Here is a 115,343-nt window from a genome sequence, read left to right on the forward strand (position 1 = left end):
ACAGATCCATTGTTAACTGCGCCAAACCCAGTAGTGAATATTGTATTCCAGAGTGGTGATACGGACAGTGATGGAGAGCTTGATGTAACAGAGACATGGATTTATACAGCTACCTCATATCTAATAACACAAGCTGATATAGATACCGGCAGTGTAACCAATCAAGCTACGGCTGTTGGAACACCACCATCAGGAAATGATGTAGAAGATCAGTCAGGTACAGCAATAGATAATGACGATGCTACGGTAATCGAACTATGTCAGGAGCCAGTAATTGCACTTATTAAAACAGGTGAAGTTGTTGATGTAAATGGAAATGGGTGTGCGGATGTAGGTGAAACAATTAATTATAGTTTTACAGTATTTAACCTTGGTAATGTTACCTTATCAAACATAATGATAACAGATCCAATGGTAGGTGTACAAGGCGGGCCAATTAGATTAGCTCCAGGTACAACAGATGCAAATACATTTACTGCTGTATACACCATTACACAAGCTGATATTGATGCTGGATTTGTGAAAAATCAAGCTACTGTAACTGGTATTGATCCATCGGGAGCTTCCGTAAGTGATCTATCTGATGATGATAGTGAATTAGAGAATGACCCAACTATTACTGAATTATGTCAGAATCCTCAAATCGCATTGATTAAAGTAGGTGTGCCAACTGATGAAGATGGGAATGGATGTGCTGATCTTGGCGAGACAATTTTGTATACTTTTAAAGTTAAGAATACAGGTAATGTAGAGTTGACTAATATAATAGTAACTGATCCATTAGTAACTGTTGTAGGAGGACCAATTGATCTTACTGCAGGAGCTGAAGATACTACAAGCTTTACCGCTGTATATACTATCACGCAGGCTGATGTAGATTTAGGATTTGTTGAAAACCAAGCTACTGTAGATGCAATTGCACCAAATGGAGATCAAGTAACAGATCAGTCTGATGATAATAGTTATTTAGAAAATGATCCTACAATAACTGGGCTTTGTCAAGATAAATCAATGTCTCTAGAAAAAGTAGGAGTGTTTAATGATGAGAATAGCAATGGATCTTCAGAAGAAGGTGAAACAATAACTTACACTTTCACTGTAACTAATACTGGTTCTGTAACTTTATACAACATAACAATTGCAGACCCATTGCCAGGTATTATTATTAGTGGTGGACCAATTTCACAACTAAATCCAGGGGAAGTAGATAGCACAACATTTACAGCTACCTATAGTATAACTCAGGAAGATATAGACAATGGCGAAGTTGTTAACCAAGCTGTAGTTTCTGGAGAAGACTTAGAAGGTAATGTAATTGAAGATGAATCGGACGACCCTAATGACCCAACCAATACTGATAATAACGGTGATGGTGAACCAGACGATCCAACTGTTGTAATACTTCCTTTAGTATTAGACACTACCTTTGAAATATTTAACGGTATTACTCCTAATGGAGATGGATTAAATGATTACTTCCAAGTTGTAGGTATAGAGAACTGGCCAAAGAACAATATGAAGATATTTAATAGATGGGGCATATTAGTTTTTGAGACCAATGGTTATGGAGGCTCAGATGGAAAACAGAATGTTTTTAGAGGTATATCAGAAGGACGTGTAACTGTTCAAGAAGATAAACAATTGCCAACAGGAACATATTTTTATATCCTTACTTTTCCCGAAGATAATCCTGGTAAGGATAGTTATAACGGATATTTATATATTAACAGATAGAAAAATCAAAAAATCCCTGGGAGGAAATTCCCTCCCAGGATTAAAATACATAACTATGAAACACAGTTATCTAACACTACTAATTTTGATTTTACTTGGCACGTTTACAAGTAAAGCGCAGCAGGACCCACAATACACACAATATATGTATAATACGCAGGTTGTTAACCCTGCATATGCTGGAAATCGTGAGGCATTAAGTTTTGGTTTATTATACCGAACACAATGGGTTAACTTTGGTGATGGGGCTCCTAATACGGGAACCTTCACAGTAAATTCACCCGTAGGGAACAATATGGGGCTAGGCTTATCTGTAGTAAATGACAGAATTGGACCCTCAGTTGAAACTAATTTTAATATAGATTATTCTTATAGTATAAATGTTTCAGAGTCTGCAAAGGTATCTTTTGGTCTTAAAGCAGGGCTAGATATTTTGGATGTAGATTTCAGTAAATTGAATATACTTGATGGTAACGACCCTTATTTTTCAGAAAATAATATTGATAATAAACTTCAACCACAGATTGGTGCTGGTATCTATTATAATAATGAAAAATTTTATGCAGGACTTTCCGTTCCAAATTTTTTGACCACAAAACATTTTGATAAAAGCAGTATAGAAAACACACAGGTTGAAACTACAGCCGCTGAACGTATGCATTATTTCTTAATAGCTGGATATGTTTTTGATATTGGAGAGAATTTGAAATTTAAGCCAGCAACATTGTTTAAAATGGTTAGTGGTTCTCCTTTACAAGCAGATGTTTCTGCGAACTTCTTACTATATGATAAGCTTACTTTAGGGGCAGCCTATAGATGGAGCGCAGCAATGAGTGGCTTAGTAGGCTTTCAAGCCACAGACAATATTTTCATAGGCTTTGCGTATGATTATCAAACCACAGATATTGAAGCATATAGTGATGGCTCGTATGAAATTATGCTTCGCTTTGAATTGTTCAATAGACCAGAACGAGTGCTAACACCGAGATTCTTCTAAAAAATTAAGATATGAATACAATAGTACACAAAATATTACTTCTTGCCATGGTGGTTTTTACTGCCGCTAGTTCCTTTTCTCAGCAGAAGGATATTCAAAAAGCAAACAAAGATTTTGATAAATTTGCTTATATAGATGCCCGGGAAATTTACTTAAAAGTAGTGGCCGATGGGTATGAATCTGCAGAGATATATAAAAAGTTGGGTGACACATATTATTTCAATGGCGATTATACAAACGCTGCAAAATGGTATGATAAACTAGTAAAGCAATTTCCTGACCAAACAGAAGCTGTTTATTACTATAGAGCTGGACAGTCTCTCAAAAGTTTAGGAAAGTATAGCGAATCTGATGCGCTACTAAAAGATTATGTGGTAAAAGGAGGAAAAGGCTTGGTCATCAAATCATACGAAGACGATCCTAACTATTTAAAAAGCATTGTTTTTAAAGCAAGAGATTTCGCTTTAGAAAAAGTAGGTGTAAATTCTTCAAATTCAGATTTTGGAACATCATTTTATGGAAAAGATAAAATTGTGTATGCGTCTGCTTCCAATAAAAATGGAGTGAAGGTTTCTGAATGGACAAATCAACCATTTCTTGATTTGTATATAGCGGATAGAGATGCCTCAGGTCAACTTAGTAACTCAACTAAATTGGGAGGAGATGTAAACACGCAATACCACGAATCTTCAACAACTTTTACCAAAGATGGAAACACTGTTTATTTTACAAGAAACAACTTTATAGATGGTAAAAAAGGAAAAGATAAAAATAAAACCATTCGTTTAAAATTATATAAAGCTACCAAAACAGGTGATTACAATTGGACAAATGTTGTTGAATTGCCTTTCAATAGCAAAGAATATTCTGTAGCACATCCTACCTTAAGCCCAGATGAAAAAAAACTGTACTTTTCTTCCGATATGCCTGGTACTTTTGGAATGTCTGATTTATGGTACGTAGATATTCTTGGTAATAATAGCTACGGAATCCCTGTAAATTTGGGGCCAGAAATAAACACGGAGGCTAGAGAATCATTTCCTTTTATAAGTGAAAATAATAATTTGTACTTTTCAAGTGACGGGCGCTCAGGCCTCGGCGGCTATGATATTTTTATAACTCCTTTAGATGCTACAGGAAAGCCTGGGGAAATTACAAACTTAGGAGCTCCGTCAAATAGTGATCAGGATGATTTTGGGTTCATTATTAATGAAAGTGATCGTATTGGTTATCTCTCTTCAAACAGAGGAGGCGATAGAGGTAGTATCGATGATGACATATATTTGGTAAAAGAAATATGCTCTATAACCATACAAGGAAAAGTTTTTGATGAAGAAACACAAGATCCTTTACCTGGTGCAACGATAAGTTTATTGGATGAAAACAATCAATTGGTTAGTCAAGCAACAGCCAAAAATGATGGGACATATAGTTTTGTAGGTGATTGCGGAACACAATATACCGTAAGAGGAGTAAAAGAAGGATACAATCCTTATGAGAAAATGATTGAAACTCCAATCTTATCCGGAACTATAGATGTGCCACTTCCATTAAAGCGCATCGGCCCATGCCCACCAAACGACTTGGGTTGCAAATTAAACCTTCAGCCAATTTATTTTGACTTTGACAAATCAAACATCCGTCCGGATGCTGAAATTGAACTAGCTAAAATTTTGGCAGCAATGAGAGAATACCCAGAGTTGATTATCCATATTGAATCTCATACAGATTCACGTGGTAATGACGAATACAATATGTCTCTTTCTGAGCGTCGTGCCCAATCTACCCTTCAATGGTTAATAGGAAAAGGAATTGATGCAGGCAGACTTACAGCAAAAGGATATGGCGAGTCGCAACTCATCAATCAATGTTCAAATGGGGTGCCTTGCACTGTTGAAGAGCACCAACTTAACAGAAGATCGATGTTTATAATAAAAAACTAATTATATAAAATTATATCAAAGCGCGCTCAATAGTTACTATTGAGCGCTTTTTGCTTTCTAAAAAGTTGCCCTTTTCGTACTTTTGGATCAAAATTGTTTCTAGATGAAAGAAGAACTGGTAGTGCTCGTAAATGAAAATGATGAAAAAATAGGATTAATGCCTAAGCAAGAAGCACATGAAAAAGGGGTGCTTCACAGAGCATTTTCAGTTTTTGTTTTTAATACAAATAATGAATTGATGCTTCAACAACGCGCATTACATAAATATCATTCGCCAGGATTGTGGACAAATACCTGCTGCAGTCACCAACGCGATGGCGAAACTTCTCTAGATGCCGGAAAAAGAAGACTGTTTGAGGAAATGGGGTTTATTACTGACTTGCAAGAAACCACGTCATTTATTTATAAAGCTCCTTTTGATAATGGACTGACTGAGCACGAACTAGATCATATCCTTATTGGTAACTTTGAAGGGGTTCCGAATATTAATATAGAAGAAGTCGCCGCATGGAAATGGGTTGGTTTGGAGGAGGTTAAAAAAGATATACAAGAAAATCCAAATCTTTATACTGCGTGGTTTAAAATTATTTTCGATAAATTTTATCAATATTTATTCGTATGAGCCTAACTATATATAGAAAAGCACATTTTAATGCTGCCCATAGACTTTTTAAAAAAGAATGGGATGATGCTAAAAACTTTAGTGTTTTTGGTAAATGTAGTAATCCACACTACCACGGGCATAACTACGATTTGGAAGTAGGTATTACTGGTGAAATTGATCCCGAAACGGGATTTTTAATAAACCTTAAAACATTAAGCGATATTATTAAAGAAGAAATTGAAGATGCTTTTGATCATAAAAATTTAAATATTGAAGTTCCTGAGTTTAAAGACTTAAACCCTACTGTTGAAAATATAGCAATCGTAATATGGAAAAAAATGAGAAATCGAATTGATTCGAAGTTTGATATTTCTATTAAATTGTACGAAACTTCTCGTAATTTTGTTACTTACAACGGTCAATAATGAGAAAGGACTCCCCGCTATATCCAATAAAATTTCAACCTATACTTAAACAAAAAGTATGGGGTGGTACTAAGCTAAATAGCTTATTTAAAAAAAATGCTATTGGAAATATTGGTGAGAGTTGGGAAATATCTGGTGTTGATGAAAGTGTTTCTGTAATAAGTAATGGTTCCTTAAAAGGAAAATCACTTAATTGGTTGCTAGCAAACTATAAAGATAAATTGGTTGGAGAAAATGTGTATCATAATTTTGAAAATACATTTCCCTTACTTTTTAAATTTATTGATGCTCAAGAAGACCTTTCTGTACAAGTTCATCCGGATGATTTTTTAGCTAACGAAAGGCATAATGCATTTGGTAAAACAGAAATGTGGTATATTCTAAACACCGAAGAAGACGCAAGGCTTATTTTAGGGTTTAAAGAAAACATGAATAAAAGCACGTATTTACATGCGCTTTCTGAGAAGAAAATTACAGAAATTTTAAATGCAATACCCGTAAAAAAAGGAGATGCATTTCTTTTAAAACCAGGAACTGTGCACGCTATAGGAGCAGGAATTGTCTTGGCGGAAATTCAGCAAGCTTCAGATTTTACGTACCGAATTTATGATTGGGATAGACCAGATACAAACGGGCAATTACGCCAATTACATACAGATTTGGCTTTGGAAGCGATTGATTTTAATACAACTAACGCAAAACTAGAATATTCTGAAGATATTAATGTGCCTGTTCAAGTTGGAAAAACAACTTTTTTTGAAGTAAATAGTCTTATTCTTTCAGGGAATTACAGTCGTGATTTAACAGAAATAGCTTCATTTACAGTTTATATGTGCCTTGAAGGTGCCGCTATAATTGAATGTGGCGGTTTTTCAGAAGAAATAAAAAAAGGAGAAACCATTTTAATTCCAGCACAATTTCAAAATTTAAAATTTACTGCAAATTCAGCAAGCTTTTTGGAAGTGTACATTCCTTAAATGTTCGTATCTTTGCCAGATTAAAAAATAGAGCGAATAAATAATAGCAATAAAAATAAAGAATAAAATGGCAAACGTAAGAGATTTAAAAAAAGATATAAACTATGTTTTAGGTGATATCATTGAGGCAGTTTATATTTGGGAACTGACAAATGCTGATAAAGATAATAAAAAAGCTGAAGGTCTTATTGACGAAGCAATTGTAACATTCGATGAGCTTATCACCAAAGTGAATCAAAAAGATGTTGAAAATAAAAAGAAACACTTTACTTCTATAAAAGCTGAGCTTGAAGAACGTGGTAGAAAGCTAATCGATAAAATAAACGCACTATAAAATAGTATCTATTTTTTTGCGATTTACTATAAAAGACTCCAATTCTTTACCGTATTTGGAGTCTTTTATTTTTGGTGCCAATGCCCTATAAACTGTGTCTAAATACTTTATATTGGCATTGTATACTTCACTTAACATTAAATAAGGAGCTACTTCTTGCTCTTTATGGTTTAAAGCAAAATTAATTGTCGCCAAGTATTTACTTGAAACCAATGTTTGTTGTTTTTGAGCTAAATCTTTAGTTAATGAATCATTATTGCTTTTCCCAGTTTTGAAATGTTGCTCAATTAATTCTAGATTCCGAGATACGTATCGTTGTTTTACTTTATTATACGCGCTGAGTAAGCTGTCGTTTTTTGAGCCTTTAACAATTGCAGCGCTTCCGAAATTTTCAAGATTTGTTTGAATATTCATTGCTTTGTTTTCTGCAAAAAAAGTAATGCGATCGTCGCGTAAAGTTCCGTCTTTTAACCTTACATATAAATAATAAATTTCAGGGCTTTCCACTTCTTCAGAAAAAGAAAAATTGGAGTTTCCATCTACAACTACTGAATCTACAGTGGTTAAAATCGTATCTTCAAATTTTTGGAGCAAGAGCACTCCTTTTTTAAGCCCTTTTACTGTTCCTGTAAGATTCATTTTTTTAGAATCGGTTGAACATGCAGTTAGCATTAAAAATATAAGTGTGGTTAAAAGAATCGTACGCATTTTGTCTTTTTTAAGGAGTGCAAAGATGAATATTTTTTTTCAAAAATTTTACGCTACAGACGCCAATTGCATAAGTACTGTACATAAAATTGCACCTACCGTCCCAATTGCATATCCAAACACAGCCAAGAGTACGCCAACAGTTGCTAATGAAGGGTGAAAAGCAGAAGCTACAATAGGAGCGGAAGCGGCACCACCAACATTTGCTTGGCTTCCAACGGCAAGAAAGAAATAGGGGGCACGTATCAATTTTGCAACAACAATCATTAATCCCGCATGAATTATCATCCAAACGAGACCAATTGCAATAAGCCAGCCGTTTTCAAAAATTAATGTTAAGTCCATTTTCATTCCTATACTTGCAACTAGAATATAGATAAAAACACTCCCAAATTTACTTGCACCAGCACCTTCGTATGATTTCACTTTAGTAAAGGAAAGTAAAACACCTATTATTGTTGTAATTGTTATCATCCAGAAGAAACTAGAATCTAGGAATGTAAAAATATTTCGTGTAATTCCTTTGGGTAGATCGTTCACGACAGTAGTGAAAAAAGAACTTAAAAAGTTTGCGCCAAAATGAGCAATACTGACTGTTCCGAAGGCAATTCCAGCAAGTATCATTAGGTCTGTTAAGCTTGGGTTTCTATCTACTTTTTTGGTGTAGCTAGATACTTTTTCCTTTAAACTTTCTATTGCAGAAGTATCTGCTTTAAGCCATTTGTCTATTTTTGCAGATTTTCCGATTCCGAATAAAATTACTGCCATCCAAATATTAGCCACCACAATATCTACAAATACCATCCCGCCATATAGTTTTTGGTTATATCCATAAATTTCAAGCATAGCGGTTTGATTGGCGCCACCACCAATCCAACTACCAGCAATTGTTGAAAGTCCTCGCCATACAGCATCTGCCTCTACGCCACCAACAGCTTCTGGATGCAATGTTCCTATTATTAATACTGCCACAGGACCCCCAATTACAATTCCGATAGTCCCCGTTATAAACATAATCAAAGCTTTTGGGCCTAAATTAAAAACAGCTTTTAAATCAATGCTTAGGGTCATTAAGACCAATGCGGCGGGTAAAAGATATCGGCTCGACATATAATATAAACTGGACGAGCCAGTTGTTGTTTCACCATTTTCAGAAACAGTAACCCACTCAGGAGCGATAAGTCCGGATGTAGTAAAAAGTGCAGGAATTAAATACGCTATAAATAGCGCTGGCACAATTCCATAAAATTTACTCCAAAACCCTGATTTTTTGGAAGCTGTGTAAAAAATAAAGCCTAAGGCTATCATTAAAACACCAAAAACAATAGTGTCGTTGGTGAAAAATGGAGTCGTGTCTTTGATGATTTCGATGGTAGAATCTTGCATTTTGATGGTTTTGATGCAAAATACAATTATTTTTTAATTTGATTTATTTTTTAATGAAATCACTGATAGTATTAATTAACTCAGGCATTACGGGAAGATTGTAGCTGTTGTATGACTTGCTGTTTTCCAGGTCATTCCCTTCAATTTTCTTAAATATGTGGTTCATGCCTGTAATGATTTTATATGCTGCCTCAGGTTTTGAGGCTTTTAATAATTCTGCTTCCGAAATTTCGACTTGTATATCTTTATCGCCTTGTATAATTAAAACTGGAATTGTCAATTTAGCGATTTCTACTTTTGGATTATATTGCATCCAAGTGTAAACAAAAGGTTGTATTTCTTTTCTAAAAATAGAAGCAACACCATCACTATAATTAAGTGCTATACCATTTGCGCGAAGATCATCAAATGCTGTTCGGGCATTGTCAACCAATCCAGGAGCTTGTTGTGATAGTTGGTTAATAATAACATCATCGATTTCTTGCCCTACACCCGCGATAGAAATAAATCCATCGGCTCCATTTTGAGCTGCAACCATCCCTACAAGCGAACCTTGACTATGGCCTATAAAATATATTTTTGAGAATCTTTTGTCTTCTTTAAAATGTTCATATACTGCAATTGCATCCTCGATAAAATCACTAAAGCGAATGTTTTTTTCGTTGATAGAACGCTGCTTCATCTGCTTAACGATTCTTTTATCGTATCTAAAACTGGCAATTCCTTTTTTATAAAGTCCTTCAGCAAGAAACCGTAAAGAGTTATTTACAACCATTTGTTGGTTGCCATTTCTGTCTGTTGGTCCACTTCCACCAATTAGGATGGTTAATGGTAATATATCTGAATTGTTAGGAACGATAAGGGTTCCGTCAATTAGGGGAGTGATGCTTATATCTTCTGAATTAAAGTCTGAATTTTGAGAATTTACTATTCCAAAAAAAAGAAAAAATACAATGAAGATAGTTTTCATATTTATACGTTTTTAAAAATGATTTTCTTTAGTATGCTTTAACAACGAAAGTAGAAATATATTGCTTTTAATGCTTTCTTTTATGGTCGTTCAGGATTTTTTATAGCTATTACAAGGTTGTGAGAATTAACTGAAATTTCAAGTTTTTACTTCTTGAAAAATTATTTAATACTTTTTTAGGTTGCGCATACTATCTTTGTAAAAGTTAATTCAATGAAAAATTTTAATTATAATGAAAAAAATCACAGTAGTAGTATTAGTTGCAATGTTTGTGAATACGCTTTGCGCAAACGAAGATTGGGGGAAGACGGGGCATAGAGTAGTAGGTGAAGTAGCAGAAAAACATTTAAGCAAAAAAGCTAAAAAAGGAATTTCTGAGTTATTAGGAGGTCAATCTTTAGCTTTGGTTTCAAACCATGGTGATGATATTAAAAGCGATCGTCATTATGACTCTTTTGGTCCTTGGCATTATGTAAATTTTCCTTTCGGTGAAAAATATGAAACAGCTCCAAAAAATAAAAAGGGAGATATAATTCAAGGAATTAACACCTGTATTTCTATTCTAAAAGATGAAAAAAGTTCAAAAGAGGACAAGGCTTTTTATTTAAAAATGCTTGTTCATTTTATTGGGGATCTTCATCAGCCACTGCATATTGGGTTGGGAGAAGATAAAGGTGGAAATGATTTTCAGGTGCGTTGGTTTAATGAGGGTACGAATTTACACACTGTTTGGGACTCTACATTATTGAATTTCTATGATATGTCTTATACCGAATTAGCTGCAAATACAGATGTACTTTCAAAAGAAGAAGTTGCGGAAATACGTAAAGGCACTGTCTTAGATTGGATGTATGAGAGTCGATTGTTGTGTGAGGATATCTACCAAAATACCGAAGTTGGGGAGAAATTAAGATATGACTACGCTTATAAATATATGGATGTGTTACGGTCGCAACTTCAAAATGGAGGTATTAGATTGGCAGGGCTGCTAAATGAGATTTTCGGTTAAATAATGCTTTGATGCTTTTTAGGTGTATAAGAATGCCCAATAGATTAATGCAAACTGTAGTGGTAGTCTAATAATTAAAGCCCATTTTGGGAGCTTCATTGCGGCTTTTTCATTTTGGAGCATATAAATATGAACAGGTATAAATAATAGTAGTAGGACTATTATAAGCCAAGCGGCAGTTTCGACTGTGTTTTTGTTCATGATCATAAACCCTAGTACCATTTCTGCAACACCACTAAGCATTATTACAGAACTATGCGCAGGAATATAAGGAGGTATGATGCATTCATACATTTTTGGTTTTCGAAAATGATTCATACCAGCAAGTACAAAAAATACTCCTAAAAGATATTGGTGCCAAGGTAACATATGGGTAGTTTTAGTTTTTAAAAGTAATCTTTTTTAAAGCTTTGTCAAACTTCATTTTATTAAAAAGTAAAAGCCTTCTTATGGAACCATAAGAAGGCTTTTTTATAAAAGCAAATAATAAATAGAGTGTTACTCTTTAATCAAGCGTTTTACAGTACTTGCATTATCACCACTTATCTGAATAATATAAATTCCAGCAGCAAGTGAAGATACATCCACTGCTTTTTGGCCTTGCATTGTGCGAAGGTCAACTTGGTTTACAAGTTTACCGTTTATATCATAAATCATCATTTTTTCTAATGCTGTATTGGTTTTGTTTACAAGGTTTACCATGTTATTAGCTGGATTAGGGGAAAGTGTTATACCTGAATCCAGATTGTTTGATTCTGCCCCCAGTGTTGTGTCTACGGTAAGGACGAAGCTACAAGTAGACTCATTGCCATATTCATCTTCGGCAGTAAAAGTAATGGTGTGTGGGCCATCAGGTAATGCTGTTCCAGCTATAGGATTTTGACTAGTAATAGTTACAGGGGCTGTGCAATTATCGATTGCGGTAGCTTCACCAGTAGCAAAGTAGTCGGGGATAATATAGAATAAATTCCCAGATCCTGGATCTACAATTTGATTTGCAGGACACGTAATCACTGGCGCTAAAAGATCTACCACGGTAATATCAGTCATGCAAGACGCAAGATTACTGTAAACATCGCTTACAAAAACGGTGACTGAAATAGTTGTGCCTATGTCTGCGCAATTTACTTCAGGAACATCTACTGCAGAAGTGCCAATACCACAGAACTCATCGATTGTATCAATAAGGCTTAGTGGGTCAATGGTAGCTGTTCCGTCTGCGCCTAATTCAATTTGAACTCCAGCCAAACAGGTAATTACAGGTGCAATATTGTCAATAACATTTACAGTTACAAAACACGAGGAAGCATTTCCATTTGCGTCAGTAGCTGTTATTTCAACTTGGTTTTCACCCACATCAGCACAGCTAAAGTTTATTCCTGAAGGAATAGTTATGTTATAGTTAATGCTTCCATTCCAAATACGAGGCGTAAAGATATTGCCGGTAAATATACCAGCAACAGCCGAGCCTAAGGATAATGAAACTTCTCCATTATCATAACACTGGTTGCCAGGGCAGCCAGTGCCATTTGTGTAGAATACCGTGACATCGAGTATAATTGCGATTCCATAAGTAGTATTTGCAGAAAGGGTTAAAGGGGAATCAAGGAGTGCATTACTCGCTATATTTGTTCCCATCCCTGTGCCACTACCTGATGCAGCAGGTGCTCCCCATGCTGTGGCATTGGTTTCATTGCCAACATATGAACCTACTATAGTGTATAAGTCTAAATTAAAGGGGGTTGTTGCGTTGGTGTTAATATCAATGTCTGTAATTTCAATATCATTTGCTCCAACTGTAAGGTCGTATAAAACAGTCCAAGACGCAGCTCCGTTGTTATTGGAAGTAAGTGTAGTTGTGATTGAATTTGAAGAGGTGCCGCCACTACCAGGGGTAATGGTATAGCTACAAGCCTCTTCAACACTTACTATAAGATCCATTGGATCTACAGTTGCCGTTCCATTTGCGTCAAGAATAACATCATAAACTCCGCTTATACAGTTTATAACAGGTGCGGTGATATCTTGAACAGTAATGTTTGATGTGCAGCTAGAAATATTTCCTGCGTCATCTGTAATTTGGAGGGTAACCTCATTAACTCCAATATTACTACAGTCAAAAATCCCTGAAAATGGCGCGGATTCTAGTGTTGAATATACGATTTTTCCATTAAAATTTCGAGGTTGAAAAGTTGTTCCAAAGGGATATGATTTTGCGGCACCTTCATACACTTTTAAGTTTGTATCTGAAGCATAAAGGTTGCCAACAGTAGTTCCGCCGGAATATATTAATGATCCAGTAGCGCTGGTTACATAAAAAGCAACTCTGTTTCCAGCGGCAACTTCAATGCCTAAATCTAAATTTAATGGTGTGGGTGTGCCTGCTCCTGATGAAGTAGCGCTCGTAGTCGCTACCAAGGTCCAATCTCCTGGTGTTGTTGCAGATCCAACCCAGGTACCAGTTTTAAAATAAACTTCAATTGTTTGTGTTGCCCCTGTTGGCATATTAATGTCAAAAGAGTTAATGGTAAGATTATTTATTGGTTCAAGATCAAACATATTTCCTCCTTGCGTTGTAGCACCGGCAAAAGATGTGGTTAAGCTAGACTGAATAGCTTGTACGGCTATTAAATCATACGAAGCAATATTACAATTATCGGTGGATCCGTCATTTATATCGGCTGCAACGATTGTTGCAGTACTGGTTGTAGGATCAAGATCTACGGTTATGTTTTTACAAATAGCTATTGGCGCTTCATGATCTTCAATGGTTACTATAAAATCGCAAGTAGCAGTATTGCCATCACTGTCAGTTACAGAAAGTGTTACGGTCGTGTCGCCAACAGGGAAGGTGCTTCCGCTCGCTGGGGTTGCAATAATATCGCCAGAAATATCACCGTCTTCTCCATCAATTGCTATTCCAGTAAAGGTTACTACGGCACCACATGTTCCAGCGTTATTGGGCTCAATAGTAGTAACAGGACATGTTAGGCTAGGAGGAGTGATGTTCGGAACTGCTACAACTCTTAAGTCAAAAATAGCTTTGGGGTTTGCGGGAACAGGACCAAAATAAAAGTTACAACTGTTTCCGCTAACTGCTGTAGATCCACAACGGCTATAGGTGTCAACTCCAAATCCAGTTTCAGCGGCAGTTCGTGTTCCAATTGTGCGGCCGGAGTTTCCAGCTAGCCAACCAATATTAGTTGTAGAAGCGTTTAATACTACTGCAATTTCATTATCAGCTTCACCTGATAGGTCAAGTCCTGCGTAGGAGAATGTTACTTGGTGTACTTGTGTTGTTGGTGTTACTGTTAGAGTCTGGCTGGAGCCAGGTATTAAAACTCCAGGACCACTATTACAGTCTGACCCATTAAGCCCGCTTGTATTACAGGCTGTGTAAAGAGTGAGGGTTACATTGTAAGTAGCCAAGGTGTTGGCTATGTCATAGAGTGAAACAGTGATTTCTTTGATGAATCTGTTGGTTCCGGCCATGCCTATTCCGTCGCTAGTTCCTGTAGATATAGCGGGTGATATTGCAACATAGCTCGTAAAGTCGTGCGTAGTTTCATATATAGCTTCTAGCGCACGTGTGTTACTATAAGGTTGGTACGAATGTGATTTTAAGGCTTCCTTTGAAACAGGAAAAACTTCATTTAATTGCTGCGCATTAATCTGCCATGTAAAACATGTAATTACACATAGAAATAATGCTCTGGTAATATTCTTCATAGTTAAATAAATTTATAGTTAGAGCACTAAATGTATGTTAAAGTTTCTATACTTAAGATGTGATTTTTAGTAATTTATGTTAAAAAATAAAATATTTTTAACAATAGTGTTAAAACAATAAGATACCAATAAAATAAGCCATTTCCAAAGATTTGGAAATGGCTTGCATAAAAATTTAGTAGTACTATTCTTACTTAATCATCTCGTAACTGCGTTTTATAAACGCAGAAAGCTCTTCTCCTTTAAGTAAATTTTTACTCAATCTTGCCAAGTCGAGCGCTTGATTTACCAAACGTTCTTTCTTTTTAGCAGTTTTAGTTTGAAGGATATCAGTTACTAAGGCGTGATTTGTGTTAATTATTAAATTATACATTTCGGGGAAATTACCCATTCCAAACATACCGCCACCGCCGCCAGTTTTCTGCATGTCTTTCATTCTGCGCATAAATTCAGGTTCTGTAATTATAAAAGGATTAGAATTACTGTCTAAAGCTTCTAATTGTACGCTGAATTTTTCCTTAGGAATAAGGCTGTCTAAATAAGTTTTTAGCGCTTCTTTTTCCTCATCCGAAAGCTTCGAAATCTGTTCGTCGTCTTTTTTGATAAGATTTTCTATGTGATCGCTATCAACACGTACAAATGAAATTTTATCATCGCCACCTTCTAGCTTTTGGAACAAATGTGCTACTATTGGTGAATCCAATAATAAAATTTCATAGCCTTTATCTTTTGCAGCTTCAATATAAGAGTGTTGTTCTTCCTTATTTGATGCATAAAGAACGACTAAGTTTCCTTCTTTGTCTGTTTGTGTCGTTTTTATCTTTTCTTTTAATTCAGAAATGGTATAAAATGTATCTTCAACAGTAGGGTATAAGGCAAAATCTTGTGCTTTTTCAAAGAATTTATCCTCCGTAAGCATTCCGTACTCAATAACGATTTTAATGTCGTTCCACTTTTTCTCAAAACCTTCACGGTCACTGTTAAAAAGACTTTTTAGCTTATCTGCAACTTTACGTGTAATATAGCTTGAAATCTTTTTTACAGCACCATCTGCTTGCAAATAGCTTCGTGAGACATTTAAGGGAATGTCTGGACTATCAATTACACCGCGTAACATGGTTAAAAACTCAGGGACAATTCCTTCAACATTGTCCGTTACAAAAACTTGGTTTTGATAGAGTTGAATTTTATCTTTTTGAACGCTCATATCGTTCGTCATCTTTGGGAAATATAGAATTCCTGTAAGATTGAACGGATAATCAACATTTAAATGAATATTAAAAAGCGGTTCCTCAAATTGCATTGGATACAATTCTCTATAAAAGGAACTGTAATCTTTATCTTCTAATTCTGTTGGCTGTTTTGTCCACGCTGGGTTTGGATTGTTTATAATATTATCCACTTCTTTTGTTGGCGCAGCGTCTTCTTCTTTTGCATCTTCAGGCTTTGGAAGTGTTTCAGTTCGCGTTCCAAACTTAATTGGGATTGGCATAAACTTGTTATACTTAACCAATAATTCGCTAATGCGATTTTCTTCCAAAAACTCTGTAGAATCTTCGGCAATGTGAAGAATTATTTCAGTTCCTCTTTCCTTTTTATCAGCTTTTTCTAAAGTGAATTCTGGCGACCCATCACAAACCCAATGCATGGCAGATTCATCTTTAAAACTTTTAGTGATAATTTCTACTTTTTCGGCTACCATAAAAGCAGAGTAAAAGCCTAAGCCAAAATGCCCAATAATCCCAGCATCTTTTCCGTTTTTGTCTTTGTACTTTTCAATGAACTCTTCCGCGCCTGAAAATGCAATTTCATTGATGTATTTTTCAACCTCATCCTTTGTCATCCCAATTCCTTGGTCAATGATGCGAAGTTGTTTGTTTTCTTTGTCCAACCTTACTTCAATCTTCGGGTTGCCATATTCCACACCATCAGCTTCGCCAATATTAGCTAGGTGTTTCATTTTTAAAGTTGCGTCTGTTGCGTTTGAAATTAATTCACGAAGAAAAATTTCATGGTCACTGTATAAAAACTTTTTAATCAGCGGAAAAATATTGTCCACTGATACATTGATAGTTCCTTTACTCATTTTTTATTTGTTTATTAATTATTGCTGTTTAAAGTAATAGGTAATAGTCAAATAAAATACCAACTAAGCAAATGCTGACACCTTGTCACAGAAAATGACTCTTTTGGTTGCAAATAATGTGTTTAAAGCTTTTGCTGTAGAATAAATACGTTGCTAAGAGAGGCTAACTTTTTGATCGTGAATGCTCTATTTTAAAATGCTACAACTGCAATTAAATTTTAACAAAACTTTGTTTAATCCTTTAACAACTAGACTAAACAAAGTGTAGTATCTTTACAGTAAATAATCGAATATAAAATTGCTATGAAAAAGTGAAATATTCCATTATTTAATTGGTTAGGTTGTTTAAGAAGGGCGCATTATATGCGCCCTTCTTTGTTTTATTTATTAATTTCCGGAGAAACATTTAAAGCTTTAATATCTCGATTTTTTACATACGTTTCTAGCCATTGATCTTGCTCCCAAAGCACATGAAGAACACTTTCCTTAGCACTATAACCGTGACTTTCTTTTGGAAGTAACACTAATCTTGCAGTTGCTCCCAATCCTTTTAAAGCATTAAAATAACGCTCACTTTGAAGCGGGTAGGTGCCCGAATTATTATCTGCTTCTCCATGAATTAATAATAAGGGTGTTTTCATTTTGTCAGCATGCATAAAGGGCGACATTGTATTATAGGTTTCTGGAGAATCCCAATAACTTCTTTCTTCACTTTGGAAACCAAAAGGAGTTAGGGTTCTGTTGTACGCTCCACTTCGAGCAATACCTGCAGCAAATAGATTGGAATGGCTCAATAAGTTGGCTACCATAAAAGCACCGTATGAATGCCCGCCAACACCTACGCGATTTCGGTCTATATACCCCATTTCATCTACTGCATCGATAGCGGCTTTCGCATTGGCAACCAGTTGTTTTCTAAAGGTGTCATTTGGTTGTGCATCGCCTTCTCCTACAATCGGGAAAGCTGCGTCATCCAAGACTACGTAGCCTTGTGTAACCCAATAAATTGGCGAACCGTAATATGGATAAATAAATTCATTGGGGTTTGTAGTGTTTTGAGAAGCACTCGCTTTGTCTTTAAATTCACGGGGATATGCCCAAAGAATCATCGGCATTTTTTCTTTTTTTTCTTGGTTATAACCTACAGGTAAATACAAGGTGCCTTCAAGCTCTAAGCCATCCTCTCTTTTATAGGTAATTACCTCTTTATGTACATTTTGAATGCTTTTAAAAGGATTTTCGAAAGAAGTAATTGGTGTTAAATCATTTTCTTTAAAAATATTTCTAAAATAATAATTAGGATATTCATTTTGGGATTCTATTCGAACTAAAATTTTTCCTTTCTTCATGCTGATTGCAGAATTAAGATCTTCTAACTTATCGGTGTATTTGGATTGATAGATACGCTTTGTTTTTTGTGTTTTTAGATTTAATTCATCAATAAAAGGAAATTGTCCTTTGTCTGAAAATCCATCACCCATTAAAAAAGCATTGCCATTTTCTATTTCAAGAACTCTTTCATCAAAATTATTGCGTGTGGTTACAAAATTTCCAGGGTCGCTGTAGCTATCTTGGTAATTTCGGTCGTAAATAATTTTTGGTGTTTCTGAAGCATTTGAAGGATTGAAAATATACGTTTTGGTATTTCGGTCATTCCACCAATAATCTGATGCAATTGCAACTTTATCATTCCCCCAAGTAATTCTGGAATAGCGATTTTTAGTTTTTAAAAGCAATTTTGCTTCACTAGTAAATGGGGCATCCATTTCATAAACAGCATCGCGATGCGCTACTTTAACCTCAGGATCTCCATTGTCTAAAGCTTCAGCCCAATACAGCGTTGCGGGTTTATCTGCACGCCAATTCATACTTCGTTTTCCAATTCTGGTTGCCATAAAACCCTTAGGTTCTACTTCATTTAACGGAACGTCATTTACTTTTTTAATTAATTTTCCTTCTGTATTGTAAATATTGCTTTCAAAAGGAAAACGGTAATAAGGAACAATATATGAAAATGGGCGTTTCAAGTGGTTAACCATTACATAATTGCCATCTGGAGAAAAGTCAATGTCGTCGTACATTGCAGGGGGTAGAAAATTTAGTATAGTGCCATCAAGAGTAATTTTTTTTACTTCGGAAAGCGCTAATTGTTCAAAATTATACTCGTCATTCGGACTACTTAACAAATCTTGGTAGGTTCTATTTTGGGCTTTTTCACCATCGCTAACCGTTACGGTTGGGCCTTCAGGAACAGCTTCGGTAGTATTTATTAACTCTTTTCTATTATTCGGAATCATATTCACCAAAAGTGCGCTACTATCTTTAAACCAATTTATGGGATTGCCCATATTTGCATTTACTTTTAAAGTACTAAGTTGTTTTGAAGTGCCTTTTTCAATGTCGGCAAACCACAGTTGTACGTCATTTTGGGTAGTGTTAAGAAATGCAATCAATTTTTGATTTGGAGAAATATTAAAGTTTGAAAGACGGCCATCTTCTGGAAGCCCTGCTATTGGTCGCGCATCTTTTTCGGTAGCTTTTTTTACTTTTATAGTATTATAGTAGGTGGTTCGGCTACCAATATTTGTTTTAGGATTTATACGAAGCCCGCCCAACCTTAATTCTGGTTCAGAAAGTTCGGCAATAGATTTATATGCATCGCGATAAAAAAGTACTACGTTTTCTCCATTACTATCAATCCAAACTGAAGGAGCCAATGGAGCATCTACAAGTTCTAAAATTTCTTTAGGGGGTTCTTGATAGGTTAATTTTTCTTGAGCAATAAAATTTCCCGTAATAAGGAGTAAAGCAATAATCGCACTGATTTTTTTCATAATTGTAGGTTTAAGGCTTAAAGATATTCAAAAAAATGAATACATAATTTGTTATGCACGCATACTATATAAATTAAAATTTCTTTCCCTGCATTGTAGTATATACTTATCTTTCCCTCCTATTTAAAATTGAAATAAATGTACACTTCTAGAATTACTGGTTTAGGGCATTGTGTTCCTGAAAATGTGGTCACCAATGATGATCTGTCAAAGTTAATGGATACAAATGATGCTTGGATACAAGAACGTACAGGTATCAAAGAGCGAAGGCATATAAAGAAAGGCGATGGAAATTCAACTTCTATTATGGCTGTAAAAGCTGCAACGATTGCTTTAGAACGCGCCAAGCTTGTGCCTAATGATATAGATATGATTGTTTTTGCCACTTTAAGTCCAGACATGTATTTTCCTGGTGGCGGAGTAGAAGTGCAGCAAATGATGGGGATGCGGACTGTGCCTGCATTGGATGTTCGTAACCAATGCAGTGGATTTGTATATGCAATTTCTGTGGCAGATCAGTTTGTGAAAACTGGAATGTATAAAAATGTTTTGGTAATAGGTAGTGAAAACCATAGTGGTGGTTTAGACTTTACTACCCGTGGGCGAAATGTTTCTGTAATTTTTGGTGACGGCGCTGGGGCAGTGGTTGTTTCAAGAAATGAAACAGCTAAAGGCGGAATTCTTTCTACGCATCTTCATAGTGAAGGGAAACATAAAGATGAACTTTCCCTAAAAGGGCCAAGTACAGAATATTGGGTGCCACAAATAATTGAAGAAAATCCACAGGAAAACATTCCGTATTATCCGGTAATGAATGGCCAATTTGTTTTTAAACACGCCATTGTGCGTTTTGCTGAGGTTATTGAAGAAGGCTTACAAGCAAATAACCTTACGGTTGAGGATGTGGATATGTTAATTCCGCATCAAGCTAATTTAAGGATTTCACAGTTTATTCAGCATAAAATGAAATTGAGAGACGACCAAGTTTTTAATAATATTCAGAAATATGGAAATACCACAGCAGCTTCTATTCCCATTGCACTAACGGAAGCTTGGGAAGAAGGAAAAATTAAAGAAGGTGATTTGGTGGTTTTAGCAGCTTTTGGAAGTGGATTCACTTGGGGAAGCGTGATAATTAAATGGTAGTTTGTTTAGAAGAAAAAATAAGAAAGCCTTTCAGTATATAATGAAAGGCTTTTCTTTTTACCTAAAAAGGTATAATTCGTTAAAGGCTAATTCAAATAAATTATAAAATGAAGTTTTAGGTATTTATTATATAGACGAGGAAAAGCATATTATAGTTTCACTTCCAGTGCGTTATTTAACAGAACAATAACAAAACTTAAAAACAAACCCGGACATATGCCCGGGTTTGAATCTTTACTGCAATTATTAACACTAACCATCAACGTAAAAACTTTCACAGTAAAGAATTAAATTCTTATTACTATATAGACGTTTCTAAATGAAGATTGTTTCAAAGCAATTTTCATTTTAACTAACTTTTATGAAATCTTGCAAAAGAGTATTGTATTTTCATCTAAAAAATTATAAAAAATGAAAAAGACTTTAGTACTTGGAGCTAGTATAAATCCTGGCCGTTATTCAAATCTTGCTATAAACCGTCTGGTAAACCATGGGCATAAAGTGGTAGCTATCGGTTTAAAAAAAGGCCTAGTGGCCGGAGTGTCAATTTCTACAGAAAAAGAAGCTTTTAAAGATATTGACACAATTACGCTTTATTTAAATGCAAAGCGACAATTAGAATATTATGACTATATAGTTGCGTTAAAGCCAATACGAGTAATTTTCAATCCTGGGACTGAAAACCCTGAATTATATGAAATACTCAGGGGGGGAAATATTGAATATGAAGTTGCTTGCACCTTAGTTCTTTTGGGAACGAATCAATATTAAACCAAAAAAGGTAAGTGCTCCATTTAAGATTAAAATAAAGAACCCAAATTCAAAATTGAGGTATTCCATGCTTAAATGGCTTATGGCATATCCTAAAAATGGGGTTAATATTGCAACTGCTGGAACAAATTTGTCTTTTACATTCCAATTTGTGAAAAGTCCGTAAGCATATAGTCCCAAAAGCGGTCCGTATGTATATCCAGCAAACACAAAGAGCTTTGCAATAACGGAAGCGTCTGCAATGACATATTTGAAGAAAATAATCACTAAAATGAGTAACAGCGATATTAATATGTGAATTAATTTACGGATTCGTACTTGTTTTTTCTCATCATATTTCTTTTCAATATTTAAAATATCGATACTAAAAGAAGTAGTAAGTGCTGTTAGGGCGCTATCAGCACTACTATAAGCAGCGGCAATTAGGCCTAAGATAAATAAGATGGCAACCCCAAATCCAAATTCATTTTGCATTGCAAGCATGGGGTATAATTGGTCTTTATGTGCATCAATACCATTTTCTTGCGCATAAACAGTGAGTAAAAGTCCTAAAACTAGAAATACAAAATTTACAATTGTCAAAACGATTGTAAACCAAAACATATTTTTTTGTGCATCCTTCAGATTGCGACAGGTTAAGTTTTTTTGCATCATATCCTGATCGAGCCCAGTCATTACAATTGCTATAAATGCGCCACTGATAAATTGTTTTATAAAGTGATCACTCGATTTCCAATCGTCAAAAAAGAAAACTTGACTCATGTCGCTATCGGCGATAAAAGTGAACAGCTTGCTTCCTGAAAGCCCTAAGTCTGTTGAGACATAATAGACGGAAACTCCTACGGCAATCAGCATAAAAAGAGTTTGGAGTGTGTCTGTCCATACAATAGTTTTTATACCACTTTTAAATGTATAAAGCCAAATAAGTAAAATTGTTATGCTTACTGTAACCCAAAATGGTATGTTTAATTCATCAAAAATTAAAGATTGCATAACTACAGCAACAAGATATAGTCTAAAACTTGCGCCAACTACTCTCGATAAAAGAAAAAATGAAGCTCCTGTTTTATAAGAAGCTTTTCCAAATCGCTCCTCAAGATAAGTATAGATTGAAGTCAGATTTAAGCGATAATACAATGGAAGTAATACAGTTCCGATAACTGCATACCCCACAATATAACCCAAAACAACTTGAAAATAACTAAACTTTGAAGCTTCTACCCACCCTGGGACAGATATAAAGGTAACACCACTTAAAGAGGCTCCAATCATCCCAAAAGCTACCAAATACCATGGTGATTGTTTGCCTGCTTTAAAGAAATCAGCATTACTGCCACCTCTATTGGTTAAAAAGGAAATTAGTATTAACACTAAAAAATAACCAACAATCAATAATAATATGTGTAAGGGTTGCATAAATTTTATGACTTAAGCTGTTTAGAAAAACATTTTTTGTAAAAATACAAAGTTTGTCTTCCTTAACATTTTTATTTTTAATACTTTTGAAACCTTTCTATATTTAACCTTGTAATAACTTAAAAATCAACAAAATGCGCTTTAAACTACTACTATTAATTGTTCTATTTTGTGGTTCTTTTGCTAGCCAAGCACAAGAATATTTACAAATGATCGACGCCGGCACCTATAAAGTTCAAGATATTATAAACAATGCTGAAGCATACTTTGCAAATAGAGACAAAGGTCGTGGTACTGGGTATAAACAATTTAAAAGGTGGGAGTACAACGCCACAAGAATGGTTAAGGAAAACGGGTATCTTCCTACAGCGGAAGAGCGCTTAAATGAACTAGAACGTTGGAATGCATATTTAAATACTACAGCTCAAAGCAGACAGGTTCTTAATGACAATTGGGAAGAATTGGGACCTCAATCTTGGAATGCTACTTCTGGTTGGAATCCTGGGGTTGGAAGAATCACTGGTCTTTCTATTGAAGAGGGAAACATAAATCACATGATTATTGGAGCGAATACAGGTGGAGTCTGGAGAACTACTGATGGAGCGCAAACATGGACGCCACTTTGTGACTATTTTTCTAATATGGCTGTATACTCTGTTGCTATAGACCCAGCAGATGCCGATACATACTTATTTGGATCTACAAATGGAAACATATTTAAATCTACTGATGCTGGTGCAACATGGAATCTGTTAGGGACAATTGGCAATAGTGTTGTGAATAAAATCCTCATGCACCCAACGAATAGCAATATTATTTTTGCAACTTCTGAAAATACTGGAATATATCGTTCTATTGATGCCGGTGCAAATTGGGTGAAAGTTGTGGCTAATGATTCAAGAGGATACGATATAGAATTTAAGCCTGGTGATCTTTCTGTGGTTTATGCTTCTGGAAGTGGCTTTCATAAATCAACTGATGGTGGTGCTACATTTACTTCAATAGGTGGGTTTTCTACTGGTCCAAAAATGATAGGTGTATCTGCAGATGATGCACAAGTTGTTTATGTTTTAGAAGCATCAGGAAATAGATTTGGCGCTTTTTATAATTCAAGTAATAGTGGAGATAGCTTTACAAGAATTAATCATGGAAGTCTAAACTTCTTTGGTTATAGTATTACAGGAAATGATAATAATGGTCAAGCACCTCGTGATATGGCTATTGCTGTAAATCCAACAAATGCTGACGAAGTGCATATAGCAGGTATTCTTACTTGGCGCTCAACGAATGGTGGTGTGAATTTTAGTTGTACCGCAGATTGGACTCCTTCAGGGGCACAGGGAGCAAACATAGGCTATTGCCATGCTGATGTAGATGACCTTCAGTTTTATGGAACTACCTTATTTGCTATAACTGATGGTGGTGTGTATAAAGCTGAAAATACAAATACAGTTAATAGCACATATTATGAAGATCTTACAGATGGGTTGGGAATACGCCAGTTTTATAAAATTGGTATATCTCAAACCCAAGAAGTTATTGTTTCAGGAGGAGCACAAGATAATGGTACTTCATTTTATTCTGAAGCAACAGGAGTGTGGAGAGATTGGTTAGGAGCAGATGGAATGGAAACTTTTATTGATAAAACCAATAGTAATACCTTTGTTGGGACAAGCCAAAATGGTCAATTATATCGCTCTGCCAACGGTGGTAACTCATATATCTCAATGAGTGAGCCAGGAAATGGTTCTGGAAACTGGGTAACACCCTTGGAACAAGACCCTGTTTTAGCAAATACACTTTATGTAGGGTATAGTAATGTATATAAAACTAGTAACTATGGAGGTTCTTGGGAGGCTATTTCTCAAAATTTAGGTGGAAACTTAAACAACTTAAAGATTTCCCCTTCAAACAACCAAGTAATGTATGCTGCAAGAGGCCCATTTTTATATAGAACGGGAGATGCTGGAGCAACAGATTGGGTACAGGTTACTTTGCCAGGAGGTGTAATAAACTCTATAGCTATAAACCCTACAAACCCAGATAAGGTTGCAGTAGCAACTTCAGGTTCTAATCGTGTGTATGTTTCTGAAGATGGAGGGGTAACTTGGGAAAACTATAAAAAGAACCTTCCAAACTTTACTGCCCTTGCTTTAACTTGGGATGATAATGGTAAAGAAGGCCTTTATTTAGGTATGGATTACGGAATTTATTATATAGATAATACATATACAGATTGGCAGCCTTACAGCAACCTTTTGCCAAACGTGATTATAAATGAATTAGAAATTAATAATACAACCAATATGCTTTATGCTGCTACCTATGGAAGAGGCCTTTGGGTATCTCCGTTAGTAGATAGTACTGCTGGTGTAGAAGATGTGTTGTCTGAAAGCTCTGTTAGTGTTTATCCAAACCCAGCAACTTCAGAAATTACAATCGAATTGCCAAAAGCAATGAACGGAGAGATAAGAATATTTGATATAACGGGGAAACTTCTTGTGTTTGAAGCACAGACGCTTATTCCTAATAAGCATACCGTAAATGTTTCATCATTGCCTTCAGGCGTGTATTTTGTGCGTCTTAACAGCGAAGAAGGTACTGCAACTAAAAAACTTCTTATAAACTAGAAATTTTTTATAATTTGGAATGCTTCAGGAATATATCTTTTTCTGAAGCATTTTTTTTATCTTGCCATCAGTAATTAACTATGGAATTTTCTTCAAAACTTCTTGAAAATGCGGTAAACGAGATGTCCCAACTCCCTGGAATTGGAAAACGTACTGCATTGCGTTTAGTGCTTCACCTGCTTAAACAACCAAAAGAGCAAACACAAAAACTAGCATCCACGCTATTAAAAATGCGCGAGAATATTAATTTCTGTGCAAATTGTAATAATATTAGCGATACCCAATTGTGCGAAATATGCGCCAACCCACGTCGGGATGAACAAATAGTTTGTGTGGTTGAAGATATAAGAGATGTTATGGCTATCGAAAATACAAGCCAATACCGTGGGCACTATCATGTTTTGGGTGGGAAAATTTCACCAATGGATGGGATAGGTCCTGGCGATTTGTCTATCCCTTCTCTAGTAGAAAAAGTAAAGAAAGGAAATATCAACGAGCTTATTTTTGCCCTTAGTTCAACAATGGAAGGAGATACCACAAATTTTTATATTTTTAAGCAAATTGAACCTTATACTATTACCACCACAACAATAGCTCGAGGCATTTCGGTCGGAGATGAGCTGGAGTATGCCGATGAGGTTACACTTGGTAGAAGCATCTTACATAGAGTCCCGTTTGAATCTTCATTAAAAAATACATAGCTCTTGAAACTCTCGGTTGTAATCCTTAATTATAATGTACGCTACTTTTTAGAGCAGTGCTTAATTTCTGTTCAAAAAGCAATCGAAAATTGTGAAGCAGAAATCATTGTTGTCGATAATGACTCTAAGGATGGTAGCTGTGAAATGGTTAAAACTCTTTTTCCAGCTGTTACTTTAATTGAAAACAAAGCGAATGTAGGTTTTAGCAAAGCGAACAACCAAGCAGTTGCTGTGGCTAAGGGGGAATATGTATGTATATTAAATCCAGATACCGCAGTTTCTGAAGATTCTTTTACGGAAGCCATTAAGTATTCAGAAAAAACAAATAATATAGGCGCCTTAGGTGTTTATTTGATGGACGGCACAGGAAACTTCCTTCCCGAAAGCAAACGAAATTTACCAACTCCAAAGGTTTCATTACTAAAACTTTTAGGTTTTACTCAAAAATATTATGCAAATCACCTGCTTGAAAACTCCAGTGGTAAAGCCGAGGTTTTGGTGGGGGCTTATATGCTGCTAAAAAGAAGTGTCTATAATGAAGTTGGAGGTTTCGACGAAGATTATTTTATGTACGGCGAAGATATTGACCTTTCCTATAAAATAACAAAAGCAGGCTATCAAAATCATTATTTGGGAAATACAACCGTACTTCATTATAAAGGCGAAAGCACGCAAAAGAATGCTGTTTATTTTGAGCGTTTTTATGGAGCAATGCAAATATTTTATAAAAAGCATTTTAATAAAAGCGTTCTTTTAGAGAGTTCGGTTTCTGCAGGAGTGGCATTAGCAAAAAAAACACATAAAATTTTTCCTGAAAAAAAAATAAAGAAATCTACTACGCTTGCTAGAAGCTATTTCTTTACCGAAAATATTGAATTGCTTGAAAAACTTGCCAGCAAAACGGCAACAGTTTTTCAAATGGTTTCCAAGAATATGCATTCACAGATAGTCCTCACAGACAGCTTGTTGGTTTTTGATGCGGAATATATTTCATATAAAGAAATCTTTAAATTAATGAAGCAATTAAAAGGTAAAGGCAATGTTTTTCGCATACGCCCATCAGGTTGTAATTTTATAATAGGAAGTGATCAAAGTGATGAAAAGGGCGGTGTAGTTGTTTTTTAAGAAAATTGAAACACAAAACGAACAAATTTTAACTAATTTTGCAACGTTTTAAAACCAAGCGTATATTGTACGCATACCAAATTCGATATTTATAATATAGTATGGCAAAATTTGAATTGAAACTACCCAAAATGGGAGAAAGTGTTGCAGAAGCTACTCTTACTAACTGGCTAAAAGAAGTGGGTGATACCATTGAAGCCGATGAGGCAGTGCTCGAAATTGCTACCGATAAGGTAGACAGTGAAGTGCCAAGTGAAGTAGATGGAGTTTTGGTCGAAAAACTTTTCAATGTTGATGATGTTGTTCAAGTTGGCCAAACAATCGCTATAATTGAAACCGAAGGCGGAAGCAACGAAAGTGAAAAGAGCAGTTCAGCAAGCACTCCATCACCTTCATCTGAAGTTGTAAAAGAGGTTGAAAAACAAGTGGAGACTGCCAAACAAGCTACACAAACGCCAATTGAAAATACAGGCGATCGCTTTTATTCTCCATTAGTAAAAAATATCGCTGCTGCGGAAGGAATTTCTCAAGCTGAGCTTGACGGGATTTCTGGAACAGGAAAGGATGGACGTGTAACCAAAAACGATATTTTGGGATATGTGGAAAATCGTTCTTCAGCAAAATCACAAGCTGGGGTAGAAACACAAAACAAGGAGTCTATAAAACCACAAGCTGCTCCAGCTGCAAAACCAAAAGCAGCCGTTTCGGTGAACGGTGATGATGAAATAATTGAAATGTCGCGAATGGGGAAACTCATTGCGCACCACATGGTTGAAAGCACCCAAACCTCTGCACATGTTCAGTCGTTTGTAGAGTGCGATGTAACCAATGTTTGGAATTGGAGGGCTAAAGTGAAAGGTGCTTTTGCAAAGCGTGAAGGTGAAAACTTAACGTTTACACCAATCTTTATGGAAGCTGTGGCAAAAGCCTTGAAGGATTTTCCAATGATGAACATTGCGGTTGATGGTGATAAAATTATTAAGCGTAAAAACATAAACTTAGGCATGGCGGCTGCACTTCCAGACGGAAACTTAATTGTTCCTGTTATTAAAAATGCAGACCGGTTAAACCTTGTTGGCATGAGTAAAGCTGTTAATGATTTAGCAAAACGTGCTCGCGAAAACAAATTGGTGCCTGATGAAATACAAGGTGGAACATACACAGTTACTAATGTAGGGACTTTTGGTAGCATTATGGGAACACCTATTATTAACCAACCACAAGTGGGTATTCTTGCATTGGGGGCAATACGTAAAGTGCCTGCTGTAATTGAAACTCCAGAGGGCGATTTTATAGGTATTCGTTATAAAATGTTCCTTTCACATAGTTATGACCATAGGGTTGTAAACGGAGCTTTGGGAGGCCAATTTGTAAAACAAGTTGCTGATTATTTGGAAGCTTGGGATGTAAATAGAGAATTTTAAATCTAGTATATATTTTAGTGTAAAGGGAGGTTTTTTTATTTAAAACCTCCCTTTTTTTTAATATTATTAAGCAAAAGTTCAATAAAAAGTATCTTTGCTACTCAAAACAAAACCATGGAACTTATCTTAAAAAAACCTATTTGTTTCTTTGATCTTGAAACAACTGGAATAAAAGTAGCTGTAGATAGAATTGTAGAAATCGCAATTTTAAAAGTATATCCTAACGGAAATAAAGAAAGCCATACGTGGCGAGTAAATCCTGAAATGCCAATTCCTGAGGAATCTTCCGCAATCCACGGCATTACGGACGAAATGGTCGTTAATGAGCCTACATTTAAAGAACTGGCTCCAAAAGTATACGCTTTGATTAAAGATAGTGATCTCGGGGGGTTTAATTCCAATCGGTTTGATATTCCCTTGCTCGCTGAAGAATTACTTCGTGCTGAAATAGATTTTGATATGAAAAAAGCAATGTCAGTAGATGTGCAAACAATTTTTCATAAAATGGAAAAACGCACTTTAGAAGCAGCGTATAAGTTTTATTGCAATAAAGATTTAAAGGATGCACATAGTGCCGCCGCTGATACAAATGCAACTTATGAAGTTTTAAAGGCGCAACTCGATAAATACAGTGAATTGGAAAATGATGTGCGTTTCTTGGCAGATTTTAGCTCGCATAAAAGCCATGCAGATTTTGCTGGTTTCATTAGTTATAATGAAGATGGTGTAGAGGTTTTCTCTTTCGGAAAATATAAAGACCGTTTAGTTTCTGAGGTTCTCGATAACGACCCAGGGTATTTTAGCTGGTTGCTGAATGCGGATTTTCCTTTGTATACCAAAACAGTTTTAACGCGAATTCGTTTGCAAAAGTTAAATACAAAATCGTAATTAAGAATGAAAATAATCTGCATAGGTCGAAATTATGCTGACCATATTAAAGAGCTCGATAATGCTAAGCCTGCTGAGCCTGTAATTTTTTTAAAGCCAGACACAGCTATTTTGTTAAAGAAGCAGCCTTTCTTTATTCCAGAATTTTCAAATGATGTGCATCATGAAGTAGAGCTTTTGGTGCGAATTAACAAAATAGGAAAGCATATAGATAAAAAATTTGCGCCTAAATATTATGATGAAATCGGCCTTGGAATTGACTTTACCGCTAGAGATTTACAAGCAAAACTTAAAGCACAAGGCCTTCCTTGGGAAAAGGCAAAATCTTTTGACGGTGCCGCAGTTGTAGGAAATTTCATGCCAAAAGAGCATTTTAAAGATGTGGATAACATAGAATTTTCCTTAAATTGCAATGGAAAAACGGTTCAAAAGGGTAATTCCATGATGATGATGTGGAAAATTGATGCGTTAATCGAATATGTTTCAAAATACTTTACGCTGAAAATTGGGGATGTTATATTTACTGGAACTCCTGCGGGTGTAGGCAGGGTGAAAGCTGAAGATGTTTTGACTGGGTTTATTGGTGAAACAGAGATGTTTTCAATAAAGGTAAAATAAAATGATGAAATACTATGTAAAAGAAAATCTAAGTCAAATTGCAGATGGCGATGAAGATTTTTTAAAAATATTGGCGCAAACATTTCTTGAAGAAATACCGCCAGATTTAGAAGCAATGGCGGAAGCAATCAAAAATGAAAATAGGCAGTTGGCATACCAATTTGCCCATAAAATGAAACCCAATATTGAAATGTTTGGGATAAATGTGCTAAAGGATATTACAAGTATTGAAGCCTGGTCTAAAACTTCCAAAAATAAATCGGTAATTCTTCCAAATATGGAAAATATACTCTTTACATTGAACCATGTTTTTGAAGCGCTAAAAGAAGACTTTCAATTATAAAAAAATGCTAGCAGAGATTATTACCATTGGCGATGAAATTCTCATCGGCCAAATTATTGATACCAATTCAGCCTTTATTTCAAAAGAACTTAATAAAATAGGAGTAAGTGTATATCAAATTACTTCTATTCAAGACGATCGTGATCATATTCTTAACGCTTTTAAAGATGCAAAAAAGCGCGTAGATCTAGTTATTGTTACTGGCGGTTTGGGGCCAACGAAAGATGATATTACCAAACAGACCTTCTGCGATTTTTTTGATGACAAGCTCATAGAAAATCGTACTGTTGTTGAAAATATTAAAAGGCTTTTTAGTAAATACCAACGCAACAAACCGTTGCCAGCTACTATTTTGCAAGCAATGGTGCCTTCAAAAGCCACGATTCTTAATAATCTTCATGGTACTGCCCCTGGAATGTGGCTTGAACAAGATGAAACTGTTTTTGTTTCGTTACCAGGAGTTCCTTATGAAATGAAATATTTGCTAACTAAAGAAGTCTTGCCAAAGGTAGTTGCGCGTTTTAATAGGCCTTTTATATATCATAAAACACTTTTAACCTACGGTATGGGTGAAAGCGCTATTGCGGAACGAATAGCCGATTGGGAAACTAATTTACCTAAAAATATTAAGTTAGCCTATTTGCCTTCTCTAGGTAAAGTGCGCTTGCGATTATCGGCTACCAGTGATGATGAAAAGCAGTTAAAGGAACGTATTGATACCAGAATGGAAGTGTTAAACGAAATTCTTGCTGATATTGCTGTTGGATATGAAGACGAAACCTCCATTGCAGAATTGATTGGAAGGATTTTAACCGAAAAAGGAGAGAGTTATAGTGTTGCTGAAAGTTGTACTGGAGGAAGAATAGCTTCTGAAATAACTCAATATTCAGGCGCATCAGCTACTTTTATGGGTGGAATTGTACCTTATGATACAAATCTTAAAACAAAAATACTAGGAGTACCCAAAGAAATTATAGACCGCTATACTGTGGTTAGTATTCCTGTGGCAGAAGAAATGGCCCGACGGTGTTGTCTGCTTTTTGAATCGGATTATTCAATTGCCACCACAGGTATTGCGGGGCCTACAAAGGGAGATGGGGTCGATGAGGTTGGAACAGTTTGTATTGCAATCTGTACTCCCAAAGGTGTTGTTTCAGAAAAATTTCTATTTGGAAATGACCGATATCGTGTTATAGAAAAGGCTTCAAATAAGGCTTTTGAAATGCTTCTAAAAGAAATTTCAAAAAACTGATTTTCTTTTGTTGTACATCACAAAAGAATTACTTAAATTTGCACCCTGTTTTAAAATAACTTAAAAAAGTTAAGGAAATGTCAAGAGTTTGTGAACTTACAGGAAAGAAAGCGATGGTTGGAAATAACGTGTCGCACGCGATGAATAAAACCAAACGTAAGTTTGATGTAAATTTGCTTAAAAAGCGTTTTTATATTCCTGAGGAAGATAAGTGGGTAACACTTCGTGTTTCTGCTTCAGCTATAAAAAACATCAATAAAAAAGGTATTTCTGCGGTTATCAAAGAAGCTCGCGAAAAAGGCTTTTTAACTAAATAATTGCAATAATCACTAAAGTCTGTTACAATGGCTAAAAAAGGAAATAGAGTACAAGTAATTTTGGAGTGCACTGAGCACAAGGAGTCTGGACAACCAGGAACTTCACGTTATATCACTACCAAAAATAAAAAGAATACACCGGATAGAATGGAGTTGAAAAAATTCAACCCAATTCTAAAGAAAATGACGGTTCATAAAGAGATTAAATAATATAAGTCATGGCAAAGAAATCAGTAGCATCTTTACAAACAGGTTCTAAGCGTTTAACTAAAGCTATAAAAATGGTTAAATCGCCAAAAACGGGAGCTTATACATTTACGGAGTCTATTATGGCTCCAGAATTTGTAAACGACTGGTTGAATAAAAAATAACCAGCAAAAAATATTCAAGAAAAGCCACTTTTTTACGAAGGTGGCTTTTCGTATTTTTGTCTTTTAGAAAATTAATTTAGGCATTTTGTTTTTTATAAAACCTACCAACCATAATTCATACCCGAACGATGAGTCTATTTAAAAAGATATTTTCCAAAGAAAAAAAAGAAACCCTCGACAAAGGGCTTGAAAAGTCCAAAACTTCCTTTTTTGATAAATTAGGGAAAGCAGTTGCAGGGAAAAGTAAGGTAGACGATGACGTTCTCGATAATTTAGAGGAAGTTCTTGTTTCTAGCGATGTTGGTGTAGGCACCACTTTGAAAATAATTAAAAGAATAGAAGCTCGTGTTGCTAAGGATAAATACTTAGGCACCGATGAGCTTAATTTAATTCTTCGTGAAGAAATTGCTGGACTTTTAAGTGAAATCGATTCGGGAAATGCCACTGAGTTTGAAATTCCTCAAAATAAAAAACCATACGTTATTATGGTTGTTGGTGTTAATGGGGTTGGAAAAACGACAACTATTGGGAAGCTGGCTTATCAGTTTAAAAAAGCTGGGAAAAAAGTGGTATTGGGCGCTGCAGATACTTTCCGTGCAGCGGCAATTGATCAGTTGCAGATTTGGGCCGATAGAACTGAGGTAACTATTGTAAAGCAAAGCATGGGCAGTGATCCCGCCAGCGTTGCTTTCGATACTTTAGAAAGTGCAGTAAAGCAAAATGCAGATGTTGTTATTATTGATACTGCTGGAAGGCTTCATAATAAAGTGAATTTAATGAACGAGCTTACAAAAGTAAAGCGTGTAATGCAAAAAGTTATTCCAGATGCGCCACACGATGTACTTTTGGTTTTAGATGGCTCTACAGGGCAAAATGCTTTTGAACAAGCCAAACAATTCACTGCTGCTACAGAAGTTACTTCGCTTGCAGTTACAAAGCTTGACGGTACAGCAAAAGGCGGTGTTGTAATTGGTATTAGCGATCAGTTTCAAATTCCTGTGAAATATATTGGTGTAGGTGAAGGTATGGAAGACCTACAAGTTTTTAATAAGTTTGAGTTTGTAGATTCGTTTTTTAATAAATGAAAGAAGAAGTAAAGCAAAAACCCAGTGCGTTTTTTAAATACACGCTATTTGTCTTAGTTGGTTGTGTAGCTGGCTTTACAGGATACCATCTGTTTAGAATTATTGAATATTTTATAAAGCCAGTATCAAATCCATTAATGCCTATAGGGTATTATAAATACATCGCCTTTCCCTACATATCATTTATACCTGTCCTTTTGGTATTGCTTTTTTGGGGAATCTACTTAATTCGGAAAAAATATTTTAGAAAAGAATACGTAGTTTTTTATGTAATAGTATTGCTGCTTTTTTACCTTTCACAAAATACCTTCTTGAATTTCTTTGATAGCTTTAATCCCTATCAACTATAAAAAAAAGCCTTGTATCTATGAATACAAGGCTTTTGTAGGCTAGCATTTTTCAGCCTAGTAGTTTTGGATACTTTTTTAAAGTGTTTCTTTCAGCCACTTAAAAAACTCACGTTGCCATACCAATGCATTTTGTGGTTGAAGTACCCAGTGGTTTTCTTCAGGAAAGTAAAGTAGTTTGCTTTTTATTCCTTTTAATTGAGCAGCTTGAAAAGCGCCTAATCCTTGCTCAATAGGCACACGGTAATCTTTTCCACCTTGAATAATCATGATAGGTGTATCCCATTTATCGACATAGGTAATTGGGTTAAATTCATGAAAAGATTTTTGAGCAATGGCATTGTCTTTTTCCCAGTATGCACCACCCATATCGTGGTTTACAAAAAATAATTCCTCCGTAGTCCCATACATTGCACGCGTATCAAAAACCCCGTCGTGCGCAATAAAAGATTTAAATCTTCGCTCGTGATTTCCTGCTAACCAGAAAACAGAATATCCTCCAAAGCTCGCGCCAATCGCGCCTAGTCTATCTTTATCTACGTAACTTTCTTTTGAAACAGCATCAATAGCATCAAGATAATCTTGCATGGCACCGCCGCCCCAGTCACCGCTAATTTCAGCATTCCAAGCTACACCGTGGCCTGGCATTCCGCGACGGTTTGGTGCTACAATAATGTAACCTTCTGAAGCCATTAGTTGAAAATTCCAACGTGTGGAATAAAACTGTGAAAGCGGAGATTGTGGTCCTCCTTGTGCATATAATAAGGTTGGGTATTTCTTGTTTCTATCGAAATTTGGCGGAAGAATAACCCAAACAAGCATTTGTTTGTTATCTTTTGTGGTTACCATTCTTTTTTCAACGGTAGGTAAATCAAGCTGGCCGTAGAACTCAGTATTAACTTGTGTAAGTTGCTTGAAGGTTTTGCTTTTTAAATCGAACGAAAAAATTTCGGAAGCATGATTCATATCTGTACGTGTAACAATTAATTGTCCGTTGTTTTCAGAAACAATACTTGTTACATCAAATTGCCCTTGTGATAGTTGCTCTACAACTGGCATTTTTCTGGTTTTTCCTGGATGGTCAACTTTAAAAATTTGTTTAGTTCCATCTACTGGGGCGGTAAAATAGATGTCTTTATTATTATTTCCCCAGATAAAACCATTTACAGTTCCATCCCATTGGTTTGTAAGGTTTTGTTTTATTCCGTTTTGAAGCACAATAATATCGTTTTTATCAGCCTCATAACCTTCAGTGGTCATCTGCAACCACGCCAATGAACCATCTTTAGAAAAGGCAGGTTGTGTGTCGTAGCCTTTATTTTCTTCAGTAATATTTTCAGTTTTTTTATCGACTAAATTGTATTTATAGATATCTGTATTAGTGCTAACTGCATATTCTGTCCCAGCAACCTTCTTACTTACATAATAGATATTTTCTCCTTTTGGGTCCCAAATATAATCTTCATCGCCGCCAAAAGGAGCTTGGGGTGTGTAGTATGGTTGCCCTGGTGTAATGTCTGTTTCGGCGCCAGTTTTTACATCTTTATAAAAAACATGATTGTAGCTGCCGTCATTATAGGTGTCCCAATGTCTATAATCTAATGTGGTGTACACATAGGCGTCACTTTTTGGCAAATCGTTATAAATGTCCTTTCCCAAAACTTTTTTAACAGGTACAGCTTTGTTTATGAGAAGATAGTGTCCGTCTGGTGAAAGGTTTTTGTCCGTTACTTTTGCTTCATCTTTTGCGATTTCAGTATAATTGCCACCACTAATAGGCATTTTGTAATACTTTGAATCAAAACTATTTTCTTCCATATTAGGAGAAGAAACTTTATAAAAAAGTGTTTTTCCGTCATTGGAAACTCCAATTGGACTTACTTTTTTCACCTGCCATAAAAGTTCAGGGGTCATTGTTTTTTGTGCGTACAAAAAGCTAGCACATAAAAATGCCAGTAGGAAAGTTATTTTTTTCATCGGTAAATAATATTGAATTATATAAAGCGTAAAGTTACTAAAAAAAGTAGCAGTTTATAGTTGCAGTTGTCAGCCTTATAGACTTTGTTAATGTGGGGTGTTTCCGTTTTTTCGTGGTATCTTTGCACGCTTTTATAATTTAGAAATCAGCAACCGTAAATCAAAAATCTACAATGCGTACTAAAACCTTAAAGAAGAATAAGATAAATGTTGTAACCCTTGGGTGCTCAAAAAATGTCTATGATAGCGAAGTGCTAATGGGCCAGTTGCGAGCTAGTAATAAAGAAGTGGTTCACGAAGAAGAAGGCAATATTGTAGTAATAAACACCTGTGGTTTTATTGCAAATGCAAAGGAAGAAAGTATAAACACTATTCTTGAATACGTTCAGAAAAAAGAAGAAGGTGTAGTAGATAAAGTCTTTGTTACTGGCTGTCTTTCTGAAAGATACAAGCCAGACCTTCAGAAGGAAATTCCCAATGTGGATGAATACTTTGGGACGACAGAACTTCCTGGGCTTCTTAAAGCTTTGGGGGCAGATTATAAACACGAACTGATTGGCGAACGTATAACGACAACCCCCAAAAATTACGCATACTTCAAAATTGCTGAAGGTTGCGACCGTCCGTGTTCGTTTTGTGCAATCCCTATTATGCGTGGGAAACACAGAAGTACTCCCATGGAAGATTTGGTAGTTGAAGCCGAAAAACTTGCTGCTAAAGGAGTTAAGGAATTAATACTTATTGCACAAGATTTAACCTATTACGGTCTTGATTTATACAAAAAAAGAAACCTTGCGGAATTGCTTCAGAAGCTAGTGAAGGTTGAGGGGATTGAGTGGATACGATTGCATTATGCTTTCCCAACGGGTTTCCCAATGGATGTTTTGGAATTAATGCGCCACGAACCGAAAGTGTGTAATTATATCGATATTCCGTTGCAACATATTGCAGACCCGATTTTGAAGTCTATGCGTCGTGGAACTACCAAAGCGAAAACAACCAAGTTACTAGAAGAATTTAGAGCTGCAGTACCTGAAATGACAATTAGAACGACACTAATTGTTGGGTATCCTGGCGAAACGGAAGAAGATTTTCAAACCTTGAAGCAATGGGTTAAAGATATGCGTTTTGAGCGTTTGGGCTGTTTTACCTATAGCCATGAAGAGAACACCCACGCTTATACTCTTGAAGACGATGTGCCAGAAGATGTGAAAATGGATCGTGCTAACCAGATCATGGAAGTCCAATCTCAAATTTCTTGGGAGTTAAATCAACTAAAAATAGGAAAGGAATTCCGGGTTGTAATTGATAGAAAAGAAGGTGGCTATTTTGTAGGAAGAACAGAATTTGACAGCCCAGATGTAGATAACGAAGTATTGATAAATGCAGAGGAAGGGTATTTGCGGACAGGAGAATTTTTTAATGTAAAAATTACAGCAGCCGAAGATTTTGACTTATATGCTGAACTGGTAGCCAAATAAATTATATTTCTGATGCGATTTCTTAACATATTTTTTTTTCTTTTTATCAGTATAATAGGATTTGTTTCCTGTAAAAATGAAAAAGAAATCACACTTTCCGAAACCAAGCAAACCAATGAAACCGTTACTCCATTAGCGAATCCAACCTTTGGTAATACTGCCTTACCAAGACTTTTTGCTGCAAGCGATCACCTTTTTATGTCTTGGGTGGAAAAGAGAGATACACTTTCTGTATTGTATTATTCAAGTCTTAAAAATGGTAAATGGGCGAAGCCTTTTGAAGTAAATTCAGGAGAAGATTGGTTTATTAATTGGGCCGATTTCCCTGTAATTGCTGAAAATAATGGCGCTATTTTAATTAGTTATCTTCAAAAATCAGCCAACGGAAAATATACATATGATATAAAGCTCAACCTTTTTTCCGCTGAAACACAAACCTGGAAAAAAAATATTATACTGCACAATGACGGAACAGCCAGCGAGCATGGTTTTGTTGCTGTTGTTCCAAATGGTAAGTCGTCTTTTTATGCAATCTGGCTTGATGGTAGAAATACCACGGGTGGACATGATAGTCATAAAAGTCACGATGCTGGCGCCATGACACTTCGAGGGCGCTTGGTACATGCAGACGGAACGATGCAGCCAGATGTAGCACTCGACGCTCGTGTTTGTGACTGTTGCCAAACAGCAATGACAACCATCAATGATGCGCCAGTACTGGTTTATAGAGACCGAAGCGCTGATGAAATTAGAGACATTTCCCTCATCGGACTTTTTGATGATTCTTTTTCTGCTTCAAAAACTGTACATGCGGATAACTGGAAGCTTCCGGGTTGCCCTGTTAATGGGCCCGCTATAGCTTCCTATGAAAATAATATAGCAGTTGCATGGTTTACGGCTGCAAATGATAACCCAAGGGTGCAACTTGCTTTTTCAACCGATAAGGGAAAAACTTTTGGCGCGCCTATTCAAATAAATAGTTCTGAAACCCTAGGGAGGGTAGCGGTAGCAATGGTTTCAAAAACTACCGCTATTATAAGCTGGATGGAGACTATAGGGGAAGAAACTTTAATTCAGGCAATGCGTGTTTCTTTAGATGGCACTAAAGGGTTTCCAGTTACTATTTCAAAAACAAGCTTTGAGCGTTCTAGCGGTTTTCCACAGTTAGCAGTTGTAGAAAACAAAATATATGCGGCATGGACGATGGTTGAAGGAGACAAAAGCACCATTAAAACGGCTTCATTTTCTGTTGAAGCTCTATAATAGGTAGCGTACTGCAGTCAAATTCCTATCTTTGAAAAAAAATACGCATTGAAAAACCTTCTCGTCATTGGTCATACTTTTCCTGAGCCCAGTACAACGGCAGCAGGCAGCCGTATGATGCAATTGCTTCAATTGTTTCAAGAAGAAAATTACCATATTACTTTTGCGAGTACCGCTGCTATTTCTGAAAGAACAATTGCCCTTGAATCTCATGCTATTTCAATAAAAAGAATACTGCTAAATGATGTTTCTTTTGATGAATTTATAAAAGAATTAAACCCCAAAATCGTCCTTTTTGACCGGTATATTACGGAAGAACAATTTGGCTGGCGTGTGACTGAAAATTGCGAAAATGCTTTAAAGATTCTGGACACGGAAGATTTGCATTTTTTGCGGAAAGCACGTGAAGAAGCCGTAAAAAAAAACAAAACAGTTTCTAAAGCATTCCTCTTTTCAGAAACCGCAAAGCGAGAATTAGCGAGTATTTTACGATCTGACGTTTCGTTAATTATTTCAGAATTTGAAATGGAGCTGCTTCAAAATACGTTTAAAATCCCTTTAGTAATACTTTATTATTTGCCTTTTTTGGTTGAAAAAACTACTGAAAAAAAGCTTCTTCCTTCATTTGAAAATCGTAAAAATTTTGTGACAATTGGCAATCTATTACACGCTCCAAACATAGACTCTGTGTTGCAGTTAAAGCATATGTGGCCAGCCATAAAAGAGCAACTTCCAAGAGCAGAATTGCATATTTACGGAGCGTATGCGCCCCAGCATATACTTCAGCTTCATAATAAAAAAGAAGGTTTTATTATAAAAGGATGGACCGAACACATAGAAACAGTACTAAAAAACTACCGCGTTCAATTGGCTCCGCTTAGGTTTGGCGCTGGTTTAAAAGGTAAGTTGCTTGATGCGATGCGCTTTGGGTTGCCTTCGGTAACAACTGCAATAGGAGCTGAGGGAATGTGTGGCGAGCTTCCTTTTGGGGGGAGCATTAGTGCCTTAAGCGAAGATTTTAGTAAGAAAGCGATTCAGCTTTATTCTAATGCATCCTTGTGGAACATTTCCAGAAACAATGGGTTGAATGTAATTGAAAAGCGTTTTGAAAAAACACTTTTCTCCGAAGCTTTTAAAAAACATAACCACCATCTTGCAGAAAATATTAAAAGCCACCGTAACCAAAACGTTATGGGGCAAATTATTCAGCACCAAACAATGCAGGGCACAAAGTATATGAGTAAGTGGATTGAGGCCAAAAACAGTGCAAACGCCTCTCGTGTAAGTTTTGAATAATATCGAGAAGGAAAAATAGTGCTCCTTAAAAAAGCTTCATTTGTTGTGTTCAAATTTTAAGGCATTCCGTATTATTAATAATTTTTGATAATGGTACTTCTATCTATAAAGAGGGTTTCCTCTTTTTTATCAGTGTATAAAAAACTGTATTCATCTTCTAAAAAACCAACGCTTGTATTTTTAAGTTCTTTATTTTCATTTAAGTTTTTTATAATTCTTTTCTTGTCAATAAACTCATATTTTGTGGGCTCCGTATTATCTGTTAGTAAGTTTAAATCCGTGTCTAAAGTAAAACTAAGTGACTGGTTTTTTTCTTCAAAAAAGAATGCATCACTTTCATACATAGGAAAGCTTGGACCAAAACCACCAGGTCTTGGAATAGTCATTTGTTGTTGCTGTAGCATCATTTGTTGGTGATGATGCATCCAAAACCAATCATTGAAATAATAATTATACCTTTCTTTTTCTACATAAGATACGGTTACTGTATAATTATTACTTTTAGTTTTATTTACTGAAATAGTGGTTTTCATTTTCGATTTGGTGGCGGTTTTCATATATGTTTTTATCTTGACAGCGTTTTCTATTTGGGCAATGTCTTCACTTAAAAGTAGTTTCTTTTCTTCATTTCCTGTATGGATATCGAAAACACTAACGCCAAAATCCTCTTTCCCCAAATAGATTCCATATAGTTTTTGATCTATCACTTGATTGTTGCTGTCCTTAATTTTAGCTAGCTTGACTGTTGAAGTAAAATCCCGCTGAACTACAGGCTCAGAACTTTCAGGGGTTATAAGTATAGCCTCCAATTTTTCATCTGTTTTAGTATCTTTTATTAGCATAAATGTACCATTTTCATAGTAAGCTTGTGTTTTATTGATAGCACCATTTTTAACATACTCATTGGTGTTTACTATCTCTAGCTTGCCTAAGAAACTATTTTTAATTTCTTTCTGAAAGGCTATAGGTACGTTTGTGGTTTTCGTGTTAAAACTTTGGGAATTTTCAATTGTAAGAAAACTGATGTTCCTGCCATTTACGTCTGAATTAATTACAATCGATTTATTGGGAAGTGTAACAATGTTTTCAGGTTTCTCACGAAAAGGAATATCTTTTTTAGTAACCGTATTGCTGGTCAAATCGATATCTGTAATACTTAAAACATTCCTGTGGTAAAAAAGCAAGGTAACTGTATTATTAACTTTATGATAGGAAACCATTTCAGGCTTATCCTCAAAAGTAGCGGTTGCCAACTGCTTTATTTGCCTATCAGCTTCTTTATAAAACGATACTAAATCAAAGCTTTTAGTATCTCTGTTTCTAACCACCACAGTATGTAAAATGCCTTCTGAAGAAAAATTAACAGCCTGAGCGCTTATAAATTTCTCGTTATCTTTTAATTTATAACTAAATATTTCGGTTGCATACGAAAATGATACGGTCAGTAAGAGCAAAGTATATAAAAGAGGCTTCATGTTGTTTGTTTTATATGGAAATATACTAAAACTTTAATAGATTTTTTTAGTGAATAGTGCACTAAAGAATTCTATTTTAAAAAATGCATTTATCTTTATGCTTTCACGATTTTTATGAGGCAATATTTAGTATCATTTATAAAGAAGTTTAGGGGTTTTCTAAAGTATAATTTTAGAAGAGACAATCCTAAACTACCCTATATTATTACAGCTCTAGTCGCTTTTGTTGTTGTAGTTGGTGGATTAAATCTGTTTGTTGAACTCACAGAAACTATAAAAGAAGAAATACTAGCTACTTACGACCAGCAGATTTCTGAATTTATTATTTCCTACCGCAACCCAATACTTACCAAGTATTTTATTTTTATGACTAATGTTGGCGATGTATATGGTTATTTAGGTGTGTTTAGTGTTGTTGTTTTAATATCGGTGCTACTTTATAAAAGCTGGAAATACATACTTCAAATAATTTTAGTCTTAATGTTAGCGTCAATTTCTAACACGATTTTAAAGCACTTTATTAATCGTGCTCGCCCTGGAATTGAGCATTTGGTGGAGGTAGAAACCTTGAGTTACCCCAGTGGCCATGCTATGGCAGCAATGGCTTTTTACGGGTTTTTAATTTATCTTTTTCATAGGTTTAAAATAAATAGCATCCTTAAATACAGTATTATGCTGTTGTTAGTATTTATTATTTTGAGTATTGGCGTAAGTCGTATTTATTTAGGTGTTCATTACCCGTCAGATATTGCTGGGGGGTATATTGCTGGCTTAACCTGGGTGTTTTTCTGTATTCTGATATTTAATTTGGTTGAGGTTTTTAGAAAGGATCCAAAGGTTTAAAATTAAGTTGGGTTTATTAAAATTATTTTTTTTTGATTAGCTATTTTGGACTAATTAAGTATATTTAAAACTTCATTAAAACTACATTATGAAAAATAAGTTTGTATTTCTATTTATCCTCTTAATTAGCGCAATTGGATTTTCTCAAATAAATTTTGAAGAAGGTTATTTAATTGATGAATCTGGAAAAAAGCAATCCGTTTTAATAAAAAATATGGATTGGAAAGATACACCAGATAGTTTTGAGTATAAAACAAGTCAAAATTCTGAAGTGAAAACAGGTACTTTAAAAAATGTGAAAAGCTTTGGGATAGCTAATCAATCTCAGTATGTAAGAGTTACTGTAAACATTGATCGGTCTAGTGATAATACAAGTCAACTGAGCTATTCTAAAAATCCTGTTTTTAAAGAAGAAACAATTTTTCTTAAAGTATTATTAGATGCTAAAGCAAGTTTATATAGCTATGAGGGTGCTAATTTTACAAGGTTTTTTTATAAAGTTGATGACAATCCAATTGAGCAATTAGTTTTTAAAAACTATAAGGTCACTAATTTTAAAATGGGCAAAAATGAACAATATAAACAAGAATTGTATAACAATTTAAAGTGTGAGTCTATAACTCTCGAAGAAGTAGAAAAATTAGAATACCAAAAATCAAGATTGTTAAAATTTTTCACTGAGTATAATAACTGTGAGAATTCAGATATAGTAAGTTTTGAAGAAAATAAAGGTAAAAACTTTTTTCATTTGAATATTCGTCCAGGTGTGCAAAGTGCATCTCTTTCTGTTATAAATCTTATAAGTGATGATAGAAACGTTGAGTTTGATAATGAGATTGGGTTTAGAATAGGTTTGGAAGCAGAAATGGTTTTGCCTTTTAATAAAAATAAATGGGCGGTGATATTAGAGCCTACTTATCAGTATTATAAATCTGAAAAAGAAAATCTTGTTCAAAAAGTAGAAGTTGATTATTCTTCAATAGAAATTCCAGTTGGACTTCGTCATTATTTTTTCTTAAACGATGAATCAAAAATATTCCTTAATGCCGCATATATAGTTGATCTTAATTTAAGTTCAACTATAAATTATGAAAATAGTGGTGAAGTGGCACTAAAACCAAAAAACAATATTGGCTTGGGTGCGGGTTATAATTTTGACAATAAGTTTAGTGTAGAATTTAGGTATAGTAGCAGCAGAGAATTGTTTACTAATTTTGAGTATTATAAATCAGACTATAATGCACTCGCTATAATATTTGGGTATACTATTTTTTAAAAAAACATCTACGTTAAATGGGTTCTAATGTACCTACTGAAAGTTCATATTTTCAGTACTTTTGTTAGGCAATGAAAAAGAACCTATGAACTTCAACCTTGTTTCAGAATTTCAACCTACAGGAGATCAGCCAAGAGCTATAAAATCTTTGGTTTCAGGACTTAATTCTGATGAAAAATACCAAACACTTTTAGGTGTAACAGGCTCCGGAAAAACCTTTACTGTGGCTAATGTTATCCAGCAGGTGCAGAAACCAACACTGGTATTGGCGCACAATAAGACCCTTGCGGCACAACTATACACAGAGTTTAAAAATCTTTTCCCGGAAAATGCAGTAGAGTATTTCGTGTCCTATTACGATTATTATCAACCAGAAGCATTTATTCCGAGTAGTGGCACATATATAGAAAAAGATCTTTCTATAAATGAAGAAATCGAAAAGATGCGTCTTAGTACTACTTCGTCATTGCTTTCGGGCAGGAGGGATGTGTTGGTTGTTTCTTCTGTTTCATGTCTATACGGTATTGGGAATCCTGTTGAATTTCAGAAAAATGTAATTAATTTAGAGAAAGGGCAGGTTATTTCGCGTACCAAATTATTACATCGTTTGGTTCAAAGTCTGTATTCTAGAACTGAAGCAGAATTTAATCACGGTCGTTTTAGAATAAAAGGTGATACGGTTGATGTTTTTCCTGGCTATGCAGATGATGCGTATCGCATTCATTTTTTTGGTGATGAAATTGAAGAAATTGAAGTCTTCGACCCCCTAAACAATGATATAAAAGCGAAGTACGATAGGTTGAATATTTACCCCGCAAATATGTTTGTAACCTCGCCAGATGTTTTGCAAGGTGCCATTCGCTCCATTCAAGACGATTTGGTTTTACAGATTGAATATTTTAAGGAAATAGGAAAACATTTAGAAGCAAAACGTTTAGAAGAACGCACCAATTTTGATTTAGAAATGATACGTGAACTCGGCTATTGTAGTGGGATTGAGAACTATTCGCGTTATTTAGATCAGCGTCTACCCGGGACACGCCCGTTTTGTCTTTTAGATTATTTCCCGGATGATTATTTAATGGTTGTAGACGAGAGCCACGTTTCTATTCCGCAAGTTGGCGCAATGTATGGTGGTGACCGCTCTCGAAAAGAGAACTTGGTTGAATACGGTTTTCGATTGCCTGCCGCAATGGATAATCGCCCTTTGAAGTTTGATGAGTTTGAATCGCTTCAAAATCAAGTAATATACGTTAGTGCGACTCCCGCAGATTATGAACTTGAAAAAAGTGGGGGGGTGTATGTAGAGCAAATTATTCGCCCTACAGGATTGCTCGACCCACCTATTGAAGTGCGCCCGAGTTTAAATCAGATTGATGATTTGCTTGAAGAGATTCAACTGCGCATTGAAAAAGACGAACGTATTTTGGTTACAACGCTAACTAAAAGAATGGCGGAAGAGCTGACTAAGTATTTAATCCGTGTGCAAATTAGAACACGATACATTCATAGCGATGTGGATACATTGGAGCGTGTAGAAATTATGCAAGACCTTCGTTTAGGCCTTTTTGATGTGTTGGTTGGGGTAAATTTATTGCGGGAAGGACTTGATTTGCCTGAAGTTTCTTTGGTTGCTATTCTAGATGCAGATAAAGAAGGCTTTTTAAGAAGTGAACGTTCGCTGACTCAAACAGTAGGGCGTGCCGCGAGAAATCTAAACGGAAGAGCAATTATGTATGCTGATAAAATAACTAATAGTATGCAGAAAACGATAGATAGCACTAACTATAAACGGGAAAAACAGATTGCCTACAATGAAAAGCACGGTATTACGCCAACAGCTATTAAAAAATCTTTTGAAAACTCATTGACAAAATCGAAACAACAAGCATATACATTTGAAAATGCCGAATCACTTGCTGCAGAAGCAGAAGCGGAATATCTAACCAAGGCCCAACTTGAAAAGAAAATTCGCGACACTCGAAAGGCAATGGAAAAAGCTGCAAAAGACTTAGACTTTATGATGGCTGCTAAGCTTCGTGATAAAATTAAAACGTTTCAAAAGCAACTTGAGAAATTATAAGTTTTTTAAATGAAAACAAGAATTTGAAAAGTTAGAATAAAAAATTTACCATGTTTTTAACGACATTCATTCCACCTCTTTTGTATTTTGTGCTTACTATGGTTCCTGCGCAGAATATTAATTTAGAAACTAAAATAATACCTAAGAGTATTAAAAATGAAGTTGTGGAGGCGCTTTCTTTTTATCCAGAGCTTAAAAACACGGCCATTGAATTTAAATTTAAAGAGAATATTAAAAAATCTACAATGCAGGCACAACCTCGCTTCACAAGTTTTTTTAAGCCGAAAGAAAACCGTGAATACCTTATTTTAATAAGTAGAAAAATTCAAATTGAAACCGATACCTTTACGATGGAAGATATTCCTTCAGACGTAAAAGTGGGTTGGATTGGTCATGAACTGGGCCATGTTATGGATTACAGTCACCGATCAAACCTTGGAATGTTACTTTTTGGACTAAAGTATCTTTTTTCTTCAACGCATATTAAAGAGGTGGAACGCGCTGCAGATACTTATGCAATTGCTCATGGAATGGGAGATTATATTTTAAAAACTAAAAATTTTATTTTAGAAAACGCCCAGCTTTCCGAAAAATATAAAGAGCGAATACGACAACTTTATATTTCTCCTGAAGAAGTAATGGAGCTTATTAATAAAAATAAAATAAGGGAGGAGCCAGCTATTATTGATGCTAATAAATAATTAAGCTTTCTGAGTTTTTACAAAGGCTTCCCAAGCTTCAAATTTTTCTTTATCCATAACTTTCTCCATTTTTACTTGTCCGCCTTTCTTTTTATTTTTCCCACTCCATTCATAAAAAACTTTTGGATTAACGGTTGTTACTTTAATTCCTTTTAAAGCTTTTGAACGAGCTACAGAATAATTATTATTAGCTACTTTTAAAGCTTCATCCAAGGCATTTGCTATTTTTTCAGGGTCGATTTTAGTTGCTGTGCCCAAATACCAATGATGATAAAATTCATCATTAATTGTAACTGCTGCTAATGTAAATTCAGGGATCTTTATATCAAACGTTTCTTCAAGTTCACGTAGCGCTAGTTCCATTTTATTCACTGAAAGTTGAGAGCCAACCACATTTAAAAAGAATTTTGTGCGCCCAGTAATTTTTATTTCAGCTTTTTCTACATCAGTAAAAGCAATTGTGTCCCCAATCAAATACCTCCAGGCGCCAGCAACGGTACTTATCAATAAAACATACTCTGTATCTGGTTTAACTTCCGCAAGTGTAAGTGCAGGCGCTTCTTCAGAAAGAGAGCCATCTTCCTTTATATATTCAGGCTTAAAGGGTACAAATTCAAAATAAATACCGTTATCTGTAACCAGTTTCATTGAAGTGGTTTCTGGGCGATTCTGGAATGCCAAAAATCCTTCGCTTGCCAAATACGTATCGATAACGGTAATTGGGCGAGCGAGTAATTGATTAAAGCTTTTTTCATAGGGCTGAAATGCTACACCACCGGAGGTATATACTTGGAGGTTTGGCCATATATCATGAATGTTGTTTGCGCTATGGTATTCAATAACTTTTTTAAGCATTAATTCGATCCATGACGGAATGCCACTTAATGCGCCAATATCCCACTCTCGTGCGCGTTTTGCAATTGTTTCTACTTTCTCATCCCAATCTTCCATCAAGGCTATTTCTTCGCCTGGTTTATAAAATCCACGAAACCAAAAAGGGATGTTACTAGCACTTATACCACTAATTTCTCCTTCTAAAAATTGATTTTGGTTTTCGAGATTTGTGCTGCTTCCAAGCATCATAATTTCCTTTTCAAAAAAATCTGAAGGAATGTCAAAATTAGTTAATGCGCCTACTTGCTTTATGCCAGTAGTTCGAATTGCTTCAACCATATCGTCTGTGACAGGAATTTTTTTAGAGGTTTTCCCAGTGGTGCCACTACTTCTAGCGAAATAACTGGGGCTTCCTGGCCAGCTAATATCTTCTAGGCCTTCTTGGGTTTTATTCCACCATTGTGCCTCCATTTGATGATAATCAAAATAAGGTACTTTTTCAGAAAATGCTTTCGAAATGTTATCGGCTTCTAAGATTTTTGAAAATCCGTAATATTTACCAAAAGCAGTGACTTTTGCTTTTTCTAGTAAGCTTTTTAATACATCTCGTTGTGATTCAATAGAAGATTTTTCTGAAATTATCGCACCACGAAGGTCTATAGCTGTCTTTATAATTGTACCAAGTATGGCCATTTTCTATTTATTTTTTTGATTAAACTACAAATTTTGATTAGGACTGTAAGAATGTTTAAATCAATTTTAACCTTTTTCTTTTCAGCTGCGGAAATGGTATCTTTGCGAAAAAAAGAATGCATCATCCAGATTCAGTACGACTAAATAAAGCAATTAGCGACAGTGGTTATTGCTCGCGCCGGGAAGCAGATACTTTAATTGAAAAAGGTCGAGTATCCGTTAACGGCGAAAAAAGTGGTCTTGGAGATCGTGTAATGCCAGGTGATGAAGTGCGTGTAGATGGCAAATTGATTGCTGAAAATGCTAACGATGTTTATATTATGCTGAATAAACCAGTTGGGATTACGTGTACAACCGATACTCGTTTTGATGATAATGTTGTTGATTTTGTAAAGCATCCAGAGCGTATTTTTCCTGTGGGAAGATTAGATAAGCCAAGTGAAGGATTATTGTTATTAACCAATGAAGGCGATATTGTAAACAAAATATTACGCGCTGGTAACAAACACGAAAAGGAATATATTGTAAAAGTGGACCGTCATGTTACAGATGAATTTATAAAACGAATGGGGTCAGGTATTCCAATTTTGGATACGGTAACAAAACGTTGTAAGGTAGAACGAATTAGTAGGTTTGAGTTTCGAATAGTTTTGGTTCAAGGATTAAATCGACAAATTAGAAGAATGTGCGAATATTTGGGGTATGAAGTTATGGCGTTACAACGAATTCGTATTATGAATTTAGAACTCGGTGATCTTCCTGTGGGGCAGTGGAGAGACCTAACCGCTGAAGAGTTAAAAACCTTAAAAGATTCTGTTAAAGATAGTGATGGGCAACCTAAAGCATATCAGAAAGAAGAGCGGAGTATTCCTTCTGAAAGAACAAAAAAAGCAACAAGAAATACGAGTAGGGATCCAAAAAGCACCGGCGGAAGAAGGAGAAGGGGCTAGCTGTATACATAAAAAAAACCGCGTACCGATTGAGTAGCACGCGGTCATTTTCAACTAACTAACCAAATTAAATTTCAATTATGAAATCTCAACCATTTTCTTCAATGTCTTCTTTTCTTCTATTTTAGGAAGTGTAATTCTAAGGATTCCACTTTCGTAACTAGCCTGAATATCTTCAATTTTTATATTTTCAGGTAACTTAAAAGAACGTTCAAAGTTCTTATAATTAAATTCTCTTCGTGTATAACGAGTTGTATCGTTATCTTCTTTTTCTGCTACGCTCTTTGAAGTTATTTTAAGGATGTTTTCCTCAGCTTCAATTGTAAAATTTTCCTTTTTCAAACCAGGCGCGGCTAATTCAATTACAAAATTCGGTAAATTTTCATGAATATTTATCGCCGGAATGCTAAATGTTTCATAATTCTTAAGAGCGTCTAGTCTATTCTCCGTGAATAGGTTATCTAAAAGACTAGGAAGCCAAATACTATTATTACTAACTGTTTTCATAAACTTATATTGTTTAAAATTTTATTTATTTTCAATAACAATAGTCAATAATAATTCCAACAATCAAAACAAGTCATTTTGTCTTGTTTTGTTGGGGTTTTTCACGACATTTTGTCGCTATCGAGTGGTTTGTGAATGTTTTTTTTGAAATTAAAAAGAAGAAGTTCTGTACAAGAATTTGGTGGAGGTAAAATACAATGAGTAAAATAAAATTCGAAAATTATTTTAAATTAGGGGGTTGCGATTAATTATAATAAACTTTAAAAATTTTTAAAAGCGCTTCGGCTGGAATAAGTTTATTTTCGCTCAATTCCATTTTCTTTATAATCTGATCCGCAACATTTGGACGAATGCCCATTTTAAGGCCAAAGTTTTTTAGTGCTATTATTTCTTTTTCGTGGGTTTCATTATCAACATTCATTACCAAAATTAATTTGTAAAAATGGGTGATGCGATCCACTTCGTTATAAAGAGGCTGTGAGGGTTCTGGGTTTTCAAAAAGCGCCAGTGTCTCTTCTTTAGAAATATTCATTCGCTTGGCTAGCTTTTTTATAAAGTTAACTTCGGAACTATTTATTTTTCCGTCGGCTAAAACCATATTTATTAAATCGCTAAGTAATTTTTTAGGATCTTTACTCATAAGTAGGGTACAAAAAAAGCCCTTGCTATTAGCGAAGGGCTTTTGTGAAGTTTAAAAATGTTATGCAAGTACTGCTTTAACCTTATCTGCAGCTTCTTGAAATTCAATTGCGCTTTGAACATCTAAGCCGCTATTGTCAATTAATGTTTTTGCGATATCCGCATTAGTTCCTTGTAAACGTACAATGATAGGCACATTGATAGTTCCCATGTTTTTATATGCATCAACAATTCCTTGTGCTACACGGTCACAGCGTACAATACCTCCAAATATGTTTACCAAAATAGCTTTAACACTTGGGTCTTTTAATATCAGTTTAAAAGCTGCTTCAACACGCTCAGCATCAGCAGTTCCACCAACGTCTAAGAAGTTTGCAGGCTCGCCTCCAGCTTGTTTAATAAGGTCCATGGTTGCCATTGCAAGCCCTGCACCATTTACCATGCAGCCAACGTTTCCATCTAGGTCTACATAATTAAGTCCTTTTTCTTTTGCTTCAACTTCTACTGGATTTTCTTCGCGTTTGTCGCGCATTTCCATATAATCTTTGTGACGGTATAGTGCGTTTTCGTCAAGACTTACTTTTGCATCAACTGCGATGATTTTATCATCGCTAGTTTTTAATACAGGGTTTATTTCAAATAAAGAAGAGTCAGATTCGTTGTATGCTTTATAAAGTGCTGTAACGAATTTAGTCATTTCTTTAAAAGCTTTTCCGCTTAAACCAAGGTTAAAAGCAATTCTTCTTGCTTGAAAACCTAAAAGGCCAACAGCTGGGTCAACTTCTTCAGTAAAAATTAAATGTGGTGTTTCTTCGGCAACAGTTTCGATGTCCATTCCACCTTCAGTAGAATACATAATCATGTTTCTGCCGGTAGAACGATTTAGAAGGACGCTCATATAGTATTCTTCAGGTTCGCTATCGCCAGGATAATAAACATCTTCGGCAACTAAAACTTGATGTACTTTTTTTCCTTCAGCTGAGGTTTGAGGAGTAATCAGGTTCATTCCGATTATATTTCCTGAAATTTCCTCAACTTCCTGTAGGTTTTTAGCAAGTTTTACACCACCACCTTTTCCACGGCCACCTGCGTGAACTTGTGCTTTTATTACGTGCCAGCCAGTTCCTGTAGTTTCAGTAAGTTTTTTTGCTGCTGCTACAGCTTCTTCTGGAGTAGTTGCAACGATTCCGCGTTGTATTTCAACGCCAAAACTGTTTAATATTTCTTTTCCCTGATATTCGTGTAAATTCATAGTAGCGGTTTTGTACTTGTTTATGGAATGCAAAAATAATAAATGTCATAGGAATGGACTAATGTTTTTTAAGCTTTGCTTCTTTGAATTTTTATTATTTCGCTAAAAAATAAAAATTAAGTAAATATTATTGAAGAGTTTCTGCTTACATCCCTATTTTTGCGACTTAATTTTTAAAAATCAAATAATTTAAATCAATGAAAAATCAAGACCTTTTGGCAATAGCCCAAGAATTTGGAAGCCCTGTATATGTTTATGACGCTGCAAAAATAGAGAAGCAGTATAAACGGTTAACAGGAGCTTTTGATAAGGTTGAAAAATTGAGAATAAATTATGCGGTTAAAGCACTTTCAAATATTTCAGTGCTAAAATTATTAATAAATATGGGTAGTGGTTTAGATACGGTATCCATTCAAGAGGTTATGTTAGGTATAGAAGCAGGTGCAAAACCTGAGAATATTATTTATACTCCTAACGGCATTTCTATGGAAGAAATAGAAAAAGCGGCTAAACTTGGTGTACAGATTAATATTGACAATTTATCTATTTTGGAGCAATTTGGAACAAAGCATCCAGAAACTCCTGTGTGTATTCGTATAAATCCCCACGTAATGGCGGGAGGGAATACTAATATTTCGGTAGGTCATATTGATAGTAAATTTGGTATTTCTATCCATCAGATGCCTTTGTTGAAGCGTATTGTGGAAAATACAGGAATGAATATTAATGGTATTCATATGCATACAGGGAGTGATATTTTAGATATTGATGTATTTTTATATGCTTCTGAAATACTTTTCAACGCAGCAGAAAATTTTGATAACCTTGAATTTATTGACTTCGGAAGCGGCTTTAAAGTGCCGTATAAAGAAGGAGATATAGAAACGAATGTTGAGGAGCTTGGTAAAAAACTAAGCAAGAGATTTAATGAGTTTAGTAAAAAATATGGTAAGAAACTTACATTAGCCTTTGAGCCAGGTAAGTTTTTAGTGAGTGAGGCTGGGCAGTTTTTAGTAAATGTAAATGTTATCAAGCAAACAACATCTACTGTATTTGCTCAGGTAGATAGTGGTTTTAATCACTTAATTCGCCCTATGCTATATGGTTCGCAGCATGAAATTACAAATGTTTCACGTCCTAAAGGACGGGATCGTTTTTATACGGTAACGGGCTATATCTGTGAAACAGATACCTTTGCTAACAACCGTAGAATTGCTGAAATTCATGAAGGAGACATTCTTTCTTTTCACAATGCAGGCGCATATTGCTTCACCATGGCAAGTAATTATAATTCTCGGTATCGTCCTGCTGAAGTACTTTGGTATAAAGGAAAAGCGCATCTAATTCGAAAAAGAGAAACCTTTGATGATATTCTTAAAAACCAAATTGCAATAGCCTTATAGAGCTAGTGAATGAGCTGGCTGTTGGTTTATAAAAGGTAATTTTGTTAAAATATTATTGAGATGGTAAAATTTTAAGTTTTTAAAATAAACAATATGAAAAAGGTTTATTGTCAATTTTAATACTATCTTTGCCACTTATTATAAATTTTTTAATTAAATACAATGAACAAAGGAACAGTAAAATTCTTCAACGACACCAAAGGTTTCGGTTTTATCACTGAAGAAGGAACAAACAAAGAACATTTTGTACACATTTCAGGCCTAATCGACGAAGTTCGTGAAGGTGACGAAGTAGAATTTGATCTTCAAGAAGGAAAAAAAGGATTGAACGCGGTTAACGTAAAAGTACTTTAATACACACAATTTTTTTATTAGAAAGCCTCCCAATCGGGAGGCTTTTTTTGTGAAAAATTGAAAAATAATCGCATAATTTTAAAAATTTATGATATTAATTAGCTGTTTTGTGATTTATTTATAATAATTTTATGAAAATAATCAAATCAACTGTAAAATGAAAATACCTAAACTATGCTTGATAGCGTTAAGTATGCTGTCAATTCAATTATCCGCACAAAACAAAAATCCCCAAAAAGAGAAGGAAGTTCAAAGAATTGCTGCTGAAAGGTCGTCAATTTCTTTAGAAGAACTTATTAGTCAGAAAGACAATACCTATGTAATTACTAACGAACATATTAGTAGTTTAAGTGGTATTCGTCACGTATATTTAAGACAGGCTATCAATAACCTAGAAGTATACGGTACTGAATCAAGTGTGCATTTAGACAAATCTGGTGCTGTTGTAATGGAACATAATAGGTTTCTAACAGATGTAAATGCAACTTTAAAGAGTAGCTCCCAAGGGGTTTCTGCCTCGCAAGCTATTACTTCAGTTGCTAGACAAATGGGCTATAAAATTTCAAACCTTCACGAAATTAATAAGATCGGTGGTGCTAATAAAGCTACCTTATTTAATAAAGCAGATATCTCTTTAGTAGATATTCCAGCTAAGTTAATGTATTATTATAGAGAAGGTGTTGGCACTCAATTGGTTTGGGAGCTTTCAATAGCAGAAACAACTAGTTCAGATTGGTGGAATTTCCGCGTTGATGCTGCTAGTGGACAAATAATCGATAAGGAGAACTGGACAGTTTCTTGTAATATAATGGATGATCATAATGAACATTTCCATGGTGAAACTACACCAGCAAGTTCAATAGTTATTGGTCCATTAAATGAAAATGAAGCACTTTATAATTATACTGAGGCTTCAAATACATCTGTTTTTGAAGCTACCCCAGCTTTAGTAGGTGGGTATAGAGTATATGCAATGCCCGTAGAATCTCCTAATCATGGTTCACGAACTTTGCAAAATGATCCTGATAATGCTATCGCGTCTCCATTTGGATGGCATGATACCAATGGAGTTGCTGGGCCAGAATATACCGTAACGACAGGTAATAATGTGGATGCCCATAAAGGTTCAGATCGTCCCGATGGCACAGCATCTTTAACTTTCGACTTTCCTATAGACTTAAACCAAAATCCGGCTTCAAATACAGCTCCATATATTGCAAATTTATTTTACTGGAATAATATTATTCATGATGTATTTTACTTATATGGATTTGACGAAGTAAGTGGTAATTTCCAAGAGAATAATTATGGCAATGGCGGTGCTGGATCAGATAGCGTAAATGCGAATGCACATGCTTCCGGAAATTGTAACGCTAATTTTGGTACTCCTGCCGATGGTTCAAACCCTACAATGAATATGTTTTTATGTAACAATTCATCCCCATCACATGATGGAGGTCTTGATGCAGGGGTAGTTGTTCATGAATATGGACATGGAATTTCAAATAGACTTACAGGAGGCCCTTCAAGTGTAGGATGTTTAAACAATCAAGAGCAGATGGGTGAAGGCTGGAGTGATATTTTTGGTTTATTGCTTACAATTGAACCAGGTGATACGGGAACAGATGCTAGAGGTGTCGGTACTTATTTATTAGGACAGCCTGTTACGGGTGTTGGTGTTAGAACACAGCGTTATAGTACAGACTTTGCTGTTAATAACCATACGTATGATGATATTAAATCTATGGTAGCACCGCACGGTGTTGGTGAAGTTTGGGCTACAATGGTTTGGGATATGGCGTGGGCTATTATTGCAACAGATGGCTTTGATCCTGATGTTTATAATGGTACAGGAGGAAATAATGTAGCTTTGGCGATTGTTACCGAAGGATTAAAACTTCAGCCTTGTAGTCCAGGTTTTGTAGATGGTCGTGATGCAATTTTAGCAGCAGATCAAGCCCTTTATGGTGGCGCACACGCTTGTGTAATATGGGAAGCTTTTGCAAGAAGAGGATTAGGGTATAGTGCAGATCAAGGCTCTTCAGGGAGTAAATCTGATGGAACAGAAGCCTTCGATTTGCCTCCAAGTTTTTCTAGCTTAGACACAATAGATGAAGTGTGTCTTGCAGATGGAGTTCAAACAGGTCTTTCTGGAGGTAATCCAGCTGGAGGTGTTTACAGTGGAGCAGGTGTAACCGATGATGGCAATGGAACAACATTTACATTCGACCCAAGTGTTGGAGGAGCAGGTTTAGTAACAGTAACGTATGTGGTGAATGACTTTTGTTCAGGAGCACCAACTACATTAACTGATGAGATTAACGTTACTAACGAAGCGCCTGAAATTATTTGTATGGGATCGGGCACAATTCCTATGACAGGTTCACAAGCGAGTAGTGCAGGAGCTCCAATTCCAGATAATAACACAACAGGTGTTACCGTAACAATGAATGTTACTGATGATGTTACAATAGTGGATTTAAATGTAAATTTAAATATAACACACTCATGGGTAGGTGATGTAACTGTAAAAATAAAATCACCTGCAGGAACAGAAGCAATTATTGTTGATAGACCAGGAAGAACAACATCTGGATATGGATGTTCTGGAGATAATATTTTAGCAACTTTAGATGATGAAGCGGCTAGTTCTGTTGAAAATGAATGTGCGAGTACCACTCCAACTATTAATGGAACTTTTATGCCGAATAACCCACTTTCTGTATTTGATGGGGAAAGTACTTTAGGAGTATGGGAGCTTACAGCTTCAGATGCTGTTGGTGGTGATACAGGTTCAATAAATAGCTGGGAGTTAAATTATGAATATGAAATAGTTGCTCCTATACTAGATGTTACACTTGATGGAAGTGGAAATGCAACAGTAAATGCAGAAGATTTATTGTTTAGTATTGCTGTAAAATGTGGGGACTATACTGTGTTAGGCGGTAGCCCATTGGCAACTACCGTTAGTTTTACGTGTGCTGATGTTGGTTTAAACAATGTATTAGTTCAGGCAACTAATGATAATGGTGTTGCATCAAATTGTACTGCAATAGTTAATGTAATTGAAACAGTTGATCCAGTAATTACCTGTCCAGCAGACATAACTGTTGGCGTGGGAACTGGAACTCAATATACACTTCCAGATTACTTTGCCACTGGGCAAGCAACAGTTACAGATAACTGTACAAACCCAGTAACTTTGACTACGCAAAGTCCTGCTGCTGGAACAATGCTAGGTTTAGGAACTCATACCATTACCTTAACCGCAGAAGATGAATCTGGAAACATGAGTTCTTGTTCTTTCGAGCTTACAGTAGATGATACCGCAAGTGTGAATGATAACAGTTTTAATAATGAAAGTATTAAAATGCATCCGAATCCAACTTCTGGAATCTTGATGATTTCAAACCCAAAAGAATTTGCATTAGATTATTTAAAAATATTCGATTTAAGAGGACGATTAGTTAAAGCGATTAACCTGAATGCAATGGGACTTGAAAAATCTATTGATGTTTCTGAGATTGCTCCATCTACTTATTTAATTATAATAGAAGGAAAAGATGGTCAGATAACCAAACGACTTATTAAGGAATAAGTTATATACCAGATTTTAAAAGAAAAACCCTTCCAAAATAATTGGAAGGGTTTTTTTTATTAGGTATATTTTTCTAAAACAAATGAAAAAACTTAAAGAGTTGCAGCTTCTTTTTTTGCAACTTTAAACTCTTCTACCATTTCTTTTAAAATCTGAGCAGCAGGTTTTATATCATTGATTAATCCTGCTATTTGCCCTATTTCTAACTCCCCTTCCTCAAGATCACCTTCAAACATTCCGCGTTTTGCTCGCGCACGGCCTAAATGTGATATTAATTCTTCTTTTGAAGGATTGGTGGTATAAAGTTGCATTACGCTTTCAAAAAATTTATTTTTCAGCATCCGTACGGGTGCCAATTCTTTTAAAGTTAAAAGAGTATCACCTTCTTTAGAGTCTACCACCATTTGTTTAAAATTTTGGTGGGACGAAGCTTCTTCTGAAGCAACAAAACGGCTTCCTACTTGTACGCCATCTGCCCCTAAAATCATGGCCGATAACATTCCACGTCCGTTGGCAATTCCGCCAGCTGCAATCAAAGGGATTTCGAGCTGTTGCTTTACCATAGGGATTAATGTAAAAGTTGTAGTTTCTTCACGGCCATTATGACCGCCAGCTTCAAAGCCTTCTGCAACGACAGCGTCAACTCCAGCTTCTTGTGCTTTTAAAGCAAACTTTACACTGCTCACCACATGAACAACAGTAACTCCGTTAGTCTTAAGTTTGGAAGTATATGTTTTTGGATTTCCAGCAGAGGTAAAGACAATTTTTACGTCTTCTTCAATAATGATATCTATTATTTTATCAATATCTGGATAAAGCATTGGTACATTAACACCAAAGGGATTGTTGGTTGCTTTTTTACACTTTTGAATATGTTCGCGAAGCACCTCTGGGTACATTGAACCCGCGCCCAAAAGCCCCAAGCCACCAGCATTTGAAACAGCACTGGCTAGTCGCCATCCGCTGTTCCAAATCATTCCAGCTTGTATTATTGGGTAGTGTATATTAAAAAGTTCGGTAATCCGGTTTTGCACTACTCTTTAATAATTTTGAAACTAGTTGTTTTGTTATCTGAAGTTATAGATGCAATGTACATTCCCGAAGAAAGACCAGAAACATCTATGCTATTTCTCAAAGTTGTAATATTCTCTTGCAGAATTCGTTCCCCTAATACATTATAAAGTGCAAACTCAGCTTTATCAGCAGATTTTGGGAAAGAAATATTTATTTGAGTTGTTACAGGGTTTGGGTAAAGAGCAAAAAGATTTTCCTGTAAATAATCTTCAGTGCTTAACTGCAATAAAGCACCTAAGGCTTCTCCAAAATCTGGAATACCATATCCTAGTTTATCTGTTGGGTTGGTGTATCTGCTAGCAGATTCGCGAATTGCTTGCATAACTACGTCATTCTTTAAATGTGGAACAGCTTGCCATAGGGATGCTACGGCTCCAGCCATAATTGGGGAACTAAACGAAGTTCCACTTGAAGTTGTTACATTTCCACTTTGATCAATAACAGCAGCGTTTGAACCTTGAGCAACAACGTCTGGTTTGATACGCCCATCCGTAGTTGGTCCATAGGAACTAAAATCAGAAGGTGTGCCAGTACTTGTTACCGAACCTATGGTAAAAGAACCAGGAGCATCTGCTGGAGTAGCTACATAACCAAAAGAACCAGGGCGACCATCATTACCAGCTGAGGTAACGTTAATCATTCCTTTGTCAAATGCATGATTTGCACCACGTGCTCCAATGGTAGTTTGACCATCTAAGTCTTCATATTCGTGATTATAAGCATTATTATCAAAATCTTGATACCCTAATGATGTATTTGTAACATATACACCTAAGCTATCAGCGCGTTCTAAAGCTTCAACCCAATAGGCTTCTTCAGCAGGCGATTCATTGCCACCATCTTCTGTTACAAACAGATAGTAAGAAGCATCTGGTGCGGTACCAACGAAAGCTCTGTTTGGATTCGAGTTTTCTATAAACCCAGCTGCATCACTAAAGGTATTAGCGCCATGGCTTCCAGTTCCGTTTGGACTTTCTACACGGTCTACAAAGTCATAATACCCAAGTAATCTTCCTTCATTTCTAAGTGTTTCGTATGCAGGATTTGTTAATACTCCTGGGTAGCCATTATCCATAAATGCAACAATGATGTCTCTACCAGTATAATCATTTTCATGAAGGTAGTCAGCATTTAGCATTTCGGTTTGGTTTCTAGCTGACCCATAATTATAAACAGGTCTAGCTTGTGTTTGGTTTTCAATTTCAAACTTATCTTTAATAAATTGTTTTCCTGAAGTTGGTCTGTTTAAACTTTTATCTGCATATTCTACATCTGTAACAAAAGTTAGATTTAGTAATTCATCAATGTTTGTTTTGGTTCCCTTTACATAAACCGCATTCATCCACTTTGATTTTGCAAGCACAGTAATCCCTGTTGCCGCTTCAACGGTAGCTTTATATGTTTCATTAAGTGGTACATCACGTTCGTCAATTACAATTCCTTGCGCCATTTTTCTATCGATGGCTGCTTGCGTCATGATACTTATTGGGTTAGCAATAGAGGTCGCTACATCTTCTTTGTCAGCAAAAAATACAAGTGCTTCTTCTGTTTGTGCAAAGCTGAGTGTTGAAATAAAAATAACAATTAGTAGGGATAATTTTTTCATCATATAAAGTTTTTAAGAGATCACACCACTTCCAAGTAATTCATCACCTTTGTACCAAGCAACAAACTGGCCTTCGGTAATTGCGGATTGCGGGTTTTCAAATATAATATAAAGTCCCGAAACTGAACAGTATAATGTTGCTTTTTCTAGTGCTTGTCTATATCTAATTCGCGCCATTACTTCCATTTTTTGGTCTTCGGCGATTTTTAGGTCTTCTCGGACCCAATGAATTTCCTCATTTTTTACAAAAAGACCACGCCTATAAAGGCCTGGATGGTTTTTACCTTGGCCTGTGTAAATAATGTTTTGGTTAACATCGGTGTCTATTACAAATAGAGGTTCTTTGGTTCCACCAACCGCCAAACCTTTGCGCTGACCTTTGGTAAAATAATGGGCTCCGTGGTGAATACCCACTTGCTTGCCATCTACTTCTGTGTACTTTCTTTTAGTAGCAAGGTATTTGAATTTTTCTTCTTCCGAAGTGAATTCAGTTTGGATTCTTTTGTATTCTGAAAAACTTGCAGGAACCTCAACAATAACACCATCTTTTGGAGCTAATTTTTGTTGAAGAAACTCAGGAAGTCTCACTTTTCCAATAAAACACAATCCTTGGGAATCGCGTTTTTCAGCAGTAACCAAATTTTGTTCTGAAGCTATTTTTCGAACTTCAGGCTTCAATAATTCGCCAATAGGGAAAAGTGTTTTTGAAAGTTGCTCTTGTGAAAGTTGGCAAAGAAAATACGATTGGTCTTTGTTTGGGTCTTTTCCAGCAAGTAAATGGTGGATTTTCTTTTCAGTACCATCTTTTTGAATAAGTGTGGTATCCGTACGACAATAATGTCCAGTTGCTACGAAATCTGCACCTAAGCCGAGCGCAATTTTCATAAATACATCAAATTTTATTTCGCGATTGCAAAGAACATCTGGGTTCGGAGTTCGTCCCATTTGATATTCACGAAACATATAGTCAACAATACGTTCTTTATATTCGTTGCTTAAATCGACTGTTTGAAATGGTATTCCAAGTTTTTCAGCCACAATCATTGCATCATTGCTGTCTTCCAGCCAAGGGCATTCATCAGATATTGTAACCGAATCATCATGCCAATTTTTCATAAATAAGCCGATAACATCGTAGCCTTGCTCTTTTAAAAGATAGGCTGCAACGCTAGAGTCTACACCTCCGCTTAATCCTACGACAACTCGTTTTTTCATGAAATAATTATGTAATACAAAGATAAAAAAAAGACTTTCTAAAGGGTGTTGTCGAAAGCTTTTACACTACCTTACTATTTAAAATAGATTAGTTTTTGTTTGGCTTTGGAAAGGTTTCTTCGAGTATTACTTTGCCATTTTTATAGTACTTCCAAAGTCCGTGTTTTTTGTCGTCTTTATAAAACCCTTCAATAATAACATTGCCATAAGCATCGTAATAAAAGGCAGAACCCTGAAGTTGGTCTTGCTTATAAAATAATTTTTTTAAAACAATACCTTCAGGTGAATAGTAGATGTTTTCACCTTCTTTTAGACCGTTTTTATAAAGTGTTTCTTCTGTAATTTTTCCGTCAGGATAGTAGGTAGTTGCTTTCCCTTCAAGCTTTCCGTTGCTGTAATTTTCTAGGGTCATTACATTTTTAGAATCTTTATGGTAGTATACCCAGGCTCCAATTCGATCTTTGTCCTTCATTTTGCCTTCACTAACAAGTTTTCCCTTATTTGTGAAGTATTTTACGTCTGCAATAGCATCTTTACCATTATATTTTTTGGTAACTATAGGGGTTTCTTTACAAGTTTCACAATAAAATTTAAATTCCCCAATTTCTTTTCCATGATCAAATGTACCCTCATAGCGAAGTTGATCGGTGCCTTCATAGGTTTTTTTCCAAACACCATGACGGTTGCCATCAGCATCCAGTTGGTTTATTTCAGTTTGAGAAAAAACATTACCAAAGCAGAATATTATTCCGAAGAAAAAAAATATAGCCGTTTTTTTCATTGCATTATTTTATTTGCTTAAAAGTAAACGCTAAAATTTAGAATCTATTTTTTACCTGCTTTTTTTTGCTGTTCTGCTTGTTCCATCATTTCAGCCATTTTTCGTTGAAACTTGTTTTGTTTCTTAGGTTGCGCTTTTTTAACCTGAATCTTTGCGTGAATTTTGTCTTCATCTATGATGAAGTTTTTAATTACTAGCATAATTCCGATAGTAATTAAGTTTGATACAAAATAGTACAATGAAAGTCCACTCGCGTAGTTGTTGAAGAATACCAACATAAACAAGGGAGAAAGGTACATTATAAACTTCATGTTTGGCATTCCTGGTTGTTGCTGTTGCTGCATGGTTTGTGCAGTCGTCATCATCATATAAATGAAGATGGCGATAGATGCTAAAATTGGGAATAAACTAACGTGGTCACCATAAAATGGAATGTGGAAAGGTAGTTCAGCTATAGTGTCATAACTTGAAAGATCTTCTGCCCATAAAAAGCTTTTCTGACGTAAATCGAAAGCTGAAGGGAAAAATGTAAAGAGCGCATAAAAGACTGGAATTTGCAAAATTGCGGGTAAACACCCTTTTAGCGGACTGGCACCAGCAGAGTTCTGCAGTTTCATTGTTTCCTGCTGAATCTTTAATTTATTGTCTTTGTACTTCTCTTTTATTTCATCCATTTCAGGCTTTAAAACCTTCATTTTGGCTTGTGCCAAATACTGTTTGTATTGAACTGGTGAAAGCAATAACTTGATTAAAATTGTTAAAACAATAATAGCTATTCCAGCGGGTAAAAAATCACTTAATAAAGCGAATAAAGGAATAATAATATATTTATTTATCAGGCCAAAAATTCCCCAACCTAATGGCATTGCTTCATCCAGGTTACGATCGTATTTTTTAAATATTTGATAATCTGAAGGCCCATAATACATATTCATGGTATAGGCAATTGCCCCCCCCTTTGGCTCTAAAAGCATTTTTGCGCCGTATTGTTTGGTGAAGGTTGTGTCTATTTCTTCATCCTTAACTAAGTCTACAGAAGTAAGTTTTACTTCTTTGAAGGGAGTGTCAGTAAGTAGCATAGAGCTGAAGAAATGCTGACGGAAGTTCATCCAAGTAACGTCTTTTTCTAATTCTTCATCTTCGCTGGTAGGAGAAAGTTTAGAGTGTTTTTCACCATCATACTCATAGGTTAGACGCGAATATCGGTTTTCATATGAAATACTTTTTGCGTGGCGGTACCCCTTAAGATTCCAATCTAAATATATTGGTTGGGTAGTGTTTAAAATACCATCTAGCCCCTGACTAGTAATACTAAAGTCCATCATATATTCCCCTGGATGCAATGAATAACGATATTCAATAAAGCCACTTTCTGAAGTTTTAAGTTTCATGGAAAGCACTTGCTCTTCACCATTTCTACTTAAAGTAGGTTCAAAAAATAGGTCCTGTGAGTTTAAATTTCTGTTTTCAGCAGAAAATTCAAGATTTAATGAAGCGTTTCCGTCCTTAATTAAATAAACAGGAACGGAATCATATTTAGTGAAATTCTTTAAAAGCGCTTCGGTTATATAACCACCTTTATTGCTTATTGTAAGTTTAAGAACATCGTTTTCCAAAACGGTTGTTACATCGTTTGCAGAAGGAAGTGTTCCAGAATATGCAAAAGAACCTAGTTTGTTTTTTAACTGTTCTAAAGCTAATGAATCACCTGGTTTTACAGCGTCTAACGTATCAGATGTTGCTTGAGCTAAGCTTATATCTTGCTTGCTTTTTTCGTTCGCAGCCTTTTCTTGTGCGGCAGCTTCCGTTTTTGCTTTTTCTGCTTGAAGTTCTTCTTCGCTAGGCTTGTTTAGGTAAAGCATCCATATTAGGATTCCACCAATTAATAAAAAACCTATAAGCGAGTTTAAATCGAATTTCTTTTGTTCCATATTCAGCCGCAGACTTGTTCCACGATCGTTTTAATGATTTTCGAAAATATTTTTCGAAATGATTAGTTTGTAATTTATTTCATCTTCCCAAAGCAACAATAAAGCCTAGTTTGAGATTCCGCCAAATTGTCTTATTTTCTATTTTGTGCATGTTCGTGCACTGCTTTTACAAAAGCCACAAAAAGTGGATGCGGATTGGCAACGGTACTTTTGTATTCTGGGTGATATTGTACCCCTACAAACCACGGATGGTTTGGTATTTCTACTATTTCAACCAAGCCAGTATCAGGGTTTGTTCCTGTAGCTATTAAGCCAGCAGCTTCAAACTGATTACGGTATTTATTATTGAATTCATACCTGTGGCGGTGGCGTTCTTCAATGGTTTTGGACTTGTATAAGTTGCTGACAATACTGTCTTTTTTCAAATCACATTTCCAAGCACCTAATCGCATAGTGCCTCCCATATCGGTAATGTTTTTCTGATCTTCCATAATGCTAATTACGGGGTTTTTGGACTCAGGGTTCATTTCTGTGCTGTTTGCGTCTTTTAAGTTCAGCACATTTCTAGCAAATTCTATAACTGCCATTTGCATTCCCAAACAGATACCTAAAAATGGTAAATTGTTTTCACGCGCATATTTTACGGCAGCAACTTTTCCTTCAACCCCACGCTCCCCAAAGCCTGGAGCTACCAAAATTCCATCTAGTTTGGAAAGTTTTTTGCCAATAGTTTTAGCGTTTATGTGTTCAGAATGAATGTATTCTACCTTTACTTTTACTTCGTTTTCAGCGCCAGCGTGAATAAAAGCTTCTAATATGGATTTGTAGCTATCCTGCAATTCTACGTATTTTCCAATCAGGCCAATATGAACTTCCGCTTTAGGATTTTTATGTCTTTCTAGAAAATCATTCCACTTTTTTAAATCTGGCTTCTTAGAATTTTTAAGATTTAATTTTTGTAGTGTTACGGTGTCCAAACCTTCTTCAAGCATCATGTTTGGTACGTCATAAATGGTGGAAGCATCAATAGATTGTATAACGGCCTCTTCTTTTACATTGCAAAAAAGTGCTAGTTTTCTACGTAAATCACCAGAAAGCTCGTGTTCTGTTCTACAAACTAAAATGTCTGCGCGAATTCCGCTTTCCATCAAAGTTTTTACGGAGTGTTGTGTAGGTTTTGTTTTTAATTCGCCAGCGGCAGAAAGATAGGGTACAAGTGTTAAGTGAATAACCAATGCGTTGTCATCGCCCATTTCCCACTTCATTTGGCGAACGGCTTCAATGTATGGCAATGATTCTATATCGCCCACAGTTCCACCAATTTCGGTGATAACGATGTCATATTCACCTGTATTTCCAAGCAGTTGTACGCGTTCTTTAATTTCGTTAGTAATGTGCGGAATAACCTGTACTGTTTTTCCTAAAAACTCACCACGACGCTCTTTTTCAATTACACTTTGGTAAATTCTACCTGTAGTTACATTATTTGCTTGAGAAGTATTTACGTTCAAAAAACGTTCGTAATGACCTAAATCAAGATCGGTTTCTGCACCATCATCGGTTACATAACATTCGCCGTGCTCGTAAGGATTCAATGTTCCTGGATCCACGTTAATGTATGGGTCTAATTTTTGAATGGTAACGCGATATCCTCTGGCTTGCAGTAGTTTTGCAAGCGATGCTGCGATAATTCCTTTACCTAAAGATGATGAAACTCCGCCCGTAACGAAGATGTATTTTGTAGTGTTCATGAATGCCTTTACTGAAATGTCTATACGGGATGCAAAGGTACATTTTTATTGTGGAAAGCAGGAAAAGATAATGGTTAATTGTTGCGGTTTAACTTATATGTTTAAAAAAACTTTAAGCAGAAAGTTTTTGCGCTATAATTAGCGTATTTGTACCATTCACTTTTTCCTCAATATGGAATTTAAAATTACTTCCAAAATTTGTAAGAATTTTTTCAGTGTTTTTTGATTTTTTTTCGAGATTAACACCAACATTAAAAATTATAAATCCATTTTTTTCAAGTAATTGTGAAGTATTTCTACAGAATTCTTTTTCATAAAAAATAGGAGGCACCTTGATGTCAATAAAAAGGTCGATAATTATAAGTTGAAATTTTTCTGTGGAAGTTTTCACGTATTGAAACGCATCTCCTTCTATAATTTGAAGATTTTCGGAAGGGCTAATTTCAAATTCCTCCATAGCCAGTTTTATAATTTCTGGATCAATTTCAATAGCAACTATGTTTTTTTTGTACTCAAATGTCTCCCGAAGTGATTTAATAATACTGCCACCACCCATTCCTAAAACCAATGCATTTTTTGTATTTTTTAAAGTTACTCTTGCGAGTCCGATTTCTAGGATTTTTTGAAGAGATCCGTAGGAGTAGTTAGCATTTTCGGTATCTAAAACCTTTTTTCCATTGCTATATGTAACTTCCAAAGTACCATTAATTTTAGATGAAAAACGTCGGGTAGTGGGCCAAATATAACTTAAAATTTTTTTCAATCTAGTTCTCTTTTTCTGTTCACTATGCTGCGATAGAGTTACTTTTTTATTAACTTTTTCAGTAAGCCTTCAAGTCCATTTAATTTTAACTCATACATTTCATGCATCATTCTACCTAGTTTCCCTTCGGGGAACCCTTTTTGCTTAAACCATACAAAATAGTATTCAGGAATATTTGCTAAATAATAGCCTTCATATTTTCCAAAAGGCATCTTGTAGTTTGCCAGTTCAATTAAGTGGTTTGGGTCTGGGTTAGTTCCAAGATTCATAATCGGCAAGTTGCTTGGCTATGTATTTTTCCCATTCAATTTCTTTTTCTTCGTTGCGAGAATGGTCGGTTTCGGCATCAAATTTAGTTTGCATTGCCCGTCTTTTTTGCTCAATAGCATTATAAATACGTTCAATTTCGGACTTTATTTTTTTTGAAAACTTTTTTCCTTCAAGGTTTTTACGAAGCATACGTGCATGAAGTTCAGAGATATCAAAATGTGCTTGTTCGTGTCCTAATATATAAGGAGTAACTTTTTCAGGAATGTACCAAGAGCCATCAGGTTTAAAAAAGCTCTCAACAGAATAAGTAACTTTTATTTCACCGTTTTTGATAGTATAGGAGTACTGAAAGCTAATTCCTGTATTGGTGCTTGCAACAAAAGCTGCGCTTCGTACTGGTTTTCCTTGAAAATCTTCCCAAGTAAGTTTTTGGTTTTCTTTCCAAATAATTTTTTCAGAATCGTTTTCAGAAGCTGAAATGAAAATTAATATAAGGCAAAATAATAATTTCATAGCTGTTGAAAATCAAAATAATATCTAAGTTTTCAAGCTAAAATAATAAAAATACTTAGTTGGTCTAGCCAATAAAAAGTAATTTGTGTTTTTAGCCCCAATTAAAAACGACATCCTTTTCAATGGCTGGATTCAGACTATAATGCACAGGGCAGGTTTTTGCAGTATTTTCAAGTATTTTTCTCGCTTTAGAGTCTATTCCTGCGGGAAAATTAAAAACAACCTCAATTTTTGAGATTCTTCGTGGTTCTGAAGCCATTGTTTTTGTAACCATAGCCGTGGTGCCATCCATGTTTACTTGCATGTTCTGTGCTTTTATGCCCATAACGGTAAGCATACAATTAGCAAGACCTGTGGCTACAGTATCGGTTGGTGAAAAAGCTTCCCCCTTGCCATTATTATCTGTTGGTGCATCGGTGATAAACTTATTTCCAGATTTTAGGTGTTCGTTTTCTGTGCGAAGCTTTCCTAAATATGTGATTTTTGCTGTGCTCATTCTACTACTTCAAATTTAAGGTCGTTATTGTATTTTAGAATATAAGCTGCTTCGTTCGTGTAGCCTTCGGAATTTGTTTTTTGATAACGGAATTTATTTTCAATATAAACCGTTTCATTTTCCGGCATTACGGCATCGTAAATATCTTTTTCTGAAGCCAAACGTAAAAGTACATCATAGGTTACATCAAAACCGCGAATGGCATATCTGTTTGGGAGAACGCCATATTTATTTTTGTAACTAATTAAAAATGGGCTGCGATCATCTTCAGTAATATTTCTATTTACCGATGGAAATGTGAAATTTAACTTGGACAAACGGCTGCTTGAAACTTCATGCCATTCATAGGCCTCATTTCTATCTAAAGTAAATAAGCGGATTTTATAATTAGCAGGCATGGCCGCAAGAACATTTACCGCACTACTTACTAACACAGGATTTGTAGACTCTAAAACCACCCAATTTTCCATTGTTTCTGATGCTATAGCAGTAATGCCATTGGCTTGTATATAACCACCTTCCCGCGGGGTAATAGTTTTGGCTGAAGGAATAGCGGTTTGAAGCATTGCGCGTTGTTTCTGGCTTTTTGAATCTGAAATAATAATAAAGTTTTTGCCAGAAGCATGCTCTTTTAAATAGCGAATCATTGTTTTTTGAAGGACAGCATCTGTAGGAAGTGTTTGAAAAAGATTATCATTCATAGCCATTTCCCGATTGCTTAAAGGCGAAAAAACAGGAATCTGATCTCGTTTTAATAATGCGGAAGCTTTTTCAACGTTTTTTTGAAGCAATGGTCCAATAACAGCATCCACATTTTTAAAATCATTCCCCGAAATAATCGAAGCTACTTTGCTTTCGCTTTTTTCGGTATCATATACATTCATAGTAACCGAAATTCCTTTGTCTTTTGCAAATTCTGCGGCCATGAGTGCGCCACTATAAAAATCTAAAGACATACGTAAGGTTGGATCTTTTTTTAATAAATCCTGGTCGTTACTGGTAGAATCTGTTGCACTGCGCACCAACCTAAAAGGAAGCATTATAGCGATGGTTTTCATCTTTTTGTTGTCTATTCTATTTTCTAGATCAACGACTGAAATACCTTCTTGTGAAATTAAAACGTCATCTTTTGGTAACTTTAAAATCATCCCAACTTTCAAACCCTCTTTGGCATATGGATTCAAGGCTATTATTTCTTCTTCAGAAAGACCAAATTTTGTCTTCAATCTATAAAACCCTTCTTTAGGTTTCACTTCGTAATATTGAAAATTTTCATCGTCAATTTCCGCGTTTTCAATTATTGTTTTGTCAGGAACAACAAGAGATGCGCCAATTGCAAGGCTTTCGCCCATAGCTGGATTTAAGGTTTCCAATTCAGCTATTGAAATTCCAAATTTTCGGGCAATACCATATTTGGTTTCTTTTGCTTGTACTGTGTATTTTTGAGTGCCAGGTGGTGAGTTGCCTATTTCAGTAGAAGGAGTACTTCCAGTTGTTGCGGACGTATTTGGAATTAATAAACGCTCCCCCTTTTTTGGATCGCGAGAATACAAGTCTTTATTTAGCTTTTTAATAGCATCGATACTAACCTTGTATTTTTGTGCAATTCCGTATAAGGTCTCCTTTCTTCTTACTTTATGCTCGCGGAAATTATTATTATTTGTGCCAGAACTTATTAAATTAGTTGAAGGAATTATAAGAACACTATTTACTTTCAGTCCATTTTTTGCATCTGGATTGAGATTGTATATTGTTTCTTCAGAAATATTATATTCTTTAGCAATACTATAAACCGTTTCGCCTTTTTGAACAGCGTGACTTTTATATTGTTGCTGTGCCACAGAGCCACAGCTAATAGTGAAGAGCAGGATCACAGTAACGTAGCTGAAATACTTCAACATAGCGATAATCGATTTTTTAGATTTGTTAAACATGGTCTCAATTTCAGTTAATTATTCCCACTCAATAGTTGCGGGTGGCTTTGAGCTGATATCATAGACTACCCTATTAACGCCTTTAACGCGGTTTATTATATGATTGCTTACTTCTTGTAAAAATTCATAAGGAAGATTTACCCAGTCTGCGGTCATACCATCGGTTGATTCTACGGCTCTTAAAGCAACTACTTTTTCGTAGGTTCTTTCATCGCCCATTACCCCAACACTGTTTACGGGGAGTAAAATTGCGCCTGCTTGCCATACTTTATCGTAAAGATCCCATTTTTTAAGACCGTTTATAAAGATAGCGTCAACTTCTTGTAAGATACGAACTTTTTCAGCTGTAATATCGCCCAAAATCCGAATCGCCAAGCCTGGTCCTGGAAATGGATGTCTGCCCAATAACTCCTTATCAATGCCCATTTCTTTTCCTACACGGCGTACTTCATCTTTAAAAAGCATGCGTAGTGGCTCTACAATTTTAAGCTTCATAAAGTCTGGTAGTCCACCTACATTATGGTGACTTTTTATAGTAACGGAAGGCCCGTTTACCGAAACACTTTCAATAACATCCGGGTATATTGTGCCTTGTCCGAGCCAATCTACACCTGTTAATTGATGGGCTTCATCATCAAATACTTCAATAAAAGCATTCCCGATTGCTTTACGTTTTCTTTCAGGATCATTTTCACCTTTTAGCGCTTTCAAAAAACGTTCCGAAGCATCAACGCCTTTTACGTTTAACCCCATGTCTTTATATTGGTGAAGTACACTCTCAAATTCATCTTTTCTTAGCAAACCATTATTTACAAAGATGCAATATAAATTAGCTCCAATCGCTTTGTTTAATAGAATTGCAGCCACCGTAGAATCTACGCCACCACTTAAGCCAAGTACAACTTTTCCATCGCCAATTTGCTCTTTTAAAGTTGCAACAGTTGTATCTACAAAAGCAGCTGGAGTCCAAGATTGCTCTACGCCAGCAATGTTTACTAGAAAATTCTCTAACAACTGTTTTCCATGTGTTGTATGATAAACTTCTGGGTGAAATTGAATTGCGTAGGTTTCTTCGCCTTCAACTCTATAGGCAGCATTTAAAACATCTACGGTACTTGCCAAACGAACGCCATTGGTTGGGAGTTCTGCAATGGTATCACTGTGGCTCATCCATACGTTTGTGTTTTCTGGAATATCCTTAAAGAAGTCTTCCCCAGATTTTATCATGGAAAGTTTTGCCCGACCGTACTCACGTATGTTTGAAGGGGCTACACTTCCACCACTGAAATGTGCTAAATACTGCGCGCCATAACACACTGCTAACAGTGGTTTGTGGCCACGAATTTGTGACAAATCAGGGTGTGGAGCATCTTCAGCGCGAACGGAAAATGGACTGCCCGAAAGTATTACGGCCTTAAAAGGCTCAAGGTTTTCTGGTATGTTATGATACGGATGAATTTCGCAGTAAATGTTCAGTTCCCGAACGCGTCTAGCGATCAATTGGGTGTACTGCGAACCAAAATCTAAAATAAGGACGTTGTTTTGCATAGGCAAAAATACTTTAAAAAGTTAAGTTGGGTAAAAGGATATGTGGAATTTTTTTAAGTGTTTTCAACAGAAATTTTATAATTCTAAAACTGTGAATTTTAAGTCTAACGGATCCAAGTTTTCTTTCAATATATTCATTAAATCTTCACCATACTCTAAGTAAAATTCTGAAAAATTAAGCTTGCGTTCCTGCAGACTTTGATTTGGAAAAAGTTCGTTTTGAATAGTTTTTAAACGATCAAGTTCGTTAGAAAGATTTCTTTTTTGTGCTTTAAGTAAACGTTTTTCAAGAGTGTCTAACCCATTTAATTGCTTTTTTTCTTGAGCGCCCACCGCACCTATAAATGAAACATCTGTTTGTTTTGCGATGTTGTATAAATCTTTAAATTGTTTTTGTAAAAATTCTTTTTGACGCGAAAAATCTATTTCAATTGTAGAAATTTCTCGTGTGTGTTTAGTCATTAATTTATGCTGCTGAAGAAATAAACTTTCTATTGAAACATTTAACTTTTTAAGTTTTCCTGAAAGTATTTTAGGAACTAAAAGCACCGAATTACGTAATAATAAAATAGGAAAAGGAACATCGACTTTATTGAAATAATCTTTTAGTTGAAACCAATACGCTAGCTCGCCCCCACCGCCTATATAGCAGAGATTTGGTAAAATTACCTCTTGGTATAACGGTCGAAGCAAAGCATTTGGTGAAAATCGCTGTGGGTTTTCATGCAGTTCTTTTAAAATTTCCTCTTTTGAAAAAGCGAGTGCGGTTTCATTTATATAAAAACGACCTTCTTGCTCAATAATGCGTTCGCGTAGGTTTTCTTTTAAATAAAAAAGATTTATTTCTCGGGGATGTACTTGTTCCGAAAAGCCTAAATCGGTAAGTTTTTTAGTAGTTTCTGTAACTTTTTTGAAGCTAAGATTTTCTGTTAATTCCTTTTCAGCATAAGGAATAAAACACTTTTTAAGAGCTGGATCGTTACCGTCAACAATTACTAAACCGTGATTTTGAAAGAGTGTGTTTGCCAAATACCGTGTGGCATCTGCAAGATTTTTATGTTTTGTATAAGCTTTAGAAAAATATGAAATTAGTTTTTTTGCATTTTCACTTTCACCAAATTCTTTTCTCAATTGTTTTTCTACTTCTCGCAAACCTTCGGTGGTAATTTCACCTACGGCCCCTGATACGTTTTTTCCCCAACTTACTTTTTTCCCAAAGAGATTAAAGTAATTTATTTCTTCAAAATCGTGATCTTCCGTTGCCATCCAATAAACAGGGACAAAATGGTTTGTTTTGTATTCCGAGTTTAATTTCTCACTGAGATTTATGGTTGAATATATTTTATATAAAAAATACAAAGGGCCTGTAAAAAGATTAAGCTGATGCCCAGTAGTGATGGTAAAAGTTGTTTTTTCTTTTAAAAGATCAATATTACTTAGGGTGGCTTGCGAGAGTGGATTGTCTCCATACTGAAACAGAATGCGTTTTGCTAATAAATGCCGTTTATCATCCGTAACGTTTTTCTGTTTTTCTTGAAGTTGATGTTTAAAGTTTTCCAAGTTTGGAAAACGATTGTAAAATGGTTTTAGAAGTTCCTTCTCAGCAAGATAATCGCAAATAAGTTTTGAGAAATACCCTGTTTTAATATATTGAAGCGAATGATTTGGCATAGGTTTTTAGAAAATTGAAACAAAAATAACCGTTTTAAATTGGCTGTAGGTTTAAAGATACGTTAATCTTGAAATTTTGATAAAAATACGGTGTTATAAAACGCAAATTATTTTTTAGTTGATGCTAAAAATTCATCAGTATATTCAAAAATCTTTACTTAGTTTTATCGATTAATTTAAATTTTTTCAAATGAAGCGGCTTTTCCATTTATTATTTTTGTTTACTCCTTTCTTTTTAATCGCCCAGCTAAAATCTCCTTCTGAATTTTTAGGCTATGAAATTGGGACTGAATTTACTCGTAATGAAGCTGTTATTTCCTATTTTGAACACATTGCTGCAAATAATGGAAAGGTGAAATATTTCGATTACGGAAAAACAAACGAACGTAGAAGGCTTACGTATGCCGTAATTTCTTCAGAAGAAAACATTGCAAATCTTGAAAAAATTAGAACCGATAACTTAAAAAATATAGGATTGCTTTCTGGTGAATCAAGTCCAAATAAAACAATTGTTTGGCTTAGTTATAACGTGCACGGAAACGAAGCAAGTAGCAGTGAAGCCGCTATGAATACTGTTTACAAGCTGATTACTGAACACTCAGCATGGCTGGAAAATGTAGTTGTTATTATGGATCCTAGTGTGAATCCTGATGGTCGTGATCGTTATGTAAATTGGTATAATCAAGTGAAAGCTTCACCCTATAATTCTGCTCAAGATGCTACAGAACATCATGAACCATGGCCTAGCGGAAGACCAAACCATTACCTTTTTGACCTTAATCGCGATTGGATGTGGGCGAGCCAAGTGGAAACCCAACAACGTTTAAAAATTTACAACCAATGGATGCCGCAAATACATGTAGATTTTCACGAGCAGTTTATAAACAATCCATATTATTTTGCACCAGCAGCAGAGCCTTTTCATGAAATAATTACACCTTGGCAGCGTGAATTTCAAAATAGAGTAGGGAAGAACAACGCTAAATATTTTGATGAAAATGGGTGGCTTTTCTTTACCCGTGAAAGTTTCGATTTGCTATATCCAAGTTATGGCGATACCTATCCATTGTATATGGGAGCCATTGGTATGACTTACGAGCAGGCTGGCCACGGAATGGCTGGTTTAGGGATTATTAATGATGAAAATATTGCGCTTACACTTATAGATAGGGTGGCACACCACACCACAAGTGGGCTTTCTACTATTGAAGTCGCTTCGAAGAATGCTGTTTCGCTTAACACGGAATTCAAGAAATTCTTTAAAAACGATGACTTAAAATATAAAAGTTTCGTGCTAAATGGGAATCCAGATAACCTGAAAGCGTTGACGGAGCTTTTAGATAAACACGAAATAAAATACGGTTTTACAAACAGTGGTACTGTAACAGGTTTTAGTTATTCGCAGAACAAAAACGGTTCATTCAATGCGAAAGATGCGTTGGTTGTAAGTACTAATCAGCCAAAGGGAAAAATGGTGCACGTTCTTTTTGAACCCAATGCAGCGCTTTCTACCCCGCTTACGTATGATATTACTGCCTGGAGCCTTCCATATGCGTATGGTTTGGATGGGGTGGCAAGTACGAGTTTGGTTGCAGCAAATAGTAACAATTCAAAAAACACTGTTTCCAATGTAGCCTCGCCAACTGCGGCCGGTTATATTTCAAAATGGAATAGTTTGCAGGATGCTGAATTTCTTTCAGATTTATTAAAGCACGATATAAAAGTGCGTTTTTCTGAAAATGAATTAAGTTTTGGGGGCGTTAATTTTGGCCGTGGAAGCCTTATTATTACACGAAGCGATAATAAAATCAATCAAGATTTTGATAAAAAGCTAATTCAAATTGCAAATTCACATAAACGTAAGCTGTATGCTTCTCCAACCAGTTTGGCAGATAAACTTACCGATTTTGGTTCACAATATGTGCATTTGGTGAAAAAACAGCGTATAGCGCTGCTACAGGGTAAAGGAACGTCCTCATTAAGTTACGGGGCGCTCTGGCATTTTTTTGAAACCCAACTTAAATATCCAATCACTTCTATAAATACGGAACGCATTGCGAATGTAGCATGGAATAAGTATGATGTATTAGTAATTCCTGATGGCAGGTATAACTCTATTTTAAAAGATGAAACCTTTAAAGCGCTTGAAGAATGGATAAACAAAGGCGGAAAAGTGATTGCTATTGGTAATGCTTTAAGTGTTTTTGAAGATAAAGAAGGGTTCGAATTAAAAAAGAATGAGGCTGAAAGCGCTGAAAAAGAAAAAGATACTTTAGGCAATTTTGTGCCTTATGCCATGCGTGAAATGGAGAGTACCAAAAATTTTATTACAGGCAGTATTTTTAAAGTGGGGGTAGATAATACACACCCTTTAGCTTTTGGTTATAATGAAACTTATTATAGTTTAAAACTAGGAAGTGATTCTTTTGCCTTTTTAAACGATGGTTATAATGTGGGTTATATAAAAGACGACCCCATAAGTATTGCTGGCTTTTCTGGAGAAAAAGCAAAAGCATCTCTTAAAAATTCATTTGTTTTTGCAGAAAAACCCAAAGGAAATGGAAGTGTAATTTATATGGTAGACGATGTTTCTTTCCGCTCCTTCTGGCAGAATGGGAAACTGTTTTTGGCGAATGCAATATTTTTTGTAGGAGAATAAAAACCTTTGTATTTAGGTCTAAATCTTATTTTCTTACAATAAATAAAGTGCGGTAAAGCCTTGTTTTATGGGTTCGGCTGTCTTTTCCTTTTGGGTTCATATCATAAAGGGCAATTCTTTCTAGTTCGAAATTGGGAAAAGTTTTTTTGAAAAGTTGTATGTTTTCTTCCTGAACCAAAACTCCAAATTGACTTTCTTCTGGAATGGAAATTTTTTCACCTTCTTTTAAAATCTGCATCTTTTTGCCGTAGTCCCAAATAAGTTCGGGCGTCATGTCTGAAAATTCATAGACATTAATATTTTGTTGCTCTTCCCAAGTTTGAAGTTCCGAATAGGCTTTGTATGCTGGGTTTATAGTTATCGCCTTGCTTAGCGGTAGTCCAAACCAGATGGTAACAACAATAAAAGCAATGGTTAAATAAAAAACCCTTGCAATTTTTTTGCGGAAAAGGTTTCGAAACATAAAAGTTCCAATGCAACATAACGAAATAGAAAGCAATACAAACCAGGTCCAATTTCCAGAAAGACCATTTTTTAGAAAGATATAACCACCTATGGAAAAAATTACTCCTATGAATGCAATCAAACCAAAATTAAAATACACAGGAATTGTTTCCTTTTTGTCTTTCAACTCTTTAAAGCTTCGGAAAAGATATTCTATATAAAAACCTGTATTTAGAGCCATTGGGATTAGTACTGGCAATAAATACCGCGATTTTTTTTCAGGAATCAACGAAAGTAAAACCACCGATATCAGAGTCCAAAGAAATGTAAACAGATATGCTTTTTTATTAAAAACACGGTTTTTTAAATACGGAAATAATAATGCAACAAAAGCTGGAATGGTCCAAACACCACTTTGTGTAAAGAAGCTCCAATAATAATAAAATGGTTTTATCTCGTAACTAATCCAATTGGTGGTTTCGTTTTTGGTAATTTCTGCCGCTGCGGGGTCAAATTTTAAAGTATACCAATGCCACCATCCTGAGACTACAGTTGCGACTAGCAGAAAAATTAATAATGGCAGCCATCGTGCTTTAAAGTTTTTGTATTTGTACACAATTCCGAAGGCAATTAAAAAAGGCAACAATAGTGCGTAAAGTGAAACAGGACCTTTACTCAAGAAGGAACATCCAAAGAAAACTCCCGCCAATAGTGCGTTTCGGTATTTGTATTTTTCTTCAGTAAAAAATAAATAAAGTAAATAGATACAGACAATCATAAATCCGTGGGTGTAAATATCCCACTGACCATCGCGGCCAGAGGCAACAATGTAAAATGAAGTTGCCAATATTAAGGCACTGATAAAGGCATATGTTTTTTCTACAGTAAGTTTTTTGGCAAGTTTATAGGAAATTAAAACTAGTACCAATGTCATAATTGCAGCTGGTAGTCGAAGAGCCCATATGCTTTTTATTCCGAAGATAGCAGCTGAAAAAGCAGTTAACCATGTAGGTAAAGGTGGTTTCTGGTAACGCGGTTCCCCGTTGATAGTTGTGAGTAACCAATTGCCATCATGAAGCATTTCACGCGCGGTAATAAAATTTCGCGCTTCCATAATATTTACGGGCAAGGAATCCAAGTTCACAAAGAATATTGCGGCGCAGCTAATTACTAACAGTCCTAAATAATTATTTTCAATTTTCATGACCGACTTGTTTTTTCCAAATAAAAATATTGCGAACGTAAATAATAAGCCCGGCACCATGTCCCACTAAAAGTACAGGATCTTGTCTAAAAATTCCATAAGTTAAAATAAGTGATGCTCCTAGAACACTCATTCGCCAGAAACCAACAGGAAGTTGCGAGGTCTTGCTTTTTTCTGAAACAATCCATTGATAAACAAAACGGAGTGTAAAAATGATTTGAGAAAAAATACCCAAAAGCAATAACCACATTGGGATTGCATCGTTTCTAAAGAGTTTGTCTATATCGTATTCTCCATTGTTGTAGGCATAGATTACTATAAAGATTGGGAAAATAAACAGAAATAATTGCAACCCTTTTGGCGATTTTTGCCACTCCCCTTGCAGCTGTAAATTTCGGATGTAAATATAATAGGTTAAGGCTTGCCCGAGCATAATTGCAAAATCGTCCCGTAAATGTCCATAAAGAAAAAGGAGAAAAGAAGCCAATAAGCTTAATTTCCAAAATGCAGAAGGTGTAATAATACGTTTGCTTTTTTCGGAAAGAATCCATTGTATAATTAACCTTCCACTAAAAAGGATTTGTGCCAAAAAACCAATGCTGTACACAATCCAATTGCTCATCCTTTGCTTTTAATCTCGTAGTTGATATATTTTTTCTTCATCCAAAGGTAAGCGAAACAATCCATCAACGGCCCTAGTAATCTGTTCCAAAGTCCAAATTTTGCGGTACCAGCCATCCGTGGAAAATGTTTTACGGGGACTTGCAAAACGGTGCCGTTTTGCAGTAAAATCATCGCGGGTAAAAACCTGTGAAGTCCTTTAAACATAGGAATTCGCTTGGCATATTCTGTTTTAATTACTTTTAGAGGGCAACCCGTATCGTCCATCCCATCATTCGTAAAAGCGCGACGTATTCCGTTTGCAATTTTCGAAGACATATTTTTTACGAACTTATCTTTTCTATCAGCACGCACGCCAGTAACTAAATCATAGGCAGCACTATGTTCCAATAATAAATTAAAATCTTCTGGTGCTGTTTGCAAATCACTATCAATATAACCAACTAGCGGACTTTCAACAGCATCAAAACCAGCTTTTATTGCGGCACTTAAACCACGATTTTCTTTAAAAGCTATAAAGTGAAAAGCTTCATTTTTGTCACAAATTTCTTCAATTAGCTTTTGGCTATTATCCTTAGAGCCGTCATTAACAAAGAGAATAGAAGTGGTTTTTGTAGCAATCTTGATATATGCTAAAAGCTCCTTTTCAACGCGCTCCAGGTTTTCTTCTTCGTTGTAAACAGGTACAATAATCGTGAATTCGTACATTTATATTTTTGAAAAGATTTCTACAAAAGTATTTCTTTTTTGAAGAATACGACAGACCGTTAAAAAAGATGTTATTTTGCAACTGAAATTAATTATATGAAAATACTTGTTACAGGGGCGGCTGGATTTATTGGTTCCCATACTTCAGAAAGACTTAAAGAGCTGAAACACGAAGTTTTGGGGGTAGATAATTTTTCATCGTATTATGATATTGCCTTAAAGGAGCTAAACGTAAAAACACTCTTTGAAAAGAATATTGAAGTGCTTCAAGTTGACCTTCGTAGTGATGATTTAGTTGAAAAGCTTCCAAACGACTTAGATTATATTTTTCATTTCGCTGCTCATCCAGGTATTTCCAACGCTTCAACGTTTGAGGATTATTTCAGTAATAATATTTTAGCAACACAGCGTTTGTTAGCGTATGCTGAAAATCTTTCAAAAAAACCATTTATTATAAATATTGCTACTTCTTCAATTTACGGATTGGAAGCCACTTTTCCAGAAACTGTTGCACCGCAACCTGCTTCGTGGTATGGTGTTACCAAGCTAGCAGCAGAGCAACTGGTTTTAGCAAAAAGTCGTGAAAATAAACTTAATGGTACTTCAATGCGCTTGTTTTCCGTTTATGGTCCTAGAGAAAGACCTGATAAATTATATACTCGTTTAATAGACTGTGGCCTGAATAATAAACCATTTCCACTCTTTGAAGGAAGTGAAAAGCATTTCCGTAGCTTTACATACGTGCAGGATATTGTGGACGGAATTGTAAGTATAATTGGAAAAGAAACTATTTGTAATGGTGAAATTTTTAACCTAGGAACTGAAATCGAAAGTACCACAGCGCAAGGTATAGCAACTGTTGAAGAGATTCTCCAAAAGAAAATTGTAACTGCTAAAAAACCCTCTCGTGATGGTGATCAGTCACGTACAAAAGCGAATATTGATAAAGCGCGAAAACTGCTTAATTACAATCCAAAAACAACTTTAAAAGAAGGGCTTATTGCTCAAAAAGAATGGTTTGAATCTAATTTTAAAAAAAGAGATTCTTAGCTTTTTTTTATTTTAATTCAATTAAAAGTAATTTTTCAGCAGCTTCAAAGGGTGTTGTTCGGTTTTCATCCAAAGCTTTTAATTGTTTCTCAAGTTCTTTTTTTATGGTAGGATTTGTATAAAAATCACTTTTTAGCCTACTCTCAATTGTTTGCATTAACCAAAATTTATTCTGTTCTTTTCTTTTGTGTTGAAAGTAACCATTGGTTTCAACGGTTTTAAAATATTCCATAACTAACTTCCAAATTTCAGTAATACCTTCTTTTTTTATAGCGCTACAGAGAAGCGTTTTGGGAGTCCAAGCACTTTCTTTGGCAGGATAAAGGTGAAGCGCACGATTAAATTCAGTTTTGGCGAGTTTTGCTGCTTTTAAGTTTTCCCCATCCGCTTTATTAATGATTATAGCATCTGCCATTTCCATAATTCCGCGTTTTATTCCTTGTAATTCATCGCCAGCTCCAGCAAGTTTTAGCAATAAAAAAAAGTCTGTCATAGAATGTACTGCAGTTTCACTTTGGCCCACACCTACGGTTTCAATTAAAATAACATCAAAACCTGCTGCTTCACATAAAATAATTGTTTCTCGGGTTTTACGAGCAACACCTCCCAAGGTATCACCACTGGCTGATGGGCGGATAAAAGCATTTTTTTCCTTTACCAAATCTTCCATTCTAGTCTTATCGCCTAGGATACTGCCCTTACTTATGCTACTGCTTGGATCTACAGTAAGTACAGCAACTTTTTTTCCTTCAGAAACTAGGAGTTTTCCAAAGCTTTCAATAAATGTGCTTTTGCCTACACCGGGAACTCCAGTAATCCCAATTCGGATAGATTTGTTTGCGTGGGGCAAACATTTTTCTATAATTTCTTTAGCGTGTTGTTGGTGCTTTTGCGCCGTACTTTCAATAATAGTTATGGCTCGACTAAGCGAAGTTTGATTTTTTTGAAGAATTCCTTCAATCAAAATTTTGGAGGAAAGGGGGGGCTTTAAATTTGTTTTGAGCTTTTTTGCAGCCTCTGTATTAAGGGTTTCGGAATATGAAACTCCTTTTACCTCTTGAAGTGCGCTAGTATTTTTTTTCTTTTCTGCCACAGTGTGAATTTAGGACAAATTTATGAATTGGAACTTTTAAAAACGAGTTTAACTCAGTATCTTGAAATTTAATAATTTTAAAATTCAGAAAAAAATGAAAACCTTATACGAAGCAACAACTACTGTACGTGGAGGCAGAAATGGCCATTTAACAACAGATGATAAAAAACTTGATTTAGATTTGTCTGTGCCTAACGAAATGGGCGGTGATGGTGGCAGTGGCACTAATCCAGAACAACTTTTTGGGGGTGCATATGCTGCTTGCTTTGGCGGTGCCGTACAAGTAATTGCTAAAAAGAAAAAAATTGAACTTTCTGATGCGTTTAGTATTACTGCAACCATTGGTTTTTGTGAAGATGAAGAGGGTGCCTTTTTGGAAGCTACTTTAGATTGCTACATACCAGGAGTTGATATTAAAACAGGTGAAAGCATCATTAAAAATGCACATAAAATATGTCCATTTTCAAAAGCTGTTGAAGATAATATAACCGTAAACTTAAATTTAATGGTTGATGAGTAAAAGGACCTAATAAAAAGTTTAGCATATTAAAAAGCCCTGAATTTTCAGGGCTTTTTATTTACATTGCTTTTAGGTTGATAACTTTTCCTTTGTTAGATTCTTTCGTAGACTCTTCTTTTTCTTCTTTAAATGGAGTTTTTTTATGCTGTAAAGCAGCTTGTTTTATATACCATTCAAGTTGATATTTTTGTTTTTCTAGAAGCTCAAGAATTCCATCAGGGAGTTCTTTTCGCTCTAAGAGTTCTTCATATCTTTTAATATTGTTGCTATCTCGATTAATACAAGACCTTATTATTGCTTCTGCATCAAAATGTTCTAGGGCTTCCTTTATTTCTTGCCACGATCGCTCTAAATTTCCTTTTTCAGAATCCGCTTTTAAAGGCTCGATGTCACGCGAGTGAAGCTCGTTAGAAATATCATGACTCATTCTATTTCTTTCAACCGCCATATAATTTAAAAAACGTTTTAAATCTGTGGTTTGTGCATCGAGTGCAGCATTGTAGTATAGCTTTTCCGCTTCAAAGCAAGCAACTAGCAAGCGGTTTAGTTTATCAAAATCAGCGTATTTCTTTTTCATAAATGTACAATTTTACCAAAGTTAATATAAAAAATGGTCTATTTAAAATTCTAGTTATCAAATATTTCATAAAAAAAACAGCATATATTGCAACATCTATTTTCTTTTGTCGTCTTTTAATTGAACAGCAACCAAAAAAACCATCAAGTTTGTCTGATTTATTACTTATCGAGCAATGCAGACAGTGCAACCGCAAAGCGCAAATGGCGCTTTATAAAAAATATTGCGGCGGCATGTTTATTATTGCCCAAAGGTATTTAAAGGAAACCGATGCAGCCGAAGACGCAATGCAAGAAGCCTTTATTAAAGCTTTTCAAAAACTGAGCCAATTTAAAGGAGATGTCACTTTTGGAGCTTGGCTAAAGCGAATAGTTATTAACACTTGTTTAGATACCATAAAGGCAAAAAAGCTTGAGTTACAAACTTTAAACGATGAGGTTTTTACAGTTGAAGCTCCAGACGACGACTGGAAAATATCTGATGAAGCCACAGTATCAGAGATAATGTGTGCCATTGAAGAATTACCTGATAAGTATAAAACGACAGTTAAATTATTCCTATTGGAAGGATATGACCATCAAGAAATTTCAGAAATACTGCAGATTTCTGAAAATGCATCGCGGACTTATTTGCATCGCGGAAAAAACAAATTAAAAGAAACATTAAAACACTTGCGTTATGGCACGGGATATTAAAGAAATGTTTGAAAATTATAGCCCAGAACCTGCTGAACTTTCAGAAGGACACGAAGCACGTTTTGAAGCTAAATTAGATCAAGCTTTTTCTCAAACTATTACTTCAGAGAAAACACCTATTCCTTGGTTAAGAATAGCTGCAATGGTAGTTGTACTTCTGTCTGTAGGTATTTTTGGATATCAACACCTTTCTAAGTCAGACGTAGGTGTTATAGATAACACTACTAATGCGATCGTTAAAACCACTTCTGAAGCCACAAACCCAAAACTTACTTTGGCAGATATTTCTCCAGATCTTAAAAAAGTGGAAGCGTATTATATGACTGGTATCAATGTGCAATTGGCATCTTTAAAAATAAATGATGAAAATAAAGAGTTGGTTGATGGGTATATGTTACGCCTTTCAGAGTTGGATAAAGAATATACGCTACTTAATGAAGAACTTAGTAAGACGGGACCTTCAGAGGCTGCTGTAACCGCTTTAATAGACAATTTGAAATTACGTTTGGATTTGCTGTTCAAACTTAAAAACAAATTAAAAGAACTTAAAAATCAAAATAATGAAGAATTTAAATCAATACAATCGTAGCCTAACATTTTTGTTCCTCTTGGTTACTTCAGTGGTTTTTTCACAAAAAAATTACGTAGAAAGTTTTAATGTAGCTGATAATGTAGAGGTTTCTGTGAATACTTCGTATACAAATATCGTTTTTGAAACTTGGAATAAAAATAAAGTTGAAGTAGAAGCATTTATTGAAGGTGAAAAACTTTCAGAAAAGGAAAAGGCGCAATTGATGAAAAATTGGAACCTAAATATTACAGGAAACAGTAGGAATATTAGTATTAGCTCTAATTCAGAAAATCAGTCTTTTGCAATGAATGAGATGCCGGAAATGGATTTTATTGGCCCCTTGCTAGATGGTTTAGTAATGCCAATGGTACAAAATATAAAAATACCGTCTTTTCCAGAGGGGGTTTTAGATAATCTTGGCGATATTCAATTTGATTATGAAGCATATCAAAAAGATGAAAAAGGATATATGAAAAAGTTTGAAGCGCAAATGGATAAAAAATTTGGAAAGGATTTTGAAGAAAAGATGGAAAAATGGGCTGAAAGCTTTGAGCGTTCTTTTGATGATGACAAAGCAGATAGCATTAGCGAGGCTTATAGTGAAAAAATGGAAGCCTATGGTGATAGAATGGAAGCTTGGGGTGAAGCTTATGGGAGAAAGATGGAAGCCTGGGCAGAAAAGATTGAAAGAAAATTTGAAAACGGCAATCATTCTAAAACTGTAACCAAAACTCCTAACGGAACATCAATTGTAATTAAAAGTAGCCGAAGTAGCTCAAATTCAAGTAACGGTAAAAAAACCATTATTATTAGAATGCCAAAAAATACGAAAACCGATGTTAATATTCGTCATGGGGAGTTAAAAATGGCGGATGCAAACAATATAAAGGCTAATTTAAATTACACACCTTTTACAGCACAAAGTATTGATGGGGGACAATCCCTCATCAATGCTTCCTATGCGCCTGTTATGGTAAACACCTGGAAACAAGGTTCGTTAAACGTTAAATATGTAGATGAATGTAGTATTGAAAACGTACAAAACATTAATCTTCAGGCAAATTCTAGTGATGTTAGGATTGGAAATATTACCAATCAAGCTTTTCTTTCAGGTTCGTTTGGGGATTTAAAGATTGATAAAATTTCAGATGGTTTTGAAACTATTGATATAAGTTTAGAAAATACAGATGCTAAGTTAAAAGTGCCTACAGCTGCGTTTTCATTTTATTTCACAGGGAAAAAGTCTACTTTAAAATATCCAAAATCACTTCAGTTGAAAGAGTCCAAAAATGCAGATAGGGTATTGGTGAAAGGATATAATCAAAGCAATAGCACAACAAAAACGATTAGCATTAGCTCGAATTATAGCAATGTTTCCATTCAATAAATAGTGTATGATTTAAAAATTACACGACTCTTTTCGGTTAAAATTCTTCAAAATTAAAATGGCTGTCAGCTAGATTTTTGCGTTAATAATTTACATAAACCCATCCAATAAAAGCTTCAGGATATTTAGGATCGTTTAAAACTAAGACATAATAATAGGTGCCTACAGGAACGGTATTTCCAGTAAAAAGAAGCCCTTGTGTTGCCGTTCCATCCCAAAATCCATCAGAGTTATGCGCTGTGTGAATTAAATTTCCGTCGCGAGTGAAGATTTTAAGTTCAAAATTTTCATAAATATTAAGCAGCTTGCTAATTTCAAATAGATCGTTTATTCCGTCGTTATTAGGTGAAAAACCTTGTGGAATAAAAGGGGCGCAATTTTCGGTTGTTAATAAAAACGAAGCTATAGCAAAACAAATCTCATTTTCTAGTCGCACATAAATAGTTTGCGGATCGCTTGTGTTTTTATAATCACTTGGATTACTAATTGGATTGGTATTTTTTAAAGCATTTTCTATAGAAGTGTAATAATTGATAATGTCTTCTTGTCCAGTACGCATTAATACATCTTGTGAAGTAAGATCAAAAATGGCAGTATCAAAACCTGTATCGCATTTCAAAATATTTGGTAAATCTGGAATGGGAGGGATGCTTTTAAAATCGATAGCTTGTGAAAACGTATTATTATCTTCAAGTAATTCTTCAACCGTGCCATTACCAGTTCCATCATCGTCTACAACTGCGGTAATTGTAAAACTATCGGATAGATTTTCTGGTAGTATAAGAGCTATTTCACCATTTTCACTATTGTTAATCGGAATAGATTGCTGGGTGTGTGTTATACCTAATAACTGAGTATCTGTGTAAAATGCTATTGAAACATTTGCGGGTAATGGTGCTGTAGCATTTATATTATATACGATAAAAGGTAAAATTAACTCACGCTCTCGACAAGCTGCAATCTCAGGAATTACAATTGTTGCATCGGGCAAAGGGCAGGCAATTACTTTTACAGTAAAAGAAGCAATAAGAAAACAATCTGGGTTTGCTACGCGGATATGTATGGTTTGTGGATTTTCTGTATTTTGAAAATTTTCAGGGTTTAAAATAGGGTTTAGATTGTTTTGAGCATCTGTTTTAGATAGGTGAAAACTTAGGGAGTAAATCGGGTCTATTTCTGAAGTAGCTTCGGTGAGATTAAAAAACTCTTCACCAATAACATCACAGGTATCTAGGTTTTTTAAACCTGAAATTATTGGATTTATTAATAACTGAATGGGGGTTTTAGCTTCGTTGTTTTCTTCATTAGTTTCTTTAACGATACCTGTGCCGTCTCCAATGTCATCAACAACTATTTTCAGCATAAAATTTGTGTCAATTGTATTAGGAACTGTAAAAATAATGCTGCCCATTTCTTGCCCATCAATAGGAATAATCGCTACGGTAGCACTTTGTGCGATAAGGGTTTGATCTGCATAAAAAGCAATAGGGGTGTCTGCTGGAAGCGCATCGGTTGAGTTTACATTATAAACCGTATAATCTATTTTCAGCTCCCGGTTGCCGCAATCCATATTGCCAATTACATTGTCTATAGAAATAGTAGCATCTGGGAGTTCAGTGTTTAAGACCGTTACAATGTTATTTACCATTACAAAATCCTGTTCGCTTGTAAGCTGAATAGTCGCCGAAGTATCGCCAGGGTTTATATAATTTGAAATAGGGTAAAAGTCAATATCCATATTATAGAGAACATCACTTCCCGTAAAACTATTGGTGCCGTTAAAGGCATTATCTGAAGGGTTTAGTGGCGGATTGCTCAAGATATTTCCGTTGATACGAAGTGTTTCGTTTATAGCCAAACCACTATCGCCTTCCCAAGCAAGGAAACCTATTTTTGCACCTTGAGTATCACGAACTAACAAATTGTTTAAAACAATCTCTAAGGTTGTATTGGTTCTTGAAACACTTTCAAGGCCATCAAAAACATTCAGTTGGTTTAGGGGTAATGTGGCGTCTTCATAAACAACCGTAACCGCCCAGCCACCAAAATTAGTTCCTGAACCTGGTGGGTTGCAATAGGTAGGAATTACTTGTGTTAAGTCTAATTCAGAAAGCGTGTAGGTGCCATTTCCGGTGGCTTTTATTTGCTCTGTAACCTCTGCAAATGCTGAAAAATAGATGTAATCGGTTCCATTAGAAGTATACGTTTCATTAAAAATACGCGTTGCGGTAATAGGAACTTGATTGAATTCTACATTGAAATCACCCGAGCCAGAACCTGCCCAATATAAATAGGCGGCAACTATTTCTTGATTTGGTTGCAATTGAAAGCTTGCACTACTGCTAGTACGAATAAAGCACTGTCCTCCGGAGCCATTTTCTTCCACGTTTAGGGTATTTCCAAATGCGGTATAATCATAATGCCCATTAAGCTGCGTATACAGCGAAATATCCTGTGAGTAACCCACAGTGAAGACCAGTAAAAAAAGTATTGAAAAATATAGTTTCAAGGAAATTACAATGATTTATTGCTAAATATAAACAAAAAATCGTGGGTAATTAGGGTTTTCTATAGGTCTCTTTTTTTCAAAATAGCATAAGACCAGTATACGAAAAGCGCTGTCCAAACAAGAACAATTATAATGTTTAAGATAGTAACATCATATTCTTTATTAAAGTTTTCTCCTAATTGATTTGCTGCAGATTGTATTGCTCCCAATCGACTTACAGGTTCTTTTATTAGGTTCGCCATGGCATTAAGTGGGAAGAATTGCGCAACCGTATCTGAAACAGTTGTGTCTTTAAAAAACTGCCATTTCATTAAACCATAAAGCAACCATTCTACAATTTGCCAAACAATCAAAAAGCCAAGTGCGAAAGCAGAACGTTTAACCAAAACTCCTAGAAATAAACAAAAGGAGAAAAAAGCGACTAGCTTTATAAAATAGGCGCCTATGTATTCCATATCGCTGAAAATAATTCCTATCTCATTATAATCTGAAAAAGAAATTCCTAAAATTAAGGAAACCAAAAAGATGAATATAGTAGATAAACCTGCAAAAAGTAAGACAGTTAAAAACTTTGAAAGCACAAATTCCTTCTTGCTAAGGCCATCAATTAAATTTTGCTTAAGCGTGCGGTAACTGTACTCATTACTCATCATTGAAACAATCACAATTGCCAGAAACAATTTTAAAATTGCCGCAAAATAAGTGTTGAAATGCCAAATAAATGGAAAGTTAAATATCCCTTGGTCAGCTACGCGAAAATGAAAATCACCGAAATTGAATTCAATAGAAGCTATTAATGCAATAAATGTGATAAGTACAAAATAAATGATTGAAATAACCTTAGCTGCACGGTTATATCGCAATTTTTGAAGTTCTATATTTAATAATCGAAGCATCGCGGTTAGTTTTGTTTGGTAAGTTCAAGAAATTGTTCTTCGAGGCTTTCCTTGCGTTTTACAAGGTGTGAAAGTGTAATGCCTTTTTCAAAAAGAAGTTTATTTACTTCGGAAGCGTCTAGTGGTTCGTTGAGGTAAGCGATTAAAGAGTCGCCTTCGTGTTTTATTTTGCCAAAGGCAGGGTTTCCTTCCAAAGCATTCTGAAGAATTTCCATATTGTTGCTTTGCATGGTAAGAAACCCATGGCTGGCGTTCATTCCGTCTACACTGCCAGCATAGAGGCTTACTCCTTTCCGAAGAATAACCACGTGGCTACACACTTTTTCAACTTCATCTAGTAAATGTGAAGCAAGTAAAATAGTGGTTCCTTGGGAGGCAATTTTCTTTATTATTTCACGAATTTGATGAATTCCTTGTGGGTCGAGACCGTTTGTAGGTTCATCAAGAATTAGTATTTCTGGATCATTCAACAGTGCTGAAGCAATAGCCAAGCGTTGTTTCATTCCCAATGAAAATGTACTGAACTTACTGTCTTTTCTATCCTCTAATCCTACAAGTTGTAATTTCTCAACAATTTTTTCATCCGAAACATCTTTGATTTTACAAACGAGTTGTAGGTTTTGAGCAGCCGTCATATAGGGGTAAAAATTTGGGCGTTCTATAATAGCCCCCACTTTTTTTAGTGCATCATGAGTAGATGTATTACCATCAAACCATTGAAATTCCCCAGAAGTTTTATTAACTACGTTTAGAACGATGCCTAAAGTAGTGCTTTTACCACTACCGTTGGGACCAAGAATCCCGTAAACGTTGCCTTTTTCAATAGTAAATGAAAGATTGTTAACGGCGGTTAAAGCGCCAAAATTCTTGGTGAGGTTTTGTATGTTTAGAATAGTATTCACAGTTGCTTTTTGGTGATTGTTTTTAATATGACGAATGGGAAGGGGAATTGTTACAATAAATAGTAGTGAGTATTTAGAGGTGTGTCTGTAAGAAAAATCACAAAGTGCTAATTCCTACGCTTGGTTATAGTTATATTTTGGTTTGTATTTTATTACCTTTGCCTTTCATTTAAAAAAAACGCAATGCAAGACGGAATTTACGCAAAAATAACAACCGAGCAAGGAGAGATTCTTATAAAACTGACGCACGATAAAACGCCAGGAACAGTTGGGAATTTTGTAGCACTAGCTGAAGGTAATCTAGAAAATTCAGCAAAACCACAGGGGACTCCCTATTACGACGGATTGAAATTTCACCGGGTAATCCCAGATTTTATGATTCAAGGAGGTGATCCAAACGGAACGGGTTCTGGTGGTCCTGGATATGATTTTGAAGATGAATTTCATAAAGATTTACGTCATGATTCACCTGGAGTATTATCAATGGCAAACTCAGGTCCTGCAAGTAATGGAAGTCAGTTTTTTATCACACACGTGGCAACGCCATGGTTAGATGATAAACACACTGTATTTGGTAATGTTATAGAAGGACAGGAAGTTGTAGATAGTGTGGCACAAGGACATACAATGCAAAAAGTTGAAATAATTCGAGTTGGTGATGAAGCTAAAAACTGGAATGCTGTAGAAGCTTTTAGAAGTTTTACTGGCGAAAGAGAAGCTCGTATTGAAAAAATGAAGCAGCAGGAAGCTGATGCAATTAAAAAAGTTTCTGAGGGATTTGATAAAACAAATAGCGGACTTTTATATAAAATAATCCAGAAAGGAAGTGGTGCAAAAGCAGCAAAAGGAAAAACTGTTTCGGTACATTATAAAGGTGCTTTAATTGACGGAACTGAATTTGATTCTTCCTATAAAAGAAAACAGCCCATTGATTTTCAATTAGGCGTAGGGCAAGTGATCTCTGGTTGGGATGAAGGGATTCAATTATTACAAATAGGCGATAAGGCTCGTTTTGTAATTCCTTCACATCTTGCATACGGTGAGCGTGGTGCTGGCGGCGTAATTCCCCCAAGTGCAACTCTAATTTTTGATGTAGAATTGATGGATGTAAAATAAAATTTAAAAGTTTTAGTAAAGAAAAATGCGTCCAGTTTATGGACGCATTTTTTTTGAATCAATATTACTTTACAATCAGTTTTTGTGTAGCAAGTACTTTCCCGTTATCGTATATTTTTACGAAGTAAATTCCCGAAGGGTAGTTATTCACGTCGAAAATTAGTACGTTGTGTGGAGTTTTAATAGATCTTTTAATAATTTGTTTGCCAGAGATATCCAGAATTTCATAACCATTCATCATGCTTGAGGCACTTTTTATAGTTACTTCATTATTTGCAGGATTTGGATAAATAGTGATCGTTTTATCAGTTTCTATATTTTGAATCCCTAATGTAGCATTATACTGATTTTGAAGTTCGTCGATGGGTTCAAAAATTGTATTGGAAATCCATACATTTATATCTAAAGAAAGGTTTCCGTAAGTGCTATTTGTATCATCAGGTTGGGCAACTCTAATAAATGCGGATGCAGAACTAACGCCATCACTAAGGCATCTAGCATCTGCTCCTGGACGTTTAGCGCCTTGTAATGCAGCCATCAATTTGTCTGCTAAAGTACCAGTAGCATTCAGAAAACCAGTTTCCATATCATTTACAACATCTTCACTGATGAGTATGTTTCCTTGTATGGAATAATTTGGGCCTGTAATGTGAATAAATTCTGCCGAACAATTTGCACCCGTATAGGCAGCGCTTCTAGGGTTGCCGTTATTTAAATCTACAACCCCGTATTGGCGAAGATTGGGGTTGCTTTGTGCATCATTGGCGACTATATAATCAATAATTTCTTGTGGAGAATCTCCTGCAAGCATACGTGCGCGTGCATTATTTTGGTTTTGTGTTAAATAATAGGACTGGGTATGTATGGCGCCAACACCTAATACGATGTCACTAATTGCAATCGCACCATCTTCTGCTGCAATGCATGTGGCACCAGCACTTCCTATTTCCCCCGTAAGCGGGTCTACAGCTACAATTGAAAATGTATGCTGTGAATAAAGGGAAATTGATAAAATTGAGGCTAAAACAAAAGGGAGAAAAGACTTTAACATGTTGAGGTTTTTAAAGGTTTGATTATAAAGATACTATATTTCTTATGGATTTAGTATATAAAATAACCAATACCCTTTTGTACATTTAGTCCATGGATATTGAAAAACTTAAATACCCGATTGGTAGCTTTGAAGCACCTTCAAACATTACTTCTGAAAAGCTTGAAGCTTGGATTTCTATTATAGAACATTTCCCGAATAGGTTGCTAAATTTGGTTAGTAAGCTTTCCGAAAATCAACTCGATACGCCATATAGGCCGGAAGGTTGGACAGTGCGACAACTTATAAATCATTTGTATGATAGTCACCATAATAGTTATTCGCGTTTTAAATGGACGATGACGGAAAAAACTCCAATTATAAAAGTGTATGATGAAAAAGCTTGGGCAAATTTAATTGATTCCACAACGGCTCCCATAAATCTTTCTTTAAATGCGTTAGCAGCATTACACGCTAAATGGGTTTATTTTTTGAAAGGTTTAACGATGGAAAGTTTTCAAAAAGAATTTATACATCCGGATGGCAACAAAAAGGTTACGCTTGCTGAGAACACAGGAATCTACGCGTGGCACTGCAACCACCATTATGCGCATATAGAAAATTTAATGAAACGAGAAGGCTGGAACTAATTACTCCTTCCACTTAATATTACAACCAATACTAGGTTTTTGGTCTTTTCTTTGCGAGTTATTATTAAGTATATTATCTAATGCTTCACGTAAATCTCTACCATTTACTAAAATACCATTTCCTGGGCGGCTATTGTCTAATTGCCCGCGATATACTAGTTTTAATTCACCATCAAAAAGATAGAAATCTGGGGTGCAAGCAGCATCATAAGCTTTTGCAACCTCTTGTGTTTCATCATATAGGTATGGAAATGGATAATTGTATTTTTGTGCTGTTCGCCACATTTCCGCAGGAGAATCTTGAGGATAATTTATAACGTCATTACTACTTATGGCTACAAAGCCAAAACCTGTTACTCTGTAATCATTACTTAGTCTTACAATTTCATCATTAACATGCTTTACAAATGGGCAATGGTTACAGATAAACATAACCACAGTCCCTTTTTCACCTTGAATGTTTTTTAAGGAAACAGGCTTGTTTGTTACTGCATCAATTAGGGTGAAATCTGGTGCTTTTGTTCCCAAGGGAAGCATTTTAGATTCTGTTCGCGCCATTTTTTTTATTTATGAGTTTTAATTGTTTTAAAGTTACAACTATTAAAGAATTTATAAAGTTTTGCTGCTAAAGAATATCTCCATTAACTTTAAAAAAATAAATATAAACCTATGGAAAATTCATATACATCGCTTTCCGTGGCGATTGAAGATTTACAAAATCACGGATTTACGGAAGATTTTAATTTAATTGGCGAAGGAGTAGAGTCAAAGTCACTGAAAAAACAATGGAACGCAGGGGAATTAGACGTAGTTAAATTTTATCGTTTTGAAGGAATGACTGATCCAGGCGATAATACAATTCTGTATTTAATTGAAACCAAAGATGGCGCAAAAGGCTTATTAGTTGATGCTTATGGTGCAGATCAAGGTGAAATTTCACCAGAAATGATAAAAAAACTTACAATTCATCATGACGAATAACCTTTCGTGGAGCGATTTCGAGAAAGTAGAAATGCGTGTTGGTACAATTATAGAAGTCAACGATTTTCCTGAAGCTAGAAACCCGTCCTATCAATTGCTACTAGACTTTGGAGGTGAAATTGGGCACAGAAAAACATCTGCGCAGATTACTTCATTGTATACAAAGGAAGAATTAATTGGCAAACAAGTTGTTGCTGTTGTTAATTTTCCGAAGAAACAAATTGCTAATTTTATGAGTGAATGCCTTGTGTTAGGAGCTGTTCAAGGGAAAGACGTTACTTTGCTGCAACCTGGAAAAGAAGTTCAAAATGGTTTAAGAGTATTATAGTTAGCATGAATTTTAATATCTTGGCTCAATAAACCCCCAACGATGAAAAAGTATTTACTTCTATTGACGTTTCCATTGCTACTAAATGCTTGTAAAAATACTTCGGAAGAAAAACCTTCAGTAGAAGTGATAGTGAACAAAAGTTATGATAAAATTGTCTCACTTCAATGGTTGTTAGGAACTTGGGTCAATGAAAATGAAGCTGAATTTTCACAAGAAACTTGGTCTAAAGAAAACGATAGCACGTATACTGCATATAGTTTTGTCGAGCATAATGGGGAAGTGGTTTTTGCTGAAACAATGGCATTGGAGCAAAAAGCCTCGGAGCTATTATTGACTGTTGCAACTGCCAATCAGAACGATGAGAAACCAGTTACTTTCAAATTAGTTACTTCAGAAAATGGACATTTCACTTTTGAAAATAAAAACCATGATTTTCCACAGCGAATTACTTACACAAACCCTGTGTCTGATTCACTTCATGCTTGGATTGAAGGAACAATAAAGGAAGAAACTAAAAAAATGGATTTCTATTTTAGAAAGAAAAACTAAAAGTTAGTTAAACTTCAGAATCTAAGGTATTTGTAACCACATAATAGCGTGGGTCTTCAACAGAATCTTCAATAATAGTTTCAAACTCTGGATTCCACTTTAATAGAAGCGCTTTACAGTCTGGGCTGAGGTGAGTAAGTTTTACTTCTTTCCCAGAATCGATATATTTATTTGCAATGTTTCGTACTGCTTCCACTCCTGAATGATCGGAAATTTTGGATTCGATGAAATCAATTTCAATTGAGTCCGGATCGTTAGCCACTTCAAATTTACTGTTGAAGGCTGTTGTAGAACCAAAAAACAATGGTCCCCAGATTTCATAAACTTTAGTTCCATCTTCTTTAACTCTTTTTCTAGCCCGAATTCTAGTAGCGCTTTTCCATGCAAAAACCAAGGCACTCATTATTACGCCTACAAGTACCGCAATTGCTAAATCCTGCCAAACAGTTACTGCTGAAACCGTAATTAATACGATAGCATCTGCTACTGGAATTTTATTTAGAATTCTAAAACTGCTCCAGGCAAAGGTGCCAATAACCACCATAAACATTACGCCAACCAATGCTGCAATTGGAATTTGCTCAATTAAAGGCGCTCCAAAAAGTACAAAACACAAAAGTGCAATAGCTGCTGTAGCTCCCGAAAGTCTACCACGCCCACCAGAGCTCACATTTATAATAGATTGCCCAATCATTGCGCAACCACCCATTCCACCAAATAAACCATTTAGAATATTTGCGCCCCCTTGAGCAACACATTCGCGGTTCCCGCTTCCCCGGGTTTCAGTCATTTCATCAATTAAATTTAACGTCATTAAAGATTCAATTAAACCTACTGCCGCTAATAAAAATGCAGTAGAAATTATTAAGTCCCAATGCCCATTTAAGGTCTCAAAAAAGCTAAATAACTGTGTTTGGAAGACAGGTAGCGACCCTTTTAATCCACTACCGCCACCATCACGTATAAACGAACCAACGGTGCTAACATCTAGATGCCCAAAAATAGTAATACAAGCTACAACGATGATTGCGATTAATGCCGCAGGAAGTTTTTTAGTGAGTTTAGGCAAACCAAACATGATACCCATTGTTAATGCAACCAAAGCAAGCATAATCCATAGATCCATTCCAGAAAGCCATTGTGGAACCGTACCTTGACTTTCTTTGAAAAGTCCTAATTGTGAGAGAAATATAACTATTGCCAAGCCATTTACAAACCCCATCATTACTGGGTGTGGTATAAGACGGACAAATTTTCCTAGTTTGAAGACACCAGCCATAATTTGAAAAGCGCCTACAAATAATAGCGTTATAAAAAGCCATTGTAGTCCTAGGTATTCAACGGGTTCTGCTAAGGTTAGGCCAACTTCATTTCCTTTTTGAATTAAATGTACCATTACCACTGCCATTGCACCAGTAGCGCCAGAAATCATTCCTGGACGTCCACCAAATAAAGCGGTTACTAGTCCCATAATAAACGCACCATACAGCCCTACTAATGGATCAATACCAGCAACGAAAGCGAAAGCTACAGCTTCTGGAATTAAAGCTAATGCTACAGTAAGCCCAGATAAAATATCATTCTTTGGATTTTGGGTGAAATTTTTAATGGTTTTGGCTAACATTTTTTATGATTTTAAGGGGCGGCAAATATAAGGTTTTTTAGAGAATATATTTTTAGTTACTTTTTACGAATCATATTAATAGTAACCCATCCCAAAAGTGTGATTATTACAAGCATAATCACCCAAAGCCAAAGCTTGTTTTCAAAAAGTGGCGAAGGTTTTTCAACTTCTTTTTTGCTAATTATTTTTTCTTCTGAAAGATTGACAGTAGAAATATTTAAAGGGATGTTTTCAGGAAACTTTGAAATATCATAGATTGGTTTTTTGGCTTTAGGGTTTCCATAAGCTAAAAAATAGGTTGCGGGTTCAACAAAACGAGCAACCAGCTTATGTGCATATCCTTTAGCAATTACCCCTTCAATTTTTAATGGACGATTGTCATGATTTTCAATTTCTATGCTAAGTTTTTTAGTTATTGTGCTATAAAAATGAAGATCGTTATTTTCAAAAGAACTTAAAGTGCTCTTTGTTATAGCGTTAAAGTTATATTTCCATCCTTTTTCGGTTTTAATGCTATCTGCCAAATACTTTATAGTTACGGGACGATAGTAATCTATAGAGTCTTTAATTTTTAATGAAATCAAGCTTATGGGTAGCGACTCTGAAAAATTGATGTCAACAATAGTTTTCTTTAATTCTTTATCTTCTGTTATTAAAAAGCTTTTAGCAGGATATTTTTTGTAAACAGGTGTTTCAAAGCTACTTAATTGTGTTTCTGCAGTAATTAACTCAGGTTTTTTATCAGCTTTAACTTGAAGGCGTAGGTAACGATATTTTACTGGTGGGAATTTTAAATTCGTAAACTGATAATCAGTTTGGTTATTTTTTATGGAAAGGATTCTATAATTTTCAACTGTTGAAAACCATTCATTATTATCTTGACTTCCTTCTAAATTTACCAACCAATTAAAGTTTTGTTGTTTAAAATTCAAATGAATTTCATTGATTGTTTTTTCAAATGGGATTTCAAAAGTGAAAAAATACGTGTTTGCTTTCTTTGAAGTATTAATCAAATTGAAAGCTATGTTTTTTTCAGTTTGTTTTTCAGAAGCAATTCTTAATAAATAAGGTGCTTCAATAGTGTCGGTTTCGGTTATGCCATAAATTCTGAAATCATTCAAATTATTAGAAACTTTTTCAAAAACACCATTAGGCAAATCAATAGAATGCCAGGTTTCTGAAATATTATTTATTTCTCGCGAATAGTTATAGGTGTCCAACTGTGCGAATGCCATTTCCGCTACAAAAAACGCTGTAAAAAGCACTACTTTATTCTTCCAAATCATTGGTTATTTTTGATTTAAACTTGTTGTATAAAAATGAAATTATTAAAAGAAGCACACCTAAGCTAACAAAAACAATGGTTTTTGAAATAGTATTTAAATGTGAAATATCATACAGAAAAAGCTTTAAAAGTGTAAACCCAAAAAGAACAATCGCCATAATTCGTAGGAAAGCTATGCGTTTCCATATTCCTATAACAATTAATAAGAGTGCATAAAGCCCCCAAAGTATACTTAAACCTAATTTATAAGATTGGGTTGACCCAGCCAAATCCATCCACGATATGAGTTCAGTGCTTAAAATTGCGAGTATAATAAGGTGTCGTAAAACCGTAAAAGGTGTATTGAGTTTGTTTTTCATAACCCCAGATTTCACAGAAAGTAAACCAGCAAAAACTAGGGCTAAGACACTAATAATAGCAATATAACGTATTAATATATTGAATACGCTTCGGTTGTAATATTCAGACCATGTATTGTCTATATATGTTTGTCTTAAATTAGTTAAGGTAACAATTCCTTCAGTGAAAAAAAGTAGGAAAGCAAATGCGCTTACTACAATTAAAACATAGCCTAAAATTTCGTTTTTAAGTTTTTTAATGTTTAAAAATGAAAGAATTGCAAGGAACATAAGGCTATAAACATATATCCAAATGATTCGGAAATATCGATAATCTTCATTTGTATAATAATTGGTGTAGGAATTATTTAGTTCGTTTATTTCAATTGTGGACACATTGTATTTTAAATTCCAATATTCAGTAATTTCAATTCTAAAGCAATTATAAAGTACAAATAGAAATATTGCAGGAATACCAATTGAAATAAGTTTATAAATCAAGTTCCCTTTTGTGAACGGAGAAACATACTTTTCATTTCTAAAAAAATGAATAATAAATCCAAACGCACTAAGAAATAAAATACTTGTTAAAAAGCGAAGATTAAAAATAGGAGTGAACGTAATTTCTTCACCCAAATAATTAAAATGCGAATAAAACATCCAATCTTGTACAAGGCTAATAAATGCAAGCCCCATTAAAATATAGGATAGCTTTTCATAAACTGAAACCATTTTTGTTCTTCCAATCCAGAAAAGCACTGCTGCTTCACCAGCCCAAATAATAGTCACCCAATTGCCATCCAACTGAACAGGAACAGCCAGTGTAAGAAATACTAAAACCATTCCTGCAATTAGGTAAAAGAGGTTTTTGTCTGCAAGTTTCTGTTTGTAGATTAAAAAAGTAACTCCAAAATGAACTAATGCATTTAGTAATGTGAAAATACCTAATAATGCTTCGCCCGAATTATGATTTGAAAGCAGGGCGTAACCGATGCCATAAAAAATAAAAGAATTCGCTAGGAGAAGTATAATATTACCGATATTAAATATTTCTTTTTTGATTAATTTATACGCTAGAAATGTGCAATAAAAAACAATAAAAAAGACTGTTAAGAAAAGAAATGCGAGTGAAAAATTTTCTGGAATGTAAGAGAAAAAATGCCACGATAAATAGATTATCCATGTTAAAAGAAATGAAGAATAATAGATAGACTTCCAGTATTTTTTAATAGAAATAAAAAGGATTCCAATATTAATAATGGTGATGTATGTAAATAATATTTCTATCCTTCCAGAATTGTTGCTTAGTAAAAAAGGAACAGCGTACGCCCCAACCAAACCAAGATGGGCAATAATGGCAAGATTGTAATTTAAGGCAGCCACAACTGTAAAGACAGTGAAAACTACCATTAATAAAAAAGCAAAAGTTTGGGGTATTAAATCATAAAAAGAATAGGCGGCAAAAGTAATAAAATACATAACTACCATTGCTCCACTGATTAAAACAGCGCTAAAACTTTTGTACTTCTCTTTAAGTTTTAAACCAAAACCAAGCAAGCCTAAGCCCATAACATACCCTAATATTATTCGGGTTAATGGACTTATAAGTTCGTTTTCTATAGAATATTTTGCGCCAATAGCAACACCAATTATGGTAATGAGAATTCCAATTTTATTAATAAGGTTTTCCCCAATAAACTTTTCAAGATCCGATTTTTGTTTAGCGGTATATTTTGGAGTAGAAGTAGTAGGTTGTGGTTTTTTTCTTATTGTTGTTATAGGTGTAATCTCTAGTTTGGTTGTATCTTTTTGTTTTGGTAAAACCGGTTGGCTCTCGATTTTATGTTCGGGTTTATTGGAAATTACTTTATTGGCTTCACTATTTAATGTCTGTATTTGATCTTTTATTTCCCATATTTCTCTCGAAAACAGCTCTTGTTTTTTAAGTAACAGTTCCAATTTTTCATTAAGAAATTTTAAATTTTCCGAGTTGTATTGCATACATATAAGTTAAAATAAGTAAAACTTTTAGCAATTAAAGATATGGAAATTAATTTCGTATTTAATACATATAGCTTATTGAACTATTCAACCTACTTGCGTTTTTATAGAAGGAATAAAAGAAAGGATTTTGGGCTTCGTTTAGCTTATGAAATAAGAAAACCGGCAGCGGTTTGTACCGTGCCGGTTTTAAAAAATTTTAAAGACGAATCATTATATATCGTCAAATTCTATATCTGTAAAGTTACTTGTGTCCGTATCTATTTTTTCGGAAGCAACTTGAGCTGCTACTGGCGCTTCATCTGTTTCTTTTTTGTAATCTTTTTGGTGGCGTTCGCTTATTACTTCTTCGCCTTTTTCATCGATTACGTAATTTATCATTTCTTCTAAGGTATCCTTAAACTCGTTGAAGTCTTCCTTATAAAGATAAATTTTGTGTTTTTTGTAATGGTATGAACCATCATCATTTGTAAACTTCTTACTTTCAGTAATAGTTAGGTAAAAATCTCCTGCTTTAGTGGACCTTACATCAAAAAAATACGTACGTCTTCCTGCGCGCATTACTTTTGAAAATATTTCCTCTTGCTCCATCGTATATTGGTCGCTCATAATTTTTTGTTTGTTTGCTTACGTTTTGCCAAAAATCTAAAAAAAATCCAAACCAGCCAAAGTAAAATTTACATTTCTTTTTCCAAAAGCTGTTTTGCGTACAATTCCTTATAATATCCGTCTGAATTTACTAATTCGTTATGTGTTCCTTGTTGGATTATTTTTCCTTCGTCTAGAACGATGATTTTAGTGGCATTTTTTGCTGAAGAAATACGATGACTCACAATAATCGTGGTTTTTTCTTTCGAAATTTCATTGAGGTTTTGAAGTATTTCTTCTTCAGTTTCAGTATCAACAGCCGAAAGACAATCGTCAAACAATAAAATTTGCGGATCTTTAATAATCGCGCGTGCAATAGAAACACGCTGTTTTTGTCCGCCACTTAAAGTAATGCCACGTTCTCCTAAAACAGTGTCGTAGCCTTTATTAAAACCTATAATATTTTGATGTACTGCAGCTTTTTTTGCGGCTTCAATAACTTCTTCTTCGGTAGCATTTTCTTTTCCAAAACGAATGTTATTGCGAAGCGAATCACTAAACAGAAAGGCGTCTTGAGGAACATACCCGATACTATCGCGTAGGTTGTTAAGATTAACACTTCTGATTGGGGCATTATCAATTTTCAGCATTCCTTGATCCACATCGTAAAGTCTTCCTATTAATTCAAGAATGGTCGATTTTCCGGAACCTGTATTACCAATAATAGCGAGTGTTTCTCCAGGTTTAACTGTAAAAGAAACATCGTTAAGCGCTGTAATTCCAGTGTCTGGATAGGTGAAAGTAAGCTTGTTAAATTCAATATTTCCTAAAACTGGAGTTTTTTCTTCTACTAAATTTTGAATAGAAGGCTCTGTTTTTAAAAACTCATTAATTCTTTTCTGTGAAGCTTCGGCTTGTTGTACCATTGAAGTTACCCAACCTACAACGGCAACGGGCCACGTTAGCATGTTTACATATATTAGAAATTCAACAATAGTCCCAAATTCTTCAATTTGACCATTTATATATCTGGTTCCGCCAATATAAATTACTAAAATGTTACTAACTCCAATTAAAAGCATCATTAAAGGAAAAAATAATGCCTGTATTTTTGCAAGATCGATGTTTTTAATTTTGCTTTCTTCAGCAAGTTCTTCAAAATTTGAATTGGTTCGCGCTTCAATTCCGTAGGCTTTAATTACTGCAATACCACTAAAACTTTCCTGTGTAAACGTGGTTAATTTTGAAAGGTATTGTTGCACAATAGTTGTTTTCTGATTAATTAGAACACTCAATTTATAAATTGCAACAGATAGAATAGGTAAGGGGGCAATTGCATAGAGCGTCAATATAGGTGCTTTGTAAAACATATAACTTACCACCACCACAAAAAGGGTAATGGTTGTAATGCTATACATTAACGCTGGCCCCACATACATTCGCACTTTTGAAACGTCTTCACTAATGCGGTTCATTAAATCTCCGGTTCGGTTTTGCTTATAAAAACCTAAGGAAAGCTTTTGGTAATGTTCAAAAATTTCGTTTTTAAGATCGTATTCTACATAGCGAGAAACTACAATAAAGGTTTGTCGCATCATAAAAGTAAAGAGTGCAGACAGTAAGGCGGCGCCTAAAAGAAGTAGGATATTAAGGAGTAATTCGTGTTTTACAAACCCAAGATCGGTAATCGTGCCGTTTAAATACTCTTTTACAACAGTTACGGAAGCCCCTACTTTCATTGGGACTACCAGTTTGAAAGCTGTAGCAATGATGGTTATAAACACGCCTAGAAGCAAACGCCCTCTATATTTTATAAAATATTTGTTTAGAAACCTTAATTCTTTCATTATGAAGAAAACAATAATTTAAAAATTCTTAATTTAACAAACGATATTTTGTGATATTGACAACAAAAAGTTACTTTTGCACCGCCTTTTTAGGGGGTCAATAAAATAATTAAAAAGCTATGGTAACTGAGGTAATCAATTCAAACGAACTTCATAAAATAGACCCGGTTTTCGGGCAAATGTCTTTTGACAATCACGAGCAAATCGTTTTTTGTAATGACAAAGATACTGGTTTAAAAGCAATAATTGGTATCCATAATACTGTTTTGGGGCCAGCTTTAGGCGGTACTAGAATGTGGAATTACACCAACGAATGGGAAGCATTAAACGATGTGCTTCGTCTTTCAAGAGGGATGACGTATAAAAGTGCAATCACAGGTTTAAACCTTGGTGGTGGAAAAGCAGTGTTGATTGGCGATGCTAAAACTCAAAAAACGCCTGAACTTATGTTGCGTTTTGGAGAATTTGTACATTCATTAGGCGGAAAATATATTACAGCCGAAGATGTAGGAATGGCAACTTCAGATATGGACTTGGTACGAACAGTGACGCCCTATGTAACTGGTATTTCAGAATCTAAAGGTGGCGCAGGAAATCCTTCGCCAATTACCGCATACGGTGTGTTTATGGGGATGAAAGCAGCTGCTAAATATGCCTTCGGAACAGATATTCTGGAAGATAAAGTGGTATACGTTCAAGGAATTGGAAATGTAGGAGAAGCCTTGGTAGAAAACCTAAGTAACGAAGGAGCAAAGGTTTATATTTCTGATATTAACCAAGCCCGTTTGGAAGAAGTGCGCGATAAGTATAGCGTTCAGATTTATGAAGGAAAAAATATATATGCTGAAAAAATGGACATCTATGCACCTTGTGCTTTGGGTGCAACAGTTAATGATGTTACTATTAATCAACTAAACGCAAAGGTGATTGCCGGTGCAGCGAATAATCAATTGGCAGAAGAAATTAAACACGGGCAAATGCTTCGTGAAAAAGGAATTGTTTACGCGCCAGACTTTTTAATAAATGCTGGTGGAATTATAAATGTGTATGCAGAATTAGAAAATTATGACCGCAAGGAAATAATTCGTAAGACAGAAAATATTTATAATACCACGCTAGAGATTTTAAAAAACGCTGAAATAAATAATATTACAACACATCAAGCAGCTTTTAATATTGCGCAAGCAAGAATTGATGCAAGAAAAAACGAAAAATAGTTTTCAGTTTTCCTAAAACACTATCTTTGCAACGCACAAGAGATTTCTTGTGCGTTGTTTCTTTAAAATAGTTCTTTCAAAAACAAATATGCTTACAAGAAGACATATCAGAGTAAAAGTTTTACAATCCATTTACGCTTATAACCAGCGTGAAAATCCGAATATAAATTCGCAAGAAAAATTTTTACATCACAGTATCGACCAGATGTTGGATCTGTATTTATTAATGCTACAATTATTAGTTGCATTACAACACCAAGCAGAAAGTTTTCTTTCACGCTCTCAAAAGAAACATTTAGCCACTGCATTAGAGAAAAATCCTTCCCGCATTTTTGTGGACAATAAATTATTAAACCTTATAGCTTCAAACACAACGTTTATTGATATAATTGAAAAGAAAAAACTCGATTATTGGCAGCTAGACGGCGAGTATGTAAATATTATTTTCAATGAGTTACGTCAGTTAGATTGGTACCAGCAATACCTTTTAAAAAGTGAAACAACATTTAAAGACGACAAGGATTTTGTATTAAAGCTCTATAAAGAAGTGATTGCTCCTAATGAGAAGCTGTATGAGTATTTGGAAGACAAACGCCTAACATGGCTTGATGATTTTCCAATTGTAAATACGGCAATCGTTAAAATGTTGAGTAAACTTTCGGAAAAAAACGCTTCTTCGCTTTTAGTTCCAGCATTGTATAAAAACGATGAAGATCGTGAGTATGCAATACAACTTTTTAGAAAAGTAGTGTTGAATGAGTCTAAACTCAATGCGCAGATAGAAGGGAAGACACCCAATTGGGATCAAGAACGTATTGCAGATATCGATTTAATTATATTGAAAATGGGAATTGCTGAGTTTTTATACTTCCCATCCATTCCGGTGCGCGCAACTATTAATGAATATTTGGAAGTTTCAAAAGAGTATTCCACTCCAAAAAGTAGCATTTTCGTCAATGGAATTTTAGATAAAATTGTTAAGGAATATACCGAAAGTGGTGATCTTAATAAAATTGGGCGTGGGCTTCAATAAAAGTAAAAAAATCCCTATTTTTGGCGTGCTAAAAAACATAAAAAATTTAATTATCATGAAAAAATCAGTTTTAATAGTTGCAATTCTATCTGTATTTGCCTTTTCTTCTTGTAAAGAAAACGCAGCAGACAAAGTAAGTGAAGAAAATGTTGCCACTGCAGCAGACCGTGATGCAGACTCAGGAAAGTTTCCTGTAATCACTTTTGAAGAAAATCAATTTGACTTCGGAACAATCGAACAAGGAACTAATGTGGAGCACGTTTTTAAATTTAAAAATGATGGGGAAGCACCTTTAATGATTGTAAATGCAAAAAGTAGCTGTGGTTGTACAATCCCAGAATATACTAAAGATCCGATTGCACCAGGTGATTCAGGTGAAATGTTAGTGAAATTTAATGGAAGTGGACAAAATCAAGTTAGTAAAACTGTAACACTTACTACAAATACGAAAGCTGGAACAGAAACTTTAATGATTAAAGCTTTTGTAACCCCTAAAGAAGGTGCGGCACCAATAAAAACTCCAACATCTAAATAATTAAAATTTAGGTTACTAAAAAGTACTATGGAACAAATACAAAGTTTTTTACCTATAATATTATTGTTTTTGGTGATGTATCTATTTTTGATACGCCCACAAATGAAAAAAGCAAAACAGGAAAAACAGTTTGCCGCGCAACTTAAAAAAGGCGATAAAGTAATTACCAATGGCGGAATGCACGGGAAAGTTTTAGAGCTAAATGACGACGGAACTTGCATTATTGAATGCGGGGCTGGAAAAATAAAGTTTGAACGCGCTGCTATTTCTATGGAAAGAACAGCAAAACTAAACGCTCCTGTAAAAGAAAAGAAATAATAATTGTTCCTTTTTTAAATTTAAAAACTCCCTCACTATTTTTATAGTTGCGGGAGTTTTTTTTATATTAATTAAAGCTATTCTAAACGATTCGGTTTTAAAATCTATATCCAACTAAAATTCCACCTCTAAAATACGCTTCCGGAGCATAATCTGTTCCCAAAAGATAGCGCCCTCCACCTGCGCTAATTTCAAATATAAAGCCGTTATTGCTCACCCATTTTTGACCAAGAGATAAACCTATGCCGGTTTCAAACCAGTTTTCATTGGTTGTGCCTTCTAAATGTATTTCTGTAATTGGATTATAACTGTAATAATAATCTTCATATTCTCCAGCTGCAATTTGTATGCTTCCTTCAACGAAAAAACCTCTTGCTCCATATTCTTTTTTATTTAAAAAATACTGGCGATAATAAGGTGTAAAAGCAAAATTCTGACCGTAGCCTTCAATCGATTCATCACTCAAATTAAAGCTTATTGCAGCACCCGCTCCTGAATATTTACTAATAATAAATTCATAGTTTATCTCAATAGTTGTAAAAGCTAAAGCCTCGAGCGCATCAATTCTAAGTTCGTGTTTGCCAAGGGTATTGTATTCTTTATTTTCAGACTCTTGAGAATATCCAATTAAGGATGCTCCCATTAAAAATGCACATACAATGTTTTTCATAACGAATTATTTAATTACTATTCTCAGTATTAAAAGTTGTTTGGCCAGTAATTTTGGTAATATTTACAATCACCTCGACAGCTTTAAGCATGCTTTCTACAGGCACATATTCATACCTCCCATGAAAATTGTGTCCGCCAGCAAATATATTTGGGCAAGGTAAGCCCATAAAACTTAACTGAGAACCGTCTGTTCCTCCACGAATTGGCTTTATTAAAGGCTCAATATTTGCTTGTTCCATTGCTTGTTTTGCAATTTTTACAATATGCATTACGGGTTCAATTTTTTCACGCATATTAAAGTATTGATCTGTAATTTCAACGGTCACTACTTCCATTTCAAACTGATCATTTAGCTCATTAGCTAATTTTTGGATCATTTCTTTTCGCGCTTCAAAGTGTGTTTTATTATGATCGCGAATAATGTATTGTAGTTTTGTTTCATCAACAGTTCCCGTAATATTATGTAAGTGAAAAAATCCTTCACGACCTTCGGTATGTTCAGGAGTTTCAAGTCTTGGCAAAGAATTTATATAGTCTGTTGCAATGTACATGCTATTAACCATTTTTCCCTTTGCATATCCAGGATGTACAATTTTTCCTTTAACTGTAACTACTGCTCCAGCTGCATTAAAATTTTCATATTCTAATTCCCCCACTTGGCTTCCATCCATAGTATATGCCCAGTCAGCACCAAATTTTTCAACATCAAACTTATGTGCGCCACGACCAATTTCTTCATCTGGAGTGAAACCTACGCGGATTTTTCCGTGTTTAATTTCTGGATGATTAACTAGGTATTCCATAGCCGAAACTATTTCAGTAATCCCAGCTTTATCATCAGCGCCCAAAAGTGTTGTGCCATCGGTGGTGATGAGTGTTTGGCCTTTATAAAGCAATAAATCTTCAAAATAATCTGGAGAAAGGATGATGTTTTTTTCTTCATTTAGCACAATATCTTTTCCGTTGTAGTTTGCTACAATTTGTGGCTTTACGTTTGCTCCCGTAAAATCAGGAGAGGTGTCAAAATGTGAAATAAAACCAATAACTGGAACTTCATGCGATACATTTGAAGGTAAAGTAGCCATTATATAGGCGTTTTCATCAATAGTAACGTCTTCCAATCCTATCTGTTTAAGCTCTTCCGCTAATTTATTAGCAAGATTCCATTGCTTTTTAGTGCTTGGAGTTGTGTCGCTGTTTGGGTCACTTTCAGTGTCTATAGTAACATAACTGGTAAAGCGATCAATAATGTGTTGTTTTTCTATCATAACATTTCTTTTACAATGCAAAATAAAGCATATTCAAAATAACAAATACATAGTTTAGTGTATTTTTGCAACACATTTTTCAACTATGTATAAAAATATTATTCGTCCCATTTTTTTTAGTTTTGATCCTGAAAAAATTCATCATTTTACATTTTCCTTAATTCGTTTTTTTAATAAAATAGGTTTTGGAGCTGTTTTTCGAAGCATTTATAAAATTGAAAACCCAAAGCTGGAACGGGAACTTTTTGGCTTAAAATTTCCAAACCCAGTTGGACTGGCCGCAGGTTTTGATAAAGATGCAAAGCTCTATAAAGAACTTTCAAATTTAGGTTTTGGCTTTATTGAAATAGGAACCGTTACCCCAAAACCACAACCCGGAAACGACAAGCCGCGCTTATTTCGCTTAAAAGAAGATGCTGCTATTATAAACCGTATGGGGTTTAATAATGGTGGTGTAGTAGAAGCGGTTGAACGGTTAAAGTTAAACAACAATTTAGAACAGCGTAAAAGGGTTTTAATAGGTGGGAATATTGGGAAAAATAAAATAACACCAAACGAAGAAGCTGTAAACGATTACCTTATTTGTTTTGAAGCGCTTTTTGATTATGTGGATTATTTTGTGGTAAACGTTAGCTCGCCAAACACTCCAAATCTTCGGGCATTACAAGAAAAAAAGCCATTAACTGATTTGTTACAGACGCTTCAGGATAAAAATAATTTAAAAGAAAAACGAAAGCCTATTCTTTTAAAAATCGCTCCAGATTTAACCGATGAACAACTTTTAGATATTATTGAAATCGTTGCTGACACTAAAATTGACGGTGTTATTGCTACTAATACCACGATTTCGCGGGAAGGAATTACTTCAGAAAACAAAAAAGAAATGGGCGGTTTAAGCGGAAAACCATTATCTAAAAGAGCTACAGATGTAATTCGATTTCTTTCTGAAAAAAGCAATAAATCTTTTCCAATTATCGGCGTTGGCGGAATCCACACTACCGAAGATGCACTAGAAAAACTAGCTGCAGGCGCAAGTTTGGTACAACTTTACACGGGTTTTATTTATGAAGGTCCGGGTTTGATAACGCAAATTAATAAGGCTGTTTTAAAACAAAAATGATAGAAACCTTACTATCTTTTTCTATTGCAACGCTCGCCCTTGCCATTTCTCCTGGGCCCGACAATATTTATGTACTCACACAGTCTTTGGTAAACGGCACCAAAAGTGGGATTGCAACAACCGCAGGATTAATTAGCGGTTGTATTGTACATACGTCACTTTTAGCATTTGGTATTTCAGCAATTATTACTGCTTCTGATGAAATTTTTTATGGAATAAAAGTTTTGGGAGCTTGCTATTTATTGTATTTAGCATATAAAGTTTATAGCAGCGATGAAAATATTAACCTAACCGAAAACGCTCCAAAAAAATCATACCCTCAGCTTTTTAAAACGGGCGTTATCATGAATTTGGTAAACCCGAAGGTCATGATTTTCTTCCTAGCTTTTTTTCCAGGTTTTCTTTGGGATAAAGAAGGAAATACTATTTTTCAGTTTTATACATTGGGAATAATCTTTATGATTGTTTCCTTTATAACCTTTAGTAGTATTGCTGTTGCAGCTGGACGAATTTCAAGCTTGCTAAAAGAATGGCGTAGTATGGGTTTTGTTCTGAAATGGTTGCAAATTGTAGTCTTTGTAGGAATTGCTATTTTTATTGTGGTACCGTAATTTCTTAATTCTTTTTTAAAGATGAAGGATTCAAACCTTCAAAAGGAATTGCTATCTTTGGTGCAATGCAAGAAGTAAAAATTATAGAATGTCCGCGAGACGCCATGCAAGGCATCAAAACTTGGATTCCAACCGAACTAAAAGTGAAATATATTCAATCACTTTTACGATGTGGATTCGATACAATTGATTTTGGAAGTTTCGTTTCTCCGAAGGCAATTCCTCAAATGCAAGACACTGCTGAAGTACTTTCCCAGCTAGATCTTTCGGCTACTAAAAGTAAACTCTTGTCAATAATTGCAAATGTTCGAGGTGCTGAAGAAGCTGTAAAACACCCAGAAATAGCTTATTTAGGGTATCCATTTTCTATTTCTGAAAACTTTCAGATGCGGAATACACACAAAACAATTTCGGAGTCTTTAGAGATACTTCAGGAAATATTAAACCTCGCCAATAAAAATGACAAAGAAGTGGTTGCTTACTTATCTATGGGCTTTGGAAATCCGTATGGCGATCCTTGGAATGTAGCAATAGTAGGGGAGTGGACCGAAAAACTTTCGGCAATGGGGGTAAAAATCCTTTCGCTTAGCGATACAGTTGGAACGTCTACGCCAGCTATTATTTCCTATTTATTCTCAAATTTAATCCCAAAGTATCCTCATATAGAATTTGGGGCGCATTTGCATACTACACCAAGCGCTTGGCATGAAAAAGTGGATGCTGCTTTTAAGGCAGGATGTACAAGATTTGATGGAGCTATTCAAGGTTTTGGGGGGTGCCCAATGGCTAAAGATGAATTAACAGGAAATATGCCTACCGAAAAAATGCTAAGTTATTTTACAACCGAAAAAATTTCAAGCAATATAAACCCCATGTCTTTTGAAAGCTCCTATAATGAAGCGACAAAAATTTTCACTAAATATCATTAAGATGAATAGAGTATTGCTCTGTCTTGTTTCTGCAATTTTTTTTAGCAGCTGTTCAACTTTAGATGCAACTAAAGAAACCCAATCTAAAAGTGACGGGCTTGTAACCGTAAAGTTTGTACAAGTTAATGATGTGTATGAAATTGCACCACTTAATGGTGGGGAATACGGAGGAATGGCGCGTGTTGCTCATATTCGCGATTCTATAAAAGCACAATTTCCAAATACCTATTTGTATATGGCTGGAGATTTTCTAAATCCGTCGCTGTTAGGAACTTTAAAGGTTGATGGAGAAAGACTTTATGGAAAACAGATGGTTGAAGTAATGAACGCTATGGAGTTTGATTTGGTGGCTTTTGGAAATCATGAATTTGACCTTAGCGAAGCCGATTTACAAAAAAGATTGAATGAATCTACCTTTAAATGGACTTCTGCAAATGTGCGTCATATAACTGAAGATGGACTTAAGCCTTTTTCAACCAAGGAGCCAATTTCTGATTATGAAATTTTTCATGTAAAAGAACCAGACGGCGATGAAATGAAATTTGGAATGATTAGCGTAACATTACCTTCTAATCCTAAAGATTATGTGTATTATGGCGATGTTTATACAGAAGCTATTCGCGCCAATAAACTGGCAAGTGAAAAAGCAGATCTGGTCTTTGGTCTTACGCATGTAAGTATTGATGAGGATAAAGAAATTGCACAGCTTATACCTCATATTCCTTTAATTATGGGAGGTCATGAACATAATGCCACACTTGTTAAGGTTGGTGAAACCGCCATTGCAAAGGCAGATGCAAATGCTAAAAGTGTTTATGTGCACACAATTGTTTATAACACAAACACTAAAAAATACAGCCTCAACTCACAACTTGTATTTGTTGATGAAAACACTGCCTCTAATGCAAAGGTGGAAAAAATTGTTTCTAAATGGAACAGTATGTTGGATGAAAAATTAAAGGAAGTTATTGATGACCCTAATATGGTGATTTACACCCCTGAGACACCCTTGGATGGCACAGATAGTGCAAGTAGAGGTATTCAAACAAATTTGGGTGCTATTATAACACAAGCAATGGCGTATTCTTTTCAAAATGAGGTAGCTGCAGCATTGGTAAATGGAGGCTCCATTAGGATTGACGATATGCTTTCTGGTTCAATTACCGCCAAAGATATTTTTAGGGTGTTGCCTTTTGGTGGGGGCATTCTAAAGGTAGATTTAAAAGGAAGTCTTTTAAAAGAAGTTCTTGATTATGGGGAAAAAAAACGTGGAACTGGTGCTTATTTACAAAGAGATAGTGTTTCTCAAGATTTAAATGGTGCGTGGTTAATTCAAGGAGAGCGAATTTTAGAAGAAAAAATTTATAGTGTTGCTTTTAGCGATTTTTTATTGAAAGGTCTTGATATTCCTTTTTTAACACCTGAAAATAAAGGTGTCGTAAACATATATTCACCAAAACAAACTGAAATTGCTGCCGATATTCGTAAAGCAATTATTTTCTTTTTAAATTCACAAAAAAAGTAATGTTGAAAAAAGTTGTAAAAATCACCCTTATTTTGGCACTAATAGCGTTGGTTGCCATACAGTTTTGTCGCCCTGAAAAAAATAGTGAAGGATATAAAAGCGTTGCCTTGTTTGAAACTGAAACCAAACCTACGCCCAAAGTCGTAGCTATTTTAAAAGAAAATTGCTACGATTGTCATAGCAATCAAACCGTATACCCATGGTATTCAGAAATTGCACCTTTTTCATTTTTCTTAGAGGATCATATTAAGGATGGAAAAAAGCATTTTAATGTTTCCGACTGGAAAAATTATTCAGTTAAAAAGAAAGAGCACAAGCTAGAAGAATTTCTAGAGATGGTGGAAGACGATGAAATGCCTTTGCAATCCTACACCTTAATTCATGGAAATTTATCGGAAGAAGATAAAAAATTATTACTACAATGGGCTGGCGTTGCAAGACTGCAATACAAACATCTGCTAGAAGTTTCTTCAAAATAAAGCATACTACGCACTTCCGAAATTTATTTAAATTAAATCTAAATAAATTTGTGAGGTTTCATTCTGACCATTATTTTTGCCGCTGAAAACAAATCTATTTTAATTCAGTCTAAATAATATATTGATGAAAAACTTAGTAATAGCATCCCTCTTAAGTTCCCTATTTTTTATCTCCTGCTCCTCTGATGATGATACCCTGGTAGAAGATAATCTAGTTGAAGCGCCAGCAACGTACACATTTATGCGGGGTGATGAATCTACAGTGAGTTTTAGTGGGCAAACGACTCGAATTTTAATGGCTGGTGAACTTGCAACTGCATTTAATGATTTTGATAATGCTACCGAAGCTTCTTTAAAAGCGATGTTTGATCATCAAACTGGCGACAATGACTTTTCGGATGCAGATTTAAATGCTTCAGATAAAAACATTCGAAGTAAAACAGCTGCTTCTTATGATTACTTTGCTACAAACACTACTGAAAGTGCTCAGATAAAAGCCACTTTCGAGAATTATATTTCTTCTCAAGTAAATGAAGTTTTTCCTAATACGATGGTTGCAGCAGCACCTGGAGTGGCAGGACAAATTGCAGACGGGACTAAAACGCGTTACGTAAGTGCAAAAGGGTTAGAGTACAACCAAGCGTTTGCAAAAAGCCTTTTAGGTGCTTTAATGGCAGACCAGATTTTAAACAATTATTTAAGCACGGCTGTGCTTGATGAAGCAAATAATCGTGAAAATAATGACAACGGAATCACAGAAGAGGACAAGCCTTATACTACAATGGAGCATAAGTGGGATGAAGCGTATGGCTACTTATATGGGACTTCCGCGAATCCAGAAAATCCAAATTTAACGATTGGGGAGGATGATAAATTTTTAAATGAATATGTAGGTAGAGTAAATGATGACTCTGATTTTTCAACCATTGCTGCTGAAATTTTTGATGCTTTTAAATTAGGTAGAGCTGCAATTGTTGCAAAAAACTATGAAGTACGTGATGCACAAGTTCAGATAATTCGTGAAAAAATTTCTGAAGTAATCGCCATCCGCGGTATTTATTATTTACAAGCTGGTAAGGCAAAAATTAATGATGGAAACCCAGAAGGAGCATTCCATGCTTTGTCTGAAGCGTATGGTTTTGTATATAGCCTTCGTTTTACTAGAAATTCTGAAAGTACGACGCCACTTTTCTCAAAAACGGAAGTTGATGCGCTTTTAGATATGCTAATGAATTCTGCCGATACTGGATTTTGGAACATTACTCCAGAAACTTTAGATGCAGTATCTGAAGCTATAGCGGCAAAGTTTAACTTTACAGTGGCGCAAGCGACTAGTATTTAATTGTTATTTGAAACATATTTTAGCCAACCGATTGCAAAAACAAAATCGGTTGGTTTTTTTGAATTTTAAAACTATTTAAAATGAATTACATAAAATTTGGAGTACTATGTATTGCAGTGCTAATTATGGGAGTTTCCTGCTCAACAGATAGTGATAACCCAGAAGAAGTTCCAAATAATTACGACCGTGGCGCCATGCTTACCAATTGGGCAGATAATATTATAATTCCTGCCTATACCAGTTTTAACTCTAAAGCTGCTGAAATGCAGACAGTAACTGCAAATTTTACAAATTCTCCTTCTTTAGAAAGTTTACAAAACCTTCGCAACGCTTGGGAGGATGCGTATCTTTCCTTTCAAAATGTTTCTATGTTTGAAATTGGCAAAGCAGAAGAAATTCGTTATAGAAATAGATTGAATGTGTACCCTGCCAATACGTCCAAAATTCAGGAAACAATATTAAATGGTACCTATAATTTCGCATTACCTTCAAATATTGATATTCAAGGATTTCCGGCATTAGATTTTATGCTTAATGGTCTTGCGGAAACAGATGCTGAAATAATAGCTTTTTATGTGTCAAACAGCGATGCGGAAGCTTACAAAGCCTATTTAAATGCACTTTCACAAACTATTTTAGATTTAAACACAGAAGTCCTTGCTGACTGGACAGGAGGGTTTCGCGATGCTTTTATAGCAAACACCAGCGCTTCAGCTTCAGGAGCTGTAGATAAGCTTACTAACGATTATATTTTTTACTTTGAAAAAGCCCTTCGCGCTGGAAAAGTAGGGATTCCTGCTGGAATTTTCTCGGGAAGTCCGTTGCCAGGAAACGTAGAGGCATTCTATAAAAAAGATATTTCGAAAGAATTACTTTTGAAAGCAATTGAAGCCAGCGCAAATTTTTTCAATGGAAAAAGTTTTAACGGTTCCTCAAACGGAGCAGGATTTAAAACCTATTTAGAGTATTTGAATACCACCAAAAATGGTGAAAACTTAAGCGCACTTATTAATAGTCAATTTACAATTGCAACTAATAAAGCTAAGGAGTTAAACGCTGATTTTGTATCTCAAATTGAAACAGATAATTCAAAAATGCTTGCTGCTTACGATGAACTTCAGCGAATTGTAATTTACTTAAAAGTAGATATGATTCAGGCAATGGATATAAGTATAGATTATGTAGATGCAGACGGAGACTAATGTTTGTAGCCGTTTCAAAATATCTTAATAAAACCACTGAGGCCGCTCCACTAGCGGTCTTTCGTGTTTTTTTTGGAATTATGATGTTTGCCAGCATCCTACGGTTTTGGGCAAATGGTTGGATTGAAAAACTTTACATTCAACCAAAATTCTTTTTTAGTTATTACGGTTTTGAATGGATTAAACCTATAGGTGGCTATACCTACATTTTATTTATTGTCTGCGGAATAGCATCCCTTTTTGTTGCTTTAGGCTATAAATACAGAATTTCCATTGTTCTCTTTTTTTTAAGTTTTACCTATATAGAGTTGATGGATAAAACCACCTATCTCAATCATTATTACTTTATAAGTTGTGTTGGGTTTTTAATGATTTTTCTCCCTGCGAATGCTTACTTTTCTATCGATGCCTATAAAAATCCTTCTAAAGCTTTTCAGAAAATTCCCAGATGGACCCTAGACAGTGTAAAATTATTATTGGGTATTGTTTATTTTTATGCAGGTCTTGCTAAATTAAATAGCGATTGGCTTTTTAAAGCAATGCCGCTTAAAATATGGCTTCCTTCAAAATACGACATTCCACTTTTAGGCAATCTGCTTCAGCAAGAATGGATGCATTATGCTTTTAGTTGGAGCGGCGTAATTTACGATTTAACAATTCCTTTCTTTCTGCTTTATAAGCCAACACGTTGGTTTGCTTTTGCTTTTGTAGTGGTTTTTCATGTGCTTACTCGGGTTTTATTTCCTATCGGAATGTTTCCGTTTATTATGATTGTTAGCGCTCTCATTTTCTTTGATGCAGGTATTCACCAACGAATTATTAAATTTATTTCAAAGCTATTTCGAATTAATTATTTGAAAATTATAGCGGTTTCACAAGAGAAAAATTATAAAATAAAAAGAAATTTTTTACGCCCAATTTTAGCGCTATTTTTTATAGTACAGTTACTTTTGCCGTGGCGTTATTTAGCGTATCCCAGCGAGCTTTTTTGGAGCGAAGAAGGGTATCGCTTTTCATGGCGCGTAATGCTAATGGAGAAAGCAGGTTATGTTCAATTTAAAATAGTGGATGGTAAAAGTGGGAATCGATTTTATGTGGATAACAGTGATTTTCTAACTCCTTTCCAAGAAAAGCAAATGAGCACCCAGCCTGATTTTATTTTGGAATACGCACATTATTTAGGTGAGCATTTTGCTTCTCAAGGGCATAAAAACATAGCGATTTATGCAGAAAGTTATGTTGCGCTCAACGGAAGATTAAGTGAATTGTACATAGACCCAACGGTAGATTTGTTGAAAGAAGAAGAGTCTTTTTATCAAAAAAAATGGATTTTACCATTTGGAGACGTAATTAAAGGATTGTAAAAAGAAGTTTTAAGAAAAATATAATGATAGGATTTTATAAAAATTGCATTAATATTATTTTCTTTTTTATCAGTATTTCTGCTGTTGCGCAATTTACTGTTGCAGGAAAAGTAGTTGCAGAAATAGGGGGTGCCCCCATTGAATATGCCGAAATTTATATTATTTCCTTAGGTAAATCAACCATTGCCGATGCTTCTGGAAATTACGAATTCTCAAATATTCCTGCTGGAAACTATGAATTTGCCATTTTCAATATGGAATATGAAGTCTTGAAAAAGAATTTAACTATCTCCGAAAACACAATACTAAATTTTGAACTAAAACTTTTGGGCGAGCAACTTTCCGAAGTAGTTATTACAAAAAGGAAAGAAGAAATTTTTGCACTTCGAAGTTTAAAACAAGTAGAAGGGACCGCTATTTACGCAGGAAAAAAGAGCGAAGTAGTGATGATGGATAATCTTACAACAAATACAGCTACAAACAATGCGCGTCAAATTTATGCACAAGTGGTGGGTTTAAATATTTATGAAAATAACGATGGCGGTTTACAGCTTAATATTGGCGGCCGTGGATTGAATCCAAACAGAACTGCAAATTTTAACACCCGTCAAAATGGATACGATATATCGGCAGATGTTTTGGGTTATCCGGAGAGTTATTATACCCCTCCAGCCGATGCAATTAGCGAGATTGAAGTGGTTCGAGGCGCAGCTTCACTGCAATATGGAACACAATTTGGTGGCCTTATAAATTTTAAATTAAAAGAACCGAATAAAAACAAAAAGATTGAATTGGTTTCACGTCAATCGTTGGGTTCGTACGAACTTTTTAATAGCTTTAATAGTATAAGCGGAACGGTAGGAAAAGTTGGTTATTACGTCTATTACAATTATAAAACAGGAAAAGATTTTCGTCCAAACTCACAATTCGATTCGCATAATGCGTATGCACATATAGATTATAGTTTTTCTGAAGCTACAAAAATTGCTTTTGAAATGAGCTATCTTGATTATTTGGCACAGCAAGCAGGTGGCTTAACCGATAAGCAATTTGAAGAAGATCCAACGTTTAGCAACCGTACCCGAAACTGGTTTAAAGTAGCTTGGAAGTTGTATTCATTGCGTTTGGATCATTCTTTTTCTAAAAAAACAGATTTTAGTTTAAATTTATTTGCCCTTGATGCTGCGCGTAAATCTGTTGGGTT

Annotated in this window: 102 protein-coding genes (1 of these 102 running past the window's edge); 58 read left to right on the forward strand and 44 right to left on the reverse strand. The window is 35.2% G+C overall.

The features are described from left to right. The 7 genes from ABJ955_RS11690 to ABJ955_RS11720 all read left to right on the forward strand — a co-directional run. On the forward strand, positions 1-1,734 hold a 1,734-nt coding region (locus ABJ955_RS11690), incomplete at its 5' end, for a gliding motility-associated C-terminal domain-containing protein (protein ID WP_347374810.1). Positions 1,735-1,789: 55 nt separating this feature from the next. After that, on the forward strand, positions 1,790-2,731 hold the full coding sequence (locus tag ABJ955_RS11695) for a type IX secretion system membrane protein PorP/SprF (RefSeq protein WP_347374811.1): 942 nt from the start codon (positions 1,790-1,792) through the stop codon (positions 2,729-2,731). Between the two features lie 11 nt (positions 2,732-2,742). Continuing rightward, positions 2,743-4,674, forward strand: coding sequence for an OmpA family protein (locus ABJ955_RS11700; protein WP_347374812.1), 1,932 nt, complete (start codon positions 2,743-2,745; stop codon positions 4,672-4,674). A 103-nt stretch (positions 4,675-4,777) separates the two neighbouring features. Continuing rightward, positions 4,778-5,296 carry an isopentenyl-diphosphate Delta-isomerase gene (gene idi, locus ABJ955_RS11705; protein WP_347374813.1) on the forward strand — a complete coding sequence of 173 codons (519 nt, stop codon included), beginning with the start codon at positions 4,778-4,780 and terminating at the stop codon, positions 5,294-5,296. Beyond that, entirely contained in the window at positions 5,293-5,703 is a 411-nt protein-coding gene (locus ABJ955_RS11710; RefSeq protein WP_347374814.1) for a 6-carboxytetrahydropterin synthase, read from the forward strand. The genes idi and ABJ955_RS11710 overlap by 4 nt, the downstream gene beginning before the upstream one ends. Next, on the forward strand, positions 5,703-6,680 hold the full coding sequence (locus ABJ955_RS11715; RefSeq protein ID WP_347374815.1) for a type I phosphomannose isomerase catalytic subunit: 978 nt from the start codon (positions 5,703-5,705) through the stop codon (positions 6,678-6,680). The genes ABJ955_RS11710 and ABJ955_RS11715 overlap by 1 nt, the downstream gene beginning before the upstream one ends. A gap of 67 nt (positions 6,681-6,747) precedes the next feature. Next, complete coding sequence (locus tag ABJ955_RS11720) at positions 6,748-7,014, forward strand: hypothetical protein (RefSeq protein ID WP_347374816.1); 267 nt, start codon at positions 6,748-6,750, stop codon at positions 7,012-7,014. Here ABJ955_RS11720 and ABJ955_RS11725 read toward each other — a convergent pair. From ABJ955_RS11725 to ABJ955_RS11735, 3 genes are read right to left on the reverse strand one after another with little or no spacing between them, the layout of a single operon-like run. Then, a complete protein-coding gene (locus tag ABJ955_RS11725) occupies positions 7,009-7,722 on the reverse strand; it encodes a DUF4369 domain-containing protein (RefSeq protein WP_347374817.1) in 714 nt (237 codons plus the stop codon). The two genes, ABJ955_RS11720 and ABJ955_RS11725, sit on opposite strands and share 6 nt — an antisense overlap. Positions 7,723-7,770: 48 nt before the next feature. Continuing rightward, the gene (locus ABJ955_RS11730; protein ID WP_347374818.1) at positions 7,771-9,108 is read right to left on the reverse strand and encodes a DUF819 family protein; all 1,338 of its coding nucleotides are present in this window, start codon (positions 9,106-9,108) and stop codon (positions 7,771-7,773) included. 43 nt (positions 9,109-9,151) lie between these two features. Beyond that, on the reverse strand, positions 9,152-10,078 hold the full coding sequence (locus tag ABJ955_RS11735) for an alpha/beta hydrolase (RefSeq protein WP_347374819.1): 927 nt from the start codon (positions 10,076-10,078) through the stop codon (positions 9,152-9,154). Between the two features lie 232 nt (positions 10,079-10,310). Between ABJ955_RS11735 and ABJ955_RS11740 the strand changes: the two genes are divergently transcribed. Continuing rightward, a complete protein-coding gene (locus ABJ955_RS11740) occupies positions 10,311-11,087 on the forward strand; it encodes a S1/P1 nuclease (protein WP_347374820.1) in 777 nt (258 codons plus the stop codon). Between the two features lie 18 nt (positions 11,088-11,105). On the opposite strand, the gene ABJ955_RS11745 is transcribed toward ABJ955_RS11740, so the two are convergent. The 4 genes from ABJ955_RS11745 to ABJ955_RS11760 form a co-directional block, all read right to left on the reverse strand. Continuing rightward, the gene (locus ABJ955_RS11745; protein WP_347374821.1) at positions 11,106-11,456 is read right to left on the reverse strand and encodes a hypothetical protein; all 351 of its coding nucleotides are present in this window, start codon (positions 11,454-11,456) and stop codon (positions 11,106-11,108) included. 129 nt (positions 11,457-11,585) lie between these two features. After that, entirely contained in the window at positions 11,586-14,816 is a 3,231-nt protein-coding gene (locus ABJ955_RS11750; protein ID WP_347374822.1) for an HYR domain-containing protein, read from the reverse strand. A gap of 190 nt (positions 14,817-15,006) precedes the next feature. Next, complete coding sequence (gene htpG / locus ABJ955_RS11755; protein ID WP_347374823.1) at positions 15,007-16,902, reverse strand: molecular chaperone HtpG; 1,896 nt, start codon at positions 16,900-16,902, stop codon at positions 15,007-15,009. Between the two features lie 380 nt (positions 16,903-17,282). Next, positions 17,283-19,736 (reverse strand): prolyl oligopeptidase family serine peptidase, encoded by a 2,454-nt coding sequence (locus ABJ955_RS11760; RefSeq protein WP_347374824.1) that lies wholly within the window; start codon positions 19,734-19,736, stop codon positions 17,283-17,285. 138 nt (positions 19,737-19,874) lie between these two features. Between ABJ955_RS11760 and ABJ955_RS11765 the strand changes: the two genes are divergently transcribed. Next, the gene (locus ABJ955_RS11765; protein WP_347374825.1) at positions 19,875-20,882 is read left to right on the forward strand and encodes a beta-ketoacyl-ACP synthase III; all 1,008 of its coding nucleotides are present in this window, start codon (positions 19,875-19,877) and stop codon (positions 20,880-20,882) included. 411 nt (positions 20,883-21,293) lie between these two features. Further along, positions 21,294-21,653 carry a CoA-binding protein gene (locus ABJ955_RS11770; protein WP_347374826.1) on the forward strand — a complete coding sequence of 120 codons (360 nt, stop codon included), beginning with the start codon at positions 21,294-21,296 and terminating at the stop codon, positions 21,651-21,653. On the opposite strand, the gene ABJ955_RS11775 is transcribed toward ABJ955_RS11770, so the two are convergent. Next, the gene (locus ABJ955_RS11775) at positions 21,624-23,069 is read right to left on the reverse strand and encodes a sodium:solute symporter (RefSeq protein WP_347374827.1); all 1,446 of its coding nucleotides are present in this window, start codon (positions 23,067-23,069) and stop codon (positions 21,624-21,626) included. The genes ABJ955_RS11770 and ABJ955_RS11775 overlap by 30 nt on opposite strands. 134 nt (positions 23,070-23,203) lie before the next feature. On the opposite strand from ABJ955_RS11775, the gene ABJ955_RS11780 reads away from it, so the two are divergent. The 13 genes from ABJ955_RS11780 (at position 23,204) to ABJ955_RS11840 (ending at position 34,173) form a co-directional block, all read left to right on the forward strand. Then, positions 23,204-25,699 (forward strand): T9SS type A sorting domain-containing protein, encoded by a 2,496-nt coding sequence (locus tag ABJ955_RS11780; protein WP_347374828.1) that lies wholly within the window; start codon positions 23,204-23,206, stop codon positions 25,697-25,699. 80 nt (positions 25,700-25,779) lie between these two features. After that, a complete protein-coding gene (recR, locus tag ABJ955_RS11785) occupies positions 25,780-26,400 on the forward strand; it encodes a recombination mediator RecR (protein ID WP_347374829.1) in 621 nt (206 codons plus the stop codon). A gap of 3 nt (positions 26,401-26,403) precedes the next feature. Next, entirely contained in the window at positions 26,404-27,525 is a 1,122-nt protein-coding gene (locus ABJ955_RS11790) for a glycosyltransferase family 2 protein (protein WP_347374830.1), read from the forward strand. 101 nt (positions 27,526-27,626) lie between these two features. Further along, positions 27,627-28,949, forward strand: coding sequence for a dihydrolipoamide acetyltransferase family protein (locus ABJ955_RS11795; protein WP_347374831.1), 1,323 nt, complete (start codon positions 27,627-27,629; stop codon positions 28,947-28,949). A gap of 114 nt (positions 28,950-29,063) precedes the next feature. Then, a complete protein-coding gene (locus ABJ955_RS11800; protein WP_347374832.1) occupies positions 29,064-29,837 on the forward strand; it encodes a 3'-5' exonuclease in 774 nt (257 codons plus the stop codon). Between the two features lie 6 nt (positions 29,838-29,843). Beyond that, positions 29,844-30,455 carry a fumarylacetoacetate hydrolase family protein gene (locus ABJ955_RS11805; protein WP_347374833.1) on the forward strand — a complete coding sequence of 204 codons (612 nt, stop codon included), beginning with the start codon at positions 29,844-29,846 and terminating at the stop codon, positions 30,453-30,455. Between the two features lies 1 nt (position 30,456). After that, positions 30,457-30,798, forward strand: a complete 342-nt coding sequence (locus ABJ955_RS11810) for an Hpt domain-containing protein (protein WP_347374834.1) — start codon at positions 30,457-30,459, stop codon at positions 30,796-30,798. A gap of 4 nt (positions 30,799-30,802) precedes the next feature. Next, a complete protein-coding gene (locus ABJ955_RS11815) occupies positions 30,803-32,050 on the forward strand; it encodes a competence/damage-inducible protein A (RefSeq protein ID WP_347374835.1) in 1,248 nt (415 codons plus the stop codon). A gap of 77 nt (positions 32,051-32,127) precedes the next feature. After that, positions 32,128-32,367 carry a 50S ribosomal protein L28 gene (gene rpmB, locus ABJ955_RS11820; protein ID WP_347374836.1) on the forward strand — a complete coding sequence of 80 codons (240 nt, stop codon included), beginning with the start codon at positions 32,128-32,130 and terminating at the stop codon, positions 32,365-32,367. A 27-nt stretch (positions 32,368-32,394) separates the two neighbouring features. Beyond that, a complete protein-coding gene (gene rpmG / locus ABJ955_RS11825) occupies positions 32,395-32,577 on the forward strand; it encodes a 50S ribosomal protein L33 (RefSeq protein WP_081211513.1) in 183 nt (60 codons plus the stop codon). Between the two features lie 8 nt (positions 32,578-32,585). Beyond that, on the forward strand, positions 32,586-32,738 hold the full coding sequence (locus ABJ955_RS11830) for a DUF4295 domain-containing protein (protein WP_347374837.1): 153 nt from the start codon (positions 32,586-32,588) through the stop codon (positions 32,736-32,738). A 128-nt stretch (positions 32,739-32,866) separates the two neighbouring features. Next, complete coding sequence (gene ftsY / locus ABJ955_RS11835; RefSeq protein ID WP_347374838.1) at positions 32,867-33,823, forward strand: signal recognition particle-docking protein FtsY; 957 nt, start codon at positions 32,867-32,869, stop codon at positions 33,821-33,823. Further along, complete coding sequence (locus ABJ955_RS11840) at positions 33,820-34,173, forward strand: hypothetical protein (RefSeq protein ID WP_347374839.1); 354 nt, start codon at positions 33,820-33,822, stop codon at positions 34,171-34,173. The genes ftsY and ABJ955_RS11840 overlap by 4 nt, the downstream gene beginning before the upstream one ends. A gap of 75 nt (positions 34,174-34,248) precedes the next feature. On the opposite strand, the gene ABJ955_RS11845 is transcribed toward ABJ955_RS11840, so the two are convergent. Further along, on the reverse strand, positions 34,249-36,147 hold the full coding sequence (locus ABJ955_RS11845) for a S9 family peptidase (RefSeq protein WP_347374840.1): 1,899 nt from the start codon (positions 36,145-36,147) through the stop codon (positions 34,249-34,251). A 173-nt stretch (positions 36,148-36,320) separates the two neighbouring features. Between ABJ955_RS11845 and rimO the strand changes: the two genes are divergently transcribed. The 3 genes from rimO to ABJ955_RS11860 are packed head-to-tail and all read left to right on the forward strand — an operon-like array spanning position 36,321 to position 40,187. Next, on the forward strand, positions 36,321-37,628 hold the full coding sequence (gene rimO, locus ABJ955_RS11850; RefSeq protein ID WP_347374841.1) for a 30S ribosomal protein S12 methylthiotransferase RimO: 1,308 nt from the start codon (positions 36,321-36,323) through the stop codon (positions 37,626-37,628). Positions 37,629-37,640: 12 nt separating this feature from the next. Next, positions 37,641-38,891, forward strand: coding sequence for a hypothetical protein (locus ABJ955_RS11855; protein ID WP_347374842.1), 1,251 nt, complete (start codon positions 37,641-37,643; stop codon positions 38,889-38,891). 48 nt (positions 38,892-38,939) lie between these two features. Beyond that, entirely contained in the window at positions 38,940-40,187 is a 1,248-nt protein-coding gene (locus ABJ955_RS11860) for a glycosyltransferase (RefSeq protein WP_347374843.1), read from the forward strand. A gap of 74 nt (positions 40,188-40,261) precedes the next feature. On the opposite strand, the gene ABJ955_RS11865 is transcribed toward ABJ955_RS11860, so the two are convergent. Then, complete coding sequence (locus tag ABJ955_RS11865; protein ID WP_347374844.1) at positions 40,262-41,662, reverse strand: hypothetical protein; 1,401 nt, start codon at positions 41,660-41,662, stop codon at positions 40,262-40,264. A gap of 114 nt (positions 41,663-41,776) precedes the next feature. Here ABJ955_RS11865 and ABJ955_RS11870 point away from each other — a divergent pair, with 114 nt between their 5' ends. The 4 genes from ABJ955_RS11870 (at position 41,777) to ABJ955_RS11885 (ending at position 46,565) form a co-directional block, all read left to right on the forward strand. Further along, complete coding sequence (locus tag ABJ955_RS11870) at positions 41,777-42,505, forward strand: phosphatase PAP2 family protein (RefSeq protein WP_347374845.1); 729 nt, start codon at positions 41,777-41,779, stop codon at positions 42,503-42,505. 88 nt (positions 42,506-42,593) lie between these two features. Beyond that, positions 42,594-43,781, forward strand: a complete 1,188-nt coding sequence (locus ABJ955_RS11875; RefSeq protein WP_347374846.1) for an outer membrane beta-barrel protein — start codon at positions 42,594-42,596, stop codon at positions 43,779-43,781. Between the two features lie 85 nt (positions 43,782-43,866). Then, on the forward strand, positions 43,867-45,864 hold the full coding sequence (uvrB, locus tag ABJ955_RS11880) for an excinuclease ABC subunit UvrB (RefSeq protein ID WP_347374847.1): 1,998 nt from the start codon (positions 43,867-43,869) through the stop codon (positions 45,862-45,864). Between the two features lie 50 nt (positions 45,865-45,914). Then, positions 45,915-46,565: a hypothetical protein gene (locus ABJ955_RS11885; RefSeq protein ID WP_347374848.1), complete on the forward strand. Its 651-nt coding sequence runs from the start codon at positions 45,915-45,917 to the stop codon at positions 46,563-46,565. Here the strand turns inward: ABJ955_RS11885 and ABJ955_RS11890 are convergent, their stop codons facing one another. After that, a complete protein-coding gene (locus ABJ955_RS11890; protein ID WP_347374849.1) occupies positions 46,566-48,092 on the reverse strand; it encodes a GH3 auxin-responsive promoter family protein in 1,527 nt (508 codons plus the stop codon). A 116-nt stretch (positions 48,093-48,208) separates the two neighbouring features. On the opposite strand from ABJ955_RS11890, the gene rluF reads away from it, so the two are divergent. Further along, a complete protein-coding gene (rluF, locus tag ABJ955_RS11895; protein ID WP_347374850.1) occupies positions 48,209-49,042 on the forward strand; it encodes a 23S rRNA pseudouridine(2604) synthase RluF in 834 nt (277 codons plus the stop codon). Positions 49,043-49,120: 78 nt separating this feature from the next. Here rluF and ABJ955_RS11900 read toward each other — a convergent pair whose 3' ends face one another. The 3 genes from ABJ955_RS11900 to sucC all read right to left on the reverse strand — a co-directional run bounded on the left by ABJ955_RS11900 (position 49,121) and on the right by sucC (position 51,440). Then, entirely contained in the window at positions 49,121-49,549 is a 429-nt protein-coding gene (locus ABJ955_RS11900; RefSeq protein ID WP_347374851.1) for an Hsp20/alpha crystallin family protein, read from the reverse strand. Positions 49,550-49,793: 244 nt separating this feature from the next. Continuing rightward, complete coding sequence (locus ABJ955_RS11905) at positions 49,794-50,189, reverse strand: TerB family tellurite resistance protein (protein WP_347374852.1); 396 nt, start codon at positions 50,187-50,189, stop codon at positions 49,794-49,796. Positions 50,190-50,249: 60 nt separating this feature from the next. Beyond that, a complete protein-coding gene (gene sucC, locus ABJ955_RS11910) occupies positions 50,250-51,440 on the reverse strand; it encodes an ADP-forming succinate--CoA ligase subunit beta (protein ID WP_347374853.1) in 1,191 nt (396 codons plus the stop codon). Positions 51,441-51,637: 197 nt separating this feature from the next. On the opposite strand from sucC, the gene lysA reads away from it, so the two are divergent. The 3 genes from lysA (at position 51,638) to ABJ955_RS11925 (ending at position 56,795) form a co-directional block, all read left to right on the forward strand. Beyond that, positions 51,638-52,843, forward strand: coding sequence for a diaminopimelate decarboxylase (lysA, locus tag ABJ955_RS11915; protein ID WP_347374854.1), 1,206 nt, complete (start codon positions 51,638-51,640; stop codon positions 52,841-52,843). A 162-nt stretch (positions 52,844-53,005) separates the two neighbouring features. Then, complete coding sequence (locus ABJ955_RS11920) at positions 53,006-53,197, forward strand: cold shock domain-containing protein (protein ID WP_026451656.1); 192 nt, start codon at positions 53,006-53,008, stop codon at positions 53,195-53,197. Between the two features lie 157 nt (positions 53,198-53,354). Beyond that, positions 53,355-56,795, forward strand: coding sequence for a M36 family metallopeptidase (locus ABJ955_RS11925; protein ID WP_347374855.1), 3,441 nt, complete (start codon positions 53,355-53,357; stop codon positions 56,793-56,795). A 92-nt stretch (positions 56,796-56,887) separates the two neighbouring features. Here the strand turns inward: ABJ955_RS11925 and ABJ955_RS11930 are convergent, their stop codons facing one another. The 13 genes from ABJ955_RS11930 to bshC all read right to left on the reverse strand — a co-directional run bounded on the left by ABJ955_RS11930 (position 56,888) and on the right by bshC (position 72,348). Next, positions 56,888-57,829: a nitronate monooxygenase gene (locus tag ABJ955_RS11930; protein WP_347374856.1), complete on the reverse strand. Its 942-nt coding sequence runs from the start codon at positions 57,827-57,829 to the stop codon at positions 56,888-56,890. After that, on the reverse strand, positions 57,829-59,478 hold the full coding sequence (locus ABJ955_RS11935; protein WP_347374857.1) for a S8 family peptidase: 1,650 nt from the start codon (positions 59,476-59,478) through the stop codon (positions 57,829-57,831). The genes ABJ955_RS11930 and ABJ955_RS11935 overlap by 1 nt, the downstream gene beginning before the upstream one ends. Before the next feature lie 9 nt (positions 59,479-59,487). Further along, positions 59,488-60,690, reverse strand: coding sequence for a tRNA 2-thiouridine(34) synthase MnmA (mnmA, locus tag ABJ955_RS11940; protein WP_347374858.1), 1,203 nt, complete (start codon positions 60,688-60,690; stop codon positions 59,488-59,490). A gap of 88 nt (positions 60,691-60,778) precedes the next feature. After that, positions 60,779-61,471 carry a hypothetical protein gene (locus ABJ955_RS11945; RefSeq protein ID WP_347374859.1) on the reverse strand — a complete coding sequence of 231 codons (693 nt, stop codon included), beginning with the start codon at positions 61,469-61,471 and terminating at the stop codon, positions 60,779-60,781. A 44-nt stretch (positions 61,472-61,515) separates the two neighbouring features. After that, positions 61,516-63,402, reverse strand: coding sequence for a membrane protein insertase YidC (gene yidC, locus ABJ955_RS11950; protein WP_347374860.1), 1,887 nt, complete (start codon positions 63,400-63,402; stop codon positions 61,516-61,518). Between the two features lie 131 nt (positions 63,403-63,533). Beyond that, positions 63,534-65,153, reverse strand: a complete 1,620-nt coding sequence (locus ABJ955_RS11955) for a CTP synthase (protein WP_347374861.1) — start codon at positions 65,151-65,153, stop codon at positions 63,534-63,536. Positions 65,154-65,265: 112 nt separating this feature from the next. Continuing rightward, positions 65,266-65,916, reverse strand: coding sequence for a fused MFS/spermidine synthase (locus ABJ955_RS11960; protein WP_347374862.1), 651 nt, complete (start codon positions 65,914-65,916; stop codon positions 65,266-65,268). Positions 65,917-65,954: 38 nt separating this feature from the next. Continuing rightward, positions 65,955-66,185, reverse strand: coding sequence for a DUF3820 family protein (locus ABJ955_RS11965; protein WP_347374863.1), 231 nt, complete (start codon positions 66,183-66,185; stop codon positions 65,955-65,957). Next, entirely contained in the window at positions 66,169-66,699 is a 531-nt protein-coding gene (locus ABJ955_RS11970) for a DUF922 domain-containing protein (protein ID WP_347374864.1), read from the reverse strand. Before ABJ955_RS11970 ends, ABJ955_RS11965 begins: the two co-directional genes overlap by 17 nt. Before the next feature lie 91 nt (positions 66,700-66,790). Further along, positions 66,791-67,195, reverse strand: coding sequence for an OsmC family protein (locus tag ABJ955_RS11975; protein ID WP_347374865.1), 405 nt, complete (start codon positions 67,193-67,195; stop codon positions 66,791-66,793). After that, a complete protein-coding gene (locus ABJ955_RS11980; RefSeq protein ID WP_347374866.1) occupies positions 67,192-69,096 on the reverse strand; it encodes a LysM peptidoglycan-binding domain-containing protein in 1,905 nt (634 codons plus the stop codon). Before ABJ955_RS11980 ends, ABJ955_RS11975 begins: the two co-directional genes overlap by 4 nt. Before the next feature lie 51 nt (positions 69,097-69,147). Then, entirely contained in the window at positions 69,148-70,677 is a 1,530-nt protein-coding gene (gene guaA / locus ABJ955_RS11985; RefSeq protein WP_347374867.1) for a glutamine-hydrolyzing GMP synthase, read from the reverse strand. Between the two features lie 75 nt (positions 70,678-70,752). Next, complete coding sequence (gene bshC / locus ABJ955_RS11990) at positions 70,753-72,348, reverse strand: bacillithiol biosynthesis cysteine-adding enzyme BshC (RefSeq protein WP_347374868.1); 1,596 nt, start codon at positions 72,346-72,348, stop codon at positions 70,753-70,755. A 190-nt stretch (positions 72,349-72,538) separates the two neighbouring features. Here bshC and ABJ955_RS11995 point away from each other — a divergent pair, with 190 nt between their 5' ends. Continuing rightward, positions 72,539-75,007, forward strand: coding sequence for a M14 metallopeptidase family protein (locus ABJ955_RS11995; protein ID WP_347374869.1), 2,469 nt, complete (start codon positions 72,539-72,541; stop codon positions 75,005-75,007). Between the two features lie 25 nt (positions 75,008-75,032). On the opposite strand, the gene ABJ955_RS12000 is transcribed toward ABJ955_RS11995, so the two are convergent. The 3 genes from ABJ955_RS12000 to ABJ955_RS12010 are packed head-to-tail and all read right to left on the reverse strand — an operon-like array spanning position 75,033 to position 77,984. Then, positions 75,033-76,655 carry a glycosyltransferase family 39 protein gene (locus ABJ955_RS12000; RefSeq protein ID WP_347374870.1) on the reverse strand — a complete coding sequence of 541 codons (1,623 nt, stop codon included), beginning with the start codon at positions 76,653-76,655 and terminating at the stop codon, positions 75,033-75,035. Next, positions 76,645-77,277 carry a lipid-A-disaccharide synthase N-terminal domain-containing protein gene (locus ABJ955_RS12005; protein WP_347374871.1) on the reverse strand — a complete coding sequence of 211 codons (633 nt, stop codon included), beginning with the start codon at positions 77,275-77,277 and terminating at the stop codon, positions 76,645-76,647. The genes ABJ955_RS12000 and ABJ955_RS12005 overlap by 11 nt, the downstream gene beginning before the upstream one ends. Beyond that, positions 77,274-77,984 (reverse strand): glycosyltransferase family 2 protein, encoded by a 711-nt coding sequence (locus tag ABJ955_RS12010; protein WP_347374872.1) that lies wholly within the window; start codon positions 77,982-77,984, stop codon positions 77,274-77,276. Before ABJ955_RS12010 ends, ABJ955_RS12005 begins: the two co-directional genes overlap by 4 nt. A 96-nt stretch (positions 77,985-78,080) precedes the next feature. Here ABJ955_RS12010 and ABJ955_RS12015 point away from each other — a divergent pair, with 96 nt between their 5' ends. After that, entirely contained in the window at positions 78,081-79,034 is a 954-nt protein-coding gene (locus ABJ955_RS12015; protein ID WP_347374873.1) for an NAD(P)-dependent oxidoreductase, read from the forward strand. Positions 79,035-79,041: 7 nt separating this feature from the next. On the opposite strand, the gene meaB is transcribed toward ABJ955_RS12015, so the two are convergent. Then, positions 79,042-80,127 carry a methylmalonyl Co-A mutase-associated GTPase MeaB gene (gene meaB, locus ABJ955_RS12020; RefSeq protein WP_347374874.1) on the reverse strand — a complete coding sequence of 362 codons (1,086 nt, stop codon included), beginning with the start codon at positions 80,125-80,127 and terminating at the stop codon, positions 79,042-79,044. Positions 80,128-80,221: 94 nt separating this feature from the next. Between meaB and ABJ955_RS12025 the strand changes: the two genes are divergently transcribed. Then, entirely contained in the window at positions 80,222-80,647 is a 426-nt protein-coding gene (locus ABJ955_RS12025) for an organic hydroperoxide resistance protein (protein WP_347374875.1), read from the forward strand. A gap of 58 nt (positions 80,648-80,705) precedes the next feature. Here ABJ955_RS12025 and ABJ955_RS12030 read toward each other — a convergent pair whose 3' ends face one another. Continuing rightward, the gene (locus ABJ955_RS12030; protein WP_347374876.1) at positions 80,706-81,224 is read right to left on the reverse strand and encodes a DUF2383 domain-containing protein; all 519 of its coding nucleotides are present in this window, start codon (positions 81,222-81,224) and stop codon (positions 80,706-80,708) included. Between the two features lie 149 nt (positions 81,225-81,373). On the opposite strand from ABJ955_RS12030, the gene ABJ955_RS12035 reads away from it, so the two are divergent. From ABJ955_RS12035 to ABJ955_RS12045, 3 genes are read left to right on the forward strand one after another with little or no spacing between them, the layout of a single operon-like run. Then, positions 81,374-81,919, forward strand: a complete 546-nt coding sequence (locus tag ABJ955_RS12035) for an RNA polymerase sigma factor (RefSeq protein WP_347374877.1) — start codon at positions 81,374-81,376, stop codon at positions 81,917-81,919. Further along, a complete protein-coding gene (locus tag ABJ955_RS12040; protein WP_347374878.1) occupies positions 81,903-82,508 on the forward strand; it encodes a hypothetical protein in 606 nt (201 codons plus the stop codon). The genes ABJ955_RS12035 and ABJ955_RS12040 overlap by 17 nt, the downstream gene beginning before the upstream one ends. After that, the gene (locus ABJ955_RS12045) at positions 82,480-83,877 is read left to right on the forward strand and encodes a hypothetical protein (protein WP_347374879.1); all 1,398 of its coding nucleotides are present in this window, start codon (positions 82,480-82,482) and stop codon (positions 83,875-83,877) included. The genes ABJ955_RS12040 and ABJ955_RS12045 overlap by 29 nt, the downstream gene beginning before the upstream one ends. A gap of 82 nt (positions 83,878-83,959) precedes the next feature. Here ABJ955_RS12045 and ABJ955_RS12050 read toward each other — a convergent pair whose 3' ends face one another. The 3 genes from ABJ955_RS12050 to ABJ955_RS12060 are packed head-to-tail and all read right to left on the reverse strand — an operon-like array spanning position 83,960 to position 88,184. Continuing rightward, positions 83,960-86,386: a gliding motility-associated C-terminal domain-containing protein gene (locus ABJ955_RS12050; protein ID WP_347374880.1), complete on the reverse strand. Its 2,427-nt coding sequence runs from the start codon at positions 86,384-86,386 to the stop codon at positions 83,960-83,962. Between the two features lie 59 nt (positions 86,387-86,445). Then, complete coding sequence (locus ABJ955_RS12055) at positions 86,446-87,282, reverse strand: ABC transporter permease (RefSeq protein ID WP_347374881.1); 837 nt, start codon at positions 87,280-87,282, stop codon at positions 86,446-86,448. Positions 87,283-87,287: 5 nt separating this feature from the next. Further along, positions 87,288-88,184 (reverse strand): ABC transporter ATP-binding protein, encoded by an 897-nt coding sequence (locus ABJ955_RS12060; protein ID WP_347374882.1) that lies wholly within the window; start codon positions 88,182-88,184, stop codon positions 87,288-87,290. 183 nt (positions 88,185-88,367) lie between these two features. Here ABJ955_RS12060 and ABJ955_RS12065 point away from each other — a divergent pair, with 183 nt between their 5' ends. Next, entirely contained in the window at positions 88,368-89,300 is a 933-nt protein-coding gene (locus tag ABJ955_RS12065) for a peptidylprolyl isomerase (RefSeq protein ID WP_347374883.1), read from the forward strand. A gap of 64 nt (positions 89,301-89,364) precedes the next feature. Here the strand turns inward: ABJ955_RS12065 and ABJ955_RS12070 are convergent, their stop codons facing one another. After that, on the reverse strand, positions 89,365-90,351 hold the full coding sequence (locus ABJ955_RS12070; RefSeq protein ID WP_347374884.1) for a DUF1028 domain-containing protein: 987 nt from the start codon (positions 90,349-90,351) through the stop codon (positions 89,365-89,367). Between the two features lie 92 nt (positions 90,352-90,443). Here ABJ955_RS12070 and ABJ955_RS12075 point away from each other — a divergent pair, with 92 nt between their 5' ends. Beyond that, the gene (locus tag ABJ955_RS12075) at positions 90,444-90,980 is read left to right on the forward strand and encodes a YfiT family bacillithiol transferase (protein ID WP_347374885.1); all 537 of its coding nucleotides are present in this window, start codon (positions 90,444-90,446) and stop codon (positions 90,978-90,980) included. On the opposite strand, the gene ABJ955_RS12080 is transcribed toward ABJ955_RS12075, so the two are convergent. Beyond that, positions 90,981-91,538, reverse strand: coding sequence for a thioredoxin family protein (locus ABJ955_RS12080; protein ID WP_347374886.1), 558 nt, complete (start codon positions 91,536-91,538; stop codon positions 90,981-90,983). Positions 91,539-91,649: 111 nt separating this feature from the next. Here ABJ955_RS12080 and ABJ955_RS12085 point away from each other — a divergent pair, with 111 nt between their 5' ends. Genes ABJ955_RS12085 through ABJ955_RS12095 form a run of 3 tightly spaced genes read left to right on the forward strand, consistent with a single transcriptional unit; the run spans position 91,650 to position 92,841 of the window. Further along, positions 91,650-91,961, forward strand: a complete 312-nt coding sequence (locus ABJ955_RS12085) for a phosphoribosylpyrophosphate synthetase (RefSeq protein ID WP_347374887.1) — start codon at positions 91,650-91,652, stop codon at positions 91,959-91,961. Beyond that, entirely contained in the window at positions 91,951-92,289 is a 339-nt protein-coding gene (locus ABJ955_RS12090) for a tRNA-binding protein (protein ID WP_347374888.1), read from the forward strand. The genes ABJ955_RS12085 and ABJ955_RS12090 overlap by 11 nt, the downstream gene beginning before the upstream one ends. A gap of 42 nt (positions 92,290-92,331) precedes the next feature. Then, positions 92,332-92,841 (forward strand): DUF6265 family protein, encoded by a 510-nt coding sequence (locus ABJ955_RS12095; protein ID WP_347374889.1) that lies wholly within the window; start codon positions 92,332-92,334, stop codon positions 92,839-92,841. 7 nt (positions 92,842-92,848) lie between these two features. On the opposite strand, the gene ABJ955_RS12100 is transcribed toward ABJ955_RS12095, so the two are convergent. The 5 genes from ABJ955_RS12100 to ABJ955_RS12120 all read right to left on the reverse strand — a co-directional run bounded on the left by ABJ955_RS12100 (position 92,849) and on the right by ABJ955_RS12120 (position 100,524). Further along, the gene (locus ABJ955_RS12100) at positions 92,849-94,465 is read right to left on the reverse strand and encodes a SulP family inorganic anion transporter (protein ID WP_347374890.1); all 1,617 of its coding nucleotides are present in this window, start codon (positions 94,463-94,465) and stop codon (positions 92,849-92,851) included. Positions 94,466-94,521: 56 nt separating this feature from the next. Then, positions 94,522-95,751, reverse strand: coding sequence for a DUF3999 family protein (locus ABJ955_RS12105; RefSeq protein WP_347374891.1), 1,230 nt, complete (start codon positions 95,749-95,751; stop codon positions 94,522-94,524). Continuing rightward, positions 95,735-98,089 carry a DUF2339 domain-containing protein gene (locus ABJ955_RS12110; protein ID WP_347374892.1) on the reverse strand — a complete coding sequence of 785 codons (2,355 nt, stop codon included), beginning with the start codon at positions 98,087-98,089 and terminating at the stop codon, positions 95,735-95,737. Before ABJ955_RS12110 ends, ABJ955_RS12105 begins: the two co-directional genes overlap by 17 nt. A gap of 213 nt (positions 98,090-98,302) precedes the next feature. Further along, positions 98,303-98,698: a PUR family DNA/RNA-binding protein gene (locus tag ABJ955_RS12115; RefSeq protein WP_347374893.1), complete on the reverse strand. Its 396-nt coding sequence runs from the start codon at positions 98,696-98,698 to the stop codon at positions 98,303-98,305. Between the two features lie 68 nt (positions 98,699-98,766). Further along, the gene (locus ABJ955_RS12120; RefSeq protein WP_347374894.1) at positions 98,767-100,524 is read right to left on the reverse strand and encodes an ABC transporter ATP-binding protein; all 1,758 of its coding nucleotides are present in this window, start codon (positions 100,522-100,524) and stop codon (positions 98,767-98,769) included. Positions 100,525-100,643: 119 nt separating this feature from the next. On the opposite strand from ABJ955_RS12120, the gene ABJ955_RS12125 reads away from it, so the two are divergent. The 4 genes from ABJ955_RS12125 to yajC all read left to right on the forward strand — a co-directional run bounded on the left by ABJ955_RS12125 (position 100,644) and on the right by yajC (position 103,627). After that, positions 100,644-101,741 carry a Glu/Leu/Phe/Val dehydrogenase dimerization domain-containing protein gene (locus ABJ955_RS12125; protein WP_347374895.1) on the forward strand — a complete coding sequence of 366 codons (1,098 nt, stop codon included), beginning with the start codon at positions 100,644-100,646 and terminating at the stop codon, positions 101,739-101,741. Between the two features lie 88 nt (positions 101,742-101,829). Continuing rightward, positions 101,830-102,774 carry a transcription antitermination factor NusB gene (gene nusB / locus ABJ955_RS12130; protein ID WP_347374896.1) on the forward strand — a complete coding sequence of 315 codons (945 nt, stop codon included), beginning with the start codon at positions 101,830-101,832 and terminating at the stop codon, positions 102,772-102,774. Positions 102,775-102,829: 55 nt separating this feature from the next. Then, on the forward strand, positions 102,830-103,309 hold the full coding sequence (locus tag ABJ955_RS12135) for a DUF1573 domain-containing protein (protein WP_347374897.1): 480 nt from the start codon (positions 102,830-102,832) through the stop codon (positions 103,307-103,309). Between the two features lie 27 nt (positions 103,310-103,336). Further along, positions 103,337-103,627, forward strand: a complete 291-nt coding sequence (gene yajC, locus ABJ955_RS12140) for a preprotein translocase subunit YajC (RefSeq protein ID WP_347374898.1) — start codon at positions 103,337-103,339, stop codon at positions 103,625-103,627. A 97-nt stretch (positions 103,628-103,724) separates the two neighbouring features. Here yajC and ABJ955_RS12145 read toward each other — a convergent pair whose 3' ends face one another. Next, positions 103,725-104,297 (reverse strand): hypothetical protein, encoded by a 573-nt coding sequence (locus ABJ955_RS12145; protein ID WP_347374899.1) that lies wholly within the window; start codon positions 104,295-104,297, stop codon positions 103,725-103,727. A 10-nt stretch (positions 104,298-104,307) separates the two neighbouring features. Next, the gene (gene pepT, locus ABJ955_RS12150) at positions 104,308-105,567 is read right to left on the reverse strand and encodes a peptidase T (RefSeq protein ID WP_347374900.1); all 1,260 of its coding nucleotides are present in this window, start codon (positions 105,565-105,567) and stop codon (positions 104,308-104,310) included. A gap of 85 nt (positions 105,568-105,652) precedes the next feature. Between pepT and ABJ955_RS12155 the strand changes: the two genes are divergently transcribed. The 9 genes from ABJ955_RS12155 to ABJ955_RS12195 form a co-directional block, all read left to right on the forward strand. After that, complete coding sequence (locus ABJ955_RS12155) at positions 105,653-106,687, forward strand: quinone-dependent dihydroorotate dehydrogenase (protein WP_347374901.1); 1,035 nt, start codon at positions 105,653-105,655, stop codon at positions 106,685-106,687. Further along, complete coding sequence (locus ABJ955_RS12160) at positions 106,684-107,298, forward strand: LysE family translocator (RefSeq protein ID WP_347374902.1); 615 nt, start codon at positions 106,684-106,686, stop codon at positions 107,296-107,298. Before ABJ955_RS12155 ends, ABJ955_RS12160 begins: the two co-directional genes overlap by 4 nt. A gap of 65 nt (positions 107,299-107,363) precedes the next feature. Next, a complete protein-coding gene (locus tag ABJ955_RS12165; RefSeq protein ID WP_347374903.1) occupies positions 107,364-108,227 on the forward strand; it encodes a hydroxymethylglutaryl-CoA lyase in 864 nt (287 codons plus the stop codon). Then, positions 108,193-109,752: a bifunctional metallophosphatase/5'-nucleotidase gene (locus tag ABJ955_RS12170; protein ID WP_347374904.1), complete on the forward strand. Its 1,560-nt coding sequence runs from the start codon at positions 108,193-108,195 to the stop codon at positions 109,750-109,752. Before ABJ955_RS12165 ends, ABJ955_RS12170 begins: the two co-directional genes overlap by 35 nt. Beyond that, the gene (locus ABJ955_RS12175; protein ID WP_347374905.1) at positions 109,752-110,231 is read left to right on the forward strand and encodes a heme-binding domain-containing protein; all 480 of its coding nucleotides are present in this window, start codon (positions 109,752-109,754) and stop codon (positions 110,229-110,231) included. Before ABJ955_RS12170 ends, ABJ955_RS12175 begins: the two co-directional genes overlap by 1 nt. Positions 110,232-110,355: 124 nt before the next feature. After that, positions 110,356-111,573 carry a DUF4856 domain-containing protein gene (locus ABJ955_RS12180; RefSeq protein ID WP_347374906.1) on the forward strand — a complete coding sequence of 406 codons (1,218 nt, stop codon included), beginning with the start codon at positions 110,356-110,358 and terminating at the stop codon, positions 111,571-111,573. Between the two features lie 80 nt (positions 111,574-111,653). Next, complete coding sequence (locus ABJ955_RS12185) at positions 111,654-112,775, forward strand: imelysin family protein (RefSeq protein ID WP_347374907.1); 1,122 nt, start codon at positions 111,654-111,656, stop codon at positions 112,773-112,775. Beyond that, on the forward strand, positions 112,775-114,139 hold the full coding sequence (locus ABJ955_RS12190; RefSeq protein ID WP_347374908.1) for an HTTM domain-containing protein: 1,365 nt from the start codon (positions 112,775-112,777) through the stop codon (positions 114,137-114,139). Before ABJ955_RS12185 ends, ABJ955_RS12190 begins: the two co-directional genes overlap by 1 nt. A gap of 23 nt (positions 114,140-114,162) precedes the next feature. Next, on the forward strand, positions 114,163-115,343 hold the 5' end (the start) of the coding sequence (locus ABJ955_RS12195) for a TonB-dependent receptor (protein ID WP_347374909.1). Its footprint extends 1,261 nt past the window's final position; 1,181 of the gene's 2,442 nt are visible here — the first part of the coding sequence; the start codon lies at positions 114,163-114,165; the stop codon falls past the right edge of the window.

The organism is Aequorivita sp. Q41, from assembly GCF_039831855.1.
Taxonomy (GTDB): domain Bacteria; phylum Bacteroidota; class Bacteroidia; order Flavobacteriales; family Flavobacteriaceae; genus Aequorivita.

Excerpts from the sequence above, each read along its gene's own strand:
- ABJ955_RS12070 (WP_347374884.1), bottom strand. The coding sequence starts at position 90,351 with ATGTTAAAGTCTTTTCTCCCTTTTGTTTTAGCCTCAATTTTATCAATT.
- ABJ955_RS11975 (WP_347374865.1), bottom strand. The coding sequence starts at position 67,195 with ATGAGCACAGCAAAAATCACATATTTAGGAAAGCTTCGCACAGAAAAC.
- ABJ955_RS11955 (WP_347374861.1), bottom strand. The coding sequence starts at position 65,153 with ATGAACACTACAAAATACATCTTCGTTACGGGCGGAGTTTCATCATCT.
- ABJ955_RS11700 (WP_347374812.1), top strand. The coding sequence starts at position 2,743 with ATGAATACAATAGTACACAAAATATTACTTCTTGCCATGGTGGTTTTT.
- ABJ955_RS12095 (WP_347374889.1), top strand. The coding sequence starts at position 92,332 with ATGAAAAAGTATTTACTTCTATTGACGTTTCCATTGCTACTAAATGCT.
- ABJ955_RS11800 (WP_347374832.1), top strand. The coding sequence starts at position 29,064 with ATGGAACTTATCTTAAAAAAACCTATTTGTTTCTTTGATCTTGAAACA.
- ABJ955_RS12065 (WP_347374883.1), top strand. The coding sequence starts at position 88,368 with ATGCAAGACGGAATTTACGCAAAAATAACAACCGAGCAAGGAGAGATT.
- uvrB (WP_347374847.1), top strand. The coding sequence starts at position 43,867 with ATGAACTTCAACCTTGTTTCAGAATTTCAACCTACAGGAGATCAGCCA.
- ABJ955_RS11945 (WP_347374859.1), bottom strand. The coding sequence starts at position 61,471 with ATGAAAAAAACGGCTATATTTTTTTTCTTCGGAATAATATTCTGCTTT.
- ABJ955_RS12075 (WP_347374885.1), top strand. The coding sequence starts at position 90,444 with ATGGATATTGAAAAACTTAAATACCCGATTGGTAGCTTTGAAGCACCT.
- ABJ955_RS11725 (WP_347374817.1), bottom strand. The coding sequence starts at position 7,722 with ATGCGTACGATTCTTTTAACCACACTTATATTTTTAATGCTAACTGCA.
- htpG (WP_347374823.1), bottom strand. The coding sequence starts at position 16,902 with ATGAGTAAAGGAACTATCAATGTATCAGTGGACAATATTTTTCCGCTG.
- ABJ955_RS11885 (WP_347374848.1), top strand. The coding sequence starts at position 45,915 with ATGTTTTTAACGACATTCATTCCACCTCTTTTGTATTTTGTGCTTACT.
- ABJ955_RS11715 (WP_347374815.1), top strand. The coding sequence starts at position 5,703 with ATGAGAAAGGACTCCCCGCTATATCCAATAAAATTTCAACCTATACTT.
- ABJ955_RS11840 (WP_347374839.1), top strand. The coding sequence starts at position 33,820 with ATGAAAGAAGAAGTAAAGCAAAAACCCAGTGCGTTTTTTAAATACACG.
- mnmA (WP_347374858.1), bottom strand. The coding sequence starts at position 60,690 with ATGAAAAAACGAGTTGTCGTAGGATTAAGCGGAGGTGTAGACTCTAGC.
- ABJ955_RS12175 (WP_347374905.1), top strand. The coding sequence starts at position 109,752 with ATGTTGAAAAAAGTTGTAAAAATCACCCTTATTTTGGCACTAATAGCG.
- ABJ955_RS11765 (WP_347374825.1), top strand. The coding sequence starts at position 19,875 with ATGTACACTTCTAGAATTACTGGTTTAGGGCATTGTGTTCCTGAAAAT.
- ABJ955_RS11900 (WP_347374851.1), bottom strand. The coding sequence starts at position 49,549 with ATGAAAACAGTTAGTAATAATAGTATTTGGCTTCCTAGTCTTTTAGAT.
- ABJ955_RS12080 (WP_347374886.1), bottom strand. The coding sequence starts at position 91,538 with ATGGCGCGAACAGAATCTAAAATGCTTCCCTTGGGAACAAAAGCACCA.
- ABJ955_RS12180 (WP_347374906.1), top strand. The coding sequence starts at position 110,356 with ATGAAAAACTTAGTAATAGCATCCCTCTTAAGTTCCCTATTTTTTATC.
- ABJ955_RS12165 (WP_347374903.1), top strand. The coding sequence starts at position 107,364 with ATGCAAGAAGTAAAAATTATAGAATGTCCGCGAGACGCCATGCAAGGC.
- ABJ955_RS12110 (WP_347374892.1), bottom strand. The coding sequence starts at position 98,089 with ATGCAATACAACTCGGAAAATTTAAAATTTCTTAATGAAAAATTGGAA.
- ABJ955_RS12040 (WP_347374878.1), top strand. The coding sequence starts at position 81,903 with ATGGCACGGGATATTAAAGAAATGTTTGAAAATTATAGCCCAGAACCT.
- ABJ955_RS12030 (WP_347374876.1), bottom strand. The coding sequence starts at position 81,224 with ATGAAAAAGAAATACGCTGATTTTGATAAACTAAACCGCTTGCTAGTT.
- ABJ955_RS12135 (WP_347374897.1), top strand. The coding sequence starts at position 102,830 with ATGAAAAAATCAGTTTTAATAGTTGCAATTCTATCTGTATTTGCCTTT.
- ABJ955_RS12000 (WP_347374870.1), bottom strand. The coding sequence starts at position 76,655 with ATGAAAATTGAAAATAATTATTTAGGACTGTTAGTAATTAGCTGCGCC.
- ABJ955_RS12160 (WP_347374902.1), top strand. The coding sequence starts at position 106,684 with ATGATAGAAACCTTACTATCTTTTTCTATTGCAACGCTCGCCCTTGCC.
- ABJ955_RS12115 (WP_347374893.1), bottom strand. The coding sequence starts at position 98,698 with ATGAGCGACCAATATACGATGGAGCAAGAGGAAATATTTTCAAAAGTA.
- ABJ955_RS11760 (WP_347374824.1), bottom strand. The coding sequence starts at position 19,736 with ATGAAAAAAATCAGTGCGATTATTGCTTTACTCCTTATTACGGGAAAT.
- ABJ955_RS12155 (WP_347374901.1), top strand. The coding sequence starts at position 105,653 with ATGTATAAAAATATTATTCGTCCCATTTTTTTTAGTTTTGATCCTGAA.
- ABJ955_RS12090 (WP_347374888.1), top strand. The coding sequence starts at position 91,951 with ATGACGAATAACCTTTCGTGGAGCGATTTCGAGAAAGTAGAAATGCGT.
- ABJ955_RS12045 (WP_347374879.1), top strand. The coding sequence starts at position 82,480 with ATGAAGAATTTAAATCAATACAATCGTAGCCTAACATTTTTGTTCCTC.
- guaA (WP_347374867.1), bottom strand. The coding sequence starts at position 70,677 with ATGCAAAACAACGTCCTTATTTTAGATTTTGGTTCGCAGTACACCCAA.
- yidC (WP_347374860.1), bottom strand. The coding sequence starts at position 63,402 with ATGGAACAAAAGAAATTCGATTTAAACTCGCTTATAGGTTTTTTATTA.
- ABJ955_RS11935 (WP_347374857.1), bottom strand. The coding sequence starts at position 59,478 with ATGATGAAAAAATTATCCCTACTAATTGTTATTTTTATTTCAACACTC.
- ABJ955_RS12190 (WP_347374908.1), top strand. The coding sequence starts at position 112,775 with ATGTTTGTAGCCGTTTCAAAATATCTTAATAAAACCACTGAGGCCGCT.
- ABJ955_RS11875 (WP_347374846.1), top strand. The coding sequence starts at position 42,594 with ATGAAAAATAAGTTTGTATTTCTATTTATCCTCTTAATTAGCGCAATT.
- ABJ955_RS11890 (WP_347374849.1), bottom strand. The coding sequence starts at position 48,092 with ATGGCCATACTTGGTACAATTATAAAGACAGCTATAGACCTTCGTGGT.
- ABJ955_RS12010 (WP_347374872.1), bottom strand. The coding sequence starts at position 77,984 with ATGTACGAATTCACGATTATTGTACCTGTTTACAACGAAGAAGAAAAC.
- ABJ955_RS11710 (WP_347374814.1), top strand. The coding sequence starts at position 5,293 with ATGAGCCTAACTATATATAGAAAAGCACATTTTAATGCTGCCCATAGA.
- ABJ955_RS11730 (WP_347374818.1), bottom strand. The coding sequence starts at position 9,108 with ATGCAAGATTCTACCATCGAAATCATCAAAGACACGACTCCATTTTTC.
- ABJ955_RS11780 (WP_347374828.1), top strand. The coding sequence starts at position 23,204 with ATGCGCTTTAAACTACTACTATTAATTGTTCTATTTTGTGGTTCTTTT.
- ABJ955_RS11695 (WP_347374811.1), top strand. The coding sequence starts at position 1,790 with ATGAAACACAGTTATCTAACACTACTAATTTTGATTTTACTTGGCACG.
- ABJ955_RS11720 (WP_347374816.1), top strand. The coding sequence starts at position 6,748 with ATGGCAAACGTAAGAGATTTAAAAAAAGATATAAACTATGTTTTAGGT.
- ABJ955_RS12085 (WP_347374887.1), top strand. The coding sequence starts at position 91,650 with ATGGAAAATTCATATACATCGCTTTCCGTGGCGATTGAAGATTTACAA.
- ABJ955_RS12100 (WP_347374890.1), bottom strand. The coding sequence starts at position 94,465 with ATGTTAGCCAAAACCATTAAAAATTTCACCCAAAATCCAAAGAATGAT.
- ABJ955_RS12120 (WP_347374894.1), bottom strand. The coding sequence starts at position 100,524 with ATGAAAGAATTAAGGTTTCTAAACAAATATTTTATAAAATATAGAGGG.
- lysA (WP_347374854.1), top strand. The coding sequence starts at position 51,638 with ATGAAAAATCAAGACCTTTTGGCAATAGCCCAAGAATTTGGAAGCCCT.
- nusB (WP_347374896.1), top strand. The coding sequence starts at position 101,830 with ATGCTTACAAGAAGACATATCAGAGTAAAAGTTTTACAATCCATTTAC.
- ABJ955_RS11795 (WP_347374831.1), top strand. The coding sequence starts at position 27,627 with ATGGCAAAATTTGAATTGAAACTACCCAAAATGGGAGAAAGTGTTGCA.
- ABJ955_RS11845 (WP_347374840.1), bottom strand. The coding sequence starts at position 36,147 with ATGAAAAAAATAACTTTCCTACTGGCATTTTTATGTGCTAGCTTTTTG.
- rpmB (WP_347374836.1), top strand. The coding sequence starts at position 32,128 with ATGTCAAGAGTTTGTGAACTTACAGGAAAGAAAGCGATGGTTGGAAAT.
- ABJ955_RS11920 (WP_026451656.1), top strand. The coding sequence starts at position 53,006 with ATGAACAAAGGAACAGTAAAATTCTTCAACGACACCAAAGGTTTCGGT.
- ABJ955_RS11995 (WP_347374869.1), top strand. The coding sequence starts at position 72,539 with ATGAAGCGGCTTTTCCATTTATTATTTTTGTTTACTCCTTTCTTTTTA.
- ABJ955_RS11775 (WP_347374827.1), bottom strand. The coding sequence starts at position 23,069 with ATGCAACCCTTACACATATTATTATTGATTGTTGGTTATTTTTTAGTG.
- ABJ955_RS11965 (WP_347374863.1), bottom strand. The coding sequence starts at position 66,185 with ATGAATCTTGGAACTAACCCAGACCCAAACCACTTAATTGAACTGGCA.
- ABJ955_RS11980 (WP_347374866.1), bottom strand. The coding sequence starts at position 69,096 with ATGTTGAAGTATTTCAGCTACGTTACTGTGATCCTGCTCTTCACTATT.
- ABJ955_RS11970 (WP_347374864.1), bottom strand. The coding sequence starts at position 66,699 with ATGAAATTATTATTTTGCCTTATATTAATTTTCATTTCAGCTTCTGAA.
- ABJ955_RS12125 (WP_347374895.1), top strand. The coding sequence starts at position 100,644 with ATGGTAACTGAGGTAATCAATTCAAACGAACTTCATAAAATAGACCCG.
- ABJ955_RS11745 (WP_347374821.1), bottom strand. The coding sequence starts at position 11,456 with ATGTTACCTTGGCACCAATATCTTTTAGGAGTATTTTTTGTACTTGCT.
- rluF (WP_347374850.1), top strand. The coding sequence starts at position 48,209 with ATGCATCATCCAGATTCAGTACGACTAAATAAAGCAATTAGCGACAGT.
- ABJ955_RS12005 (WP_347374871.1), bottom strand. The coding sequence starts at position 77,277 with ATGAGCAATTGGATTGTGTACAGCATTGGTTTTTTGGCACAAATCCTT.
- ABJ955_RS12015 (WP_347374873.1), top strand. The coding sequence starts at position 78,081 with ATGAAAATACTTGTTACAGGGGCGGCTGGATTTATTGGTTCCCATACT.
- idi (WP_347374813.1), top strand. The coding sequence starts at position 4,778 with ATGAAAGAAGAACTGGTAGTGCTCGTAAATGAAAATGATGAAAAAATA.
- ABJ955_RS11805 (WP_347374833.1), top strand. The coding sequence starts at position 29,844 with ATGAAAATAATCTGCATAGGTCGAAATTATGCTGACCATATTAAAGAG.
- ABJ955_RS11865 (WP_347374844.1), bottom strand. The coding sequence starts at position 41,662 with ATGAAGCCTCTTTTATATACTTTGCTCTTACTGACCGTATCATTTTCG.
- ABJ955_RS12170 (WP_347374904.1), top strand. The coding sequence starts at position 108,193 with ATGAAGCGACAAAAATTTTCACTAAATATCATTAAGATGAATAGAGTA.
- ABJ955_RS11810 (WP_347374834.1), top strand. The coding sequence starts at position 30,457 with ATGATGAAATACTATGTAAAAGAAAATCTAAGTCAAATTGCAGATGGC.
- ftsY (WP_347374838.1), top strand. The coding sequence starts at position 32,867 with ATGAGTCTATTTAAAAAGATATTTTCCAAAGAAAAAAAAGAAACCCTC.
- bshC (WP_347374868.1), bottom strand. The coding sequence starts at position 72,348 with ATGCCAAATCATTCGCTTCAATATATTAAAACAGGGTATTTCTCAAAA.
- ABJ955_RS11815 (WP_347374835.1), top strand. The coding sequence starts at position 30,803 with ATGCTAGCAGAGATTATTACCATTGGCGATGAAATTCTCATCGGCCAA.
- yajC (WP_347374898.1), top strand. The coding sequence starts at position 103,337 with ATGGAACAAATACAAAGTTTTTTACCTATAATATTATTGTTTTTGGTG.
- rimO (WP_347374841.1), top strand. The coding sequence starts at position 36,321 with ATGCGTACTAAAACCTTAAAGAAGAATAAGATAAATGTTGTAACCCTT.
- ABJ955_RS12145 (WP_347374899.1), bottom strand. The coding sequence starts at position 104,297 with ATGAAAAACATTGTATGTGCATTTTTAATGGGAGCATCCTTAATTGGA.
- ABJ955_RS12025 (WP_347374875.1), top strand. The coding sequence starts at position 80,222 with ATGAAAACCTTATACGAAGCAACAACTACTGTACGTGGAGGCAGAAAT.
- ABJ955_RS11735 (WP_347374819.1), bottom strand. The coding sequence starts at position 10,078 with ATGAAAACTATCTTCATTGTATTTTTTCTTTTTTTTGGAATAGTAAAT.
- ABJ955_RS11855 (WP_347374842.1), top strand. The coding sequence starts at position 37,641 with ATGCGATTTCTTAACATATTTTTTTTTCTTTTTATCAGTATAATAGGA.
- ABJ955_RS11925 (WP_347374855.1), top strand. The coding sequence starts at position 53,355 with ATGAAAATACCTAAACTATGCTTGATAGCGTTAAGTATGCTGTCAATT.
- ABJ955_RS11750 (WP_347374822.1), bottom strand. The coding sequence starts at position 14,816 with ATGAAGAATATTACCAGAGCATTATTTCTATGTGTAATTACATGTTTT.
- pepT (WP_347374900.1), bottom strand. The coding sequence starts at position 105,567 with ATGATAGAAAAACAACACATTATTGATCGCTTTACCAGTTATGTTACT.
- ABJ955_RS12105 (WP_347374891.1), bottom strand. The coding sequence starts at position 95,751 with ATGATTTGGAAGAATAAAGTAGTGCTTTTTACAGCGTTTTTTGTAGCG.
- ABJ955_RS11905 (WP_347374852.1), bottom strand. The coding sequence starts at position 50,189 with ATGAGTAAAGATCCTAAAAAATTACTTAGCGATTTAATAAATATGGTT.
- ABJ955_RS11770 (WP_347374826.1), top strand. The coding sequence starts at position 21,294 with ATGAAAAAGACTTTAGTACTTGGAGCTAGTATAAATCCTGGCCGTTAT.
- sucC (WP_347374853.1), bottom strand. The coding sequence starts at position 51,440 with ATGAATTTACACGAATATCAGGGAAAAGAAATATTAAACAGTTTTGGC.
- ABJ955_RS11830 (WP_347374837.1), top strand. The coding sequence starts at position 32,586 with ATGGCAAAGAAATCAGTAGCATCTTTACAAACAGGTTCTAAGCGTTTA.
- ABJ955_RS12185 (WP_347374907.1), top strand. The coding sequence starts at position 111,654 with ATGAATTACATAAAATTTGGAGTACTATGTATTGCAGTGCTAATTATG.
- ABJ955_RS12055 (WP_347374881.1), bottom strand. The coding sequence starts at position 87,282 with ATGCTTCGATTATTAAATATAGAACTTCAAAAATTGCGATATAACCGT.
- rpmG (WP_081211513.1), top strand. The coding sequence starts at position 32,395 with ATGGCTAAAAAAGGAAATAGAGTACAAGTAATTTTGGAGTGCACTGAG.
- recR (WP_347374829.1), top strand. The coding sequence starts at position 25,780 with ATGGAATTTTCTTCAAAACTTCTTGAAAATGCGGTAAACGAGATGTCC.
- ABJ955_RS11870 (WP_347374845.1), top strand. The coding sequence starts at position 41,777 with ATGAGGCAATATTTAGTATCATTTATAAAGAAGTTTAGGGGTTTTCTA.
- ABJ955_RS11740 (WP_347374820.1), top strand. The coding sequence starts at position 10,311 with ATGAAAAAAATCACAGTAGTAGTATTAGTTGCAATGTTTGTGAATACG.